99 protein-coding genes and 1 pseudogene (1 of these 100 running past the window's edge) are annotated in these 115343 nt (G+C 50.8%); 45 read left to right on the forward strand and 55 right to left on the reverse strand.

The window, feature by feature from the left end:
* Positions 1–1272 (forward strand): RHS repeat domain-containing protein (locus G535_RS12460; protein WP_034727105.1); only part of this gene is annotated, 1272 nt, incomplete at its 5' end.
* Positions 1269–1718: a hypothetical protein gene (locus tag G535_RS0100015; protein WP_026860194.1), complete on the forward strand. Its 450-nt coding sequence runs from the start codon at positions 1269–1271 to the stop codon at positions 1716–1718. The genes G535_RS12460 and G535_RS0100015, both read left to right, overlap by 4 nt.
* A gap of 83 nt (positions 1719–1801) precedes the next feature.
* Here the strand turns inward: G535_RS0100015 and G535_RS13980 are convergent.
* From G535_RS13980 to G535_RS0100035, 3 genes and pseudogenes are all read right to left on the reverse strand, one after another.
* A pseudogene (locus G535_RS13980) lies at positions 1802–2890 on the reverse strand (IS3 family transposase).
* Between the two features lie 171 nt (positions 2891–3061).
* Entirely contained in the window at positions 3062–3682 is a 621-nt protein-coding gene (locus tag G535_RS0100030; protein WP_026860197.1) for a hypothetical protein, read from the reverse strand.
* 3 nt (positions 3683–3685) lie between these two features.
* Positions 3686–3997, reverse strand: coding sequence for a hypothetical protein (locus G535_RS0100035; protein WP_026860198.1), 312 nt, complete (start codon positions 3995–3997; stop codon positions 3686–3688).
* 163 nt (positions 3998–4160) lie between these two features.
* Here G535_RS0100035 and G535_RS0100040 point away from each other — a divergent pair, with 163 nt between their 5' ends.
* Positions 4161–5945 (forward strand): SLC13 family permease, encoded by a 1785-nt coding sequence (locus tag G535_RS0100040; RefSeq protein WP_198678992.1) that lies wholly within the window; start codon positions 4161–4163, stop codon positions 5943–5945.
* Between the two features lie 22 nt (positions 5946–5967).
* Here the strand turns inward: G535_RS0100040 and G535_RS0100045 are convergent, their stop codons facing one another.
* Positions 5968–6618 carry a Fe2+-dependent dioxygenase gene (locus tag G535_RS0100045; RefSeq protein WP_026860200.1) on the reverse strand — a complete coding sequence of 217 codons (651 nt, stop codon included), beginning with the start codon at positions 6616–6618 and terminating at the stop codon, positions 5968–5970.
* Between the two features lie 108 nt (positions 6619–6726).
* Here G535_RS0100045 and G535_RS0100050 point away from each other — a divergent pair, with 108 nt between their 5' ends.
* Positions 6727–7539 (forward strand): hypothetical protein, encoded by an 813-nt coding sequence (locus tag G535_RS0100050; RefSeq protein WP_026860201.1) that lies wholly within the window; start codon positions 6727–6729, stop codon positions 7537–7539.
* Positions 7540–7575: 36 nt separating this feature from the next.
* On the opposite strand, the gene glnS is transcribed toward G535_RS0100050, so the two are convergent.
* The gene (gene glnS, locus G535_RS0100055) at positions 7576–9237 is read right to left on the reverse strand and encodes a glutamine--tRNA ligase (protein WP_026860202.1); all 1662 of its coding nucleotides are present in this window, start codon (positions 9235–9237) and stop codon (positions 7576–7578) included.
* Between glnS and G535_RS14320 the strand changes: the two genes are divergently transcribed.
* Complete coding sequence (locus G535_RS14320) at positions 9236–9361, forward strand: hypothetical protein (RefSeq protein WP_275069109.1); 126 nt, start codon at positions 9236–9238, stop codon at positions 9359–9361. The two genes, glnS and G535_RS14320, sit on opposite strands and share 2 nt — an antisense overlap.
* Here G535_RS14320 and G535_RS0100065 read toward each other — a convergent pair.
* Genes G535_RS0100065 through G535_RS0100090 form a run of 6 tightly spaced genes read right to left on the reverse strand, consistent with a single transcriptional unit; the run spans position 9358 to position 12601 of the window.
* On the reverse strand, positions 9358–10320 hold the full coding sequence (locus G535_RS0100065) for a 5-oxoprolinase subunit C family protein (RefSeq protein ID WP_034727109.1): 963 nt from the start codon (positions 10318–10320) through the stop codon (positions 9358–9360). The two genes, G535_RS14320 and G535_RS0100065, sit on opposite strands and share 4 nt — an antisense overlap.
* A complete protein-coding gene (locus tag G535_RS0100070) occupies positions 10313–10987 on the reverse strand; it encodes a 5-oxoprolinase subunit B family protein (RefSeq protein ID WP_034727112.1) in 675 nt (224 codons plus the stop codon). The genes G535_RS0100065 and G535_RS0100070 overlap by 8 nt, the downstream gene beginning before the upstream one ends.
* Positions 10984–11724: a 5-oxoprolinase subunit PxpA gene (locus tag G535_RS0100075; protein ID WP_026860205.1), complete on the reverse strand. Its 741-nt coding sequence runs from the start codon at positions 11722–11724 to the stop codon at positions 10984–10986. Before G535_RS0100075 ends, G535_RS0100070 begins: the two co-directional genes overlap by 4 nt.
* A gap of 3 nt (positions 11725–11727) precedes the next feature.
* Complete coding sequence (locus G535_RS0100080) at positions 11728–12120, reverse strand: hypothetical protein (RefSeq protein WP_026860206.1); 393 nt, start codon at positions 12118–12120, stop codon at positions 11728–11730.
* 12 nt (positions 12121–12132) lie between these two features.
* The gene (locus G535_RS0100085) at positions 12133–12432 is read right to left on the reverse strand and encodes a hypothetical protein (protein WP_026860207.1); all 300 of its coding nucleotides are present in this window, start codon (positions 12430–12432) and stop codon (positions 12133–12135) included.
* On the reverse strand, positions 12419–12601 hold the full coding sequence (locus G535_RS0100090; RefSeq protein ID WP_026860208.1) for a hypothetical protein: 183 nt from the start codon (positions 12599–12601) through the stop codon (positions 12419–12421). Before G535_RS0100090 ends, G535_RS0100085 begins: the two co-directional genes overlap by 14 nt.
* A gap of 132 nt (positions 12602–12733) precedes the next feature.
* Here G535_RS0100090 and G535_RS0100095 point away from each other — a divergent pair, with 132 nt between their 5' ends.
* On the forward strand, positions 12734–13702 hold the full coding sequence (locus G535_RS0100095) for a pirin family protein (RefSeq protein WP_026860209.1): 969 nt from the start codon (positions 12734–12736) through the stop codon (positions 13700–13702).
* On the forward strand, positions 13702–14193 hold the full coding sequence (locus tag G535_RS0100100) for a hypothetical protein (protein WP_026860210.1): 492 nt from the start codon (positions 13702–13704) through the stop codon (positions 14191–14193). The genes G535_RS0100095 and G535_RS0100100 overlap by 1 nt, the downstream gene beginning before the upstream one ends.
* Here G535_RS0100100 and G535_RS0100105 read toward each other — a convergent pair.
* The 4 genes from G535_RS0100105 to G535_RS0100120 form a co-directional block, all read right to left on the reverse strand.
* Positions 14190–14954, reverse strand: coding sequence for an SDR family oxidoreductase (locus G535_RS0100105; RefSeq protein ID WP_026860211.1), 765 nt, complete (start codon positions 14952–14954; stop codon positions 14190–14192). The two genes, G535_RS0100100 and G535_RS0100105, sit on opposite strands and share 4 nt — an antisense overlap.
* Before the next feature lies 1 nt (position 14955).
* Complete coding sequence (locus tag G535_RS0100110) at positions 14956–16029, reverse strand: phosphotransferase family protein (protein WP_026860212.1); 1074 nt, start codon at positions 16027–16029, stop codon at positions 14956–14958.
* A 1-nt stretch (position 16030) separates the two neighbouring features.
* The gene (locus G535_RS0100115) at positions 16031–17257 is read right to left on the reverse strand and encodes an acyl-CoA dehydrogenase family protein (RefSeq protein ID WP_026860213.1); all 1227 of its coding nucleotides are present in this window, start codon (positions 17255–17257) and stop codon (positions 16031–16033) included.
* Between the two features lie 68 nt (positions 17258–17325).
* Entirely contained in the window at positions 17326–18249 is a 924-nt protein-coding gene (locus G535_RS0100120; protein WP_026860214.1) for a LysR family transcriptional regulator, read from the reverse strand.
* A gap of 129 nt (positions 18250–18378) precedes the next feature.
* On the opposite strand from G535_RS0100120, the gene G535_RS0100125 reads away from it, so the two are divergent.
* On the forward strand, positions 18379–18939 hold the full coding sequence (locus tag G535_RS0100125) for an FMN-dependent NADH-azoreductase (RefSeq protein WP_026860215.1): 561 nt from the start codon (positions 18379–18381) through the stop codon (positions 18937–18939).
* A gap of 11 nt (positions 18940–18950) precedes the next feature.
* On the opposite strand, the gene G535_RS0100130 is transcribed toward G535_RS0100125, so the two are convergent.
* From G535_RS0100130 to sdhC, 10 genes are all read right to left on the reverse strand, one after another.
* Positions 18951–20240 carry a hypothetical protein gene (locus G535_RS0100130; RefSeq protein WP_026860216.1) on the reverse strand — a complete coding sequence of 430 codons (1290 nt, stop codon included), beginning with the start codon at positions 20238–20240 and terminating at the stop codon, positions 18951–18953.
* 64 nt (positions 20241–20304) lie between these two features.
* On the reverse strand, positions 20305–20604 hold the full coding sequence (locus G535_RS0100135) for an excalibur calcium-binding domain-containing protein (RefSeq protein ID WP_026860217.1): 300 nt from the start codon (positions 20602–20604) through the stop codon (positions 20305–20307).
* A gap of 194 nt (positions 20605–20798) precedes the next feature.
* Positions 20799–21671, reverse strand: coding sequence for a succinate--CoA ligase subunit alpha (gene sucD, locus G535_RS0100140; RefSeq protein ID WP_026860218.1), 873 nt, complete (start codon positions 21669–21671; stop codon positions 20799–20801).
* Positions 21671–22837: an ADP-forming succinate--CoA ligase subunit beta gene (gene sucC / locus G535_RS0100145; RefSeq protein WP_026860219.1), complete on the reverse strand. Its 1167-nt coding sequence runs from the start codon at positions 22835–22837 to the stop codon at positions 21671–21673. Before sucC ends, sucD begins: the two co-directional genes overlap by 1 nt.
* Positions 22838–22981: 144 nt before the next feature.
* Positions 22982–24490 (reverse strand): 2-oxoglutarate dehydrogenase complex dihydrolipoyllysine-residue succinyltransferase, encoded by a 1509-nt coding sequence (gene odhB / locus G535_RS0100150; RefSeq protein ID WP_026860220.1) that lies wholly within the window; start codon positions 24488–24490, stop codon positions 22982–22984.
* A 13-nt stretch (positions 24491–24503) separates the two neighbouring features.
* Positions 24504–27311 (reverse strand): 2-oxoglutarate dehydrogenase E1 component, encoded by a 2808-nt coding sequence (locus G535_RS0100155; RefSeq protein ID WP_026860221.1) that lies wholly within the window; start codon positions 27309–27311, stop codon positions 24504–24506.
* 103 nt (positions 27312–27414) lie between these two features.
* A complete protein-coding gene (locus tag G535_RS0100160; RefSeq protein WP_026860222.1) occupies positions 27415–28128 on the reverse strand; it encodes a succinate dehydrogenase iron-sulfur subunit in 714 nt (237 codons plus the stop codon).
* A gap of 15 nt (positions 28129–28143) precedes the next feature.
* On the reverse strand, positions 28144–29910 hold the full coding sequence (gene sdhA / locus G535_RS0100165; RefSeq protein ID WP_026860223.1) for a succinate dehydrogenase flavoprotein subunit: 1767 nt from the start codon (positions 29908–29910) through the stop codon (positions 28144–28146).
* A complete protein-coding gene (sdhD, locus tag G535_RS0100170; RefSeq protein ID WP_026860224.1) occupies positions 29911–30267 on the reverse strand; it encodes a succinate dehydrogenase, hydrophobic membrane anchor protein in 357 nt (118 codons plus the stop codon). It lies immediately after the preceding gene.
* On the reverse strand, positions 30261–30635 hold the full coding sequence (gene sdhC, locus G535_RS0100175; protein ID WP_026860225.1) for a succinate dehydrogenase, cytochrome b556 subunit: 375 nt from the start codon (positions 30633–30635) through the stop codon (positions 30261–30263). Before sdhC ends, sdhD begins: the two co-directional genes overlap by 7 nt.
* Before the next feature lie 439 nt (positions 30636–31074).
* Here sdhC and G535_RS0100180 point away from each other — a divergent pair, with 439 nt between their 5' ends.
* From G535_RS0100180 to G535_RS0100195, 4 genes are all read left to right on the forward strand, one after another.
* Entirely contained in the window at positions 31075–32355 is a 1281-nt protein-coding gene (locus G535_RS0100180; protein WP_026860226.1) for a citrate synthase, read from the forward strand.
* 254 nt (positions 32356–32609) lie between these two features.
* Entirely contained in the window at positions 32610–33707 is a 1098-nt protein-coding gene (locus G535_RS0100185; protein WP_026860227.1) for an efflux RND transporter periplasmic adaptor subunit, read from the forward strand.
* The gene (locus G535_RS0100190; protein ID WP_026860228.1) at positions 33704–36955 is read left to right on the forward strand and encodes an efflux RND transporter permease subunit; all 3252 of its coding nucleotides are present in this window, start codon (positions 33704–33706) and stop codon (positions 36953–36955) included. The genes G535_RS0100185 and G535_RS0100190 overlap by 4 nt, the downstream gene beginning before the upstream one ends.
* Complete coding sequence (locus G535_RS0100195) at positions 36952–40011, forward strand: efflux RND transporter permease subunit (protein ID WP_026860229.1); 3060 nt, start codon at positions 36952–36954, stop codon at positions 40009–40011. The genes G535_RS0100190 and G535_RS0100195 overlap by 4 nt, the downstream gene beginning before the upstream one ends.
* Here G535_RS0100195 and kdsB read toward each other — a convergent pair.
* The 5 genes from kdsB to G535_RS0100220 all read right to left on the reverse strand — a co-directional run bounded on the left by kdsB (position 39989) and on the right by G535_RS0100220 (position 46065).
* Positions 39989–40741, reverse strand: coding sequence for a 3-deoxy-manno-octulosonate cytidylyltransferase (gene kdsB, locus G535_RS0100200; RefSeq protein ID WP_026860230.1), 753 nt, complete (start codon positions 40739–40741; stop codon positions 39989–39991). The genes G535_RS0100195 and kdsB overlap by 23 nt on opposite strands.
* Positions 40738–40947 (reverse strand): Trm112 family protein, encoded by a 210-nt coding sequence (locus G535_RS0100205; RefSeq protein WP_026860231.1) that lies wholly within the window; start codon positions 40945–40947, stop codon positions 40738–40740. The genes kdsB and G535_RS0100205 overlap by 4 nt, the downstream gene beginning before the upstream one ends.
* Positions 40940–41944, reverse strand: a complete 1005-nt coding sequence (gene lpxK / locus G535_RS0100210; protein WP_026860232.1) for a tetraacyldisaccharide 4'-kinase — start codon at positions 41942–41944, stop codon at positions 40940–40942. The genes G535_RS0100205 and lpxK overlap by 8 nt, the downstream gene beginning before the upstream one ends.
* Positions 41944–43695 (reverse strand): lipid A export permease/ATP-binding protein MsbA, encoded by a 1752-nt coding sequence (gene msbA / locus G535_RS0100215; RefSeq protein WP_026860233.1) that lies wholly within the window; start codon positions 43693–43695, stop codon positions 41944–41946. Before msbA ends, lpxK begins: the two co-directional genes overlap by 1 nt.
* A 78-nt stretch (positions 43696–43773) precedes the next feature.
* Positions 43774–46065 carry a DNA internalization-related competence protein ComEC/Rec2 gene (locus tag G535_RS0100220; protein ID WP_026860234.1) on the reverse strand — a complete coding sequence of 764 codons (2292 nt, stop codon included), beginning with the start codon at positions 46063–46065 and terminating at the stop codon, positions 43774–43776.
* A 38-nt stretch (positions 46066–46103) separates the two neighbouring features.
* Here G535_RS0100220 and G535_RS0100225 point away from each other — a divergent pair, with 38 nt between their 5' ends.
* A complete protein-coding gene (locus G535_RS0100225; RefSeq protein WP_026860235.1) occupies positions 46104–46625 on the forward strand; it encodes a DUF2062 domain-containing protein in 522 nt (173 codons plus the stop codon).
* Here the strand turns inward: G535_RS0100225 and G535_RS0100230 are convergent.
* The 3 genes from G535_RS0100230 to G535_RS0100240 are packed head-to-tail and all read right to left on the reverse strand — an operon-like array spanning position 46612 to position 49778.
* Positions 46612–47835 (reverse strand): lipoprotein-releasing ABC transporter permease subunit, encoded by a 1224-nt coding sequence (locus G535_RS0100230; protein ID WP_051206889.1) that lies wholly within the window; start codon positions 47833–47835, stop codon positions 46612–46614. The genes G535_RS0100225 and G535_RS0100230 overlap by 14 nt on opposite strands.
* Positions 47835–48533 carry a lipoprotein-releasing ABC transporter ATP-binding protein LolD gene (gene lolD / locus G535_RS0100235; RefSeq protein WP_126775191.1) on the reverse strand — a complete coding sequence of 233 codons (699 nt, stop codon included), beginning with the start codon at positions 48531–48533 and terminating at the stop codon, positions 47835–47837. Before lolD ends, G535_RS0100230 begins: the two co-directional genes overlap by 1 nt.
* A 6-nt stretch (positions 48534–48539) precedes the next feature.
* Positions 48540–49778 carry a lipoprotein-releasing ABC transporter permease subunit gene (locus tag G535_RS0100240; protein WP_026860238.1) on the reverse strand — a complete coding sequence of 413 codons (1239 nt, stop codon included), beginning with the start codon at positions 49776–49778 and terminating at the stop codon, positions 48540–48542.
* Between the two features lie 118 nt (positions 49779–49896).
* Here G535_RS0100240 and mfd point away from each other — a divergent pair, with 118 nt between their 5' ends.
* The 7 genes from mfd (at position 49897) to G535_RS0100275 (ending at position 58658) form a co-directional block, all read left to right on the forward strand.
* A complete protein-coding gene (mfd, locus tag G535_RS0100245; RefSeq protein WP_026860239.1) occupies positions 49897–53370 on the forward strand; it encodes a transcription-repair coupling factor in 3474 nt (1157 codons plus the stop codon).
* Positions 53371–53402: 32 nt separating this feature from the next.
* A complete protein-coding gene (locus G535_RS0100250; RefSeq protein WP_026860240.1) occupies positions 53403–54515 on the forward strand; it encodes a CsiV family protein in 1113 nt (370 codons plus the stop codon).
* A 34-nt stretch (positions 54516–54549) separates the two neighbouring features.
* Positions 54550–55044 carry a MarR family winged helix-turn-helix transcriptional regulator gene (locus G535_RS0100255; RefSeq protein ID WP_026860241.1) on the forward strand — a complete coding sequence of 165 codons (495 nt, stop codon included), beginning with the start codon at positions 54550–54552 and terminating at the stop codon, positions 55042–55044.
* Complete coding sequence (locus G535_RS0100260; RefSeq protein WP_084616734.1) at positions 55013–56803, forward strand: ExeM/NucH family extracellular endonuclease; 1791 nt, start codon at positions 55013–55015, stop codon at positions 56801–56803. The genes G535_RS0100255 and G535_RS0100260 overlap by 32 nt, the downstream gene beginning before the upstream one ends.
* A gap of 72 nt (positions 56804–56875) precedes the next feature.
* Positions 56876–57424: an RNA polymerase sigma factor gene (locus G535_RS0100265; protein ID WP_026860243.1), complete on the forward strand. Its 549-nt coding sequence runs from the start codon at positions 56876–56878 to the stop codon at positions 57422–57424.
* Positions 57421–57825, forward strand: coding sequence for a hypothetical protein (locus G535_RS0100270; protein WP_026860244.1), 405 nt, complete (start codon positions 57421–57423; stop codon positions 57823–57825). Before G535_RS0100265 ends, G535_RS0100270 begins: the two co-directional genes overlap by 4 nt.
* Positions 57822–58658: a PDZ domain-containing protein gene (locus G535_RS0100275; RefSeq protein WP_026860245.1), complete on the forward strand. Its 837-nt coding sequence runs from the start codon at positions 57822–57824 to the stop codon at positions 58656–58658. Before G535_RS0100270 ends, G535_RS0100275 begins: the two co-directional genes overlap by 4 nt.
* A 33-nt stretch (positions 58659–58691) precedes the next feature.
* Here G535_RS0100275 and G535_RS0100280 read toward each other — a convergent pair whose 3' ends face one another.
* On the reverse strand, positions 58692–59147 hold the full coding sequence (locus G535_RS0100280; RefSeq protein ID WP_026860246.1) for an Hsp20 family protein: 456 nt from the start codon (positions 59145–59147) through the stop codon (positions 58692–58694).
* Positions 59148–59353: 206 nt separating this feature from the next.
* Here G535_RS0100280 and G535_RS0100285 point away from each other — a divergent pair, with 206 nt between their 5' ends.
* Positions 59354–60709: an alkaline phosphatase gene (locus tag G535_RS0100285; RefSeq protein WP_241970475.1), complete on the forward strand. Its 1356-nt coding sequence runs from the start codon at positions 59354–59356 to the stop codon at positions 60707–60709.
* A 24-nt stretch (positions 60710–60733) separates the two neighbouring features.
* Here the strand turns inward: G535_RS0100285 and asnB are convergent, their stop codons facing one another.
* The 5 genes from asnB to G535_RS12465 all read right to left on the reverse strand — a co-directional run bounded on the left by asnB (position 60734) and on the right by G535_RS12465 (position 65946).
* Complete coding sequence (gene asnB / locus G535_RS0100290; RefSeq protein ID WP_026860248.1) at positions 60734–62752, reverse strand: asparagine synthase (glutamine-hydrolyzing); 2019 nt, start codon at positions 62750–62752, stop codon at positions 60734–60736.
* Positions 62753–62828: 76 nt separating this feature from the next.
* Entirely contained in the window at positions 62829–63893 is a 1065-nt protein-coding gene (locus tag G535_RS0100295; RefSeq protein ID WP_026860249.1) for an aspartate/ornithine carbamoyltransferase family protein, read from the reverse strand.
* 6 nt (positions 63894–63899) lie between these two features.
* Positions 63900–64022, reverse strand: coding sequence for a hypothetical protein (locus tag G535_RS14325; protein WP_275069099.1), 123 nt, complete (start codon positions 64020–64022; stop codon positions 63900–63902).
* Positions 64019–65458, reverse strand: coding sequence for a sodium:solute symporter family protein (locus tag G535_RS0100305; protein WP_026860250.1), 1440 nt, complete (start codon positions 65456–65458; stop codon positions 64019–64021). Before G535_RS0100305 ends, G535_RS14325 begins: the two co-directional genes overlap by 4 nt.
* On the reverse strand, positions 65455–65946 hold the full coding sequence (locus tag G535_RS12465) for a hypothetical protein (RefSeq protein ID WP_034727123.1): 492 nt from the start codon (positions 65944–65946) through the stop codon (positions 65455–65457). Before G535_RS12465 ends, G535_RS0100305 begins: the two co-directional genes overlap by 4 nt.
* A gap of 128 nt (positions 65947–66074) precedes the next feature.
* Between G535_RS12465 and G535_RS12470 the strand changes: the two genes are divergently transcribed.
* Together G535_RS12470 and G535_RS0100320 are read left to right on the forward strand one after the other, a co-directional pair.
* Positions 66075–66479: a 2-amino-4-hydroxy-6-hydroxymethyldihydropteridine diphosphokinase gene (locus G535_RS12470; protein WP_051206851.1), complete on the forward strand. Its 405-nt coding sequence runs from the start codon at positions 66075–66077 to the stop codon at positions 66477–66479.
* Entirely contained in the window at positions 66476–67192 is a 717-nt protein-coding gene (locus G535_RS0100320) for an SDR family NAD(P)-dependent oxidoreductase (RefSeq protein WP_026860251.1), read from the forward strand. Before G535_RS12470 ends, G535_RS0100320 begins: the two co-directional genes overlap by 4 nt.
* Before the next feature lie 68 nt (positions 67193–67260).
* Here G535_RS0100320 and acnA read toward each other — a convergent pair whose 3' ends face one another.
* Positions 67261–69942 (reverse strand): aconitate hydratase AcnA, encoded by a 2682-nt coding sequence (gene acnA, locus G535_RS0100325; protein WP_026860252.1) that lies wholly within the window; start codon positions 69940–69942, stop codon positions 67261–67263.
* Positions 69943–70164: 222 nt separating this feature from the next.
* Between acnA and tesB the strand changes: the two genes are divergently transcribed.
* A complete protein-coding gene (gene tesB / locus G535_RS0100330) occupies positions 70165–71031 on the forward strand; it encodes an acyl-CoA thioesterase II (protein WP_026860253.1) in 867 nt (288 codons plus the stop codon).
* Positions 71032–71104: 73 nt separating this feature from the next.
* Here the strand turns inward: tesB and G535_RS0100335 are convergent, their stop codons facing one another.
* Positions 71105–72349, reverse strand: a complete 1245-nt coding sequence (locus G535_RS0100335; protein WP_026860254.1) for a NupC/NupG family nucleoside CNT transporter — start codon at positions 72347–72349, stop codon at positions 71105–71107.
* Positions 72350–72371: 22 nt separating this feature from the next.
* Positions 72372–73004 carry a uridine kinase gene (udk, locus tag G535_RS0100340; RefSeq protein WP_026860255.1) on the reverse strand — a complete coding sequence of 211 codons (633 nt, stop codon included), beginning with the start codon at positions 73002–73004 and terminating at the stop codon, positions 72372–72374.
* 179 nt (positions 73005–73183) lie between these two features.
* Here udk and G535_RS0100345 point away from each other — a divergent pair, with 179 nt between their 5' ends.
* The 3 genes from G535_RS0100345 (at position 73184) to G535_RS0100355 (ending at position 78564) form a co-directional block, all read left to right on the forward strand.
* Complete coding sequence (locus tag G535_RS0100345) at positions 73184–75970, forward strand: M16 family metallopeptidase (RefSeq protein ID WP_026860256.1); 2787 nt, start codon at positions 73184–73186, stop codon at positions 75968–75970.
* Between the two features lie 143 nt (positions 75971–76113).
* Positions 76114–76956: an S-formylglutathione hydrolase gene (gene fghA / locus G535_RS0100350; protein ID WP_244993578.1), complete on the forward strand. Its 843-nt coding sequence runs from the start codon at positions 76114–76116 to the stop codon at positions 76954–76956.
* Between the two features lie 90 nt (positions 76957–77046).
* Entirely contained in the window at positions 77047–78564 is a 1518-nt protein-coding gene (locus G535_RS0100355) for a putative bifunctional diguanylate cyclase/phosphodiesterase (RefSeq protein ID WP_026860258.1), read from the forward strand.
* On the opposite strand, the gene G535_RS0100360 is transcribed toward G535_RS0100355, so the two are convergent.
* Complete coding sequence (locus G535_RS0100360) at positions 78539–79450, reverse strand: sensor domain-containing diguanylate cyclase (RefSeq protein WP_026860259.1); 912 nt, start codon at positions 79448–79450, stop codon at positions 78539–78541. The genes G535_RS0100355 and G535_RS0100360 overlap by 26 nt on opposite strands.
* 99 nt (positions 79451–79549) lie before the next feature.
* Entirely contained in the window at positions 79550–80089 is a 540-nt protein-coding gene (locus tag G535_RS12475; RefSeq protein WP_051206852.1) for a SixA phosphatase family protein, read from the reverse strand.
* Between the two features lie 70 nt (positions 80090–80159).
* Here G535_RS12475 and G535_RS0100375 point away from each other — a divergent pair, with 70 nt between their 5' ends.
* From G535_RS0100375 to G535_RS0100390, 4 genes are read left to right on the forward strand one after another with little or no spacing between them, the layout of a single operon-like run.
* Complete coding sequence (locus G535_RS0100375; protein ID WP_026860260.1) at positions 80160–80414, forward strand: hypothetical protein; 255 nt, start codon at positions 80160–80162, stop codon at positions 80412–80414.
* A gap of 14 nt (positions 80415–80428) precedes the next feature.
* Entirely contained in the window at positions 80429–81124 is a 696-nt protein-coding gene (locus tag G535_RS0100380) for an ABC transporter ATP-binding protein (RefSeq protein WP_034727125.1), read from the forward strand.
* A complete protein-coding gene (locus G535_RS0100385; protein WP_051206853.1) occupies positions 81121–83472 on the forward strand; it encodes an ABC transporter permease in 2352 nt (783 codons plus the stop codon). Before G535_RS0100380 ends, G535_RS0100385 begins: the two co-directional genes overlap by 4 nt.
* Positions 83473–83478: 6 nt before the next feature.
* The gene (locus G535_RS0100390) at positions 83479–84687 is read left to right on the forward strand and encodes an efflux RND transporter periplasmic adaptor subunit (protein WP_026860263.1); all 1209 of its coding nucleotides are present in this window, start codon (positions 83479–83481) and stop codon (positions 84685–84687) included.
* A 236-nt stretch (positions 84688–84923) separates the two neighbouring features.
* Here the strand turns inward: G535_RS0100390 and G535_RS0100400 are convergent, their stop codons facing one another.
* Entirely contained in the window at positions 84924–85619 is a 696-nt protein-coding gene (locus G535_RS0100400) for an OmpW/AlkL family protein (RefSeq protein WP_026860264.1), read from the reverse strand.
* 112 nt (positions 85620–85731) lie between these two features.
* Between G535_RS0100400 and G535_RS0100405 the strand changes: the two genes are divergently transcribed.
* From G535_RS0100405 to G535_RS0100445, 9 genes are all read left to right on the forward strand, one after another.
* On the forward strand, positions 85732–86652 hold the full coding sequence (locus G535_RS0100405) for a cation diffusion facilitator family transporter (protein ID WP_026860265.1): 921 nt from the start codon (positions 85732–85734) through the stop codon (positions 86650–86652).
* A gap of 11 nt (positions 86653–86663) precedes the next feature.
* The gene (locus G535_RS12480; protein WP_051206854.1) at positions 86664–87167 is read left to right on the forward strand and encodes a DUF4199 domain-containing protein; all 504 of its coding nucleotides are present in this window, start codon (positions 86664–86666) and stop codon (positions 87165–87167) included.
* Positions 87168–87226: 59 nt separating this feature from the next.
* Positions 87227–87589, forward strand: coding sequence for a hypothetical protein (locus G535_RS0100415; RefSeq protein ID WP_026860266.1), 363 nt, complete (start codon positions 87227–87229; stop codon positions 87587–87589).
* 50 nt (positions 87590–87639) lie between these two features.
* Complete coding sequence (locus G535_RS0100420; RefSeq protein WP_241970474.1) at positions 87640–89772, forward strand: protein-disulfide reductase DsbD family protein; 2133 nt, start codon at positions 87640–87642, stop codon at positions 89770–89772.
* A 4-nt stretch (positions 89773–89776) separates the two neighbouring features.
* Complete coding sequence (locus tag G535_RS0100425) at positions 89777–90502, forward strand: DsbA family protein (RefSeq protein ID WP_026860268.1); 726 nt, start codon at positions 89777–89779, stop codon at positions 90500–90502.
* Positions 90503–90658: 156 nt separating this feature from the next.
* Entirely contained in the window at positions 90659–90988 is a 330-nt protein-coding gene (locus G535_RS14135; protein ID WP_126775182.1) for a hypothetical protein, read from the forward strand.
* 60 nt (positions 90989–91048) lie between these two features.
* Positions 91049–92308 (forward strand): TolC family protein, encoded by a 1260-nt coding sequence (locus G535_RS12485; RefSeq protein ID WP_051206855.1) that lies wholly within the window; start codon positions 91049–91051, stop codon positions 92306–92308.
* A 10-nt stretch (positions 92309–92318) separates the two neighbouring features.
* Positions 92319–93419 (forward strand): efflux RND transporter periplasmic adaptor subunit, encoded by a 1101-nt coding sequence (locus G535_RS12490; protein ID WP_051206856.1) that lies wholly within the window; start codon positions 92319–92321, stop codon positions 93417–93419.
* An 11-nt stretch (positions 93420–93430) separates the two neighbouring features.
* Complete coding sequence (locus G535_RS0100445; RefSeq protein WP_026860269.1) at positions 93431–96565, forward strand: efflux RND transporter permease subunit; 3135 nt, start codon at positions 93431–93433, stop codon at positions 96563–96565.
* A 43-nt stretch (positions 96566–96608) separates the two neighbouring features.
* Here G535_RS0100445 and G535_RS0100450 read toward each other — a convergent pair whose 3' ends face one another.
* The 4 genes from G535_RS0100450 to G535_RS0100465 all read right to left on the reverse strand — a co-directional run bounded on the left by G535_RS0100450 (position 96609) and on the right by G535_RS0100465 (position 101885).
* Positions 96609–98318 (reverse strand): putative bifunctional diguanylate cyclase/phosphodiesterase, encoded by a 1710-nt coding sequence (locus tag G535_RS0100450; RefSeq protein ID WP_026860270.1) that lies wholly within the window; start codon positions 98316–98318, stop codon positions 96609–96611.
* Between the two features lie 27 nt (positions 98319–98345).
* Positions 98346–100061 (reverse strand): CHASE domain-containing sensor histidine kinase, encoded by a 1716-nt coding sequence (locus G535_RS0100455; RefSeq protein WP_034727127.1) that lies wholly within the window; start codon positions 100059–100061, stop codon positions 98346–98348.
* 159 nt (positions 100062–100220) lie between these two features.
* Positions 100221–101525, reverse strand: a complete 1305-nt coding sequence (locus G535_RS0100460) for a type II toxin-antitoxin system HipA family toxin (RefSeq protein WP_026860272.1) — start codon at positions 101523–101525, stop codon at positions 100221–100223.
* A 9-nt stretch (positions 101526–101534) separates the two neighbouring features.
* The gene (locus tag G535_RS0100465) at positions 101535–101885 is read right to left on the reverse strand and encodes a helix-turn-helix domain-containing protein (RefSeq protein ID WP_026860273.1); all 351 of its coding nucleotides are present in this window, start codon (positions 101883–101885) and stop codon (positions 101535–101537) included.
* Positions 101886–102175: 290 nt separating this feature from the next.
* Here G535_RS0100465 and G535_RS0100470 point away from each other — a divergent pair, with 290 nt between their 5' ends.
* Positions 102176–104719 (forward strand): TonB-dependent receptor plug domain-containing protein, encoded by a 2544-nt coding sequence (locus G535_RS0100470; protein ID WP_241970472.1) that lies wholly within the window; start codon positions 102176–102178, stop codon positions 104717–104719.
* Positions 104720–104763: 44 nt separating this feature from the next.
* Here G535_RS0100470 and G535_RS0100475 read toward each other — a convergent pair whose 3' ends face one another.
* Positions 104764–105285, reverse strand: coding sequence for a cytochrome b (locus tag G535_RS0100475; protein ID WP_026860275.1), 522 nt, complete (start codon positions 105283–105285; stop codon positions 104764–104766).
* 2 nt (positions 105286–105287) lie between these two features.
* Positions 105288–106127: a DODA-type extradiol aromatic ring-opening family dioxygenase gene (locus G535_RS0100480; RefSeq protein WP_026860276.1), complete on the reverse strand. Its 840-nt coding sequence runs from the start codon at positions 106125–106127 to the stop codon at positions 105288–105290.
* Between the two features lie 107 nt (positions 106128–106234).
* On the opposite strand from G535_RS0100480, the gene G535_RS0100485 reads away from it, so the two are divergent.
* Positions 106235–107146, forward strand: coding sequence for a LysR family transcriptional regulator (locus G535_RS0100485; RefSeq protein WP_026860277.1), 912 nt, complete (start codon positions 106235–106237; stop codon positions 107144–107146).
* A 56-nt stretch (positions 107147–107202) separates the two neighbouring features.
* Here the strand turns inward: G535_RS0100485 and G535_RS0100490 are convergent, their stop codons facing one another.
* Together G535_RS0100490 and G535_RS0100495 are read right to left on the reverse strand one after the other, a co-directional pair.
* Positions 107203–108570 carry a hypothetical protein gene (locus G535_RS0100490; protein WP_026860278.1) on the reverse strand — a complete coding sequence of 456 codons (1368 nt, stop codon included), beginning with the start codon at positions 108568–108570 and terminating at the stop codon, positions 107203–107205.
* Positions 108571–108600: 30 nt separating this feature from the next.
* Complete coding sequence (locus G535_RS0100495; RefSeq protein WP_026860279.1) at positions 108601–110985, reverse strand: TonB-dependent receptor; 2385 nt, start codon at positions 110983–110985, stop codon at positions 108601–108603.
* Between the two features lie 129 nt (positions 110986–111114).
* Here G535_RS0100495 and G535_RS13985 point away from each other — a divergent pair, with 129 nt between their 5' ends.
* Positions 111115–111516: a MerC domain-containing protein gene (locus G535_RS13985; RefSeq protein WP_026860280.1), complete on the forward strand. Its 402-nt coding sequence runs from the start codon at positions 111115–111117 to the stop codon at positions 111514–111516.
* Here G535_RS13985 and G535_RS12495 read toward each other — a convergent pair.
* Complete coding sequence (locus tag G535_RS12495; protein WP_051206857.1) at positions 111442–113079, reverse strand: ABC-F family ATP-binding cassette domain-containing protein; 1638 nt, start codon at positions 113077–113079, stop codon at positions 111442–111444. The two genes, G535_RS13985 and G535_RS12495, sit on opposite strands and share 75 nt — an antisense overlap.
* Positions 113080–113254: 175 nt before the next feature.
* Positions 113255–113767 carry a helix-turn-helix transcriptional regulator gene (locus G535_RS0100510; protein ID WP_026860281.1) on the reverse strand — a complete coding sequence of 171 codons (513 nt, stop codon included), beginning with the start codon at positions 113765–113767 and terminating at the stop codon, positions 113255–113257.
* Between the two features lie 99 nt (positions 113768–113866).
* On the opposite strand from G535_RS0100510, the gene G535_RS0100515 reads away from it, so the two are divergent.
* Both G535_RS0100515 and G535_RS12500 read left to right on the forward strand, forming a co-directional pair.
* Positions 113867–115054 (forward strand): TolC family protein, encoded by a 1188-nt coding sequence (locus G535_RS0100515; RefSeq protein WP_026860282.1) that lies wholly within the window; start codon positions 113867–113869, stop codon positions 115052–115054.
* Positions 115051–115343, forward strand: partial view of an efflux RND transporter periplasmic adaptor subunit gene (locus G535_RS12500; RefSeq protein ID WP_051206858.1) — the 5' portion only. The gene runs 724 nt beyond the window's last position; only the first 293 of its 1017 coding nucleotides appear in the window; its start codon is at positions 115051–115053; its stop codon lies off the right edge, out of view. Before G535_RS0100515 ends, G535_RS12500 begins: the two co-directional genes overlap by 4 nt.

Raw genomic sequence — 115343 nt, forward strand, 5'->3', positions numbered from 1 at the left:
GAAATTGATAAAGTGTACGAAGAGACCGTCAGTGGTAGTTGGAAAGTTTATTTAGATGATTTTGCAATTATTAGTTTTAGTCAGGAGAGTGGGTACCGAATAAGTTATCTTCATAAGGACCGCTTAGGAAGTGCTCTCACGTTTAGTGACGATCAAGGACAGGTTGTTGGCCGACGGCATTATGATGCATTTGGTAAACCGCGGACAATGGGAGGGCAGCAGATGGAGCCGGGCTATCGCCCTCGTCTAGCGAACGTTATGGCGTTTGGTGGGATCGAGAACATAGCTCTCACGCGACGTGGTTTTACGGACCATCTTCACTTGGATGAGCTAGAGCTAATTCATATGAACGGGCGGGTGTATGATTATAACCTTGGGCGGTTTATGTCGGTGGACCCGTTTGTTCATGAGGGTTCACAGGGGATTAATCCTTATTCCTACATCATGAACAATCCGCTGTCCGGTATTGATCCAACAGGTTATTCACCAGAAGAACCTGAGTTAGAAAAGGTTGAGTACACGGAACAGACTGAAAAGGTCGCTGTTACTGGATCAAGGATAAAACGAGAAGTTGTAACAGGTGCCAGTGGAACTGCAACTTACTCTAATGGGGCTACACAATCGTTTTCAGCGACATTCAGTGGTGGGAAGGTGGCCACGATGGACATTGGTTCTCCTAAGCAAACCAGTACTACTTCACCGCAAACCCAGCAAGGGGGAAGCTCTGTAGGTGAAACGGTGAAAGGTGTTGCTCAGGCAGTGCTGAAATCCCTCAAAAAAGGCGGCGTAATTGGTATGGCTTTAGCTCCAACCTCTACTGCTACTGATGAGCAAATGGAGGCTTTAGCGCAACCAATCATTGAGGAAAATATTCTCCATAATACTGCACTTGATTTAGAGCCTGAACTCTCTAAAGAAGATTATGCTCGTCTTGAGAATGATCTAGCTAATATCAGAACCAAACCTAATGGGCCAAACGGTATTCAGTATGCTTTAATAGCGGAAGAAAGTGGTGATTATATTTGTTATAACTGTTCAAGTGGTGTTATGTGGTTAAATGAAGGGGATGTTTGGAAGTATGGTCAAACAACGAAACCCGCTACTAGATATTCAGAAGCACGATTAAATGGTGGATTGGCTGGTCGAAGGCTTTCACTAGAACCACAATATCGGGGCACACAACGCCAAGTGCTACTAGCAGAAAAGTTAAAAATTTACACTCACTTAGCAAAAACTGGAACACTACCGCCGGGAAATAAAATTAGACGATGAAATTATTATTTGCTTATGAAATAGATACAAATATCAGGCCTAAATTGGGTGTTATTAAGGAGCTGACAAATGCAATTGAGCAGAGAGCTGAGCTGTCCAAGACAGTTTTAGGACTTGAATACATTGGTATCAAATTGATTATTCAAGAGGTTTTGGATGAATATGAAGAGTTTGTAAAACCTCAAAAGCCTAGGTACAAGAAAAAATTTACCTTGAAAAACCCCTTGCTGGGTGATTCATCTTATGAGGGGTATTTGTCATTTGATCTGTTGTTTTCAACTGAGTCATACCAACAGATACTTACGTCAAATGACGCTTTCGAAATAAAAAGGTTGCTGAAGTTGGAGCTGTTAAAGGCCGAAGATGTTTTTAAGGAAATGGAAAATAAATTAGGCAGAGTTGATACTAATGAATTTAGCGAGTTAATTAGCGAAGCATTAGTTTAAGTGATTAAAGCCCGCACTAGCGGGCTTTGTTGTCTTAGGCTGTGTAAATACCCCATTTATAACACAGTCATCTCGTAGAATATTTATGCCGCATTTCGGTACTCAAACGGTGTCATGTCATTGAGTGAATCGTGCGGTTGTTCATTGTTATATAGCTCAATCCAGTCTTCGGTTATTTGCTTCACTTCGTTCAGGTTGTTGAAGATGTAGCAATCGAGTACATCGTCACGATAAGTTCGGTTAAACCGTTCAATGTAAGCGTTCTGGTATGGACAGCCGGGCTTGATGTAATCAATTATAATGCTATGCGCTTTTGCCCAGTTCACGAATACTTCCGAGGTAAATTCGCTGCCGTTATCAACCCGAATTTTTTCAGAGTAGCCGTGCCATTCAGCAAGTTGGTCAAGATACCGTACAACGCGCAATGACGGCATGCTGGTCGCAATATCAATACCTAATACTTCGCGATTAAAATCATCAATCACGTTAAATGTACGAAACCTAACTTTGTTGTGCAGGCTATCGCTCATAAAGTCCATCGACTAGGACTTACCCAGTGCATTTGGAACAGATAGCGGCTCTGGATTGCGATTGCGTAGCCGCTTTTTACCTTTGCGCCGCATGTTCACTTTCAGCTCAGTATAAACGCGATAAATACGCTTGTGGTTCTAGCGGTGGCCTAGCTTACGAAGGCGTTTGAAACACTTCGGGAAGCCCCACCGATGATGTCTTTCGACTAAAGCATTCAAAACATCAATGATTTAATCATCATCGGTCAGCTTCAACTCGTAATAGTAAGCGGTTCGGCTGATGCCAACCACAGCACAGCACAGCACAGCACAGCACAGCACAGCACTTTACAATGCTTGCCTTATACTGCACCTGCAACTCGCGTGCCCATATTTTTCGTTCTGCCACAGGTGCTAGAGCTTTTTTATAATGTCTTCTTGCATCTGTGATTTGAGGCTCAGCTCAGCATACATCTGCTTAAGCCGGCGGTTTTCTTCTTCAAGCTCTTTTAAGCGGCGAACGTCAGACGCTTCCATACCACCGTATTTTTCACGCCATTTATAAAATGTTGAATTACCGATACCGTACTTACGGCAGAGCTCTTTCACCGGCATACCGGCTTCGGCTTCTTTTAAAATCGCCACAATCTGGCTTTCTGTCATGCGTTTGCTCACCGTAAAACTCCTTTGTTTTAGTTTAAAAGAAATTCTACGAGTAGGCTGTATTATTTTACGGAGTAGTTACATCAGGCCTTACCAAACGAGTTGGCTGCCTAACCCCAGAAGCAACAAAGCCCACGGGTGTGGGCTTTGTTCATTAATTATTAACAAGAATCAACTGGTTACTTTAGACTTAAACTCATTAGCAAACATTTCAAACTCTTCTTGCATAACGGGGTGAGCTGAACTCAAGCGTTCCCTCTCTTTGTCAAGAATATTAAGAGCCTTTGATTTATCACCAAGTAAGAAATGATAACAGGCTAATTTTTCTTGTTGCTGCCTTACATAGGTATACCTCAGAAGCCCGTCTAATAAATCAGAATGACTGGCAAAACGCTCTTCTGTTTTAAGAGATATAAAATTCAAATACTCCTGAAACGACTGTGCATCTTCGATGATGTTATCCCTCTCAAAGGTAAATTTAACGACATCATTATTATCATCAAATCCTCCAATATTAGATGAAAAACTAGCATACAAGTATGGAGAGTATTTTCCCTTATTGCACTCAGTCAAAAATGACTCTAACTTCCTCCAACCGACACCAAACATTGGGTTTATCACAAGTGAATTAGCTGACTTGTCTGATTCGTTAAATCCGATTCTCAGATACAGATCATCACCATATTGTTTATAAAAAATACCTTCTTTCTTCTTTTTAAAACCTATTTCTTTAAAAAGAGAAATACATGTATCGCTTAGTAATTTTCCCATAGGTATTAATTTACCGGACATCACCTAACACCTTTTCTCTTCAAACGAACACGCAACCTTTTCACCTACAGGTAAGCCAGCTTTCTCCGCATTAGCTCCCCGAGGTATGACCGGTTCTCCTCTACCAATTGCATCTTTAACTGCTTGCTGACCTTTAGAAAGTGAAGCATTCCCTGTTTTCACCTCAACAAGGTTTGGCTGCCCACCTTTAGTCGTTACAAAGTCCACTCTAGCCCTATCACCATCAAGTGTTTCCACTGTAACTTGTTCACCACGGTTTGGTAAGGCCTGAGATTTCCCGACACCTTTTATGGTAAAAAGGTAACGATAAAACAACCAATCAAAAACACTTTTGTTGTAAATTCATTGCTTAAAACACCGGAGTTTGTTACTTTCCCGCCCAAATTGACGCGTAACATTGCAGATATAAAAATGAACGGGTACTTCCAATAAGTCGCCTATCACCGCTAATCGAACAACACGAAACCAAAGAGTGCCCATGGCTCAACTCTATGTAGGAATGATCATTGTGACACTTTTCGCAGGGCTGATTGCCTCCAGGTTTCGACCTGCGACACTTTTTGTCGCAGCAGCCGGTGCGCTTTACCTACCAGCACTGATTACCAGCCAAGAACTCCTTCATCATTACGCCAATGAATCGCTCGTGACGTTGATGTTATTGCTCATGGGCTCAATGGCGCTAGAGCGCACGCGCACGCTGCAATGGGTCAGCCGCAAGCTGCTCCACAAAAGCCAGTTCATCACGCTTTTAAAAATGATGGGCTGGGTGAGTGTCACTTCAGCCTTTTTGAATAACACCGCGGTCGTCGCTGCACTTATGCAGAGTGTACGCAAAAACCGCGAACACCCGGCGCAGCGTTTACTGATACCGCTGGGTTATTTCGCTATCTTAGGTGGCGTATTAACGCTTATTGGTACCTCTACCAACCTTGTCGTCAATAGCTTTTTGATGGAAACCGGTCACCCAGGCTTTGGCTTTTTCGATTTTCTACCGATAGGTTTAGGTGTGCTGGCGGTGGCTGGTGCGACAGTTTGTGTCGCAGCTTACCTACTCCCCAAAGGCGGCGGCGAGCAAACGATCAGCCAAGACTACTTCTTGGATGCCAAAATCAATGACGACTCGCCATTAGTCGGGAAAACTGTACAGCAAGCCGGCTTACGCGCGCTCGACGGTTTATTCCTAACCGAAGTGGTAAGAAGAACAGCCGAAGGTCAAAAACAGCTCATTACGCCGGTACAACCAGACACGGTGTTGTTAGCGAACGACGGCTTGGTGTTTTGTGGAGACGTCAAGCAGGCACAACTGATCAGCCAACTACCGGGCGTGAGTATGTTCGCTCAAGCAGCCCTCAACGATAACGAAGAGGCGACACCCAATAATGGCCTTTTGCATAACAGTCTTGCGGAAGTTATCGTGAGCCCCACATCCACTCTAGTCGGCCGTACGCTGAAAGGAGCTAACTTTCGTGGCTTGTTCGATGCCGCCGTAGTTGCCATAGGTCGAGGTGGAGAACGGCTATCAGGTAAGCTTGGACAAGTCAAAATCCGCGCGGGAGATCGCTTAGTGCTGGCCACCAGTGAAGACTTTTATCGGCACCATAACCTTGAACAAAACTTTTTCCTCCTCGAAAGTCAGCGTTTGAGTCATACGCTGACAGGCAAACAAGAGGCAATCACGCTATTGGGGTTCGCCGGAGTCGTCCTCGGCACCGCATTAGGTCATTTCACCCTGTTTACAGGTCTTTTAACCTATTTAGCAATCATTTTATCCACTAAAGTACTGTCGCCAGCCGACATTCGCCGTCGCTTACCGGTGGATATCTGGTTAATCATTGGCTCAGCGCTGTGCATTGCTAGTGTTTTTGTAAGCTCTGGTTTAGCTAACGATGTTACCAATGCGTTCTTGTGGTTGCTGGACAGAGTAACCGACAATAACGTAACGCCAATGGCCGCAATGATTGGCGTATTTGTGATGACTTGGATGATCACCGAAGTCGTCACCAACAACGCAGCGGCAGCGATTGTATTTCCGATAGCGGTAGGAATTGCGGAAAGTTTGGGCGTTAGTATTATGCCCTTTGTAATGGCCGTTACTTTTGGCGCTTCAGCAAGCTTTATTAGCCCTTATGGCCGTCAAACGAATCTGATGGTGATGAATGCGGGGAATTATCGTTTTAAGGACTTCGCGCGGATTGGCGTCTTGGTACTGGTGGCTTACAGTGTGACCGCGTTATGGCTGATACCGCGGGTGTTTGTCTGGTAAGTGCGTATCGTGGCGAGCGCAACTAACGCTTCGCCCAGCGTCGGAGCAAGTTCTGATAGGTTTTGCTGAGTAGGTCATATTGTGCGGTTTTGCCGTGTTGTTGGAACTCGGCTTGCATCGCTTGGTGCAAATCGAAGCACATTTCGCGCTGCTGCGGCTCTCGCAACATACTTTCAATCCAGCCCACTAACGCAAAGCGCGTACCTTCGGTGACCGCTTCAACGCGATGCAGGAATTGCGTCGGGTATAACAAAACGTCACCTTGTTCGAGGCGCCAGCTGCGCTCACCAGAGCTATCTTCGATCACCAATGCCCCACCTTGATAACTGTCCGCAGCACTTAAGCCAAGCGTAAACGAAAGATCAGTACGTACACCGCCCATCAGAGCGTCATCCATATGGGTGCCATAATGCTGACCGGTGTCGTAACGGTTGACCATCACATTCACCCATTGTGCAGGTTGCGCCGCGGCTTTTACCAACGGATGCGCCATAAGACGCTGTTGCAGCAACTCAATAATGGGATGTGGAGCCCGTAACTGCTGATTTTGTTTCACTTTTTCAGCCGCCCAGCCCGCCGTTTCAAGACCATTGGCAAACACTTGTTGCTGAAGTTTGTCACGAATCACTGACAGTGTGCCGGCATCAATGACTTGCTGGATGTGTAGGATCATAAGCACCACTATTGAGAATGAATCTCATTTATGAAATTATACGCAGTATACAAAACACGCTGATTGTACGCAATCTTAGCCCTTCATTCGCACGACAGGATCAACCTTATGCATGAGAAACGCAAAATCTGGCTCGCCGTTGGTGCTGCGGTGTTAACCACCAGTACCACCTCTGCCGTAGCCCAGCCACAAACCTTTGATCACGCTATGACCGCGACCACCATGAACTTTGTTGCTCCGCTCGCCGGCCAAGGCGGTGGTGAAGGCGAAGGCGAAGGTTCGGGCCAACTTGATTTACGTACCAATGATGCCGCGTACTTGGCGCAACTCGGTCTTATTCGAGGCCATTTATACGTTGGCAAGCAGCTGTATGATGAAGGCCATCTTGCCATGGCAAAAACCCACATGAAGCATCCAAAAGATGAACTCTACAGCGCCCTTGTTCCGGCCTTTACCGCCCGTAACGTCGCAGGCTTTGCCGATGAATTACAGCAACTTGCCGACGCGGTAACTGATGATCAAGGGGCGGCCGCCGTCAATGCTGCCTACGACCAGCTCTTAGCTGCAATTAGCGCCAGCGAGCGCATTAGCGAGCACTCGGTCAAAGCTGTGCTATTGAGCTTAAGCAGCATGTTATTGACTGCTGCGGAAGAATATGACCTTGGCATCCAGCAAGGCAAAGTGGTCAACGTGCACGAATTCCAAGATGCCTATGGCTTTACGACCATTGCCAAAGCACGTTTTGCCAATCTAACGGCAGCACAAATTGAGGCAAATCAAGCCGCGATCGATGAGGTCAAAGAAGTGTTGGAAAGTTTGCCAGGCTTATGGCCGACCATTACCCCGACTGGGGCGATTGAAGGTGACGCCAGCGCCTTGTTTGGCGCTGCCGCCCGCATTGAACTTGCGACCCTCAACTAATGTCCGTATCCGGTCGCAACAAGAGAACGGCGAAGCTTAAGCTTCGTCGTTCCACGTATCACGCAAACCAACGGTTTGGTTAAACACTAGATGTTCAGGTGTGCTGTCTTGGTTGTCAGCACAAAAGTAACCAATGCGTTCAAACTGATACGGCTTCTCAGCTTCTGCTGTGGCCATGCTTGGCTCAACAAAGCCATGCTGTACCCGCAACGAATCTGGGTTCAAGGTACTGAAGAAGTCTTCTTCTGCAGCTGGGTTCGGTACTTGAAACAAACGATCGTACAAACGGAATTCTGCTGGTTTGGCATGTGCTGCCGCAACCCAATGAATCACGCCTTTAACCTTACGGCCATCCGCCGGGTCTTTGCCTAGGGTGTCTGGGTCATAGCTACAGAAAATCGTGGTGATGTTGCCTTCAGCATCTTTTTCCACCCGCTCAGCTTTAATCACATAAGCGTTACGTAACCGCACTTCTTTCTCAAGTACTAAGCGCTTGTACTTTTTATTGGCTGACTCACGGAAATCTTCGCGCTCGATGTAAATTTCACGCGCAAAGGGTACTTCCCGGCTACCCATGCTTTCATCACTTGGGTGATTCGGCGCTTGTAACTGTTCCACTTCGCCTTCTGGGTAGTTCTCAATCACTAAACGCACTGGATCGATCACCGCCATTGCGCGCGGTGCGCCATGGTTAAGCTCGTCACGAAGACAAGCTTCCAGCATGCTCATTTCAACTTGGTTGTCCATCTTGGTCACGCCAATGCGGTGGCAGAACTCACGCACTGAACTTGGCGTATACCCACGACGACGCATACCCGCAATGGTCGGCATCCGTGGGTCATTCCACCCACTCACCTTACCTTCTTCAACCAATTCGTTCAGCTTGCGCTTGCTCATCACTGTGTATTGCAAGTTCAAGCGTGAGAACTCGATTTGCTGCGGATGGCAGTCGATGCTGATATTATCCAGCACCCAGTCGTACAACCGACGGTTGTCTTGGAATTCTAAGGTACACAACGAATGGGTAATGCCTTCCAAAGCATCCGAAATACAGTGCGTAAAATCGTACATTGGGTAGACGCACCACTTATCACCGGTTTGGTGATGATGAGCAAAACGGACACGGTAAATCACCGGATCACGCATACACATGAATGGCGAACTCATATCGATTTTCGCACGCAGTGCTGCTTTACCCTCTTCAAACTTGCCCGCCGTCATATCGGCAAAATGCTGCAAGTTCTCTGCAACTGGGGTGTCACGGTACGGACTATTGGTGCCTGGCTCTTTCAAGGTGCCGCGCATTTCACGCATTTCGTCCTGACTAGAGAAGTCGACATAGGCCAAACCTTTTTCAATTAACTCCACCGCATAGGCGTGTAGTTGATCGAAATAGTTTGACGAATAACGCGGCTCGCCCTGCCATTGATAGCCCAACCAGCGTACGTCTTCTTGAATAGAGTTTACGTAGTCGACTTTTTCTTTCAATGGGTTGGTGTCGTCAAAACGCAAGTTACAGGTACCCTGGTAGTCTTCTGCAATACCGAAGTTCAACACGATCGATTTCGCGTGACCGATATGCAAAAAGCCATTCGGCTCAGGTGGGAACCGCGTGTGCACCGAGCTATGCTTGCCACTGGCAAGGTCCTTGTCGATGATGTGACGAATAAAGTTACTGCGAGGCGCGTCTGCTGCCATGGACGTTACTTCTCCAAACTTTGATGAAAATAAGGCGCGCGCTGCCGACCGTTGGGCAGGGGCCAAAATGGCGTTTATGATCGCAGGTTATGCGCCTGTGCGCAAGGCTTGCCACGCACTCTAGCGCGACGGTTTGCGCACCACCGAGAAAAACCGATAAGCCTGACGTAATTCACGTTGCGCTTCGGCTAATGTTTGCCATCGAAAACGTACCCTTCGCCCTGCCGGCAGCTGCGCCAGCAAACTTCGCGAGAGCCACGTCAGCGTGGCAATTTTAGGATAACCACCCAAGGTTTGGTGGTCATTCATCATCACAATTGGCTGACCATCGGCAGGCACTTGAATGGCCCCGAGCGGGAGCGGCTCTGAAATCATCTGCCGTGGCACGTCGGTCAACGCCTGCTCACCCTCAAGCCGAATGCCCATACGGTCTTGCCGCGCACTCACCTGATAGCTTTGTTGCACAAACTGCTCCCGCGTCGTGCGCGCGAATTGCGCCCATTGACCACTGGCAACTACCGCCAATTCGGGCTCTTGCGGCACAGCAAAGTTTAAACGGCTGCTTGGCCGTCGGCTTTCTAGCGTTTGCGCCATAAGCTCCGGTGCGGACAGGCGATCACCTGCTATCAGCGGCGCCCCCTCACCTCGCAGGCCGCCAAGACGGTCACGAAGAACGGTCGCCACACTGCCATACACCGGCGTTGCGCTAAACCCACCCGCTACGGCCAGATAGCAACGCAATGCCTTGCCATGGCTGGCGATGGTTAATTCATCTCCGGCCCGCGCTTGGCTCACCCGCCATGCTTTGATGGGTTGCCCAGCTAAGGTCAATGGAAAATCAGCACCGGTCACCACAAACAGGCAATCACGCGTAAAGGTTGCTTTGAAGTGGCCGAGGGTGATCTCAATTTGCGCGCAATCATACGTATTACCAAGCAAGCGATTGGCCCATAAAAACGCACGCTCGTCCATCGGCCCGCCGTGGGTTATCCCCAGCGCCTGATAACCATAACGACCAAAGTCTTGCAACGTGGCCAGCAAACCCGGCTGGGTAACTCTGAGTACCTCGCTCACCTTAGTCATTGGTGGCATCCTTGCATTGCTCTGTGTAGCGTGCGCGATCAATGGAGACAAAGCGCACTTGATCCCCGGCGTGCAACTGCGGCCACCGACATGCTCGGCCTAACAATTGCCAACCACCGGGCGAGGTTTGCGGATACAGCGCGGTTTGCTGCCCCGCAATCGCCACACTGCCGCGTGGCACCCGTTGCCGTGGCGTGGCATGACGCTCACGACGAAGCGCCTCCACCACATCGCCCATATAAGCAAACCCCGGCGCAAACCCAAGTGCATAAACGTGATAGGTCGGCTCAGTATGCAATCGAATCACGTCATCGATACCCCCGCTAAAATCTGCGGCAATACGATGCAAATCGGCACCAAGTTCAGGGTCATAACAGACTTCAATGGTGTGCAGCTTCCCTTGCGAGACCATGCTTAAAGGTTCTTGCAAAAGAGCATCAACCACAGGTTTGAGTTGTTCCCGAACCTGTTTCTCATCACATTGCAGCACATCATAATAGAGCAACAGGCTATGATAGCTCGGCACCACTTCAAGCAGCCACGGAAACTTTACAGGTAAGCTTCGCGCGAGCTGTTGCACCCGCGCATTAATGGTCAGCTCAATGCGGGGCTCAAGGTGGATCATCAGCGCATCCGCAGCGGCACTTTGAAATTGCCAGGTACTCATGATAACTCGGCGCGGATCGCCTTCACCGCCGCCAGCGCTTGCGGATTATCACCATGGACACAAAGCGTATCGGCAGGAAGCAAAATAGCGCCACCATCATAACTAGAAATGCTCTCTCCGCGCGCAAACGCTAAGGCTTGGGCAACAATTTGTTCGGGGGTCTCAAGCACAGCACCTTCAAACTGACGTGAGCGTAATTGTCCACTACTCTCATAGCGACGATCGGCAAAGGCCTCGAACAGTAAATCGACATCGTACTGGGCGGCGATTTCCATCACTTCACCCCGTTGCATTTTTGCCAACGTCATTAGTTTTAACGGTTGCGGGCGGCCGCGGTTAAGTTCAGCCAAGGTGCGAACCACTACAGTGAACAGTTCATCGTCACGCTGCATCGCGTTGTACAAGGCACCATGCGGCTTCACATAGGCCAGTGGTACTTGCTCGGCATGACAGATGGCATCCAATGCACCAATTTGGTAGAGCAATTGGGCCCGTAGCTCATCCGCACTAAAGTGCATGTCACGACGACCAAACCCATACAAATCAGGGTAACTTGGGTGTGCCCCTATCATCACTCCGTGCGCTTTGGCCAAACGCACCGAGTTTTGCATCGTGGCAAAATCTCCGGCGTGAAAACCGCAGGCGATATTGGCTTGGTCAATCAACGGCATGACCGCACTGTCATCACCCATTTTCCAAACGCCAAAACCTTCACCTAAATCACAATTTAACAGCATTAACTAAGACTCTTTTTTATTGCGTTGCGCGGCAGCGAAGCGCGCGTAACTGTAGACAAATAGATACAAACCGACGCCGATAGCGGCCACCATGAACGGCGGCAAAAGCAAGGCGGTTTGTTGATGGGCAACATACACCGCCGCCGCTCCGGTTAACCCTAAGGTCGTCAATGAGGCGCTAATAAAGGTCAGCGGCTCCAACCACTTGGTCAGTTGCTGCACGCCAAGTAACTGCAAGAGTGCGCCTAAAACCACACCCCACGCCAACGGTACGCCTAAGCGATACCAACTTAATTGATAGTCAACTGTGGCAGCCCAAAGCTGGGCTTCACTGGCATTGAAAAACAACAGTCCAACAAGCCCTGCTAAAATCACCAAACGCTGGGTTAACGACATACGCCCTCCTCGTTACGACTGCAGCGCAAGCGCAACCAAAAATACAATAGCGCCGACAATCGGCACCCACAAAATCGGCGATTGATACCATTTCAGCGGGGGTGTGGTGGCATGCTGTTGTGCAGCTTCTGCACGCTGTTCACTTGAGGCGCGTTGTCCTAATAAAAAATACACGCCAAGAAGCAACAAAAAGAGCCCTAACCAGCGCCAACTGGCGGTGTTTTCACCGGCAGGTCCGAGAACTGCAGAGAGTAAACCTGCAACAATCAGTGCTAAGGCGCCAATCCGTTTTGCTATGCTAGTTTTTATCATTGTTATGCATATTTCCTTGTTTTTTCGCGGCACGCCAAGTGATCCAAAAGCCCACCCAGCCCACGATTTCAATAAAGAGACCAAGAACGATGGTCACCAAATTTTGCTCCCAAACACCACTTAATACGACCGCAAAACCAATCACAATCAGAATCAGTGCGTAAATCATAAAATGCTCCTTGTGCTTTGTTTCACCTTAACCAATCTTACGAAAAGAAGGAAGTCGACTGAGGTCGAATATCGACCTTCGGCAATGACACTGGCATACTGCTCTTATCTCTCTTGGCTAAGGAGTCTTACCATGACCCGTACAACGCAAGATGCTGAACACCAACCGGTAACCTGTGGTTCGGAGCATTTACGCCGTGACAGTTTTGTGCTGCCTGCGTTACCACGCCAACTAACACCTAAGCTGGGAATCTTCCGCAGCCTGCCGCAGCGACAATTACGTATGATTGGCCCTTGGTGCTTTCTCGACCATTTTGGCCCTGTTGCACCCCATGACTATCAAAATTTTCGCGTGCCGCCACATCCCCATATCGGCTTACAAACCATTACATGGTTGCTATCAGGACAATTGTTTCACCAAGATAGTTTAGGCTATCAGCAAGCCTTGCGCGCGGGTGAACTCAATTTAATGACTGCTGGCAATGGCATCGCCCACGCCGAAGTGGCCGATGCACAACTCGATGACCCTCTCCATGGCCTGCAGCTCTGGGCCGCCTTGCCAGAAGCCGATGAAGCAACAACGGCGCGCTTCGATCACTACAAAAAATTACCGCAATTTAGTCTCGGTGACTGTCGCGCCACTCTCCTGTTGGGCGAGTACGCCGACGACGAACGGCGTCACCAGTCACCAGCTATTCAGTTCCACCCCATTTTTGCCATGCAATTAACCACCCCGCGCGTGGCGGTGACAGAACTGAAACTCAATCCTGAGCACGAGTATGGCATCTATGTGGTCAGTGGCCGTGTTGACACGCTTGATAAAACCGTTCAACCACACGAGCTGATTTACTTTGGTAGTGACCGAAAGCGCGTGACCATTGAGCTTGCGGCGGATACCGTCGCGCTCGTCATTGGTGGCGAAGCCTTCGCCCAGCCGGTTCATATGTGGTGGAATTTCGTCAGTAGCGATGCCGCCGCTATCCGCCGTGCGCAACAGGAGTGGAACGCTGGCCATCCGCGCTTTGGTACCGTCAGCGGCTATCAAGGCGAGCGTCTATTTGCCCCTGAGCTTCCCTACAGTGGTTTAGAAGGAAACGATTAATGGCAACATTTATGCAAGGCTGCAAGGCCATGCTCCGCCGCTTAGGCTTATGGTTTGTCGCCGCAGGGATCACCCTGGCAGTGCTCTTTATTGCCGTGTTGGTCTATCAACTTACGGTGTATCAACCCGAACTGCCGAAAAGCGCCAATTGTCATGCGCTGCAAACCCTGATGACAGACGATCAAGCTGCCCAGTTGTACCTCTACCAATGCCAACGTGGCGACAATGCCAACTGGAAGGGGCACGAGGTGTGGCTGGAGAAACGCGTTGAAGATGAATGGCAACGTTTACTCACCGTCCCTCTTGAGGAAGGTTGCTTACGCCTCGCGTTGGAAGACCTTACCACGCAACAACGCTTGACGATTTACCATCAAGGTTCACGTGGCGGGTTAAGTCTCGCCACCAGTTCGGTGGTGTATGAACTGCCTGATACAGGTGCGCGTACCATCAGTATTGCCACCGAACGGGTTGCCAATTGTGCGACAGATTAACCGAGCTTCATCACCCATTTAAGCGGTAAACGCTTCATCAGAAAGCCGATAACTGCCCAAGGCCAACGTGGTACGTAGGCAGTTACCGGCTCTTTCTCGATTGCTTTCACCAACAAACGACAGCCCGTTTGAGTATCAATCATAAACGGCGTCTTTTTCACCTTTTCGTTAATTTCTGAGCGGATGTACCCCGGTAAAATGCAGCTGACCTTAATCGGTGACTCGGAGCGAATCAGATCGGCACGAATCCCCTCTGTCAGGGCCAGCAACCCTGCTTTGGTGGCAGCATAGACGGTCATCGCTCGCGGCATCCCACGCAACGCACTGATCGAACTAATGGTCACCAGATGGCCTTGGTTTTGATCACGAAAAATTTCAAGTGCCGCCTCACATTGCGCTAGGGCTGCCACAAAGTTGGTTTGCGCGGTTTGCACATTGGCGTGAAAATAGCCGGTGCCCAATGAAGCGCCTTTGCCCATGCCGGCATTCACGATCACACGGTCAAGACAACCGAACTCACGACGAAATTCCTGAAATACGTGAAACACCGCTTCATGATCATTCACATCTAAGGCTTTGATGCTAATACGACATTTGGGGTACAACTGCTCCAACTCGGTTTTTAATTGTTCCAGACGCTCGGTTCGTCGTGCGCAGAGCGCCAAATTACGCCCCTTGGCGGCAAACTCTCGCGCCATACCTTCGCCTAGTCCTGAACTCGCGCCTGTTATAAGAATCGTTTTACGCGTGTTATGTGGCATGTTAACTCCCTTTTTTGATACAACGGCGACAGCGCCAATGCAGGTAATTGACCAAAAACCAGAAATGCTTGAACGCCGGGTTGCGGGTCTGTTTATGATGGTAACGGTAGTAAATTTGCTGAGCAATAACGCTTAATCGGAACAAGCCAAAGACTTCGTAAAAGGTAAAGTCTTTGACCTCAACATCCATTTTTTGGCAGTAATAGTTGATCACTTCTTGGCGCGTCATCATGCCCGGTAAATGCGTCGGTTGGCGTCGGGTTGAACGGGCAATCGCATCATCATCGGCCTGAATCCAATAGGCCAGGCTATTGCCTAAATCCATCAGTGGGTTGCCAATGGTGGCCAATTCCCAATCCAACACACCAATAATTCGGGTCGGGTCGTTCACGTCCAAGACCAGGTTATCAAAGCGAAAATCATTGTGGGTCATGCACAGGCGTTCGTGTTTCGGCATATGCTGCTCGAGCCAGCGCATGATGCCTTCACTCTTGGGCACATTCCACGTCTTGGCTTGGCGATAACGCTTGTTCCACCCAAGCACTTGGCGCTCGGTGTAACCTTTGCCTTTGCCCAGTTCAGTCAAGTGATGTTGCTCAATATCGATACGGTGCAGTGCAATCAAGCTGTCTAACGCATGCTCACACAGCTGGCGTGTTTGCGTGGTCGTTAGTGTCAATTCTCGTGGCATCGACTGGCGCGGAATAATGCCAGCAATGCGTTCCATCAGATAGAATTCATCGCCAATAATGCTGGCATCGTCGGTGTAATGCAGCATTTTTGGAACATAGGGATAGACCGGCGCAAGCGCTTTTTGCAAGCGGTATTCACGCCCCATATCATGCGCTGACTTGGCTTTTGTGCCCGCCGGTGGACGTCGTAAGATCCAATCGGCATTGGCAAACTGCAAGCGATAGGTCCAATTCGAGGCGCCGCCACTGTATTGCGTCACCGCGACATCGCCCTCTAACTCCGGGAAGTGCTGTTTTAAATAAGCCTGTAGTTTAGCAACGGGAAGTTCTTCACCCTTGCGTACCGCACGCGCTTGATCAACTCCCTTAGCGTCTGCCGTCATCTCAAGCGCCTCGATATTTCGCTAATTCGACTTTCGCAATTGTATTGCGATGCACGGCATCAGGACCATCGGCAATACGCAGCGCCCGTGCCACGGCAAACAATTGCGTCAGTGGCACGTCATGACTCATTCCTGCACCGCCATACAGCTGAATGGTTTCGTCCACCACCTGCTGCAGCACATTTGGGGCCACCACCTTGATGGCAGAAATCTCTGCCAAAGCGTTCATCGCCCCAACTTGGTCAATTTTCCACGCCGCGTAGAACGTCAGCAGACGCGCTTGATCAATCGCAATCCGCATGTCAGCAACCCGTTCAAGGTTGCCACCAAGTTGCAATAAAGGTTTGCCAAAGGCGATACGCTCTTGCCCTCGCTGCATAAATAACTGCAATGCTTTTTCTGCCGCGCCAATGGCGCGCATGCAGTGGTGAATACGGCCTGGGCCTAAGCGTCCTTGGGCAATTTTAAAGCCCGCACCTAAATCACCAATCACGTTCGCTTTTGGCACCCGCACCTGGTCAAAACGTACTTCACCATGGCCATAAGGTGCATCGTACTCGCCAAACGCCGGTAACATCCGCTCAATGGTAACGCCCGTAGTGCTTAACGGCACCAACACCATCGAGTGGCGCTGATGTTTTGCCGCATCTGGATCGGTTAAGCCCATCACAATTGCGAATTCAGCCTGTGGGTGACCAATGCCGGTGGACCACCATTTACGCCCGTTAATCACTACCTCATCGCCATCGGCAACAATCGTGGTTTGCATATTGGTCGCATCTGATGACGCCACATCCGGCTCCGTCATACAAAACACCGAACGAATGTCACCAGCTAACAATGGCGTCAAGTAACGCTCTTGTTGCGCGGCACTGCCGAAGTGATACAAAACTTCCATATTCCCGGTATCAGGCGCATTACAGTTAAAGACTTCAGGCGCCAACAAACTGTGCCCCATCACTTCAGCCAAGGGTGCATACTCCAAGGTACTGAGTCCCGCCCCAAGCTTTGCATCGGGTAAAAAGAGATTCCACAACCCTTCCGCTTTCGCGCGCTCTTTAAGCTCCGCCACCACCGGTGAGACGTCCCAGTGCGTCCATTGTCCATCGGGGTTTAAGCGGCGGTTTTCTTTGTGGTAATTCGCTTCAATGGGCTCGATATGCGCTTGCATAAAAGCGATCAGCCGCTGCCGGTACGCGAGGGTTCTTTCACTGGGTTGGAAGTCCATGATCTCGATACTCTTTTTAACGATAAGTTGATTTGATTGTAGAGAGCCTTCGGGCGCTTATCAACTGTTCACTCCATCACCAGCGAACGTTGCGAAACCGCAGGAACATGCGCCACTAAATAATCAATCAACACCCGTACGGCGGGTAACAAGCCCCGGCGGTGTGGATACACTAAGTGCATGATGCCCATCGGTAAGTGCCAATGGGGTAACACCCGTTGTAATTGTCCTGTTTGCAGGGCTTCGGCACATAAATAATTCGGCAAAGCGACCAGCCCCAAGCCTTGCATGGCCGCTTCACGTAACACAATCATATCGTCAGTAATCAGGCGCGGGGTAAAGCTCACGGTTAAGCGCTCGCCATCGTCGGCCGTTAACTGATACGCATAGCGTCCACTGGTGTAATGTAACGATAACTGGGGCATGTCCATCAGATCCAATGGGTGTTTCGGTACGCCGCGTTGTTGCAATAAACTCGGCGCCGCATATATTGTCAGTGGCGAATCGGCCAAGGGCCTAGCAATCAGCGAAGAATCGTCGATGGATGAACGTACCCGTAAGGCGATATCGATGCCCTCGTCAATGAGATTCACCGGGCGGTTAGTCACCGTCAGCTCAACATTCACTTCTGGATAATCGTGCATAAAGGGGGGCAGCAATTCGGTTAATAAGCTCTGACTGAGCGCATAAGGTGACGCGACATGCACAGTACCACGTGGTGTTTCGCGCACCCGCTGGGTCACTTGTTGCGCCGCTTCCGCCGCGCTCACCAAGGCTTCACAGTGGATTAAAAAGGCCTGGCCGACGTCGGTAAGTTTCAAGCCGCGCGTTGAACGGTGCACCAAACGAATGCCCTGCTCTTCTTCCAATTCGGTCAGCCGACGACTCACCGTCGATTTCGGCATCCCGAGTTCGCGAGCACCCGCACTAATGCTGCCAGCCGCCACCACGCGCGCGAAAATAAGGTAGTTGGTTAAATCAGGTAAGCTCATCGTCCACTCCTTGATTCGTTCCAATTATGGAACGATTGTTTCCATAATAGCGATCTACCACCATTTTTGGAACTCGGTATACTAACCGCATTGATAACACACAGCGCATATCAGAAATTTGGAGTAACTATGAAGGTTTTACATATCGATTCCGGTATTTTCATTGAGCAGTCGGTCAGCCGTCAGCTCAGCCAGCAAATTGTTGCACGTTTTGCCGATGAGGCCACCGAGGTGGTGTACCGTGATTTGGTCACTGAGCCAGTACCCCATTTGGACGCCGAAGCCTTATTAGCAGAGCACAACCCGCTCACCCAAACGCTCTTAGACGAAGTGTTCGCCGCAGACGTACTGGTCATTGGCGCACCAATGTACAACTTTACGATCCCGACTCAGTTAAAAGCTTGGTTGGATCGGATTCTCAAGGCGGGGGTTACCTTTAAGTATACCGAGCAAGGTCCACAAGGCTTATTAACCGGTAAAAAGGTTTATATTGCTTCAGGTCGCGGTGGTATCTACAGCGAAGGTGACGCCGCAGCAATGGATCATCAAGAAAGCTACTTGCGCCAAGCCTTAGCTTTTGTTGGCATCACCGATGTAACCGTGGTGCGTGCTGAGGGTGTAAACCTCGGCGATGAACCACGTCAACAAGCGCTTGAGAAGGCGCAAGAGACGATTGCTCGTCTCGCTTAAGCCAATTTCATTTATTGCAGCGCTCGGTAACGAGCGCTGATGGTTTCTTCAAGCTCCGTAGCAAAGGCTTCACTCGTCACCTCGCCCATTAACTTGTAGTACAGCTCAGTATAATCAGGTTGCGCAGAGGTCTCCTGTTGCAACGCATCAATGTACATATACCACAAAAAGAATAAGCCACTCTCGTGTCGCTTGCGGATCTCAGCATCAATACGCTCAGACCACACCAAGCCACAGGCATAATGGACGGCAATCGGGTCGTGTTCTTCAGCACAGTCTTGCCGCGCTTGTTGGAAGCGTAACTCGGTGTAGTCGGCGGTCAGCGGCGACTGTTGCAAATAACGTGCCGCCATAAACTCTGCCGCCCCCTCGTGGATCCACGCTTGATCCTGACTAAACTGCCCAGCTTGATACAAATGTGCAAATTCATGTGCCACAAACCACAAGGTATCTTCAACAAAATACGCGCCCCGTAAGCGCTCCGATAGCACCGCTCCATACCAATGTAAGGTCATTTGTTGGTTAACGACGCCGCCTTGATAACCGTAGCGGCCGTCATCGGTCGTGCTATACGAGGCAAGCACCATCGGCGTATAGGTTAAACTCGGCAGCCGTGCATTGAAAAAGTTAAGTAAGGCCGGAGTTTCGGTTGCCAAGCCCTGCTGTAAGCTCGTCGGAAGTTGCGGGTCAAGCAAAGTCGTCACCCCACGTACGCCCTCGCTATTGCCCTGTTGCGGCCCTACGTAAACCAGACTCCCGTCAGTCGCACTGGTTTCTTGCCAACTCAGTGCGCCCATGCCCTGTTGCTCAGGAATAAGAATATGCACATCTTCGGGCGCGCGCATGGTAAAGGTGTAGACAAATTGCATGGCACTTTGGCAATGCTCTGGGCAAATTTTAAAACGGCCAGTAAACCACGCTACTCCGCCATCGCTAAAAGGCATAAAGGGTGCGTAGTCCTTCCGCAAGCTGACATAGGTAGGGGTTAATTGAAATGCCACACTTTGAAACGGCTGTCCGTCTGCGCGCGCAATGAATTCCCGTTGCTCAGCGTCACGGCCAATATAAAAGCCCGCCTCCAGCGGTTGCCAGCGTTGTTGCCGGCTGCTATCGGGGTTGCGAATAAAAGTCGCCTGCTGCACCGGTTTCGCGAAGGTGTACTCTAACAACCACTGCTGTTGTTCGGTGCGGGTCATTTCGACGGTGACCATGGCTGAACGATTGCCATGCAACCACTGGGCCACGAACCAAAGCCCTACCGCGACCCCCAATAACACCACCAAAATTGGCTTTTTATGCATACATCACCTCTTGCTAGAAGGTTTTAGCATACGTGTTACACAAAGGTATCGCTAGCAGGAAGTGTTACGGATTATTCGGGGGTGGAAAATCAAGCTCACACGGCTGACCATCGTTATCATCGTCGAGTTGCGTTTCTGGGCAATGGGTGAGAAAAAACATGGCTTCGTCACGCGAACGCATTTCGTTGCAGTAACGCCGTCCATCGCAGCGAAATCGTGGATCGCGTTTGTAGACTGCACCGCGCACGCCCTGCACGATTTCTTTCACTAAACCGCGCTCTTCGCCACGCTCTTCAGCTTCTTGATTCAAGCTATAATTCCATGCTGCCAATGCGAGTATCGCAAGCAAAATCCACTTTTTCATTGAAGTTATCTCATGAGCTGTTGAAAAGGTTAAAAAGCAACCACTCTTGAGATTAGCGTAATTCCGACAATTGTAAATACACGACGGTTATCAACGCACTATGTATGTTTTATGTTAATAAGAACAAAAAAGCACCGATCCGAAGACCAGTGCTTTTGTTTTCTGCGTGATGACCTAAGTCATCTCAAACGCGCTTACCAGCCCGTTTTTTCGCGTAATGCTTTACCGATGTCAGCAAGGCTACGAACGGTTTTCACGCCAGCGGCTTCAAGGGCAGCAAACTTCTCGTCTGCAGTACCTTTACCACCAGAAATGATTGCGCCCGCGTGACCCATACGCTTGCCCGGAGGAGCAGTAACACCAGCGATGTATGATACAACTGGCTTGGTCACGTTGTCCTTGATGTACTCAGCAGCTTCTTCTTCTGCAGTACCACCGATTTCACCGATCATAACGATAGCTTCGGTTTCTGGATCTTTTTCGAACATTTCGAGAATGTCGATGAAGTTAGAACCAGGAATTGGGTCACCACCGATACCAACACAGGTTGACTGGCCGAAACCTTCGTCAGTGGTTTGCTTGACCGCTTCATAGGTCAAGGTACCTGAACGTGACACGATACCCACTTTACCTTTCTTGTGGATGTGGCCTGGCATGATGCCGATCTTACACTCGTCAGGAGTAATAACACCTGGGCAGTTTGGACCGATCATACGCACGCCTTTGTGCGTCAAATATTCTTTCACGTAAAGCATATCTAAGGTAGGGATACCTTCAGTGATACATACGATCAACTCGATGCCTGCGTCTGCAGCTTCGATGATTGAGTCTTTACAGAAAGGTGCTGGTACGTAGATGACAGATGCAGTTGCACCTGTTGCTTCTACTGCTTCAGCAACAGTGTTAAATACAGGCAAGCCAAGGTGTGTTTGACCACCTTTACCTGGCGTTACACCGCCAACCATTTGCGTGCCGTAAGCAATCGCTTGCTCAGAGTGGAATGTACCTTGGCCACCAGTGAAACCCTGGCAGATCACTTTGGTATCTTTATTGATCAAAACAGACATTATTGACCTCCTGCCGCAGCAACCACTTTATCAGCAGCGTCAGACAAGCTTTCTGCTGCAATGATGTTCAGGCCACTTTCTGCTAATTTTTGACGACCTAGTTCAGCGTTGTTACCTTCAAGGCGAACCACTACAGGTACTTTAACGCCAACTTCTTCAACTGCGCCCATGATGCCTTCAGCAATCATGTCACAACGTACGATACCGCCGAAGATGTTTACCAACACGGCTTGTACTGCGTCATCAGACAGGATGATTTTGAATGCTTCGGTCACGCGCTCTTTGGTCGCGCCGCCACCAACATCCAAGAAGTTTGCAGGCTGGCCGCCAGCAAGCTTAACGATGTCCATAGTACCCATTGCAAGGCCAGCACCGTTCACCATACAACCGATGTTACCGTCGAGTGCAACGTAGTTCAGTTCCCACTGAGCTGCTTGTGCTTCACGCTCGTCTTCTTGCGAAGGATCGTGCATTTCACGGATTTTTGGTTGACGATACAGCGCGTTGCTGTCGATGTTGATCTTACCGTCCAAGCAGTGCAGGTTGCCTTGCTCGGTGATCACCAATGGGTTAATTTCAAGCAATGCGAAGTCGTACTGTTCGAACATTTTCGCAAGGCCAAGGAAGATTTTCGTGAACTGCTTCACTTGATCAGGGTTCAAGCCAAGTTTGAAGCCTAATTCACGACCTTGGTAAGGCTGTGCACCAACCGTTGGGTCGATGATTGCTTTCAAAATTTTCTCAGGCGTTTCTTCAGCAACTTTCTCGATCTCAACACCACCTTCAGTTGACGCCATGAACACGATTTTACGTGTTGCGCGGTCAACAACGGCACCGAGATAAAGCTCAGAAGCGATGTCAGTCAAGCTTTCAACCAAGATTTTGGCAACAGGCTGACCGTTCGCATCTGTTTGATAAGTAACTAAGTTTTTACCTAACCAGTTGCTGGCAAAGGCGTGTACTTCGTCATGGCTAGAAACAAGTTTTACACCGCCCGCTTTACCACGGCCACCAGCGTGAACTTGTGCTTTAACAACCCAACGATCGCCGCCGATTTTTTTGGCAGCTTCAACAGCTTCGTCTGCAGTGTCAACTGCGAAGCCTTCAGATACTGGCAAACCAAACTCTTTAAAGAGTTGTTTGGCCTGATACTCATGCAAGTTCATGATAATCTTCCGAATCTTTTGAACAACAAAAGCAGCCTTATGCTGCTTCCCCGAAATGTCGCACGTAGTTTACAGTCTTGTGCGGAAAAAAAACAGCCGCATGAAGTAAATCTGACCAGTTTACCTCACGCGGCTTGCACATCCTTAGATGTCCAACAGTAAGCGTTGTGGATCTTCGAGCAACTCTTTAATGGTTACCAAGAAGCCAACTGACTCTTTACCGTCGATAATACGGTGGTCATATGACAATGCTAAGTACATCATCGGTAAAATTTCAACCTTACCGTCGACCGCCATTGGGCGATCTTGGATTTTGTGCATCCCCAAGATAGCGCTTTGTGGTGGGTTCAAGATAGGTGTTGATAACAATGAACCGAACACGCCACCGTTAGTGATGGTGAAGTTACCACCTTGCATATCGTCCAAGGTCAATTTACCGTCACGGCCTTTAAGCGCAAGCTCGCGAATACCGTTTTCAACATCGGCAATGCTCATTTTGTCAGTGTCGCGTAGCACTGGTGTTACCAAGCCACGTGGCGTTGACACAGCAATGCTGATATCAAAGTAGTTGTGGTAAACGATATCGTCACCGTCAATTGACGCATTTACTTCAGGGAAACGCTTCAACGCTTCGGTCACAGCTTTCACATAGAAGCCCATGAAACCTAAACGGGTGTCATGACGTTCTTCAAATACGTCTTTGTATTTCTTACGCAAGTCCATGATTGGCTTCATGTTGACTTCGTTGAACGTGGTCAACATTGCGGTTGCGTTTTTCGCTTCTAACAAACGCTTCGCGATAGTCTTACGCAGACGCGTCATAGGTACGCGCTTCTGATCACGATCACCGGCAGCTGGTGCTGCAGCAGAAGTTGCTTGCGCCGCTGGAGCAGCCGCTTTCGCGCCGCCTTTCACGTGCTTCTCAACGTCTTCTTTAGTGACGCGACCGCCTTTACCAGTGCCTTTCACATCAGCAACTTTTAAGCCGTGCTCAGCCAGTAAACGACGTACCGCTGGGCCTGCAACTTCGCTATCGCCGTCATCGTCAGCAGCGGCACTTTCTTGTGCTGGAGCTGAGCTCGCAGCCGCTGCAGCGCCGGCTTCAACAATACCGATCACATCGTCAGCAGCAACAGTTGCGCCTTCGTCTTGCTTGATTTCAGCAAGCACGCCGTCAGCCGGAGCGACGACTTCAAGGACCACTTTGTCTGTTTCGATATCGACAAGGTTTTGGTCGCGCGTTACCGCTTCACCAGCTTTCACGTGCCACGTTGCAATGGTAGCGTCCGCCACAGACTCAGGAAGCTGTGGTACTTTCACCTGCAGTTTTTCACCGCTGCCACTTGCTGCTTTTGCAGCTGGTTTGTCGTCAGCTTTGCTGTCCGCTTTAGCGTCAGTTTTTGCTGCCGCGCCATCGCCTTTCTCAAGCTTACCAATCACTTCGTCAGCACCAACAGTGGTACCTTCTTCAGCAATAATCTCGCCAATAACGCCGTCTTCAGGTGCAACAACTTCGAGCACCACTTTGTCGGTTTCGATATCGACCAGATTTTGATCGCGTGACACTTTGTCTCCTGGCTTGACGTGCCAGGTAGCGACTGTCGCATCTGCAACAGATTCAGGGAGTTGTGGAACTTTAATATCAATAGCCATGGTCAATTATCACCTATTTAATGGTTAGCGCGTCATCGACTAATTTTTGCTGCTGCTGGTTGTGCTCAGACAGATAACCTACCGCTGGTGCCGCAGAGGCTTCACGTCCTGCATACGTTAAGTTTGCACCCTTAGGAATTGCCGCCCAGAAATGATGCTGGCTACTATACCAAGCACCTTGGTTCTGCGGTTCTTCCTGGCACCAAACGAAGTCTTTGACATGCTTGTATGCTTTCAAGATCTCAGCCACTTCTTCGGCAGGGAACGGGTACAATTGTTCGATACGAATAATCGCAACGTCGTTGCTTTCGCGCTCACGGCGCTCTTTCAACAAATCGTAGTAAACTTTGCCTGAGCAGAATACCACGCGTTTTACTTTCTTCGCGTCTAAAGAATCGATTTCCCCAATCGCATTCTGGAATACGCCATCGGTCATTTCATCCAAGCTAGATACCGCTAACGGATGACGTAACAACGATTTTGGTGTCATGACAATCAGCGGGCGACGTACAGGACGTAACTGCTGACGGCGTAACATGTGGAATACCTGTGCTGGCGTTGTTGGCACACAGACCGACCAGTTGTGGTCTGCAGACAACTGCAAGAAACGTTCAAGACGCGCCGAACTATGCTCAGGGCCTTGACCTTCGTAGCCGTGTGGCAACAGCATGGTCAAGCCACACAAGCGGCCCCACTTCTGTTCACCTGAGCTTAAGAATTGGTCAATCACTACCTGTGCACCGTTGACGAAGTCACCGAACTGGGCTTCCCACATCACCAACGAATTGGGTTCTGCCGTAGCATAACCGTATTCAAACGCGACCACTGCCGCTTCCGACAATACCGAGTCATAAATTTCGATCGGGCCTTGGCCTTCACGAATATTATTCAACGGCATGTAGGTGGTGGCGTCTTTTTGGTTATGTAACACCGCATGACGATGGAAGAAGGTACCACGGCCACTATCTTGACCGGTCAGGCGAATGTGAATGCCTTCATCAACCAAAGACGCGTAGGCCAAGGTTTCTGCAAAGCCCCAGTCCGCCAGCTTCTCGCCGTTCGCCATTTTTAGGCGCTCGTCATACACTTTTTGCACACGTGAATGCAACTTATGCCCTTCTGGCACTGTGCTCATTTTCACGCCCAGTTCTTGTAACTGGGTTTTACTAATTTTTGCGTCGTAGTCGACGTCCCACTCGTTGCCGATGTACTTCGACCAATCGCTTGAGTGGGCGCGCATTTCACGCCATTCTTCAACAACGATTTCGCCCTTATCGAGCAAGTCACGGTAGTTGCTGACAAAGCTTTCTTCTTCATCACTACCAATCACGCCGGCATTCGCCAAACGTGACGCGTACAAGCTACGTGCAACTGGATGCTTCTTCACTTTGGCGTACATCAACGGCTGCGTAGCGCTTGGCTCGTCAGCTTCGTTGTGGCCATGACGACGGTAGCAGACCAAATCGATCATTACGTCACGCTTAAAGGTGTTACGGAAGTCGATCGCAAGTTGCGTCACAAACACAACCGCTTCTGGGTCGTCAGCATTAACGTGGAAAATTGGCGCCTGCACCATTTTCGCAATGTCAGTACAGTATTGCGTAGAGCGAGTGTCTTCACGTTTTGAGGTGGTGAAACCAACTTGGTTGTTCACCACGATACGGATTGAACCACCACACTGGAACGCACGGGTTTGTGACATGTTGAAGGTTTCTTGCACGATCCCTTGACCGGCGATTGCTGAGTCACCGTGAATGGTGATTGGCAACACTTTTGAACCCTCTTTGTCGCCCAAGCGATCCATCCGCGCACGCACCGAACCCATGACGACTGGGTTAACGATTTCTAAGTGCGACGGGTTAAAGGCCAAGGCTAAATGCACGTCGCCGCCTGGGGTGTCAAAGTCAGATGAGAAGCCCATGTGGTACTTTACGTCACCTGAACCTTTGTTATTCGCGTGCTTACCAGCGAACTCATCGAACAAGTCTGATGGTTTCTTACCTAGCACGTTCACTAACACGTTCAAACGACCACGGTGCGCCATACCGATAACGGCTTCTTTAGTACCCTGCTCACCGGCACGGCTAATCAACGCCTTCAACATTGGAATAAGGCTATCACCACCTTCCAATGAGAAACGCTTCGCGCCCGGGAATTTTGAACCTAGGTATTTCTCAAGGCCATCCGCGGCAACCAATTCTTTAAGAATTTTCTTTTGCTGTGCGCTGTCGAACTCTGGACGTCCACGCACACCTTCCAAGCGTTGTTGAATCCAACGTTTCTCTTCGGTCGACACGATGTGCATGTATTCTGCACCAATCGAGCCGCAATAAATCTGTTCGAGCAACTGATGAATTTCACCAAGCTTCATGGTCTCTTGACCGACAGCTAGTGATCCAACATTAAACTCTTTGTCGTAATCGTCTTTGGAGAGTTCGTGATGCTCAAGTGACAAGTCTGGAACTTGCGCTTGCTTCCACAAATCAAGCGGGTCAAGACTGGCGTGCTGATGACCGCGGAAGCGATAGGCATTGATAAGCTGCAACACGCGCACTTGTTTTTGATCAGGCGCACCCGCAACCACAGTTCCTGATTGCTTCAGCTTGTTCTTCGCTAACGCACGGAATTGCTCACGAATTTCACTGTGTTTGGTGTCGTGGCCGCTGCCCTCACGTGGCAACTGGTCAAAAACCTTACGCCACTCGTCACCAACAGCAGTAGGATCGTCGAGATAAACTTCAAATAGCTCCTCGACATAAGCCATGTTACCACCGGCCAGGTGGGAAGATTCTAGCCAGGCTTGCATTACACCGTCTTGCATCGCTGTTCCTTCACACTCACTTTTATAAAAAAATAGCCATCCAAGCTGGATGGCTATTTCGATACAGCTCGGCCAATACTATAGCAAAATCAACGCGACTTAGTTAAATCGCGCGATTCAATAGCATGGATTTGATGTGTCCAATAGCCTTTGTAGGATTCAATCCTTTCGGGCAGACATTGACACAGTTCATGATTCCGTGACAACGGAATACGCTGAACGCGTCATCTAAGTCGTCAAGGCGCTGCTCAGTCGCCGTGTCACGGCTATCGATCAAGAAACGATAGGCGTGCAACAAACCTGCAGGACCAATGAACTTATCAGGGTTCCACCAGAATGATGGGCACGAGGTTGAACAACATGCACACAAAATACACTCGTACAAGCCATCCAATTTCGCCCGCTCTTCTGGCGATTGTAAGCGCTCGCGCGCTGGAGGTGTTTTATCGTCGTTAATCAGGTACGGCTTGATCTTTTCGTACTGCTGATAGAACTGGCTCATATCAACGATCAAATCACGAATCACTGGTAAGCCTGGTAACGGGCGAATGACAATCTTATTGCCTTTCAGCGCCGATAATGGCGTGATACACGCCAAACCGTTTTTACCATTCATGTTCAGACCATCTGAACCACACACGCCTTCACGGCATGAACGACGGAATGCTAATGTTGGATCTTGCTCTTTCAATTTCAACAGCAAGTCCAGCACCATCATGTCTTGATTTTCACCCACTTCAAGGGTGTAGTCCTTCATATAAGGTGCGTTATCAACATCCGGGTTGTAACGATAAACGGAAACACTCAACTTCTTCATCGTTGTCACCTAACCTTAGTAAGTTCGCGCTTTTGGCGGGAATGCTTCACGCAGCTTCGGCTGCATATTCACTTCACGTTTCACCATATCTTCTGTTTCTGGGCGATAGACACTGTGAACCAACCAGTTCTCATCGTCACGCTCAGGGAAGTCAGCACGGCTATGCGCGCCACGGCTTTCAGTACGGAAGTTTGCTGCAACTGCAGTTGAGTAAGCGGTTTCCATCAAGTTGTCCAGTTCAAGACACTCGATGCGCTGGGTGTTGAATTCGGCACTGGTATCGTCCAAACGTGCAGACTTCAAACGCTCGCGAATTTCTTTCAACTCAGCCAAACCTTCTTTCATTGATTCGCCTTCACGGAATACCGAGAAGTTCAACTGCATGCAGTTCTGCAAATCTTTCTTGATTTGTACTGGGTCTTCGCCTTGCTGGGTGTTTTCCCAACGCTGGGTACGTGCAAGTGCTGCATCAACGTCGTCTTGGCTTGCTTCACGAGCTTCAGTGTTCGCCGCCAGTGATTCACCCAAGTGCAGACCGGTCGCACGACCGAACACCACCAAGTCAAGCAATGAGTTACCGCCCAAACGGTTTGCGCCGTGGACCGATACACAAGCAATCTCACCACAAGCAAACAGACCTTGGATAGGTGTTGCGTTGCCGTTAGCATCGATTTGCAGAGCCTGACCATTCACGTCCGTTGGAATACCACCCATCATGTAGTGACAGGTTGGAATAACTGGAATTGGCTCTTCTGCAGGGTCAACGTGAGCAAACGTCTTGGCCAAGTCACAAACACCTGGTAGACGGCTTTCGAGAACGTCACGGCCCAGGTGATCAAGTTTCAATTTCAGGTGCGGACCTAATGGACCATCGCAACCACGACCTTCACGGATTTCAGTCATCATTGAACGTGCAACAACGTCACGTGACGCTAAGTCTTTTGCGTTTGGTGCATAACGCTCCATGAAGCGCTCACCATCTTTGTTCAACAAGTAACCGCCTTCACCACGGCAACCTTCAGTTACCAAGGTACCCGCACCAGCAATACCGGTTGGGTGGAACTGCCACATTTCCATATCTTGCACCGGTACACCAGCACGCAGAGCCATACCAACACCGTCACCAGTGTTGATGTGGGCGTTGGTGGTTGATGCGAAAATACGACCCGCACCACCTGTTGCCAAGATAACGGCTTTCGCTTTCACGTAGAAAACTTCACCAGTTTCAATATTTAATGTGGTCACACCTACCACTGCGCCGTCTTGGTTCTTCACCAAATCGAGTGCATACCACTCAGAAAAAACGGTGGTTTTGTTCTTCACGTTTTGCTGATAGAGCAAGTGTAAAAGTGCGTGACCGGTACGGTCCGCTGCTGCCGCTGTACGTGCAGCTTGCTCGCCACCAAAAGCTTTCGACTGACCGCCGAATGGGCGCTGGTAGACTTTACCGTTGTCGAAACGAGAGAATGGGAGACCCATGTTTTCCAATTCAAGAATGGCTTCTGGGCCAGTCTTACACATGTACTCAATAGCGTCTTGGTCACCAATGTAGTCCGAACCTTTAACGGTATCGAACATGTGCCATTCCCAGTTATCTTCGTGGGCGTTCCCAAGCGCTACGGTAATACCGCCCTGCGCTGATACCGTGTGTGAACGGGTTGGGAATACTTTAGACATCAAGGCACAGGTCATGCCTGATTGAGAAATTTGTAATGCTGCGCGCATACCCGCGCCGCCAGCACCAATAACTACAGCATCAAATTCGAGTGTTTGTACGCTCACTTACACACCCTCCACAGGCCACACGACCAGTAAACCAGCAAGCCAGTAACCGATAAGTGCAACACTTACTACGAATTGAATGAAAGCTCGTAAGCCAGTCGTTTTGACGTAGTCTGTCAGTACCTGCCAGATACCGATCCAACCGTGGATAAGTACTGCAGTTAACGCCAACATAGTGAAGACTTTCATACCTAAGTGACCGAATAAGTTGGTCCACACGGCATAGTTCAAGGTTTCTGCGGAAACCAAAAAGCTCACCATAAAGATGGCGTACAACGCCATAATGATTGCTGAAGCGCGTAGCAGAATGAAATCATGCGTGCCGCTACGGCCAAATGTCGAAGCTACTTTTACCATAACCACACCCCTGCTAATACAGAAAGAAGGATAGCCAGCACGAATACTGCTTTGGCGCTTACACGGCCAGAATTGAGCTCTTCAAAGTAGCCCATGTCCATGCACATGTGGCGAACGCCAGCCAGTACGTGGTAACCAAGTGCGGTTAAGATGCCCCAGGCGATAAACTTAGCAATGAAGCTGGTGAATAGATCATGCACCATTGCAAAGCCCTCGGCCGATTGCAGAGATGTTGCTAGCGCCCAAATCAGCATTCCCAACGCCACGAGCATAATAACGCCCGAGATACGATGAAGAATTGAACTGATAGCGGTTGCTGGAAAGCTAATACTTGTAAGTTCTAAATTTACAGGTCTTTGTTTTTTCACGATTGTTGTGCCTTTCAGAAAAGCATTGAAAACATGCTCGGAACTTCAAACATCCTCAGTAAAGAGGACCCTGTTAGATCGCCGCCAAAGTATATAAGCCATAGCACGGAATTACAATTCTCTAGCGCCGACTTTCCTAGAAAAACGTGTTTTTTTTCGCTTTAGATCAACAGACTTTACTTACATTGAAAAGACAACCCTACCTTAGTCGTATACCCAGTCCGATCAATTCCACGTATAAAACACCCCCAAACGTTGAAGAGCGCACTTGTCATCTAAATGACATATTGCTGCGTAACAATGACAGCTTTGCTTGACAAAAGCGTCCTTCTCTCGGGACAATTAAACACCCGTTTGAATTGACATGAGCGGTTAAGATCAAGTAAATTCTAGCGCTCTTTTTTAGTGATGAAGCAGATTAGAACAAGGAGATTTCCTTATGGCTGATCGTAAAGCCACCCTGCAGATTGACGGCCAATCCATTGAATTACCAGTGTTATCTGGTACAGCCGGCTATGATGTAATTGACGTGCGTACACTTGGAAAACACGGTTTTTTCACCTTTGACCCTGGCTTTTTAGCAACAGGTTCTTGTGAATCGAAGATCACCTACATCGATGGTGAGCAAGGCATTCTTCTGCACCGCGGATACCCTATTGATCAGCTTGCGACCCAAGCGGACTATCTGGAAGTGTGCTACATGCTGCTTCACGGTGAAGCACCAACACAAGAACAGTACGACGCGTTTAACAGCACTATCACCAAGCATACGATGGTGCATCAAGGTCTACACAATTTCTTTAACGGCTTCCGTCGCGACGCTCACCCAATGGCGATGCTTTGTGCGGTTACCGGTGCTTTATCATCGTTCTACCACGACGATTTAGATATTCATGACGAAAAACAACGTCTGCGTAGCGCTTATCGCTTGATCGCGAAAATGCCAACTATTGCGGCTATGGCGTACAAATTCAGCATTGGTCAGCCTTTCGTTTATCCGAAAAACGACCTTTCTTACTCAGAGAACTTCTTAAACATGATGTTCTCAGTGCCAGCTGAAGACTACAAAGTGAACCCTGTCATCGCTAAAGCGATGGACCGCATCTTCACCTTGCACGCAGACCACGAGCAAAACGCTTCAACCTCAACCGTGCGTTTGGCCGGTTCTTCAGGCGCGAACCCTTATGCATGTATTGCAGCGGGTGTTGCGTCACTTTGGGGACCTGCACACGGCGGTGCCAACGAAGCTTGCTTGCGCATGTTGAGCCAAATCGGTTCTGTGGACAACATTCCAGAGTACATTGAGCGTGCGAAAGACAAGAACGATCCGTTCCGTTTGATGGGCTTCGGTCACCGTGTTTACAAAAACTTCGACCCACGTGCCACGGTAATGCGTGAAAGTGCACACGAAGTTTTGAAAGAATTGAATATTCAAGATCCGCTGCTTGACGTTGCCATGGAACTTGAGCGCATCGCTCTTGAAGACCCATACTTCGTTGAGAAGAAACTCTACCCTAACGTAGACTTCTACTCAGGCATTATCTTGAAAGCCATTGGCATCCCAACCAACATGTTCACTGTTATCTTTGCCTTGTCGCGTACCGTCGGCTGGATTTCACACTGGCATGAAATGATGGGTGAAGCGAACCAAAAAATCGGTCGTCCACGTCAATTGTATACTGGTGAAGCGAAACGCGATTTCACGCCACTTAAAGGCTAATTGCGAATTTCACCACTATTTCGTTAAAAAGCACGCTTCGGCGTGCTTTTTTGATCACCTCGACAATTATTTTCAAACAATCTTCCAACACTTCATTCCTTATACCACGCGGCTTTGCGAGTTTTTAAAACGCTTAAGCACAAAGTTGGCATGCTCCCTGCATAAACTTTTCAAGTAAAGGCATCGTCCTAAGTTACCAACGTAACGAAGTGTGCGAACGCCATAATTAATGACAAAGAACAACGGGGTCTACCATGAAACACCTTTCCGCTATCTCAAACAAAAGCTTTGCCGGCTTGTCTGCGTTAATTCTGACTTCAAGTCTGTTGCTAAACGGTTGCAGTCAAGCCGGCGCATCTAATAATGCCGAACCCGAGACCACGGTAGAGGTGAGAATTCCTGTAGCGACCGAACTGGTTGCGCAAGGCAGTATCACCTCAAGTTTCAAGACCACAGCTACGCTAGAAGCACGCGACGAAACCGATATCATCAGCAAAGCCAATGGCATTGTCGAAAAAATCCATGTCGAAGAAGGCGACTATGTTGAGCAAGGACAACTGCTTGCCAACCTACGTGATGATGAATACCGCATCCAACTCGCACAGACCGAAGCTGAACTCAACAGCGCCAAGCAAGAATTACATCGCATGAAAGACATGGCTGAGCGCAATATGATTAGTGCTGACGCCTACGACAAGCTGCGTTATCAAGTCGATTTATTGCAAGCGCGTTATGACATGGCGAAGTTAAACCTGACGGAAACCGAAATTCGGGCGCCGATTGCTGGATACATTGCCACTCGTTATGCCAAAACAGGTAACATGATTGGACAATACCAAGCCGAAAAGCTCTTCCACATTGTCGCCCTTGATCGACTGCAAGGTAACGTTTATCTCCCTGAGCGTGAATTGCAGTTTATCAAGGTCGGACAAACCGCTGTCTTAAGCGTCAGCGCCCTACCGAACCAGACGTTGCAAGCGACAGTCGAGCGTATTAGTCCTGTCGTCGATACTCAATCAGGTACCTTCAAAGTGGTGCTCAGTGTCGATAACCCTGAGCAAGCACTGAAAGCCGGGATGTTTGCCCATGTGGATCTCCACTATGCAACCCGTGACAACACCGTGACTGTGCCACGCTATGCGTTACAAAGTCTCGATAATCAACATTCGGTATTCGTTATAGATGCGCAAGGCGTGGCGCACAAGATTGATGTTGCCTTGGGCTTTGAAGATGAAACCCACGTTGAAATCTTAAACGGCTTAGAGGTTGGCCAGCAGCTGGTTGTAAACGGTCAAGCAAATCTTAAAGATGCCGCCCTAGTTGACGTTATCAATAGCGAGAACAACTCATGAGCCTAGCCCGACTGGCAGTACGACGCCCTGTAACCATCGCGATGTTTACCTTAGCCATAGTGCTGTTTGGTTTTGTCGCACTTGGCCGCATCCCGGTCACCTTATTACCTGACCTTTCGTATCCAACGCTTACGGTGCGCACCGACTACCCCGGCGGTGCGCCCAGTGAGGTCGAGCAACTGGTCAGCAAACCTTTGGAAGAAGTATTAGGCACGGTACAAGGCGTGCGACATATCGAATCTATCTCACGCGCAGGCCAAAGTGATGTGCTGTTGGAGTTTGCGTGGGGCTCGGATATGGACCGAGCCAGCTTAGACGTGCGCGAGAAAATGGACTTAGTGCAAATACCCTTAGATCTTGAAAAACCAACACTGTTGCGTTTTAACCCGGCGGAAGATCCTATTTACCGCCTTACCTTGGGATTCGCCGACACCACCGCCCCCACGATTGGTGATCTGAAGCGATTACGTACCTATGCCGAGGAAGAACTAAAACGTCATCTTGAAAGCATTGAAGGCGTTGCATCAGTGCGCTTAGGCGGCGGTTTAGAAGATGAAATTCAAGTTCTCGTCAACGAGCAACAAGCCACCCAACTGCAAATTCCCATGCAGTTGATCATGCAACGCCTACGCGATGAGAACATTAACCTCTCCGGTGGTCGACTCGAAGCCCAACGGGCTGAATATTTGGTTCGCACCGTCAATCAGTTTACTGATTTGGACAGTATTCGCGGCATCTATATTGCCACCCGCAATGACCGCCCCATCTTTTTGCGCGATGTTGCTGAAGTGGTGAATAGTTACAAAGAGCGCGATTCTATCAGCCGTATCGCCGGTAGCGAGGCAGTTGAGGTGTCACTCTACAAAGAGGGTGACGCCAACACCGTGCAAGTATCCAAGGCCATTCAGGCACATTTAGCGTCATTGCAACAACATAAGCTGATTCCAGATAGCTACCAAGTACGTACCTTGGCGGACCAAGCGGTGTTCATTGAGGCGGCGATTGCAGAAGTGCGTGATGCCGCCATTCTCGGTGGCTTACTGGCGATGGTCATCATCTACCTGTTCTTACAGCGGTTATGGCCAACCATTATTATCTCTTTGGCGATTCCTATTTCGATTATCGCGACGTTTAACTTGATGCACGGTTATCATGTCTCGCTCAACATGATGTCACTCGGCGGTATCGCACTCGCCGTGGGGATGTTGGTCGATAACGCTATCGTGGTGCTGGAAAACATTGCCCGTCATCGCGAAACCAGCGATGCAGCAACTGCTGCGGAACAAGGCACCAGTGAAGTGACCGCCGCGATTATCGCGTCAACCCTAACCACCATGGCGGTGTTTTTCCCATTGGTGTTTGTCGAGGGCCTCGCTGGTCAATTATTTGCTGACCAAGCACTGACAGTGACCTTTTCGTTGCTTGCATCGTTGTTTGTCGCACTCACCTTGATCCCAATGCTCTCAGCCAAGCAACGCAGCGCCGATGCCGCCATTACCGATCGCCAGCACTTTCCAGCGGCGACAAAACGGCAAGGTTGGCGCTTCTGGATCATGACCCCGGTGTTGCTAGTGTTCCGTTGGATTCCGTTAGCGCTCCTGAGTGTCATCATCACCATTTGGCGTGCGCTTGCTAAGGCTTTGAGCTTTTTGGTACGGCCCCTACTTATGGGTTTTAATGCGCTGTATCAACTGCTTGCAACGACCTATCAAAAGCTACTGGCGACAGCGCTAAAGGCGGCACATGTGACGCTCTTTGGCATACTGGCAATTGCGGCAGCCTGCTACGCGTTGTTGCCACAGTTACCGGTAAGCTTATTGCCGAGTATGGCGCAGGGCGAGTTTTATGTTGAGGTTGAGTTGCCACCTGGTGCCACCATTCAAGAAACGGATCAGGTGTTAACGCAAATGGCGCAGCAGTTAACTAACGCGCCTGAACTCAACGCCCTGATCGACCGCTCCTACAGCATCGCTGGTACCGGCAGTCTATTGAATGCAGCGCCAGGTCAAAATGGCAACCAATGGGGCCGTTTGAATGTGGTGATGCACAACGCAGACGATGTCTTGGCCGAAGAGCGCGTGCAACAGCACCTACGCAACTATGCTAAGCAATTACCTGGCATCAAAGTGAAGTTTGGCCGACCGGAGCTGTTTAGTTTCAGTAGCCCTATGGCCATTGAAATCACCGGCTATAACCTTGAATTACTGCAACAGGCGGCACGTACGCTGAGCCAAAAGCTTAGCGAAAATGATCGCTTTACCGACATTCGCAGCAATATGACCGAAGGCCAGCCAGAAATCGCGATTTACTTTGATCACGCTCGCCTTGCACAATACGGCTTAACCAGTGCCGAAGTTGCCGATCTACTGGCAACCAAAATCGGCGGTAAAGTCGCCACGCAATTTAGCCTTGATGACCGTAAGATTGATATTCTCGTCCGCAGTCAATACAGCGATCGCGATTCACTACGTGACTTGCAGCAGTTGGTGATTAATCCGGGCTCAACGCGTGAAATCTCATTGCAAGCCGTTGCTGAGATTAAACAAGTTATGGGGCCAAGCGAAATTACCCGTATCAATCAGCAGCGCACAGCCGTCATTCAGACCAACTTGGCGTACGGTGACTTAGGCGCAGCGGTTGCTGATGCACAAGCACTCTTAGCTGCAACGCCGCTGCCGTTAACCTTAAAAGCTAATGTTGCCGGCCAGAACGAAGAAATGCAGCAGTCATTCCGCTCGTTGCAGTTTGCCTTAGTGTTGGCGGTGTTCTTGGTCTATTTGATCATGGCGTCACAATTCGAGTCGTTATTGCACCCGTTCTTTATTTTGTTCACAGTGCCACTGGCCGGTGCAGGCTCAGTACTCGGCTTATACCTGCTTGGGACTGAACTGAGTGTGATCGTGTTTATTGGTCTTATTATGCTAGCGGGGATTGTGGTGAATAATGCCATCGTCTTAGTTGATCGCATCAATCAGCTGCGCCAGCAAGGTCAGGACCGCTATCAAGCCGTTTACTTGGCCGCGCAACAGCGTTTGCGTCCGATTTTGATGACCATGTTCACCACGGTTTTAGGCCTTTTGCCGCTGGCCATCGGCCTTGGGGAAGGTGCCGAAGTCCGCGCCCCTATGGCAATCAGCGTTATCTGTGGTCTGTTGTTCTCAACCGTGCTCACCTTGTTCTTTATTCCATGCTTGTACCTATTGGTCGACCGTAAGCAGGTGAAAACCGTACAGGAGAGCTTGTCATGAACGCCGCTGAACTAGGTGCGACCTTGGCACGTTGGGCGCTACGCCGCCCCGTTACCACCTGTATGCTGTTTTTGTCGATGCTATTGCTTGGCGTATTAAGTTCTCGCCTATTGCCATTGGAAAAATTCCCGGGCATCGAAATCCCTGAGGTAATGATTTCCGCGCCCTACCCCAACTCTACGCCACAGGAGGTTGAGCGTTTGATCACCCGGCCTTTGGAGGAGGCCTTGGCGACCATGAGTAACGTCAAGCGCATGCACTCGTTCTCGAACAGTGATGGTGCTCGCATCTCGTTGCAGTTTGATTGGGGCCAAAATATCGGCAGTAAGGGTATTGAGGCGCGCGAAAAGGTCGATAGCATCCTGCATTTGTTGCCCGCCGATATGGAACGCGTGCAAGTAATGCAATTCAACACCGAAGACATGCCGGTATTCCAATTACGGATCTCGAGCCAGCGTGATTTAAGCAATGCCTATGACCTGCTCGATCGGAGTCTGCGCCGCCCCATTGAGCGCGTACAAGGCGTGTCGCAGGTCAATCTTTATGGTGTTGAAAAACAACAAATTGTAATACGGCTCGATAGCGAAAAACTGGTTCAGCATAACCTTAGCGCAGCCATGGTCAATGCCCGTTTGCAGCAAGCCAATTTCTCGCTAACGGCAGGTTATCTGGAAGCACCACAGCAGCGCATTTTGGTCAACCCTGTCGGTGAATTTCGCGACCTGCAAGAGGTGAAGAACCTGCCGATCACCGCTCGTTTGAAACTCGGCGATATTGCCGAGGTCAGCCGTGAAATGCCTAAACGTAGTGATGGCCGCCACCTCGACCAAACCTATGCCATTGGTCTGGATGTCTTCAAAGAGTCCAGCGCCAACTTGGTGGAAGTTTCGGCGCGGGTGAAGAAGGTGATCGACGAGGTGCGTAACGATCCGCAGTTTAACGGCATTAACCTTTACATCATGGATGACACCGCGAAAGGCGTGACCACCTCGCTTAGCGATTTGATCACTGCAGGTCTAATTGGTGCCTTACTATCGTTTATTGTGCTGTACCTGTTTTTACGCAATATTGTGACCACTTTGGTGGTGGTATTCTCGGTGCCGGTCGCCATCTGTATTGCGCTTGGCGGCATGTACTTCCTCGGCTATTCGCTCAATGTTTTGTCGCTGATGGGCTTAATGTTGGCGGTTGGCATGCTGGTCGATAATGCCGTGGTGATTACCGAAAGTATTCAGTACGAACGCGAACACGGCTACAGTGCAGAACAAGCCACTTTACGAGGTGTTGGCAACGTGTCTATGGCGGTCATTGCCGGCACCTTAACCACCGCCATTGTGTTTTTGCCGAATATTTTTGGTAAGAAAATCGACATTACCATTTTTCTTGAGCATACCGCCGTGGCCATTTGCTTGTCGCTGTTAGCCTCGTTGGTAGTGGCACAAACCTTGATCCCGCTCTTGGCGACCCGCTTGAGCAACGCACTGGTCAGCAAGAAAAAGCAAACCTCGCAACCTTCACGTTATCGTCGCCTGTTGGAATGGTCATGGCGTCATCCGCGTTGGACTGGAGTCTTTGCAATTGCCCTACTGGCCAGTATTGTGGTGCCGATGGGCGCCGTCAGTGGTGACCAAGATGGACAAGGTTTTAATGATCGCTTGTTTATCAATTACAACCTGCACCAAAACTACAGTTTGGATGAAGTTGAAGCTGAAGTTGCGGTGTTTGAAGACTTTCTTTACCGCAATCAAGAAGCCTTTTACATTGACGCGGTGTACACCTACTACACTCCAGGTTACGCCATCTCAACGGTATTGTTGCAGCCAGATCGGCCCATCAAGATGAGTACCTTAATGGCGAACATGCGTGAGAAGTTTCCGCCAATGTTACGCAGCGAACCGCAATTCGGCTGGGGTAATGGTGGCCCGGGAATTACCGTAACGCTGAATGGTCAATCCACCACCTTGTTGCAACAACTGGCTGAAGACATCGCGCCCAAGCTCAACGCCATTGAGGGCATCAGCGATGTCCGGTCAGAAGTCGAAGGTGGCCAGTATGAGTATCTGGTGCATATTGATCGCGAGCGTGTGCATCGCTTAGGTCTCAGTACTGCTGACGTTGCCCAACAAGTGGCGACGGCACTTCGAGGTCAACGTTTACGCTCGTTTCGTGGTGATCCAAACGGCGAAATTCCCATGCGCGTTGCCTTGCATCGCGACTATGAGCACTCGCTAGAGAAGTTACAAGCGTTACCCATCATGCAAATTGACGGTCGGGTGATCCCGCTCAACGCGGTCGCACGTTTTGAAAAGCAGCCACGTCTCGGTGAAATCCATCGCCTTGACCGCCGCACCAGTCTATCGGTGCAAGGTAACCTTGCCGATGACCTTGCCTTAAACGATGCCCGTGATGCGATTACCCAGACACTCAGCAACATGACGTTTCCAGACGGCTACACCTGGAGTTTAGATGGCAGTTTTCAACGCCAACAAGAAGCTGAGAACGTAATGTTAATCAACACCTTACTTGCCGTCGCCCTGATCTATATCGTGATGGCCGCGTTGTTCGAATCGGTATTGCTGCCAACCGCGGTAATTACGTCACTACTGTTCTCGATTGTCGGCGTATTCTGGGCGCTAATGCTGACCGGTCAATCCATGTCGATTATGGCGATGATCGGCATTTTGATCCTAATGGGGATTGTGGTGAATAACGGCATTGTCTTGGTCGATCGGATTAACCAGTTGCTGCAACAAGGTGAAAGTCTGCACGATGCTGTGATTGAAGGCAGCGTGAGTCGCCTACGCCCCATCTTGATGACCGTGGCAACCACTGTGCTAGGTCTTATTCCGCTCGCCTTTGGCAGTACCCAAATCGGCGGTGATGGCCCGCCCTACGCGCCGATGGCGATTGCGATTATTGGTGGTTTGGTGCTATCGACGCTCACCAGTCTGTTCTTGGTGCCTTACGTCTACGTGCGCTTGCTCTGGTGGCGGGAGCGCTGGCACGCACTTAAACGTCGCGCCAGCGCCAATGTTAGTCGCTTAATAGCTGATTAGCGCGTTCCAAGTCGGCTGGCGTATCAATGCCAGCCGGCGGATTCACAATAGCTTCAGCCACGTGAATACGCTCGCCATACCACAGCACGCGCAGTTGCTCTAACGATTCAATGGCCTCCAGTGGGCTAGGTTCCCAGTCCACGTAACGCCAAATAAAGCCGGCGCGATAGGCATAAATACCAATATGACGTTTATAGTTTGCCAACGCCCCTAACCGTTCTGCAGGTAGCGCATCGCGCTCATAGGGAATGGCTGCACGCGAAAAGTACAAGGCGTAACCATTGGCGTCGGTTACGACTTTTACCGCATTCGGATTGAGTACTTCTTCCACATGTTCAATCGGTACCGCCAAGGTGGCCATTTGTGCAGCCCGTTGATTCATCAGGTTATCTGCCACCTGACGAATGATTTCCGGCGGAATAAAAGGTTCATCACCTTGTACGTTAACCACCACTTGATCATCTGCCATCGCTAAATAGTCAATCACCTCAGCAATACGTTCAGTGCCGGATTGATGATGCTGCGCTGTCATCATCGCACGCCCACCAAAAGCTTCAACGGCGTCGACAATACGTTGGTCGTCGGTGGCGACAATCACTTCTGCGGCGCCAGCTGCCATAGCACGTTCATACACACGTTGAATCATCGACTTCTGCCCAATCATTGCTAAGGGTTTGCCGGGTAAACGGCTTGACGCGTAACGGGCTGGAATAATTACTGTGAAACTCATGTTGGCAATCGCTCCAATTCTTCAGTGCTAAGCTCGCGCGCCGCACTGTAGTCTAAATAAGGACATCCTTCGCGTACCGGAAACGCTAACCGGTCGCCACGACAAATCAATTCTTGTGTACTGGCATGCCAGACCAAGCGCCCCTTACATAGCGGACAAGCAAGCAAAGCTAAAGTGCGCGGATCACATTGGTAACGTTCACTCATCGGCGTCGCTCGGCTTTAATTGGTCAGCAATCTGCGCAATTAAGGCAGCCGGCAACTGCGCCGTTACCGGCAAATAATAGGCCTTACTTGCGGCAGCTAAGCCACGCCACTTCATCGCATCTTTTTCGGTCATTAACACCACCTCATAAGTACCCAGCGCATCCGCATCTTGCGCGCTATAGGCATAATGATCGGCAAACGCTTGGGTGTCAAAGTCACGCGATTCAAGCTGACTCACGGTAGCAAAAAAACGCTCGGGGTGACCAATACCTGCTATCGCAACAGTGCGACCATTCGGCAAAGCTGCGCATGGCGCGTCATCACTGACACGACGCCAGCCTTGGGGTTGCAACTGCATCGCATAGACATGACTAAGCCCATGAAGTTCCGCCGGTGTCGGTGCACCATTGACCACCACCGCATCGACACTGGCAAGCCGCTTTACGGGCTCACGTAAGGGCCCAATCGGCAAGCGCCAACCGTTCCCAACACTGCGCGTAGCATCGACCACCGCAATCTCGAATTGCCGCGCCAAGGCATAATGTTGTAGGCCATCGTCGCTAATAATCACAGTGGTGTTTGGGGCAATGCGTAACACTTCTGCGGCCGCGGCATTGCGATCCGGTGCCACCACCAACGGTACGCTGCTGCGCTGCGCTAAAAGCAATGGCTCGTCACCACAGCTCTGTGCAGAGGTGGCTGCTGTCACACTTAACGGGAATGGTCCTTTGCCACCATAACCGCGAGAAATGACCGCAGGTTGATGTCCAAGCGCTTGGAGCCGTTCGATTAAGGCCAACGTCACAGGGGTTTTACCGGTACCACCAACACTAATGTTGCCCACCACAATCACCGGAACGGACAAAGGCGTTGGCGGATGAGAAAGGAAACGGCGGCGGCGCCACGTCGACACCGCCACAAACAGAGCGTGGAAAGGTAAAAACAACCAAAGCCAAGGCACGACCGTTTTACGATACCACGCCTTCGTGATGGACATTAGCTCGCCTCGCCACCGAACTGTAGGCTGTACAACTGATAATACGCACCTTTGTGCTCTAACAATTGCTGGTGGTTGCCGCGTTCGATCACTGCACCATCTTCCAACACCAGAATTTCATCAGCGTTTTCAATGGTAGATAAACGATGGGCGATGACAATCGAGGTGCGATCTTGCTGCAAGGTCTTTAATGCGCTTTGAATATGACGCTCTGATTCCGTATCGAGCGCCGAGGTGGCTTCGTCCAAAATCAAAATCGGCGCATCACGCAACAAGGCGCGCGCAATCGCGATACGTTGACGCTGACCACCTGAGAGCATCACGCCATTTTCACCAACCATGGTCTCTAAACCTTGTGGCATATTGTCCGTGAACTCTGTCACATAGGCGCTTTCCGCCACTTCACGAATGCGCTCTGGGCTCACTTCACCGTGCGCACCATAGGCAATATTGTTGGCAATGGTATCGTTAAACAAAGTGACATGTTGTGACACTAACGCAAACTGACGGCGTAACGCTTTCAGTTGGTAATCGTAGATATCAGTCCCATCAAGCTCGATGGTACCGTCCTGCGGGGTATAAAAGCGCGACAATAAGTTTGAAATGGTCGACTTACCACTACCCGAGCGCCCTACTAAAGCAAGTGTTTTACCCGGCGCGACATGGAAGCTCACATCAGCAAGTGCCGGCGTTTCTGTCTCATCATAAGTAAACGAGACATGGTTAAAACGAATGTCACCCTCAGCGCGCTCGATTTGCTTGGTACCAGTATCTTTTTCTGGCACTTCATCCAAAATTTTGAAAATGGCTTGGCCCGCTGCAATTCCTCGTTGGAAATCGCTATTCACTGTGGTCAGTTGTTTCAACGGTCGCAGTAACATAATCATGGAGGTCAAAAGTGCAGTAAATGCCCCAGCTGAAAGCTCTTCCAGCATGTCCGGGAAGCTCGCCAATAACAGCACCATCGATAAACTAAATGAAGCAATTAACTGAATCACTGAAGTACTGAGACTTTGTGCCGTGATCAGCTTCATGTTTTGGTTACGGGTGACATTATTCACGGTATCAAAGCGTTTTGATTCGCGTTTTTGTCCTTCGTACATCACCACAACTTTGTGGCCATTTAGCATTTGCTCCGCGGTGGTGGTGACATCGCCCATCGCATCTTGCAAACGGGTCGATACTTTCCGAAAACGCTTGGACACCACCGACACAATTTTTGCGATCAATGGACCAACGATTAAAAACACCAGTGACAACTGCCAACTGTGATAGAACATTAAACCCAATAGCCCCGCAACAAAGGCACCTTCTTTAACCAGTACCAAAAGAGCCCGACTACTGGCGTCAGCAACTTGCTGGGTGGTGTAGGTAATACGCGACAGCAGTTCACCGGTCGAGTGGCGATCATGATAGGCCACCGGCAAATGCATCATTTGATCAAACAATTCTTGGCGTAGGGTGGTCACCACACGAAAGCCAACCCAATTAAGGAAATAGGTCGAGATAAAGTTGAACAGCCCGCGCAAGATAAAAATCAGCGGAACAAATAAAGCGCCGTACATGAGAATACTGGGGTCGCTTCCGGTAAACCCGCTATCGATGAGGGTTTTGATTTGCGAGATAAAAAAAGTATCGACCGCCGCAAAGCCAAGCATCCCAAAAATCGAAAAAAGGAATGCCGCACGATAAGGTTTGATGTACCCCAACAGGCGACGGAGCGTTTTTTGTTTTACGGTTTCTGCACTCATGCAACAACTTTTGGTAGTCAATCGTGGGCTCATTCTAACCGTTTTCATCACACACTGGCTAGTTTCGACGATTTTCGATTATTTTTTGTACGGATCAGCATCGAACCAAAAGCCGTTTTCGGCAGCGAAAGGTTGCGCTGCATGCCATTGTCGCCCATCAGTAGCGATACTGATTTGCCCGCCTTGCGCGGTATCGAGCAGCGGAATACGCAGCTTTTGGTAGCGTGCAGTCACGTCAGGGTGCGGGTGCCGGTAGCTGTTATGACGCCCACGCATCAGAACGGCCAAAGAGGGTTGCACGTGGCGTATGAAATAGCCCTCAGAGGAGCTTTTACTGCCATGATGGGGTACCACTAAAACGGTCGCAGCTACCGGCGCTAGCTCTGCCAATAAACGTCGTTCGGCCGCCGTTTCAATATCACCGGTAACCAGCACTTGGAACTGCCCATAACGTATCAATATCACACAGGAATGATTGTTACTGCGGTTCCCCCGCGCTTGCGCATCACGTGGATGCAACACCTGCCACGAGACCCCACGCCAATAACCGTATTGTCCCGCCAAACAAGGCGCGCCGGTTTCACCGCCCCACCAACGTACGTGCGGATAAGCACGCTGTAAGCTCGCAACGCCGCCTTGATGATCACGGTCGGTATGTGTCACAAATGCGACCTCTGGCTGCAGCCGCCGTGCTTGCAAAAACGGGATGATCACACGGTCGGCCATACCACGCCCCTGCTCCCAGGCAACGCCAGTATCAATCAATAAAGCATGACCTTGGCGTTCGACCACTAACGCAGCACCCTGCTCCACATCAAGCACATGAAACAGCAACTGCGCGCGCGGCGGTACGGCACTGTGCACAAGGTAACTCAGCACCACCACTGCGGCGCCGACAGCCCGCCAGAAATGGCGTACCGGCGCGAGAAACATGCCCACCAACACCGCTAACCACGGCCAAGATGGCAAATCCTCCGCAGGCAACCACTGCCACGGCAGCTCGGCAAGCCAACTCAACAGTGGCCAGAGCAAGGTCAGTGGCGACAGTGCCACATCAAACAGCAGCTCAGCAACCGCCAAGCCTCCAAGCGATGCCGCAGCAAAGGCCAGTAAGCACCCAGGCAATACCCAAAAACTAATCAAGGGCACCACCACTAAATTCGTTAAGGCGGCAGCCGTGGGTACCCCACCAAAAGCAGCCGCCATGACCGGCACAAATAGCAACGCCATCAACCACTCAAAGCGCCACCACTCCCGTAGAAGCGCCCATTTGCCATGATAACGACGCCAGCGCCAGTGCATCAGCAAGATGGTCGCGACCGCTCCCACCGATAGCCAGAAGCCCAAACTCAAAGGCGCAAATGGATCAAGACAAACCACCACCACCACTGCCCGTAGCAACACCCGCATCGGACTCACGCGCCAGCCCAACTGTTTATGTAGGCCAATCACCAGCAACATCACTAGGGCTCTGACCGTGGCAATGGCGAACCCCGCCAGCCAAGCATAGAGCAAGGCAACGGGCAACATAAGCCAAGGTAGCCAACGCCACACATTATGGCGTTCTCGGCGTGAACGCTGCCGCACACTAAGAACGGCTAGCGACCAGCCTACTGCCAGCATAAACCCAACGACTAAGGTAAGGTGCATGCCCGAAATCGCCAACAAATGCGCTAGCCCGGTACGTTGTACCACCTGCCATTGGCTGGCACTGAGTTGCTGTCGTTCGCCGACGACCAGCGCTTGCGCGACCCCCGCCAACGGGTGATTGATGGTGGCACGTTGCAACTGCGTCACAAAATGTTGACGTAACGATGCTTGCCCAGCAACGAAGTGCCCAGAACGAATGGTGCCAATAGCGTCAATCCCCGCACTCAGCAGATAACGGTGGTACGCTCCACTGCCCTGATTCCGGGTGCCTTGCGGCGGACGCAAACGTACTACAAAGCGCCATTGTTCACCTTGTAAAGGCATCCGTTGCGGCGCTATCGCATGGGGGTCATACCAATGTAAGCGAACCTGCGCTGGTAACTCAGGCTGCGACGGATCGCGGTGTATCTTGCCCGTGATGCGCCACGCACCATTGGCTCGGCTCACCACGGTCGTGAGGGTCAAGGTGATTTCAACGTCCGCTGCCTGCGTCTCTGGTCGAACTTGCGTTGTAAAGGCGAAATAAGCGTTGCCAGCACCCCATAGGATACCGCACAATAGGGCTCCAAGTAGCGCAGTGCGTAGGTGAGTGCGGGTGCTAAGGGCAACGCAAACCACAGCAAGCAAGGCAAATATGACCAGCTGTGATAAGCTAGCCACATGATGAAAAGCAAAACTAAGGCCATACCCGGCCAGAAAAACGCACAACCACCTATCCATGGACGTTGTACCTGTACTAAGTAACGAGTTTACAAAGCATGCCGAGAAAGTTTTTTCAGCGCATCATGCCTGATCATGAAGCGATCAAAAACAGTCGCAGCTTAAAGGTGTTCGGAAAGTTGCTGCATGATGCCAACCTTTGGCATCTCAACCGTCGCTCGGCGTCCGGTGCCTTTGCGATTGGATTGTTTTGCGCCTTTATCCCGGTGCCTTTTCAAATGTTACTGGCAGCCGCTGCCGCCATTCCTTTTCGCGTCAACCTGCCACTTTCGATTGCGCTCGTCTGGGTCTCAAACCCTATCACCATGCCACCGCTCTTCTATCTTTGCTATATGGCTGGCACCTGGATGATTGGCGCACCGTCTCAACCCTTTCATTTTGAATTGTCGTGGCAATGGCTCGGTGACAGCATCACCACTATTGGCCCAGCTTTTTTACTGGGGTGTTTAGTGCTTGGCACCATCGCGAGCTTTATCAGCTACTTTGTGGTGCGCTTATTGTGGCGCCAGTCCGTCGTATCGGCTTGGCGCGCACGCGCCCATCGACTTAAGCGGAAATAGCCTTGACCACTTCAACGCGCGAGGCTTTCCACGCCGGGTAAAGTGTGGCAAGCAGGCTCATCAACAAAGCTACCGTCGCCACAATGAGCACATCACGCCATTGCAACAACACCGGAATGCGGTCAATAAAGTACACATCGCTCGACAGCAAACTTTCACCGGACCATTGCTCAATCCAGCTAAACACATGGGGTAAATTCAAGCTAACCACAACCCCAGCAAGGCAACCGAAGAGCACGCCCCACAAACCGTTTTGGATCCCTTGCAAGACGAACACCTTAACCACCTCAGCGGTGCGTAATCCCATGGTCCGCAATACGCCAATATGACGTTGTTTTTCCTGTACGGTCATCATGAGCGTCGAAACGATGTTAAAACACGCCACAGCCAACACTAGGATCAATGCTAAATACATCACCACCCGCACCATTTGAATATCCCGATACAAGTGACCTTGAGTGCGCATCCAATGCTCAAGATAGACAAAATCTTTAATTTGATAGCCTATTTCATTGGCGACTTGCTCAGCAGCAAACACATCGGCAACACTTAGCTCAATAATGCTCACACCTTCGGTTAGGCCGGTCATGGTGCGCGCGGTGTCGAGATTCACGTATGCCATTTGATGATCGACTTGCCCGCCAAAGGTAAAGACGCCGGCTACCGTGACTTGCAATCGTTTCGGCGCTTGAAAGCCTTGCTCCGCAGCAACCACAAGGGTCATGCTATCGCCAGCCCCAAGCTTGAGCTTTTGTGCCAAACCGGCACCCAATAAGATGGTATTCGGCTGCACTAATTGCTGCCAAGCAGTGGCCGAGGTTAAGTCAGCGACATTGTGTCCACGTGTTGGGTCAATCCCCGTCACCTCAACGCCGACAAACTCACGCCCTTGTTGGACCAAGGCTTGGGTTCGGATCACCGGGCGCGCTTGGGTCACTAAAGGATGTTGCTCTGCTGCTGCATAGATGGTTTCCGGGTACTTTAACGCGCCCTCAACAGCGCGAAATTCGACATGCGGGATCAACTGCAAAAAACGGGTTTCCAAGACGTTTGAAAAACCATTCATAACGCTCAGCCCCGCAATGAACACCATACAACCCAGCGCAATCCCGAAGGTCGACGAGACCGTGATAAACGACAAAAAACGACTGCGTTGGCGCCGCCCGCGAAAACGCCGTGCTAAGCTCCATGCTAACTGCCAGCGCGCCATCATGTGCGCCCTGCCTGCTTGGCACTCACCAATTTACCATGATGCAACTGAACTTGTGTCGGCAGCCGCGCGGCTAACTGCTGATCATGGGTGACGATAACAAAACAGGTCTGTAACTCGCGATTCAACTCCAGCATAAGTTCGAGCACCTGTTGAGCGGTCTCGTCATCAAGGTTGCCGGTAGGCTCATCCGCCAACACTAACGCCGGTGCATTCGCCAAGGCACGCGCAATCGCCACCCGCTGGCGTTCACCACCGGATAACTCTGCCGGACGATGTTGCCCACGCTGCGCAAGGCCAACGCGCTCCAACAGCTGCTGCGCCCGCTGTTGCGCCTGGCGCGCACTTTGCCCTTGAATCAATAGCGGCATGGCAATATTTTCCAAGGCTGTGAATTCAGGCAACAAATGGTGAAACTGATAGATAAAACCTAATTCCTGATTGCGCCAGTCAGCCAAGGCCCGTGACGATAAGCGGTCGATGGCTTGACCACGAAACAAAATACGGCCAGAGGTAGGTTTGTCGAGGCCACCCATACAATGCAGCAAGGTACTTTTGCCCGAACCGGAACTGCCGACAATCGCCACCAGCTCGCCCTCTTGTAAACTAAACTGAATGCCTTGCAAGACTTCAAGATCATGATGTCCATCACGGTAGCTTTTGCTTACGTTTTCGCAGGTTAAGAGTTCCTTCGTCATCATCAATTACTCGTATCTTAAAGCATGAGCTGGCAGCATACGGCTGGCTTGCCAGGCAGGAAAAAGGGTTGCCAAAAACGTCAGTGCTAAGGCCACCAACACGATCACCGCCACTTGCAGCGGTTCAATCAGCACCGGTAGCCCCTGCGGTCCGGCGAAGCTCAAATCGACACCTAGGGTGGTCATAATCGGGTTCACAAAGAAACTTATCAATAATCCTAAAGCAAGCCCCAAACAGCTTCCTAAAACGCCCGTGGCAAGTCCCTGCAGCACGACAACCCGGCGCACTCGGGCAGCACTCAACCCCATGGTTTGCAATATCGCCACATCGGCACGTTTATCCTGCACCACCATCATCAAGGACGACACAATATTAAACGCTGCCACAGCAACAATCAGGCTCAGCATTAAATTGATCATATGCTTTTCCATGCGTACCGCATCAAACAGGTGGCCAAACTGTTGGCGCCAACTCTCAACCACCAAGGGCTCAGCTACTGCTGCTTGGAGCGGTGCAACCGCCGGTAAAGCTTGAAAAGGGTCATTAAAGTAGTAGCGTAACCCAGAAACTTGCTGTGGCGCCATCCGCAAAATACGTGCGAGATCGCTGCCGTGCATCACCACCAAGTGTTGATCCGCTTCGGATTGCAATTGCACCACCGCACGCACTGTCACCAGCCGCTGTGCTGGCAACAACCCCAACGGGGTGTAGATGCCCCCACCGGCGGCAATTAAACGCAACTGTTGACCGGGCCAAACATCAAGTTGCTGGGCTAAGCTCGCGCCCAACACCACATGGAAATCACCCGCACGTAAATCAATTTGTCCGGCGCGTAAGTGTTCTTGTAAAGGTGCCAACTGTACTTCGCTGTGCGCCTGTTCAGGAAAGATGCCCTGAACGTTCACCGCTTGGAGTTTCCCCGCACTCTGCAACACCCCAGCAGAGCTCACCTCGGCCACCACCGCTTGTTGTCCAGTCACCTCAGGCAATTGCGCAGCAAGTTGCTGCCAGTTCTCTACACCTTTACCTTGCTCATGGCGGATCTCAAGTTGCGGCACCACCGATAAAATGCGCTGTTTCAGCTCATTTTCAAAACCGTTCATTACTGATCCAACAATAATTAACGCTGCAACGCCCAACACAATACCGACGAGAGATACGCGCTGAATAAAGCGCGTAAAGCCCTGACCATGCCGGGCGCGGCCATAGCGGAGTGCCAAAAACAGTGTAAAGGGTTGGTACATGAACGCTCGCTCGTGAATGTGGATCGTGCGCTGCAAGCATAAAGAAATCTCAGCACTGATCCAAGTAGCAGTTTCAGGTATACTTTCATGCACTTGAGAAGTTAACGAAGCAGGACTCATGAGTAAGGCAGCGATCCTAACCCCACCCCGACCACCTTCGGCACGTACAGACATCACCTGGCAAGGACTCGCTGGTAGCAGCGTCGCCTTGGCTCTAGCGAAACTGATCGACCAGCATGATCGACCGCTGCTCATTGTAACGCCCGACGCGCCACAAGCGCATCGCTTAGAGCAAGAAGTTCGCTACTTAAGCCAGCGCGGTGACGAAGTGGTGGTCTTTCCAGACTGGGAAACCTTACCTTATGACAGCTTTTCACCGCATCAGGATATTATTTCAGAGCGTTTAAGCGTGTTGGCAAAACTACCCAGCATGCAACAAGGGGCATTGATTGTTTCGCTCAACACCTTATTGCAGCGCATCGCCCCAACGGACTATGTCAGCGGCCAAGCGTTGCAACTCACAACCGGCCAACAACTCGATAGCCACCGCTTGCGCCAGCGTTTGGAACGCGCGGGTTACCGGCACGTTGAACAAGTCATGGAGCACGGTGAGTTCTGTGCCCGAGGTTCGATTCTCGACTTGTTCCCGATGGGCAGCAACACGCCGTTTCGGATTGATTTTTTCGACGACGAAGTCGACTCCATTCGCACCTTCGATCCCGACACTCAGCTCTCTGCGCAAGCCATCGACGCCATCAACTTACTGCCAGCGCGCGAGTTTCCAACTACGCCAACAGCAATTGAGGGCTTTCGCGGCCGCTATCGCGAGGTCTTTGAAGCGTCAAACGAGAAGGATTCGGTGTATTACCAGGTCTCGCAGCGACAATTCCCCGGCGGCATTGAATATTACTTACCACTGTTTTTCGATGCGACCTCGAGCTTGTTCGACTATTTACCCGAAGACGCCCTATTGGTCACCTTTGGCGATTTACAAGGCAGTCTCGACCACCTTTGGCATGATATCGTGCAGCGTTATGAACAACGTCGCCACGACCGACTGCGGCCGCTGCTAACGCCGCAAGAACTCTTTTTGAGTGTTGATGAGGTGCATCGTCAGTTTAAACAACTGCCACGCATCCGCGCTTTTGTCCCCGATGATAAACCGCAACCGGGACGCAAAGACTTCGCCACCACCAGCATTGGCGAGGTCGCGGTCAATCATCAACTCAAAGACCCCTTACAAGCTCTGCGCCAGCGCTTAAAAGCGCTCACTGCTGCGGACTATCGTGTGGTCTTCGTTGCTGAGTCAGCGGGCCGACGCGAGTCACTACGCGAACTGCTCGCGCCGTTAAAGCTTGATCTGACCGAGCTCAGTCATCTTAACGCCATGCTAGAAAGTAATGCCACCACCGCCCTGGTGGTCGCTCCGGTGATTAACTCATTTATTCTTGAAGACGCCAAGTTAGCGGTAATTACCGAAACAGAGCTGCTTGGGAACCGCATTATTCAACGCCGCCGCCGTGATCAAAAAGCAACGGTCAGTGGCGATCAAATGATTCGCAACCTCGCCGAGCTGCGGATCGGCCAACCCGTGGTCCACATTGACCACGGTGTGGGTCGCTACCAAGGGCTGCAAACTCTTGAAGCAGGCGGCATGACGACCGAGTTTGTCACTATTGCGTACGCCAATGACAGCAAGTTGTACGTGCCCGTGGCCGCGTTGCACGTGCTGTCACGCTACAGTGGTGGTGAGGAAAGCCACGCGCCGCTGCACAAACTCGGCAGTGACAGTTGGGAACGTGCCAAGCGCAAAGCGGCGGAGAAAATTCGTGATGTCGCCGCAGAATTGCTCGACGTGTACGCCCGCCGTGAAGCCAAGCCTGGCTATAGCTATACGCTTGCAGCCGACGACTACCAACGCTTTGCCAATAGTTTCCCGTTTGAAGAGACCGACGATCAACAACAAGCGATTGCCGCTGTCATTGATGATATGACGTCAGAACGTGCCATGGACCGCTTGGTCTGTGGTGATGTTGGTTTTGGTAAAACCGAAGTGGCCATGCGTGCCGCTTTTGTTGCGGTTAATGACAACAAACAAGTGGCGGTCTTGGTGCCGACCACGCTGCTGGCCCAGCAGCATTTTGAAAACTTCAAGGATCGTTTTGCCGACTGGCCGATCCGGATTGAAGTGCTGTCGCGCTTTAAAACGCCGAAGCAAACGCAAGCTATCCTGGCTGATGCGGCAGCGGGCAAGGTCGATATTGTTATTGGCACACATAAACTGTTGCAAAGCAGTATTAAGTTTCATGATCTTGGCTTGCTCATTGTTGACGAAGAGCACCGCTTTGGTGTGCGCCAAAAGGAATCGATCAAGCGCTTACGCGCCGATGTCGATATTCTTACGCTTACCGCGACACCCATTCCGCGTACCTTAAACATGGCCATGAATGGCGTACGTGATTTATCGATTATTGCCACCCCTCCGGCGAAGCGTTTAGCAGTCAAAACCTTCGTCCGTGAGTATGATGCGCCGACCATTCGTGAAGCTATACTGCGTGAAATTCTCCGTGGTGGCCAAGTGTACTTCTTGCACAACAACGTTGAGACCATTGAGAAAACGGCGCGCGATATTGCCGAGTTGGTCCCCGAAGCACGGGTGACCATCGCCCATGGTCAAATGCGCGAGCGTGAACTTGAACGCATCATGTCAGACTTCTACCACCAACGTTTCAATGTGTTGGTTTGTACCACCATTATTGAAACCGGTATCGACGTACCAAGCGCCAACACCATCATTATGGATCGTGCGGATCATTTAGGCCTTGCCCAAATGCATCAACTACGTGGGCGGGTTGGTCGCTCACACCATCAAGCGTACGCCTATTTGCTGACACCACACCCCAAACGCATGACCAAAGATGCGCTGAAGCGCCTTGAAGCCATCGCCCAATTGGAAGACCTCGGCGCAGGCTTTATGCTTGCCACCCATGATCTTGAGATTCGCGGTGCCGGTGAGCTGCTCGGTGACGAACAAAGTGGGCAAATTGAGTCGATCGGTTTTACCCTTTATATGGAAATGCTTGAACAAGCTGTGCAAGCGCTACGTGACGGTAAAGAACCTGCGCTCGATACCTTGCTACAAGCGCAAAGTGACGTCGATTTACGTGTACCTGCGTTATTGCCAGAGAGCTACATTCACGATGTTACCTTGCGACTGACCATGTATAAACGTATCGCCAGTGCCAATAGCCCTGATGACTTGCGCGCCATTCAAGTGGAAATGATCGACCGTTTTGGTCTGTTGCCTGATGCTGCGAAAAACCTCATTCAAGTTACTGCGTTACGGAATCGTGCTGGGCAATTGGGGATTCGTAAAATTGACGGTGGCCCACAAGGGATCAGTCTTGAATTTGCTGATGACACTAAGGTCAATCCAGGTTATTTAATTGAATTGATCCAAAGCGCCCCACAAAGCTACAAGCTCGAGGGACCAACACGTTTACGTATTCTTGCAAAAATAGACGATACTCAAGGACGCTTGAAACTGGTAGAGTCTCTGTTGGATGATTTTGCTGAACAAGCGTCGCACTAAGCGCCGTTTGGGGAATGATAAAAGGATTCACAATGGTACAAGGTTGGAACTGGCGTCGCGCGGGACAACAACTTATGGCAACTGCGCTAGGTGCGGTTGCACTCGTTAGCTACGCCCCTGTACAGGCAGCGCCACCAATCGATCAATGGCGCTGGTTCGAGGTCGAAGTGCTGGTGTTTCGGCACAACGATGCTGGCACGAGCGACGAGCAGTTTCCTTGGCAAGGTCCACGTAACGACCTGCAATTCCAGTACGATTTAATCAGTCCTGAACTGACCACTGATTTTACTGCGGTGGTGGCTGAACTTCCCGAATGTGAGGCGCCGGCGCTACGACCTGACTTTAGTGTTGCGAGCATTTTCTGTCGTAAGCCCTATGAGCTTGACCCAGCATTGCCGTTTAACCAGCAACGCCAACAACAAGCACTAGCTCTAGAAGACCGTTTGCCGCGCACTGTATTCGATGGTCAAGCACAAGAGGTTGGCAGTGCTACAGCGCCGTTTTTAGCGCCTGCCGAGCAACTCGAATTGGCTGAGATGCGGCAACAATTGGTACGCCGTGGTACCGCAACGCCGCTGTTGCATTTAAGCTGGTATCAACCCGTATTCAGTCAAAACGATGCCTATAAAATTCGCTTGTTTGGTGGCGAAAACTACGGCAAAACCTTTTCGCCAGAAGGCTATCTCTATCAAGACGCCAGCGCTGACGATAGCTTTACCAGTGCAGCCTTAGTGCATCGTATCGAGCAAATGTTGGCGGCCCAACAACAAGGCCAACTGCACTTTACTGGCCGCGCCCATGACCGTCCAATAGCGCCACCACCGGCGTCTGTTACGCGGCCAAACCAACCTACCCCAGTTTGGGAGCTCGATGGGACGCTGCAAATCTATTTGGTCGGCAACTACCTACATATTGCCAGCGACCTTGAGCTACGTGAACCCCATGCGGTAAACTGGCAACCTGCGTCGCTAGCGACCCAAGCGGAAACGGCCTTGGCACCGCACGACGCGAATCTGTTCTTACGTAGCTTTAAGCTAGAACAGTTACGCCGTGTCATTAGTCACGAAACCCACTATTTCGACCACCCTAAGTTGGGCGTTGTGGTACAAATTCGTCGTACAGGACTCTCTGCGCGGCGTTACTAACACCACAGGTGCTAACGACAGGGACGTTAGGATTATGGAAAAATACGAAGAACTGTTGTTAGCACTACGCAAAGTCATCCGAGCCACCGACCTCTATTCAAAAAAGCTCAATAAAGTGACGGGCTTGACCGCTCCACAATTGCTGATTTTGCGTGAAGTTGCTGCTGCGCCTAGCGGCATTACGGCCAGCAAAGTGGCGCAAAACATCACCTTAAGTCCAGCGACCGTCAGTAATGTGCTCGATCGGTTAGAGCATCGCGGCCTATTACACCGTGAACGCAGTACCGAGGACCGCCGCCGCGTGGTGTTATCGCTCACCGCCTTAGGTAGTGAGCAGTTGCAAGCCGCGCCGCAACCCTTGCAAGAAAGCTTTATCTTAAAATTTCAATCGTTAGCGGATTGGGAACAATCGCAGTTACTCTCCTCAATGCAGCGCATTGCCGCAATGATGGATGCCGAACAACTTGATGCTGCCGAAGTACTCGAAGTAGGAATTTATGCACAACAACAACTCAAACAAGACCATTAAAACTGCGCTGTTTGCCCTAACCAGCTTTGCTGTCCTACTGACAGGTTGTCAACAAGCGCCGCAAACTACGGCGACAACCGCAGCATGTGGTACGGCGAATGCCACCTTGCAAGACATTCAAGGCGACGCCATGCAGTCGCCACGACTCGGCCAACAGGTCACCGTCAATGCGCTGGTCAGCGCCAGCTGGCAAGATGAAACCGCCTTAGGTGGGTTCTTTATTACTGATGCAGAGGGGAGCGCCGGTTTATTTGTGCAGGCCAGCACCCCAAGCGTTGCCGTCGGCGATCGAGTGAGCGTGACAGGCACCGTAAGCGAAGCTCAGCAGCTGACGCAATTAACCGCGATAAGCGCGCTGCAGCATTGTGGCCAAGGTGTCGTGCCAGAGCCGACCGAGTTAACACTACCGGTCACCGACCTCGCCGCGTTTGAAGCGCTGGAAGGCCGTTTGGTGCGGCTGCCGCAAACCTTAACGGTGAACGGCACCTATTTGTTGGCCCGACACGGTGCTTTTGATGTCGCACCGGAGCGCCTCTATAGCCCGACACAAGTGGTCACGCCAGGTCCAGCAGCACAAGAACGCAAAGCGAGCTATGCCTTAATGCGCTTGTTGATTGATGATAACCAAGCGCCGAACCCGGCTCAGGTGCCCTATCCTGCGCCGGCCTTGAGCGCTGATAATCCGCTGCGCACAGGCGATAAGGTCAGCCAGATCGAGGGGATCCTTAGCGAATACAACGGTAGTTACCGTATTCAGCCGACCCAACCCATGCAGTTTGCACATACAAATCCGCGCCCAGCACCGCCAACCCGTCTTGCCGATGCCCGAAGCCTACGTATCGCGACCTTTAATGTGCTGAATTACTTCAATGGTGAAGGCGAACAGCTGACCTTTCCAACCCAACGCGGCGCCAAAACTGCCACGGCGTTTGCCCGTCAAGAAGCCAAAATTATTGCCGCTTTAAGCGCACTGGATGCCGATATTATTGGCGTCATGGAAGTGGAAAACGATGGTTATACAGCAAGCAGCGCGATCACCCGTTTGGTACAACAGTTGAGCAGCCAAACCGGTAAGCCTTGGCAGTTTATTCGTGTCGCCAGCCCAACCTTAGGTGCAGATGCGATCACCAACGGCTTGCTCTACCGTAGTGACCGTGTTGCCGCCATTGGTGAAGCCTTTACCCTTACCAGCGACAGCTTTGCTTATGGCAGTCGGCAACCCTTGATTCAACGCTTTCAGCCTAAAGGCACGGAAGAAAGCTTGGTGGTGGCGGTAAATCATTTTAAATCGAAAGGCTCTTGCCCACGCGATACCACTGATGCCAATGCCGCGCAAGGTGATGGACAAGGCTGTTGGAATGCGCTGCGGACCGCTTCCGCCGAGCAACTGATTGCTTTTTTGCAAACCCAACCAGCGTTAGCCGCAACATCAGCTCACGTTGTGCTGGGTGATTTCAATGCCTATGCCAAAGAAGACCCACTACGGGTCTTTGCTGAAGCTGGCTATCATAATCGCGCCGAGCACTTTGAACCTCAAGGCTATTCTTATGTGTATGATGCACAAGCGGGCAGCCTTGACCATCTACTGGTTTCAGATGCCCTGCACGGGCGCGTGCTGTTGCAAAAACATTGGCTCATTAATGCCGATGAACCACCCGCACTGGGGTATCAGTTTGCCGAGCAACAACCGATTTGGTACGCCCCGAATGCGTATCGTGCTTCGGATCATGATCCCATCATTGCCGATATTTTATTCTAAATCGTCATTCGACTTGTCACATGCCATGCGTCTGTTGCATCTTAGAGAAGAACAGATTGCAACAGGACGCACATGGCCAACATCGGATTTGCACAAAAGCTTCCAGCTGAAACCATCCGTGCCGCGCAACAAGGCCGGCGCGATGGTCAACGTGCGCTGTTTGAAACCTATCAGTCGGCGGTGCAACGCTTACTGCTAGGCATGTGTCGTGACCAAGAATTAGCACGTGATTTAACTCAAGATGTGTTTCTCCAAGTGTTCAATAAGGTCAAACAGTTACGTGACCCTGAAGCCATCGGCGGTTGGTTAAAGCAACTCACCATTAACACGGCCTTGTCACATTTTCGCAAGCCACAGCACCAAAGTGTTGATGCGGATGACCCAGCATTTGAGTTGGACGCGAGCGACTGGCTGAGTCAAAGCGACTGGTTGCAGCAACTTGATAGTATTGAAGAGTTAATGGCGCAACTCGAACCGCATGAATACCAATTGATTTGGTTGTACTTGGTCGAAGGCTATAGCCACGAAGAGCTGGCTGAGATGTTTGCCGAGCAACCGGCAACGATTCGACAACGTTACCACCGCGCTTTAAAGAAGTTACGAGAGAGGAGTCAGGCATGAAGCAGCACCCAGTACACGACAAGCAGCTATCGCCCGTAGAACAACAGCTTAAAGCGCAGCTTGAGGCAAACACAGCCGTCACACAACCGTTAAGCTGGCAACAGCTCAGTGACACGCTGCCACAGCCTCTGGCAACTCACAAAAAACCTTGGGGCTGGTTTGGCTTGTCCTCGTTAGCCGTTGCCGCAGCTGCCGCTTGGTTGGTCGTCATTCAACCTAACCCAGCACCGCTTAATCCTGCAATGGAAGCTACCCAACCCATGCTGCTAGCAGGGAACTATACGCTTGATTATGTAGACCAAAAGCTTCAGCAGGCCTATTTACATGACGCCGACCAAGCGCACATTGATGCGCTTTGGCAACAACGGAAACTTCTTACAGTACAGGAGGATGCCTCATGATGAAGCTGTCACATTTCGCCATTATCATCGGTTCACTGGCGTTGACGAGCCTCTCTTCAATGGCGCTTGGCCAAGAGCAAGAAGCGCGTGAACACGCGCGTGCGGCCGCAGTTGCAGCAGCTAAAGCCAAAGGCCGAACAGATACCTTCGTGATGGAAGAGCCTGCCCGTAGTTATTTTAACTGGGGCGCTGTGGTGCACCCAAGTGGTGAAGTCATGGCCATTAGCAAAGGGACGATTGCCGACGCCATGGGCTTAGCCGTAGGCGATCAGCTGATTCAGGTCGACGACCTCGCGCTCGCGCAACACTCCCTGAAGAAGATTGTCAGTTACCTTGAAGCACTTGAGCACGGCAGCACGTTTGAAATCGAGGTACAACGAGAGGGGCAATTGGTCACCCTAACAGGGGAAGCACTTGCCACCGTGATCCCAGGGTGGCGACTCGAAGTCGACACTAGCTCGGAGCAATTAAACAAAGCCGCCGCCGATCAGTGCGGTAAAGTCAGTGTGTTTATTACCCCACCGCAAACCCGTGACCTTTATCCGGCCTATTTTGCCCGTATTGATGGTGACAATGCGCCGCCACGTAAGCCTATTATCAAGCTAAGTCCAGGCGAGCATGAGATTGAGGTGTATGAACTCATCGATGATCCATGGGTGCGCCGTCCACGCAGCGGTGTCAGTGCCAAAGCGTTAAGCATCACCGTGGAACCCAATACCACCTATTACATCGCGGCCAAGTTTAACCGTACCAAACGCTTAAGCAGCGTGAGTCAAGATTATTGGGAGCCGGTGGTTTGGAAAGAAGTCGAACAAACGTGTAAGGGCAACTAATGTTGCCCTCACTGTTATCGTTTAGGGATGTGGTTAAGCTTCACTCTTTTCGAGTAAGTTCAACGAGTTGCCAATACTGATTTTCTTCGGCTTAGCCGCCTCTGGAATGATCTTTTCAAGACCAATGGTCAATAGACCGTTTTCCATCTTCGCACCTTTAACCTCAACATGGTCGGCAAGGTTAAATTTGCGCTCAAAGTTACGGAAGCCAATGCCTTTGTGTAAGTACTGACGTTCTTCGGTTTCATCCGCTTTGCGGCCTTGCACCTTCAGCACACCATTTTCAACCTCAATGCTCAGCTCGTCTTCGGCAAAGCCAGCGACCGCAAGGGTAATGGCATAGCGATTTTCGCCAATCACTTCGATGTTGTACGGAGGGTAGCCGCCCGCACCGTTGCCTTCAGAGCGCATTGCTGCGTCAAGCAAACGTGCCATGCGATCAAAACCGATGCTGCTACGATAAAGTGGGGATAAGTCAATTGTTGCCATGTTTCATTCTCCTTAAGAAGCAATGTTAAGTTATATCGGGACTCTCTCTGAGACATCACCGACACCTTATAGATGGGAGCATAAAAACTACTTTCAAGGACTTATCGTAAAAAATTTTCACTTGGTCGGTTCGTCATGCTCCTGTCATATCTGCTGTGGTATCATCCGTAAACTTTTATGTCGTAAACCAAACAGGAGTTCTGCCAGTGTTCCTACGTCGCAGTCTTTTAGTGGCCAGCATGAGCTTAGTGCTCGGCGCATGCGCTACGTCGCCTTCTTCATCTGAAAACGTTAGCGTTGAAGCAACAACCGCACCGAATATCATCTTCTTGATTGGTGACGGTACGGGTTTTGAATACATCTCAGCCTACCGTTATGCCATGAGTGAGTTAGGTCAACCGGTCATCGAGACACCGTTTGACGAAATGTTAGTGGGCGCGGCCACCACCTACCCTGATGACGACACTTGGGTTACCGACTCCGCTGCGGGCGCGACCGCCCTTGCCGCTGGTGTGAAAAGCTACAATGGCGCGATCGGTGTTGATGTGAATCAACATCCACAGCAAACCTTAATGGAAAAAGCACGTGAAGCGGGCTGGCACACTGGTGCGGTATCAACCTCACAAGTCAACCACGCCACCCCTGCCTCGTTCTTTACCCATCACCCATCGCGTAGCATGTACAACGAAATCGCCGACTCATTTGCCACCACTAAATTTGGTGAGCGTTGGAGTTTTGATGTGTTGCTTGGCGGTGGCATGAGCTACTTCAACCGTGACGACAAAAACTGGTTGCCTGAACTGCGCGAGCAAGGCATGCACATTGTCGACAACTACGACGCCTTAGACGCACAGCAGCAATTGCCGGTACTCGGTCTGTTTGCGCCAGTTTCGATTCCTTTTGCCATTGACGACCAGCCACGGTTAGCTCACTTAACGCGTAATGCGCTGCGTTTATTGACCGATGCACAAGAGCAGTCAGGTAAACCTTTCGCGTTGATGATTGAAGGTTCGAAAATTGACTGGTGTGGTCACGCCAACGATATCGCTTGTGCCGTACACGAAGTACATGATTTTGCGCAAGCCTTACAAGCAGCGAAAGACTACCAAGCTCAGTACCCAAATACCCTGATCGTGGTCACTGCTGACCATTCAACCGGTGGTTTGACCCTTGGTCAAGGCGGCGAATATGCATGGCATACCGACCGTGTGATGGCGATTCAGAACTCATTTGAAGTGTTACTCAAAGGCTTAAGTGAGCGCCCTAACAGCGCTTGGCGTGAGTACCTTGAACCGCTCTTAAACCTGCCGCTCACCGATGCGCAATGGCAGCAATTGGTTAGCCTTGAGCAAGCAGCTGATGAGAGCGATCGCAGCTATCAAAAACGTGTGCATGCGACCTTAGCGGCGATTGTCGGCGAAACCACGCGTACCGGTTGGACCACCACAGGTCACACCGCGGTTGACGTGCCGATTATGGCCAAAGGCCCTTACGCAGAGATGTTCCGTGGCTACCGCGACAATACCGACATCGCCAAAGCGTTGTTAGAAATCGTCGAGTAACCACGTACCTTGCTACCCTCTTTGCTACGACGCGTGCCAACCCAATTCGTTGGCACGTGTTGCAGCAAGTTTAGGTACATCGGTTTTGACAAAGTGATGGTGCAAAATCTGTACGCCTAACATGTGATTAATCACCGCATCAAGCTGTACCTTCTCATCTAAACTCACCTCGTCCGATTCGTGCTTGGCAAAGGTTCGCTGCACTTCGGCAAAGTCCAGCAAGCCGGCTTCCGCAACAGCTTCTGCCGACAAGTACTGATCCGCAAGCTTCACCACCGCTTGCCACTTTTTCGGGTCGGTATGGGCCGGTGGTGCCATAAAGGCGAACTTCTCACGTTTGTATAAGGTTTCCGGCAACAAGCCTTTCATGGCCTCACGCAGCACATACTTTTCTTTGTTCCCTTTGATCCGCAAGTGTGGCGGGATTTGGAACGCATACTCAGCCAAATGGTGATCCAAAAATGCCGGCCGCGCTTCCATCGAATTGGCCATATCCACACGATCGCCGCCCCAGGTTAAGATTTGTCCCTCGAGCATGGTTTTGATCCACACATATTGCGCCCGATCGAGTGGATGACGCCCTGCTAACATGTCCTCATCAAGAGTGGCCGCAATCGCAGCGCCAGGGTCATACTCCTTCACCGCCTCACGATGTGATTCAGCTAACAATGGCAAGGCTACAGAGCTACAAGATAACCAAGGCTGGACACAACTCGGCGTAAAGCCCATTTTGGCATTAAATGCCGGACTCACGTACTCCTCGCGCGCTAACATCGCGCCTTTGAAGAGTTTGTTATTTTGCTCTAATAGCGCCTGCCACTCTTTGCGCTCATTTTCGGGTAAATGGTCAAGTCCATGCAAAAACATGTCTTTACGAAACGCGGGATAGCCGGCAAACAGCTCATCGGAGCCTTCGCCCGTCAATACCACTTTATAATCCACCTCATGGACCCGTTGGCTCATCAGGTATTTCGCGACACCAAGCGTGTTATAAATGGTACGCTCGGTATGCCAAATGGTTTTGACAAAGTGATCATACAAATCATCCGCGTTCAAACGCATGATTTCGTGGTCGGCTCCCGTCGCTTCCGCCATTTCTTTGGCGATCGGCGTTTCATCATATTGGTCAGAATCAAAACCAATGGTGAAGGCTTTCACGGAGGTTTGTGTTGCCGCGGCAGATAAGCCTAGGATCGCGCACGAATCAATGCCGCCAGAGAGGTAGCAGCCTACTGGTACATCGGCCGTTAGACGGTGTTGTACTGCTTCCAGCAGGTGTTCCCGTACGCCATCAATATAAGGTTGTTCGTCAACATCATCGCCCGGATACGTATGTTCTAACGGAAAGTCGACGTCCCAATACTTCTCACTGTGTAAGGTCAACGTCTCCTTACTGCGACTGATCTTCACGACGTGGCCAGGCGGCACTTGATGCACGCCGGCAAAGGCCGTTGAACCCGGCACCATCACTTGAATCAACTGGTGATAAAGCCCTTCGCTGGAAAACTCACGTCGTACCGCTGGGTGCGCAAAAAGCACCTTTAATTCAGAACCAAATACCACGCCATCAGCAGTTTCAGTGTAATACAACGGCTTAATTCCGAAGCGATCACGAACCAAGTACAAACTGTCTTCCGCCTTATCGTAGAGCGCAAAGGCAAACTCACCGCGCAGATGTGGCAGGGTTTCAGCTAATCCCCCCCGTTGATACAAATGCATAACGATTTCTGAGTCACTTTTAGTGCGAAAGCGCGCGCCTTGGGCCGTTAAGTCGGCGCGAATACGTTTAAAGTCATAAAACTCGCCATTGTGGGCCAGCAACAGCTGCCCATCGTCCGAGCGAAAAGGTTGGCGCGCACGTTCTTCGTTCAAATCAATGATCGATAAGCGTGCATGACTAAACCCTATGCCGGCGTCATCAATGATCTGGTAGCCAAAGCCATCAGGGCCTCGGTGATGCATGATGGCGGCCATATTGACCAGTGTCTGCGCGTCCGGTTGTTGCGCCGCGCGTTGATTAAAGATTCCTGCAATACCACACATGTTTGCTTAATCCTCGCTAAGTTAACTTCCTTCACCTACGCATCGCTATGACACGCGATTCTATGCGACGACGTGTTTATACTACGTCCATCACGCGTTCAGCCCGTTCCACCATGCAGGTCAGCAAGGCCATGCGTAAAAATACAGCGCCACGCGCTTGGCTGAAATACCAATTATGGGCCGTGTGATCGAGGTCCGTGGATAATTCATCGCCCCGCGCCAAGGGATGAAGAATAATCGCATCCTCTTTCAACGGCGATTGGGCATTGAGCGCAAACGCACTACCATAAGTGTTAAAGCTATCGCCCTCCCACGAGATGGCATTGATGTAGACGACATCAAGCTCAGGTAGTACCGCATCGAGCTCAGTCGTGGTGCGAATGCACACCCCGCGCGCTTCCAGCTCTTCCCTTTGGCCAGCGTCAAATAGCTCACTCTCACTGGCTTTATCATGAATAATCCAGAGCTCTTTAACGGCCTGCGGAAATACCGACAAACATTTTAGAAAACTCCGCACTGTGCGCATTTTGCTCGGCACACCAATCACGCCAATCGTAATCTTATCGTTCTGGGCTTCCTGCAGTAGCGTGGGGCGCCATTTAAAAATGGCATACATATCGGCCAATGCTTGGGTCGGATGCTCATCGGTGCCGTTACCAGCATTAATAATTGGAATACGCAACGCATCCATCATCTCAAACAAGGATTCTTGATGATTGTCACGCAACACCACACAATCACCATAGTTGTTGAACATCTCCGCGACATCGGCCAAACACTCCCCCTTAGCAATGCCAGTGGTGGAGCGGTCGGTGATCGACATAATATCGCCGCCTAAACGATGCCAAGCACTTTCAAACGACAACCGCGTGCGGGTGCTTGGCTCGTAAAAAGCGCTGATCAGGATTTTGTTTTGCAACGGTGAACTGTAACGCTTCGGGTTACTCTCAAACTTTGCCGCCAAGCGAAACAGCTGCTTCATTGTATTGGCATCAAACTGATCACCCGAAACGATGTGCTGGCTGGCTAATTTCACCAGATAATCACCATCTTCTTGAATTGCCCGTAGCAGTGCTTTGGGATGGGCATCGCCGTACACATCGGGACGTTTGCGCTCAAACGAGACATCATTCACGTTCATAGTGCTTTACCATAATTGTTTAGAAAAAAAGTCTTTCAACCAAAGACCGAAGAGGATGACAGGCGCACACGCGGTCACCACTAAACAGATCACCACCAAGGTACTGAATGCCGTGAGTCCAATACTCATTTGGACGCGCCCTCCTGTTCCTGTAATTGTTGCCAATCAAAAGCAGTGTTGCTGCGTAATAGTCCCAGCGCGCAAATGCTGGCCGACACCAAACATGACAGCAGTGCCGCAACATAAAAGCCAATCGCAAAGTAGCCGATCAGTCCCATGATGGTACCCGCTGCCATAGCGACAGCAGCGTATCCACCGGTTAAGCGACGCTGATACAGCCCCAACACAATTGGGAAAATAGTGCTGGCGACAAAAGCGCCAGCGAAATTCAGGAGCGCACCAAGGGTGGCAATTTGCGGTAAACAAAACAGCCAGGTGAGTACCCCTAGCGCCAAAATACTGTAACGATTCACACGCAATAACTTAGCATCATGCGCTGCGGGGTTAAGGTTCTTGTGATAGAGATCGCGTGTCACTAAATCGGCGGTGGCCGCAAGCAGCGAATCAAGACTCGAGGCTAGAGCCGAAAACACCACGATAAACACCACCACGGCACCCGCTTTACCAAGTACCTCAGCCGCCACCATAGGGCCGACCATGTCTGCACTCGGCGGAAAAATGCCTAACTGCGGCGCGGCTAATGCAATAAATCCGGTCACAATCGGGATCGGCAACCACAGCAGCCCACCTAGCAAGTAAGCTTTAAATGCAACCTTGCCTTTAAAGGCTAGCGCTCGCGACCACCAAACGTTGGAATGAAAAATCTCACCCAGACCAAAGAAAATATTGTTAAACAGAAACATCACAGCGGCCGGAAAGAGTAGATCCAGTAACTGCGGGTGATGCGCTGAGACTTCGCTATGAATCAACTCAAGGCTCACGGTATCGATGAGGAACCAAGCGATCACTGCCACGCCGACAATAATAATTAACGCCTGAATAAAGTCGGTGGCGATAACCGCACGCAAGCCACCAAACAAGGTATAACCAACACAAATCACCAGAATCGCAGTCATACCGATGTGGTAATCAAGACCACTGAGGGCTTCAAGCAAAATACCACCGGCCATGCCCAAACTGACCAACCAGCCAAAGGCATACACCACAGAAATCACGATAAAGACCCACCACGCCGTGCGTCCGTAGCGTAAGCGAACGAAGTCACCAGAGGTGTAGCCTTTGGGCATCAATTGTTTAATACGCGCCGCTAATGGCGCAAACAGCATTAACCCGAACGCAGCAAACGAGTAGCCCACCATGCCCCACACGCCAAACTGGTAGGTTAACTGTGGTGCCACCAAGGTTGTATTACTGGTGACCCAGGTCGCCATCGCTGTGGCAGCCGCAAGTGCGAAACCAACATTACGGCCGGCTAAAGCGAAATCTTCATGGGTCTTGTTAGCACGTCCCAAATACCAGCCGAAGAGAATCCATGCCAAGCCAAACACCACCACTAAGGTAATGCCTAATGACGGCGATAGTGCAAAGCTTGGTTCAGCACTCATACGCCTCTCCTACTCCGATAACTAAACACCAGGATGCAGGTGACCAAACAGCTAAACAGCACTAAACCAAGGGCAAACAAACTGTAAGCTTGCCATTGCGGGTAGTGGCGGACTTCTAGCCGTGCAGTGGTGCTGGTTACGCCATCGGTGGGCTTAACGCGAAAGTAGTACTGGCCATCGGCAAAACCACTTAACGTCATTTGCTGAAAATCGCCAAACCAAGGAAAGCTGGCTTCGATAGTGCGAAAGTCTGCATGCCGACTTTGTTCTATCGTTAGCGACTGCTGCGGTACTTGCCCGAGCCGAAGCACAAAATAGCCTTCACGCGAAAGTGATGGACGTATCGAAAGGTCGTAGGATGTTGGCAAATCTGCAGCGGGTGCCTTGGCTTGCGCCAAGCTTAACGCATGGGTAGCCGTTGGTCGCGCCAACAGCGTGATGAAGAACAACAGAGCAATGTGATAAATCAAGCCGTTACGAATCGGCACAGTCCTTTCCCGTAGCTCTTTGTCAATTAGGCTAACAAGCGAGCAATTTCATTGCAACTTGAGGGATCCGTCTTTCGAGGTCTGTCGTAACGAGGTATGCTAAGACAACGTAATTAAAAGGAAGGACTATGGCGCAACAGTTTTTATGCAGTATGGGAGCAAACCTTGCTCCGGAAAAAAACTTCGCTTTGGCGCGGCAGCAGCTCGATGCCTTAGGCACAGTAACCTATTCACTGGCGGATTATACCCAGCCGGTAGCCATAGAAACTGATCATGAGTTCTTAAACGCCCTTTTTGTCATCGCAACAGATTTAGATGCTATCGCCTTAAAACAACAGTTCAACCGCATCGAGGAACAACTAGGGCGGGATCGCAGTGACCCGCTTAGTAGTCAAAAAGATCGGCCTATGGACATTGATATTCTGGCGAACATACTGCAGGAACCATGGCCAGAACTCCCTGATTACCTGACCCCTATGGCCAATGATATACGTCGTCGTTTATCCGCTGTCACCGACCAGGAGTTGTCATGAGTTTGGAACAACCTGTCGCACTCATTACTGGCGCTGGACGCCGCTTTGGTTTTGCCTTGGCGCAACAGCTGCTGGCAGAAGGCTACCTGGTGCTCGCCCATTACAATTCCTCGAAAGCTGGCATTGTTGAGCTTGAGCAACAAGGCGCCATCGGCATTCGTGCAGACTTAACCGATAGCACTGCCGTTACCAACCTCATCGACGAAGTGCAACGCTGCACCAAGCGCCTTGATTTGCTGGTCAACAATGCTTCGTGCTTTTTTAACAACGCAACAGTCGATGCTGACCCTGCTGCACTGGCCGCAGTGTTTCAAGTACATGTGCAAGCGCCCTATCAATTGATCACCGCGCTCACGCCCTTGTTACAAGCGAGTGGTCAAGGCAGTGTGATTAATATCACCGACATCTATACCGAAAGCCCGTCTACCGACTACCTCGCCTATTGCGCCGCCAAAGCGGGCCTCGCGAACCTCACGCAGGGCTTTGCCAAAGCACTGGCGCCGCAAGTGCGCGTGAATGGCATTCAACCGGGACCAATTTTATTCTTGCCTGAGCATGACGGTGAGCATCGGCAAAAGGTACTGGCAGAAACGCCACTGCACGTTGAAGGAGGGCTTGAACCTATGGTGCAAGCCGTACGTTTCTTGCGCGATAATCCATTTGTTACCGGTGAGTTTATCAAGGTCGATGGCGGCCGCGCGCTAATGATTTAGCGTCAATTGCACACAAAAAAAAGCCAGTGCCCGTTAGGCCACTGGCTTTTTTAACCTTTCGACAGGTCTTAAGCGGCAAGCATTTGACGCAAGACGTAATGCAAAATACCACCGTTTTTGTAGTACGCCAGTTCATTATTGGTATCAATGCGACACTTCACTTTGAAGTTCACGCTTGTACCATCTGCTTTGGTTGCGGTAACGTCCAACAACTGACCAGGGCTAAGATTTTCATCAAGGCCGCTAATCGTCACTTGCTCATCACCGGTCAAGCCATGTGCCTGCACGCCCTCTCCGTCCTCAAACTGCAACGGCAGCACACCCATACCGACAAGGTTGGAGCGGTGAATACGCTCAAAACTCTCGGCAACGACCGCTTTCACGCCAAGTAAGTTGGTGCCTTTTGCCGCCCAGTCACGGCTTGAACCCGTGCCATACTCCTTGCCAGCAAAGACCACCAACGGCGTACCTTCTTGTTGATACTTCATCGCCGCATCATAAATCGACAACTGCTCACCTGAAGGGACATGGCGCGTATAACCGCCTTCCACACCATCCAGCATTTGGTTCTTAATGCGAATGTTGGCAAAGGTACCGCGCATCATGACTTCATGATTACCACGCCGTGAACCGTACGAGTTGAAGTCTTTTACCGCCACACCATTGGCTTGCAAGTATTCACCTGCTGGTGAATCTGCCTTGATTGAACCCGCTGGTGAAATATGGTCGGTCGTGATCGAGTCAGCAAAGAGTGCTAACACACGGGCATTCTCAATCGGTCCAATCGGCGCTAGCGGCTGATCGATTTCAGTGAAGTACGGCGGGTTCTTCACATAGGTTGAATCATCGCTCCATTGGTAGGTTTTCCCCTCGCCCACTGGAATTTTCTGCCACTCTTCGTCGCCATCAAACACTTCAGCGTACTCACGACGGAACATTTCGCCGTCGACGAAGCTGACCGCTTCAGCAATTTCTTGGCTGCTTGGCCAAATGTCTTTGAGATAAACTGGGTTGCCGTCTTGGTCATTCCCCAAAGGCTCATTGCTCAAATCGATACGCGTCGTACCCGCCAGCGCATATGCCACCACTAAGGGGGGTGACGCCAGCCAGTTGGCTTTCACTTCAGGATGCACGCGACCTTCAAAGTTACGGTTACCTGATAATACCGACGATACCGTTAAATTACCTTCATTAATGGCTGCGCTGATTTCTTCTGGCAATGGCCCGGAGTTACCAATACAGGTGGTACAGCCGTAGCCGACAAGGTTAAAGCCAAGCTTATCGAGATAAGGGGTAAAACCGGCTTTGGCGAGGTAATCGGTTACCACTTTAGAGCCCGGTGCCAGCGATGATTTCACCCAAGGTTTACGATCCAAGCCTTTCTCAACGGCTTTTTTCGCCACCAACCCAGCGGCCATCAGCACGCTTGGGTTCGAGGTGTTGGTACAAGAGGTAATCGCCGCAATCACGACATCACCGTGCGAGAGACTGTAATCTTCGCCCGGCACTGCCACGGCCTTATCTTTCTCACCAGCCTGCCCCGACTGCTCGAGCATTAAATCAAAATTCGCGCCAAGTTGTGGCATTGCGACCCGATCTTGTGGGCGCTTCGGACCCGCCAGTGACGCTTCGACAGTGCTTAAATCAAGCTCTAAAGCATCGGTGAACTCTGGCTCATTGGCTGAATCACGCCACATCCCCTGCGCTTTACTGTAGGCTTCGACCAAATCAATGGTGTCTTGATCACGGCCAGATAACTCGAGGTAACGCAAGGTTTCCTGATCCACCGGGAAGAAACCACAGGTAGCACCATATTCTGGCGCCATATTGGCAATCGTGGCGCGATCGGCGAGCGGTAAATGATCCAAGCCTGGACCGTAAAATTCGACAAACTTACCCACAACGCCTTGCTTACGTAGCATTTGCGTCACAGTTAATACCAAGTCGGTAGCGGTCACGCCTTCAGGAAGCTTGCCCGTCAAACGGAAGCCAACCACTTCAGGAATCAACATCGACACCGGCTGGCCAAGCATTGCCGCTTCGGCTTCGATCCCCCCAACGCCCCAACCAAGTACACCAAGGCCATTGATCATGGTGGTATGTGAATCGGTTCCCACTAGGGTGTCAGGCATCACATAGGTTTTATCACCCTGTTGCTTGGTCCACGCAACTTTCGCTAAATATTCCAAGTTTACTTGGTGACAGATTCCGGTACCGGGCGGCACCACGCGGAAATTTTCAAACGCGCCTTTACCCCAACGTAAAAACTGATAGCGCTCGAAATTACGTTCCATTTCAATGCGCACGTTCTCTTTAAAGGCTTCCGGTGAGGCAAATTTGTCGACCATCACTGAGTGGTCAATCACTAAGTCGACCGCAGACAAAGGATTGATTTGTTCTGGGTCCTGACCTGCTTTAGCAACCGCATCACGCATCGCCGCCAAATCGACAATAGCCGGTACCCCGGTAAAGTCCTGCATCAGCACGCGTGCTGGACGGTATTGAATTTCCCGCGTTGACTTACGCTCTTTCAACCAGTGTGCAATGGCTTCGATATCTTCAGCTTTAACGGTGTCGCCATCTTCGTTGCGCAGCAGGTTTTCCAGCAACACTTTCATTGAGGTCGGTAGTTTGTCGATAGCATCAATATGCTTCAGCTGTTCAGCAGCTTTCGGCAAACTGTAATAGTGATAAGTTTTTCCATTTAATTCTAACGTACTTAAGGTCTTCAGGCTGTCGTGGCTCGACATAGCACTCTCCTTCTCCACGAACGATAGATTCATTCAGCTTAGCCCTGATTCGTAAGGCAAGCCATTTTTTGCTTACCTCTTTCATAATGGGATTCTCTGTGGCAAAGATCAACCGTACTTCTATGACAGCGAGGTTTTGCGCGGCATTTACGCGGAGAAACTATTGAGCTAGCCGTCCAGCAGCTTATAATGCTGTTCTTATTTACATTTTAAGGAAGGATCATGAGCCAAGTGTTGCAGGACTTACTCGATTTACTACGCTTAGAAACCATCGAACAAGGCATCTATCGCGGCCAGAGTCAGGATCTCGGGTTTGGTGCTGTGTTTGGTGGTCAGGTGATCGGGCAAGCGCTTTCGGCGGCGAAAGAAACCCTTCCGGAAGACCGCAAGGTACATTCGCTGCATACCTACTTTTTACGCCCTGGTGATGCCCATAAGCCGATTGTGTATGACGTTGAGAACGTCCGTGACGGAAAAAGCTTCTCGACTCGTCGGGTGCAAGCGGTGCAACACGGCAAGCCCATTTTCTATATGACCGCTTCATTCCAAATCGATGAGCCGGGTTATGAGCACCAAGACCCAATGCCGGATGTGCCAGGCCCAGAAGGTTTGGTTTCGGATTTAGAGATTTACCGCGAACATGCGGAGTTAATTCCAGCACCACTACGCAATAAATTCACCTCTGAAAAGCCGATTGAAATGCGTTTTGTCACCGCCAATAACCCATTTAAGCCTGAGGTAGACGCGCCGAAACGCTATGTCTGGATTAAAGCGAATGGCGCCATGCCGGACGACCCGCGTATCCACAAATACTTGTTAGCCTACGCCTCTGATTTCAACTTTTTGCCGACCGCCTTGCAACCGCATGGCGCCAGCTTTGCGCAGCCAGAAATCCAAATGGCAACCATCGATCACTCTATGTGGTTCCACAAAGACTTCCGCCTTGATGATTGGATTTTATATGCCATCGATAGTCCGGTCGCCTGTGGTGCGCGCGGCTTAGTGCGTGGTCAGTTCTTTAACCGTGACGGCGTATTGATTGCCTCAACCGCCCAAGAGGGCGTGATCCGCAATCACTGTAAACGTTAAAGCCTGGCATTAAGACAATAAAAAAGCCCGCTAGTGAATCACTGCGGGCTTTTTTTATAGTTATTTATAAAGCTTAGGTCAGGCTGTAAAAGAAGCCTGCAATCGCCGCGCTCATCATGTTCGCTAAGGTTGCGGCCAACAAGGCTCGCATCCCTAAACGCGCGATATCGTGGCGACGGCTTGGCGCCATACCACCTAAGCCACCGAGCAAAATTGCAATCGATGAGAAGTTGGCAAAGCCACACAACACAAAGGTAATGATGACTTGGCTGTGCATGCTCAATTGGTCTTTGTAGTTGACGAAATCTAAGTAAGCAACGAACTCATTAATCACCAGTTTTTGGCCAATGAAACTACCCGCCAGTTGCGCTTCGTCCCAGCTCACACCCAGTACGTAGGCAATCGGCTGGAACACATAACCGAACAACTGCTGTAACGACAGGTCAGGATAGCCAAACCAGCCACCCACCCAGCCGAAAATACCATTGACCAACGCAATCAACGCGACAAAGGCAATCAACATGGCACCGACATTAATCGCCAGTTGCACACCACTTGACGCACCAGCGGCCGCAGCATCAATGACATTCACTGAGCGGTCTTCCACCTGCACATCACCGGCTTTCTGTGAGCTGCTTTCTTCGATAATGTTATCAATATCTTCACGCGGTTTGTCGAGCTCAGGCATGATAATTTTTGCCATCAACAAACCTGCTGGGGCCGCCATAAAGCTCGCTGCAATCAGGTATTTCAGCTCAACACCTACGCCTGCATAACCGGCCAAAACAGAGCCGGACACCGAACACATACCACCGACCATAACGGCGAACAATTCTGAACGCGTCATACTGGCAATAAAGGGGCGCACCATCATCGGTGCCTCAGTCTGTCCGACGAAAATATTGGCCGCAGCTGACATCGATTCCGGACGGCTACTGCCGATAATTTTCTGCAAGCCACCGCCAAGGATGCGGATCACCCACTTCATAATGCCAAGGTAATACAGCACCGAAATTAAGGACGAGAAAAAGACGATGACACTGAGCACTTGTATGGCAAAGATGAAGCCATGCTCTTTCGACACCAAGTTACCGAACATAAACTCGATACCGGCATTGGTGAACGAGATAACTGTCGCCACCCCATTCGCAACGGAGTACAGCACATCTTGCCCAAAAGGCACATAGAGCACGAAGGCGCCTAATAACAGCTGAATGGCAAATGCACCACCGACGGTGCGCCAATTAATGCTCTTACGATTGGTCGAAAACAAGATGGCAATAGCGAATAAAATGGCAATGCCGAGGAAACTATTCATATAAAGACCGTTTTAGTTAGTGTTATTCAGCGAGGAGCTGCCGAATTTTTGATTTTATCAGGTCGATGGCGATCTCATTTTGACCACCGCGGGTCACCACCAAGTCAGCAAACTGCTTGGATGGCAAAATAAACTCAAAAAACGCGGGGCGTACTGTCTCTTCGTACTGCTCGGCAACGGACTGCACCGTACGACCGCGTTCTTCCACATCACGAATCATCCGACGCAACAAACAAACATCTAGCGGGGTGTCCATAAAGACGGAGATATCAAACAACTTGCGCAGATGGGGATCATTGAGGAGCAAAATACCTTCGACCATGATGACTTTGCCAGGTTGGACTTTGATGGTCTCAGGAATACGAGTGTGCGTTTTATAGCTGTACTGTGGCATTTCAATGGTGTGCCCATTGCTTAAAGCCGCGAGGTGTTCCACCAAGAGTTCATGTTCAAACGCAGAAGGATGGTCATAATTGGTTAACTGCCGCTGCTCAAAGGTCAAATGACTTTGGTCGCGGTAGTACGCATCTTCGTTCAAAATGGCGATACCCGTCCCACCGATTTCGGCGACGAGTTCTTGATAAACGGTAGATGCAAATAAGCTTTTACCCGAGGCTGAAGCGCCAGCGATCGCTATAATCGTTGTTTTTCCCACACTCACTATTCTTTTTTTTGCCCGACAACAAAGCGCAATTATCCTTGATTAAGCGCCTAATTGGAAGCATTGTTAACGATTGACCAATCTTGTTACACTTTTCTAATCATTACACGATTACAACATCTCCCTGCTGCTTTATCATCGGGGAGCTAAATCCACAACAATGGAAAAGAAAAATGCGATTCTCTAAAACCTTTACTGCGATGGCAGTAGCCACCGTGCTACTTGGCGGATGCCAAGCCACCGCACAGCAAAACAGCGCCAACAATGCAGCTGTCGTGCAACAACAAAACCTCCCTGATGTCGCAATCAGCTATGAAAGCTTTACCCTCGACAACGGTTTGACCGTAGTGGTCCATGAAGACCGTAAAGCTCCAATCGTTGCTGTAAACGTTTGGTATGGTGTGGGTTCAAAAGACGAGCGCCCAGGTATCACCGGTTTCGCCCACTTGTTTGAACACTTGATGTTCAACGGTACAGAAAACTACGATGACGAGTATTTCGGTCCGTTCGAGCGCGCTGGTGCAACCGACATGAACGGTACCACCAACAGTGACCGTACCAACTACTTCCAAAACGTGCCTACCCCTGCGCTTGATATGGCGCTCTGGATGGAATCCGATCGTATGGGTCACCTGTTAGGTGCTGTGACCCAAGACAAACTTGATGAACAGCGTGGCGTCGTTCAAAACGAAAAACGCCAAGGCGAAGCACAGCCGTACGGCCGAGTGTTCGGCTTCCTTGCTGAGCAAACCTTTCCGCAAGGTCACCCATACTCGTGGACCACTATCGGTTCACTCGAAGATTTGAATGCTGCGTCATTAGAAGACGTGCATCAGTGGTTCAACGACTATTACGGCGCGGCGAACGCTGTTGTTGTGCTTGCGGGTGACATCGACGTTGCTACTGCGAAAGAAAAAATGCAGCACTACTTCGGCCACATTGCCCCAGGCAAACCATTGAAGAAACTACAAAGCTGGGTTGCTAAAAGTGAAGGCACCAAGCGTGCCACTATGGAAGACAACGTGCCTGCGTCACGTATCTACAAGTTATGGAACACCGCTGAAATGGGCACTGCCGACTCAGAATACCTGAGCATGTTAGTGGACATTCTTGCCAGTGGTAAGAACTCGCGCTTGTATCAGCGTTTAGTTTACGATGAGCAGATTGCCAGCATGGTTTCAGGCTTCCAGTACGAGCGCGTGCTCGCGGGGCAATTCTTTGTGATTGCTGACGCCAAACCAGGCGTGGACATGCGTCGCATCGAAGCCATCATTGATGAAGAATTAGCAAAAATCATCGCCGAAGGCCCGACTGCTGAAGAAGTAGCACGGACCAAATTCAGTACGATCGCTGGCTTTGTCCGCGGTGCTGAGCGTATCGGTGGCTTCGGTGGTAAATCAGATATCCTTGCCGCAGGTCAGGTGTACCACAACAACCCTGGCTTCTACGAGCAATCGATGGAAACCTTAAAAGCAGCAACACCGGCAGATATTCAGAATGCTGCGAAGCGCTGGTTAACCGATGGTGCCTTCGTATTAGATGTGGTTCCACAGCCAAATTACGCAGCAGCTGAAGCACAAGCAGACCGTTCAGCCTTGCCTGAAGTGGGCGAGTTGCCACAACTCGATTTACCTGAAGTCAACACCTTCACTCTTTCCAACGGCTTAGAAGTTGCGCTAGCCGAGCGTCATGACGTACCTACAGTACAAATGCGCTTAGTTATCGATAGCGGTTATGCTGCTGATTTCGGTGGCAAAGTCGGTACGGCAAGCTACACCATGAGCATGCTTCGTGAAGGCACCACCTCACGTGACAGCTTGAGTTTGAGCAAAGAGTTGGAAACCTTGGGTACCAACCTTTCTGCAGGTGCTAGCCTCGATAGCTCAAGCATCAGCATGGATACGTTGGTCACCAACTTGGCACCAAGCTTGGAAATCATGGCTGACGTATTGATGAACCCAGCGTTCTCAGACGAAGAGATTAAACGCAAGCGTGGCTTATGGTTAGAGAACATCAAAAAAGAAAAAGCACAGCCGACGGCGCAAGCATACCGGGTGCTGCCACAGCTTATCTTTGGCGATAACCACGCCTACAGCGTACCTTTCACAGGTTCAGGTACTGAAGCGTCGATTCAATCACTGACGCGTGCTGATTTGGTCAACCACGCAGAGACTTGGTTACGTCCAGATCTTTCTCGTTTGGTCATCGTTGGCGCAACCACTGAAGCTGAAATCAAGCCATTGCTTGAGCAGTATTTTGCCGATTGGCAAGCACCTGCAAGCGCAGCTCCAGAGAAGCAATTCAGTGCCGTAGCTCCGCAAACCGAAGCCCGTGTGTTCTTAATCGACCAGCCAGGAACGCCACAATCGACCATCATCGCAGGTCAATTGGCACCATCAGGTAACGTTGAAAACGCTGAAGTCATCGACGTGATGAACACCATTTTAGGTGGTAGCTTCACCAGTCGCTTGAACATGAACTTACGTGAAGACAAAGGTTGGTCGTACGGTGCCCGTACCGGTTGGGTTGGTGCTGATGAAGCAGGCTTATTGCTCGCTTCAGCGCCAGTACAGACGGACAAGACCAAAGAGTCGATCGAAGAGATCTTAAAAGAACTGAACGGCTACCTTGGTGACAACCCTGCCAGCGCAGCGGAACTTGAAAAAGTGATCGCCAACAAAACCGCGAAGTTGCCAGGTGCCTATGAAACCAAAGGCGCGTTGCTACGCTCAATTGTCGATACCCTTGAGAAAGGCAAAGACATGGAGTGGTTAGAAGCCTACGGTCAACGCGTTGAAGCCATCGAGCTCGACACAGTGCGTACTTCAGCAGACGATATCTTACGTCCTGACGCGCTCACTTGGGTCATCATCGGTGACTTAAGCCAAATCGAAGAAGACGTACGTGCGCTGAACCTCGGTCCAGTGACCAAACTCGACAGTAACGGTAACCCGTTATAATCGCGTGTTTTTCGTTTCAATCAAGCCGCTCATCGGAGCGGCTTTTTTTTGTCCAAACGCGACAAAATAACGCCGATCATAGACAGTTATTTTTCAGAATGTGTATGATGCTCCTACCTCTCCCTTTAAATCAGGAATGCACTATGAGCAATGTGAAATTAGTGAATGCGGTACGTTGCTTCGACGGCGAACAACGACGTTATGAGCACCTCTCGGACACCCTAAACTGCACGATGCAGTTCAGCCTTTACTTGCCGCCTAAAGCACTGCAAGGCAAGCATGTTCCAGCTGTGGTGTGGTTATCCGGGCTTACCTGTAGCGACGAAAACTTTAGCAGCAAAGCAGGCGCGCAACGCGTTGCAGCGCGACTTGGTATCGCACTTATCATTCCAGATACCAGTCCTCGCGGCGATGAAGTGGCAGATGACGATGCCTATGACTTTGGCAAAGGCGCAGGTTTTTATGTCAATGCCACACAAGCTCCTTGGTCCCAGCACTACCAGATGTACGATTACATCACCAAAGAACTGCTTGACCTCTGTCACACGCACTTCCCTCTGAACGGCAAGCTAAGTATCAGCGGCCATTCGATGGGTGGTCATGGTGCATTGATCATGGCCTTAAAAGAACACGACCAGTTCCGCAGTGTCTCAGCTTTTGCTCCGATTGCGCATCCGAGTGCCTGCCCTTGGGGCCACAAAGCGTTCAGCGGCTATCTTGGCGATGATCGCGCGCAATGGCACGCTTACGATGCCGTCGAACTGATGCGGCAAGGACACAAATGTCCACCGTTATTAGTGGATCAAGGTAGTGCCGACAACTTCCTTGCCGAGCAACTCAATTTTTCAACCTTAAAAGAGACTGTTGAAGCTCGGCACTTCGCGGCGCAACTGCGTTTACAAGATGGCTACGATCACAGCTACTACTTTATCGCGAGCTTTATCGAGGACCATCTTGAGTTCCATGCAACCTACTTAAACGATTAAAAAAGCTGGTAAAAATAGTACTCCTTAGCTAGAGTCAATTAATCCCACATAAAAATTAGTGGTATTAACACGTTAAGGAGTACGTCACTTATGTCACCTCGCCGCGCAGCGGCGCTTATTGCGTTAGCCTACTTTATTGTTGGACTGCTTTGGATCCGCTTTTCTGATCAGCTATTGTTAGCAATCGCTGCGGACTCTGCATTGTTGACACAACTGCAAACCTATAAAGGCTGGGCGTTTATTCTGGTGACCGCGTCGTTACTCTTTTTCTTATCCAAACGCGCCCTCGAACGGCAACGTAATTTATCCGAGCGTGATCGCTTAACCGGTTTATTGAATCGCCATATGTTCGAACAAGAGCTCGACGCCGAGCTTCGCTTTTGTCGGGACAGCAGCGCCCCTCTAACGCTTATCGTCTTTAATCTCGATGGGTTTAAGCAACTGAACACTAACGCTGGCACGGCGGTGGGCGATCGGTATCTGCAAAGCGTTGCCAACTTGCTACGCCATCATTATCAACAACGCGTACTACTGAGTCGTCTTGATGGGGATGAGTTTGCGATTGCCCTACCCATGCTCACCTGGCCCAATGACGTGCTACCGCAGACCCAACACCTACAACAACTCCTGCGCACACTATCGATTGCGGAGCTACCCGACTCAAGCCTCACCGCCTGTTTTGGTATTGCCCATTTTCCCTCGGATGCCAACGCTACCAGCACCCTCATTGAAGCGGCAATGACCGCTTTAGATGAAGCAAAAGCTCAGGGCGCAAACCGTTTACGTGTGTACAAAAGTGAGTATGGCGAACACGTTTCAAAACGCACCAAGCTATTGTTTGACCTAAAGGCTGCGCTGCATAATCAACGTCTTAGTGTGGTGTATCAACCGCAATTTCGACTGTCAGACCATCAACTCAGTGGGGTCGAAGTGTTGGCGCGCTGGCATCATCCTGAAGAAGGCATGATTCCGCCCGACGTGTTTATTCCGCTTGCTGAGCAACATGGACTTATTTGCGACATTACCGATTTTGTTATGCAAACCGCAATTGATGAGTTACTCGCAGCCGATCTTCTCTATACCCACTTCCCAAGGGTTTCGTTTAATGTCTCCGCAGAGGACTTTAATCATAGTCAGAGCACGCAGCGGTTTTTACACAATTTCGCAAAACTTCCAAGCCACTGGTCAGTGGTGGAATTAGAGCTAACCGAGACCTCGGCACTGTTAAATCTTGAAGGCGTTAAGAATGTCCTGAGCGTACTGCACCAGCGTGGTGTGCAAGTCTCGCTTGATGATTTCGGTACCGGTTACTCCTCCATCAATACGCTGCGTCTACTGCCGATCCAAGAAGTAAAGATCGATCAAAGCTTTATTCAAGACATCACACAAAGTGCACAAGATGCGCGGCTGGTAAAAACCATCTTAGCAATGGCGAAGGCGCTCAATTTGCGTGTGGTTGCTGAAGGAGTGGAAACACCACAGCAAGCGCATTACCTTAAGCGCGCTGGCTGTGAAGAAGTTCAAGGCTATCTATACGCTCGGCCCATGCCGTTAAGCGCTTTAGTTACCTTTGTCAGCAATCTTACGTCGTCAAAGGCGCAGCGTTGATTTGATTTTTGCCGCCAAGCTTGCCAGCGTACATGGCCTCATCGGCGATTTGCAAAATACGCTCGACACTGTAATCACTATGCCACTGGCTGCAATAGCAGGTACCAATGGAGACTGATACCGGCCAGCCTTGTTGTTGACCGAGCTGCTGCACCGCGAGTTGAACCCGCTGCATAATATGTTGGATAGCACTTGAGGCAGCGTGCGGATGGATGCTAACAAACTCATCGCCACCGATGCGGGCGATAAAATCTTGCTCACGGCAACTCTCACGAATCGCGCGTGCAAGCATTTGTAACGCCCGATCCCCTTCAGCATGACCGAGCTGATCATTGACCCATTTGAAATCATCAATATCGATCAATGCCACACAAAATTGCTCGCCGTCTCGCTTTAACAACTCAAGCTGTTGCTCTAGCTTTGTATGAAAGGCACGGCGATTAGGTAAGCCCGTTAGGTAATCAGTATGTGCCTGACGGCGCTCAAGGGCCAGCTCGCGGCGAATCTGTGCTTCGAGTAATTTGGCTTGGGTCGCATCACGAATAAACGCAATGGCATAGGCTTGTTGCTCAACCTTGACCAGGCTCAGCATAATATCGACATGAAAGCTCGAGCCGTCTTTGCGCACGCCTTTAAAATGTAAGCCTTGCCCCATCGGTCGCGCTTGCTGGTGCGCAAAAAACTGTTCGAGGTGCTGCGCATGCTTGTCACGGACTTCTTCGGGGAGTAATGCATCAAGCGTAAGTGCTTTGAGCTCAGCAGCAGCATACCCAAAGAGTTGACTCGCCAAACGATTACAGAGCACGATGCGACCCTGCCGATCAACCACTAGGGCCGCATCAGGGATCACTTCAATCAATTCACTGTAATCGTGCAGATTGGTCATTGCGCGCTCGTGCCAGAAAAAAGGTTCTAAAGGCTACGAAAAAACGGCGCAATTGAACAGTGTAAAATTCACTTTTATTGATCAAATCGAGATCATTTTTTAGAACTTCACCGCGCTACCTGTTGGGATCATTAATCGCACCAACTCAGGCGTTCCCTCGCGCATGTGCAACTGATAAAGATCACCGTAGTCTTGTTCGGTGAGATCTTCAGTTTCACCACCTAGTGCACGCACCAATTGCGGCACGGTATTGCTATGACCCACAATCAATACCGTCTGAGCGTTACGGCGTACTGTTTCTAACAACTGTTGTCCCTCACCAGCACGATAGTGTTCAGGTGCTATTTCAAGGATTTTCGCTAGCGGCGCTGCGGTGTCTTCAGTGCGTTGATACGGCGTGGTGTAGATGGCTTGTATGCCAGCTTTTGACAAGAGTTGAGCCAACATCTGCGCGCGCTGGCTGCCCTCCGCAGATAACGGTGGATTGGACACCTCAGGTGCTTTTTCAGCATGCCGGGTGATATAAATAACATAATCATTCGCCATCGCGTTTGCCTCATTGATGCCGGAAATCACAACGATCATTGTCGCTAAAATAAACATTCGTATTGTTTTTACCGGGTTTAAGTTGACAGGCATCAGCCATCCTTTTATTTTTTAACGTTCTTATCACAACGTTAACGCGCTTTACTCACAAAGGAAACCTGAAATGGAACAACATAACTATCGAAACGCAGAGCCAGTTAGTCTTGGCGATTGGATGCTCACATTATTCTTGACCTTTATTCCTCTGGTCAACTTGATTGCATTATTGGTCTGGTCATTTTCAAGTAGCACCGCACCGTCAAAACAAAACTGGGCACGCGCAACATTGTTGTGGATGATTATTGGTATTGCGATTGTCTTTGTTATCACGCTTCTCGGTGTTGGTAGCGCAGTGATGTTGGGCTCGCAATACAATTAGTTCGTGGCCTAACGATGCTTAAAGCCGAAGCCATCAGCAAAATCTACCCGATGGGTGAAGTCGAGATCCACGCCTTACGAGGGGTGGATCTCGAGCTTGAAAGTGGTGAGTTGGTGGTTTTGCTGGGTGCTTCTGGCTCAGGCAAGTCAACATTATTGAATATTATTGGCGGGCTAGACACTCCCTCTTCCGGCCAGCTGTATTATCATGATCACGCCTTACATAAGGCAAACGACCAACAGCTGACCCGTTATCGCCGTGACCATGTCGGCTTTGTTTTTCAATTTTATAATCTTATTCCAAGTCTAACCGCACGCGAGAATGTCGCCATGGTGACTGACATCGCCGCCAACCCCATGCGCCCCGAAGAAGCACTTGAACGGGTCGGCCTGAGTCAGCGTTTGCACCATTTTCCAGCACAACTGTCCGGCGGCGAACAGCAACGCGTGGCGATTGCGCGTGCGATTGCCAAACGCCCTGACATCTTACTTTGTGACGAGCCCACAGGCGCGCTTGACTCAAGTACCGGCGGTATAGTCCTACAAGTACTCCAGGACATTAATCACGAGCTCAATACCACCACCGCCATCATTACCCATAACGCGGTCATAGGTGACATGGCTGACCGAATTATTCGCCTTTCAGACGGACAAATTGTCGACCAGCACTACAACAGCAGCAAACGCTCGGCTCAGGAGCTCCACTGGTGACCCATCACCTCACGCTGCTCCATAAGCTTGGGCGTGAGGTCTGGCAAGCCCGTGCGCAGCTTATCGCGATAGCCTTAGTGGTCAGTATTGGCGTGATGGTGCTGTTAATGATGACCAGTGCCAAACAAAGCCTGACACGGGCGCAACAACACTTTTATCAAGACTACCACTATGCCGAGTTGTTTGTTGAATTAACCCGCGCACCACGCAGCCTTAGCGAACAAGTGCTCGAATTACCCGGTGTTGCCATCGTCGAGTCACGCATCCGTAGCGCCGCTCGCGTTGAGTTACCCGGCTATACCGATCCTATTCAAGCGCAGCTACTCTCGATTCCGAGTCAACGTGATCCGTTGCTTAATCGACTGCATTTCAGCAGTGGCTATTATCCACAAACGCCACAACAAGTGGTCATTTCGAAGCCGTTTGCTGAAGCACATCAGCTACAACTGTATGACAGCGTCACGGCAATTTTGAACGGCCGTCGTACGGAGCTTGAGATTGTCGGTATTGCCATTTCCCCGGAATTTATCTACCAGATTGGTCCTGCGGACATCATGCCAGATTACCAGCGCTACGGCGTATTTTGGCTGCATGAAGAAGCGCTCGCAGCAGCCTTAGATATGGATGGCGCCTTTAACAGTATCAGCTTGCAACTGCAGCCAGGCACTGATCAAGAGGCTTTAAAAATTCGTTTAGACGCCTTGTTCGAACGCTATGGTGGCCGTGGCGCAGCTGATCGCGATGAACAGTCCTCCCACCGCTTTCTGAGCGAGGAATTAAAACAGCTCGGCACCAATGCTATTTTTCTACCGGTACTGTTTTTAGGTGCATCAGCTTTTTTGTTCAATATCTTCATGCAACGCCAGATCCAAACCCAACGGCAAACCATCGCGATTTTAAAAGCCTTCGGCTATAGCCAAAAGGCCATTTTCGGCCATTATCTGGGTTACACCGTGGTGGTGATTTTTCTTGGCGTCGTTTTTGGGGCGATCCTGAGTCGCTGGCTTGCCGCAGCCATGGTTGAACTCTACAGCCTGTACTTCAATTTTGTAACGCTGACAGTCAGTATTCAATGGACCACCATGGCAATCGCTCTGTTAGTGACCTTGGTCGCTGGCTTTTTAGGGACCTGGCGCGCCATTTATTTAGCTATTCGAGTGCCACCGGCACAAGCCATGCGGCCGGCAACGCCCATCAACTTTCATCAAAGCTGGATCAACCATCTGTTGGCCTCACCTTGGTTCACCCAAGGTGCGCGTATTATCTTACGGAACCTCGTCCGGCATCCACTGCGCAGCGGCTTAACGGTGTTTGGTATCGCTATTTCCGGCGGCTTATTGTTATTTGGCAGCTATCAGTTCAATGCCATCACCACCATGCTCGAGCGCAACTATCGCGTTGAGCAGCAGATGGACGTTATTGTCCAATTCACCCAAATTACCGATGGCCAAGCCTTGGCTAGCCTCGCCGCATTGCCCGGTGTTAACTATGTCGAGGGATTCCGTAGCGTCCCAGTACGCCTGCGCCAAGGCCCACAAACCTACAGCACCGCAGTCACGGCGTTTTCACCCGATAGCCAATTACGTCAGCTGGCCGGATTAGCACGCATGCCCGAACAAGGCATCGTCTTGACCGAGCACCTAGCCAATTACCTTGGCAGTCCAGCGGGAACCTTATTGGATGTGGAGTTTATTGCTGAACGGCGGATACGCACTGATGTGCAGGTGGTGGCTACCTCTGCTGAAGCCATCGGGGTCGGCGCCTACCTCTCGCTCGCGACGCTCAACCAACAGTTGTACCAAAGTGAGAGCCTCTCAGGTGCTTGGTTACTCATCGACAGCCAAGCCAAAGACGCACTCTACACGGCATTAAATGAGATGCCGCAAGTTGCTGGCTATACCCATGTACGCGAAGCCGAGGCGAAGTTGCGCGCCTACATGGACGATACAGTGCTAACTGCAATGAGCATTATCTTTGTGCTCGCGGGTTCGATGACCTTCGCGATGGTCTACAACAACGCCCGTATCGCGCTGGCCGAGCGTGAACGTGAGTTGGCCACGCTCAGAGTGCTCGGCTACAGCCACACCGAAATCGCGCGTATTTTATTCGGTGAACTGTTCATTCTGGTGCTGTTGGCACTGCCACTCGGCTGGGGATTAGGCGTTTTGTTTGCCCTTGGCATGAGTCATGTGATCAGTAGTGAACTGTTTCGCATCCCCTTTGTGCTCAGCCAACAACTGTTTGGTTGGTCAGCGCTTGGAGTGTTGACGGCCGCCACGATAGCCGTCATGTTAATGGTACGCCGCCTGCGTCGGTTGGACCTCATTGCCGCTTTAAAATCGGAGTAAACCGTTATGGAAAAACTCGGCTTTCGCCAACGCCTCACTAAACTGCTGCCTTGGTTGGTCCTGCTCGTTATTCTTGCTGCTTTAGCGTTGACCTTGCGTCCAAAGCCCCCTACGGTAGCAACGGTTAGCGTTTATCAGGGCGATCTCGCCTATCGCGTGGGCGACGAAGGTCGCACCCACCTGCGCAACACCTATCAAGTGTCCTCTCCGATCCAAGGCTACCTAAGGCGCGTTACCCTTGAGCCAGGCGATCCTGTGCAACAAGGCGAGACAGTGTTTCAAGTGGAGCCCTCGCCAACTCCAGCGCTCGATATGCGTACCCGCGAGCAAGCGCAACAAACCCTCAATGCCGCGAAAGCACGCCTCAACGCGGCCATTGCTTTGGCTGAGAACAGCGCCAGTGAAACGCAGTTAGCGAACAACGAGTTTCAACGCATTGAACGTCTCCATAACTCTGGCTTAGCTTCAACCTTCGATCTTGAACGCGCACAAACCGCGTTATACCGCGCTCAATCAAGTGAGCGCTCTGCGCAAGCGGCAGTCACGGTAGCACGCGCAGAGGTGAGCAATGCCACCCTTGTGCTCGAAGTCGCAGAAGGTAGCCGTAGCCAAGACGAAAACCAAGTTCTGCAAGTCCCTGCCCCCGTTTCAGGCACAGTGTTGCAGCGCTTTCGCTGCTGTGAAGGCGTCGTTACCGCTGGTGAAACCATTGTTGAGCTAGGCAACCTTAACGATCTTGAAATTCAAGTCGATCTGCTAAGCAGTGCCGCCGTCAAAGTACGCCCAGGCATGCCTGCTGAAATCACCCAATGGGGTGGCGAAGATGTGTTAGCGGGCACCGTCCGCCGCGTCAACCCATCGGGCTTTACCAAGGTGTCAGCGCTCGGCATTGAGGAACAACGGGTAAGCATTTTCATTGAACTTGACCAACCCACCACTGCGCTTGGTCATGATTACCGTGTCACCGCTGCAGTCGTCGTTGAGCAAGCCCAAGCGACACTCGCTGTGCCGGTCACAGCATTATTTCGCCAAGACGGCGCGTGGCAGGTGTTTGTAGTGCAAGACGAAGTACTCGAACAACGCACCGTCGACGTCGGCTTTCAAAGTGGTATTTATCGGCAAATCCGCGCCGGACTTAGCGCTGGTGAACAGGTGGTGAATCATCCGGATGCGGACTTACGTGATGGCGCTAGCGTCCAGCTACTCGTCGAGTGAACAGGACTGACAACGCTTCGAATTCGTAAGATAAAAGTCAGCCCCCGTGTTCCGCGTCACTCATGCAGAATACGGGGGCTGAAAAACTTACGATCACTCTTCGTGGTTAATTTTACTCATAAAGTAATACACGTAGAAGCCGCCAATCCCTAGCAGTACCGCAAGACCTGTAAAAGAAAAGAAGATTACAGGGTCATTAAAAAACTCTTTTAAGATGGCCATTGCAAGCCTCCTTATTAGAAGCTGTAACGAATACCTAACATGGCAACAGTTGGGTCGATGTCTACGGCAACAGACTCAGCAGTAGCGCCGTTGATGCGTACGTCAGCAACAGTATCAATCGCCATGCGGCTGACCATGAAGTGCACGCCCCACTTGTCGTTCAACGCTACGTTCACACCTGCTTGTAACGCATAACCCCAGCTGTTCGATAACGCCAATTCAACGTGGTCATCGGCAGTGATGACAGACAAATCAGTTAACACACCAGCTAAATCTGCACTGACTTTCTCTTCGAAGAAGGTGGTGTAGTTCACACCAACGCCGACAAATGGGTCAATAGCGTCGTTACCAACATCAAAGTGGTATTGCGCTAACAAGGTTGGTGGCAAGTGCTTGGTTTCACCAATTTTCAAACCTTCCAACGCGCCTGAACCGTAGATGTCGTGCTTGAACGGGGTTGCCGCAACTAATTCCAAGCTCCAGTTTTGGTCCAATTGATAGTCAAAAGTGATACCTAACTGAGTGTTGTTGTCGACAGTTACGCCAGTGCTGCCAGCATTCAAGCCCGCTACAGTTTCAATAACCGGTAATGATGCACTGCTATCGTTTGGCATAACACCAATGGCACCGACGTTAACTGAGATGTCAGCTGCTGCTGGAGCCGCGAAGCCGACCAAGAGTAAACTGCTAACTAACAATGACTTTTTCATAATGAGACTCCCTAGTTAAGATGCGCCTATTGTATTAAGCTGCGTGGTGGAAACGTTGATCGGGATCAATATTTGCGTCGGCACCGCCGTATTCACAGAGGAAAGCGAAACTATGGGGCATCACCATCACGGGCATCACCACCATCATCACGGTGATGCGTCATCGAAGCGCATTGGCTTAGCCTTCTGGCTCAATCTAGTGTTTACCGTGATTGAGTTTATCGGTGGCGTTCTGACCAACAGTACCGCGATTATTGCCGACGCCGTGCACGACCTTGGGGATTCGCTCTCCTTAGGACTCTCATGGGTGCTCAACAAGCTCGGTCGTAAGCAAGCCAACACACAATTCACCTACGGCTATAAGCGTTTTAGTCTGCTCGGCGCCCTCTTTAACGCGCTGGTATTACTCGGCGGCTCGATGTGGGTACTATGGGAAGCTGTACCGCGCTTGATTGACCCTGTCATGCCCCATACGGAAGGTATGATTTACTTAGCCATACTTGGTGTGGTGGTGAATGGCTACGCAGCGTTTAAATTGGCGGCTGGTAAAACCCTCAATGAGCGGGTTCTCAACTGGCATTTACTCGAGGATGTTTTAGGTTGGGTCGCGGTCTTGATTGGTGCCATTGTGATGACCTTCGTCGACTGGCCAATCATCGACCCGCTGCTCTCCATCGCCTTTACCTTGTTCATTTTAATCAACGTGGTTCGTAACCTGATTGAGACCCTAAAACTGTTTAGCCAGGCCAACCCCAATCCGGCCCTTTACAGCGCTATTGAGCAGGCCATCAAAGATGTTGCACACGTGCGCGATGTGCACCACATGCACCTTTGGTCACTTGACGGTGAGTCTCACGTGCTCACCGCACATATTGAATTAGATGAAGATTTCGCTGCCAGCACGCATTACCTTGCGGTCAAAACGGCAATCAATGAAAAAATTAAGGCATTTGAAATTTTTCATACTACGCTTGAATTAGAACTGAAATCAGAAGCCTGCCGCCTCGATTCTCCTGGCCAGCATCACCACTGAGGGAAAGGTCAATGAAAGAACTCAAATGGGGTATTATTTTCGTCGTAGCTTTAACGCTTTGGATCGTCTTTGAGCGCCTGATTGGTCTGCATGGTCCGCTGATTGCCTATCACCGCTACGTCACCAATATTTTTGCCATTCTCGCTGTGGTTATCTATGTCATGGCGCTGCGTGACGTGCGCCGCGCACAACCTGGACATTACTTGCGTTGGTCCCATGGATTCCTGAGTGGCATTAAAATCACCTTAGTCGTTGCCGCGCTCTCACCTGTCATTCAATGGCTCAGCCACTACGTTATTTCGCCACACTTTTTCAGCAATATGATTGCCTTTGCAGTCTCTGAGGGCTTGATGACACAAGCGCAGGCCGAGGCCTACTTCTCACTCAATGCATACATGGTGCAATCGGTCATCGGTGCGCTCATTATGGGGGCGTTAACCAGCGCTATTGTCGCTTTGTTTTTACGTCGTCAACCGCAACGTTCGAGCTCAGCAACGCATAGTGATAGCCGTTGACTTGATTTCCCGCCAACCTCGGGGCAGAATCAGCTCAGCCGTTTTGTAGAGAGAGCCTTATGTTTCATCAGTGGAGCCAAAAATGTCGTAACGGAGGTGTCATTGCCGCACTTCTGTTGATGGTGATCGCGCTCTGCTGGGGACAAAACTTTGGCGTGCTGAAAGGCTGTCCGCAGCATCCCGGCGCGACCTCTGTAGTGGCCGATGTTGGAAAACTGCTAAGCATTGACGCACAAACCTGCGATCAAACCGAGCACCTGCTGCAAGTCACGCAAGCCGATATGCCAGTGTTGCTCAGCGTCGGCATGCTCTTGCTTTTCCTGATTATCGAAAGCTTGCGTAGCGCCACCGCGCATCCTGTCGCGCGGCGCTGGCGTCCCAAACGAAGACCCCACTTACTCTGTTGTCGCTTCCTAGAATGACACTCGGCTGTACTGCCGTATTTTGTGTTTCATTTTAGGAGATAATCATTGTGTTATTGAAACAACTTACGCACCTAGGTGTGCGTTGCTGCTTGGCTGCGATAACGCTGCTTTTCAGCGCCATCACACTAGCGGCTGAGCCAGTCACGACGGGGTGGTTGAGTAACCCTGATCACCCACCCGTTCAGGTAAAATTAAGCCTTACGGGTGAACGCGACGGCACCACTGCCAACGCTTTATTGCAAGTTGAATTAGCCGACGGCTGGAAGACCTATTGGCGCTCGCCCGGTGAAGGTGGTATTCCACCGCAATTGGACTGGTCTGATGCCAGCGGCATTGAGGCCATCGATTGGTTTTGGCCAAAGCCTGCCCGGTACACCATACAGGGCATTGATACTGTCGGTTATACCGGCTCATTGAGCTTTCCTTTGCAGTTGCAACTCGCGACCGATGCCACGCAAGTGCACCTCAAAGGCACCTTAACGATGTCGTCATGTACCAACATTTGTGTTTTGACCGACTACCCTATCGATCTTAAGGTCGATCCCAGCACCTTAACCCCTGATGCCGATCTGAGTTTTGCGTTTCAGCAAGCCATGGCACAGGTACCGCAAGCCTTGCCTCTGGCCGAAGTCACTAAAGCCAATTGGCACGCTGCGTCGACCACGCTTGATCTTGTGCTCGTTCGCGATGGCGCTTGGCAAGCACCTGAGCTGTTTTTCCACAGTGAGCAGGACGATCTTGAGGATGTCGTCTTTAACAACACCGCAATCACCGTCGAAGATGGAGAATTACGTGCGCAAATTGCCGCGAGTCATTGGCTGGAATTACCGGAGCTAGCAGGCCAAAGCGTTACCGTGACGGTGGTCGACGGCGATTTTGCCGCCGCCTATCCCGTTAACTTAAACGCCGTTGAAGGGCCTGTACCCAGCCCATTGCTCGATGGCTCGACCTCCCTTGCATGGATGCTGGTGCTGGCCTTACTCGGTGGTCTAATTCTAAATATTATGCCCTGTGTGTTACCGGTTTTGGGGCTAAAACTACAAGGCGTGATCAGCGCCAACGGCCAATCAGCGCGCGTCACACGTAGGCAATTTATTGCCTCGGCCATGGGGATTTTGGTGTCGTTTTGGCTACTCGCCATTGGACTCTTACTCTTGCGCTGGTCAGGACAAAGCATCGGTTGGGGCATTCAATTCCAAAGCCCTTACTTTATCGGCTTTATGGTGTTAGTGACTTGGCTCTTTGCCCTGAACTTATTTGGTGCCTTTGAGGTCAAGCTACCGTCTGCAATGGGCAGTTGGGCAGCCACCACGGGAGACCAACATAGTTACAGTGGGCACTTTGTCCAAGGGATGCTGGCAACCTTGTTGGCCACCCCTTGTACGGCGCCATTTCTTGGTACTGCCGTCGCCTTTGCCTTGGCCGCCGCTCCGGGCACCATTTTGCTGATGTTTACCGCACTGGGGGTAGGCATGGCGTTACCTTGGCTCGCTGTCGCTGCTTGGCCGCGATTAGCGCGTTTACTGCCCAAACCTGGACCGTGGTTGGCGTGGGTAAAACCGATTTTCGGCGTGCTGATGTTACTCACCATGCTCTGGCTGATTTCGTTGATGCAAAGCTTCATTTCATCAACGACGCTGATCATCACCCTGTTGGTCTTGTTCGCCCTCTCGTTGATCGCAGTATGGCGTCAGTTTGGTCGCAAAGGCGTGCTAATCACCCTAAGTAGCAGCTTTTTAGGCGGTGCGCTGTTGATTGTCCTGTTGCTTTTCAATCTCTCCAGTTGGGCTCCCAAGCTCCCTGAAGACCATCAATGGCGCGATCTTTTGCAAACCAATATCGACGCTGAAGTCGCCAAAGGAAATACCGTCTTTGTCGATGTGACGGCGGATTGGTGCATTACCTGTAAAGCCAACAAAATCGGCGTTTTGCTACAAAACCCAGTGTACGACGCGCTCGGTGCAGAGCAGGTGGTACGCGTGCGTGGTGATTGGACCGTGCCCGTGGATGCCATCGATACCTACTTAAAACAAAACAATACCTACGGCGTTCCCTTCAACAAAGTCTATGGCCCTAATGCGCCCGAAGGGATCGTTCTTCCTGTCATTCTAACTGATGCCGAAGTACTCGACGCGCTCGCCCAAGCCAGCGCCACCACTTCGTCCATAACTAAGGAGTAATCCGATGAAATCATTCACTTTAAGCCTTCTCGCACTGGCGCTCAGCACTGCTGTCGCACAGGCGCAACAACTCACTCCAACGCAAGATCAAGCGTTGCAAGAGCTTAACACGCTGTTAAAACAGCACCCGCAAATCATCGAAAGCGTCAACGCGAGCTTAAAAAACTATGTTGAAGCGCAACGAGCACAACTTGAAGCACGTACTGCGCACCATGACTGGTTGTACAATAACCCTGCCCACCCAGTGCTCGGCGATCCAAACGCCGAACACAAAATCGTGGTCTTTACCGACTACAATTGCCCCTATTGCAAAAAGCTCGACCCTGAGTTGACGGAATTGCTTGAAGACTATCCAAACTTACAAGTGGTGAATGTGTTTGTACCAATTCGCCAAGAAAAAGTAAGTGGTCTGGATACAAGTTCAGCGTTGTATGCCATTAATCTGTGGCAGCAAAAGCCAGAGCACTTCATGTCGGTACACGAGTTGCTCACGGCGAAATCAGGCATGCATACTGCCAAGTCATTGCAGCAAATTGCGCGTAAAACCAAGACCCAAGATTACCTCATGGCACAACCTAGCAGTGAGGATGTGGTGCAGCAGAATGTTGAAGCGTTCCGCGCACTTGGCTACCGAGGCACACCAACTATTATGATTGGCAACCAGGTGATTCCGGGCTTTGTTAAAGCTGGTCAGTTGAAAGACGTGATCGCGCAGGAGCTGAAGCTCTAACCACTGATTGCCCCCAATAAAAGAGAGGCTGCGCACGTTGAAGTAGCCTCTCTTCAGCAAACGATTTCGGCTTGCCGTTGACCCTTAGAATTGCTAGCATGCCTGCATTATTGATTCATCTTCAACCTTATGCGACGTCTTATCCTTCTGATAATTATGGTTATTTCGCTATTGGCTCAAGTGAGCCAAGCGGTTGCCGACGTGCATCAGTCGCATCAAGAGAACCTCGCTGCGCATGCCGCCAACGTGCATTCAGCACAGCACTCAAACGATCATGCCCCGAGTACAACATCGTCGAACCCGACAGGCTTTGACTGCCAGCATTGCTGCCAATGTCATGGCTCAGTACATCTGTATCCGCTCAAAGCCGAATATATCGCGGCAGTGCTTAGCCTACAGTCCGCTGTCGTGGTGTATGCGCCACAGTACAAAACCCGCCCTGTGGCCCCTCTCTACCGACCTCCCATTACCTCAGTTCTCGCTTAGTTCCATCGTTCTCGCGACCGCGCGAGAGCCCTTAAGCAGATTTTTGACTGAGGAAATACCATGTTTTTTTCAAACTGTCGTCGTAGCGTCAGTGCGCTCCTGTTTGCCACTGGCCTAACTGGCGTAACACCCACTCTTGCCGCAGCACCACTTGCTGATTGGCAAGCACAGCTCTACCAACATCCCAAGGTGCAAGCCGCGCAACAGCAGGCAGAAGCTCTGTTGTGGCAAAGCCAGCAACAACAACGCGGGCTCTATAACCCAGAACTTTCCACCAGCGTTGAACGTGAGGGGCAACACACGAACTACAGTATTGGCGTGCAGCAAACCTTTGATTGGTCGGCCCAGCACGATGTCCGTGCCGAACAAGCAAGCTTGCTGCAGCAGCTTGCACAAGCCCAATATTTGACCGCAGTAAGTCAACATGCCCATTCGGTGCTCAGCCGCGGGCTTGATTGGCAACGGGCACAGCAACGCTATCAATTGCTCACGCAGCAGCAAGCGTTCATTCAGCAAGCCATGCAACTTGCTGAACAACGCTTCAAAGCAGGTGATCTTGGTGAACTTGATTTGCAGCTCACCTTACTCAACCTCAACCAACAACGCCAAGTGACTGCGCAGGCTTTTCAGCAACTGCAATACGCCCAAGCAGAGCTACTCAGCCAACTCGGGCAGTCCACACTCGATAAGTGGCGTTTGCCCGAGGTATTTTTCACATTCAATCCGTCAATGCTCGCGCGCGAGCAACACTGGCAGCAGCACCCGCAACTCAGTGTTAGTCGTTTGCAATGGCAGTTACTGCGCAGCGATAGCGATTGGCAACGCACCCAAACGCGCGTCAACCCCACCTTTGCCATCGAAGCAGGTGAAAGTGGGGATGAAACAGTACTCGGCCTAAGCATGAGCGTGCCTTTGCTGCTCACCAATGACTTTAGCGATAGCGTCAAAGCGGCGACACAAAGTGCCAACGCCGCTGAACAGGCGCTGCTCGCAGAGCAGCAACAGTGGCGCCACCGCGTCGCCAGTCAGCTCACCAGCGCGCAGTTTGTCCAACGTCAATGGCAGCAATGGCAAACCACTGCTGCCGCATCTCAGCAGCGTTCGCGCGAGCTTATTGAGCAAGCCTGGCGCGCCAATGAGCTGTCCACCAGTAATTACTTGACGGCCATGCAGCAGTGGCTAGAAAGCCAACTTGCTGGAGCTGAGCTAAACCACGCCCAACGCCAAGCGATCTTAGACTGGCAGTACAGCTCCGGCCAACTTACTGAACGACTCACGCCGCCTGCACTGCGCGGACCGACAAACGCAACCAAGCGCTAAGGACAACATGATGAAAACCTATTTGATAACGCTCACTGCTTTAGCCGGATTGCTGTGCACTTTTCCGGTCGCGGCCCTCGATGCCAACCATGCCCATGACGAAACCACAACGCAAGTGGAGTTAACGGCGGCACAACGTGAACGCGCCACGATCACCACCGCGGTGCTAACGCCACAAACCATTACTTACGAGGTCTATGCACCTGGCGAAGTAGTGGCCAACGATTTCGCCAGCTATCAAGTCAGTCCTCGGGTCGACTCTATTGTCGCTCAGCGCCATGTCAGCTTAGGCGATAATGTTCAGAAGGGGCAGCCGTTAGTCTCGCTTTACAGCGCTACTATGGCGCAAGCCCAAGCCGCGTTTTTAGTCGCCAATGACGAATGGCAGCGCGTGCAAGCGCTGGGCAAAGCCACCGTCGGTGAGAAACGCTACAACCAAGCACTTGGTGATTATAAAGCCAATAAAGCCACCCTACTTGCCTATGGAATGGCGATGGGTGATTTACAACAGCTCAACGCCGATAGCGTGTTAGGTAATTATCAGCTGTACGCTGGTATTAGTGGTGTGGTGATGCGCGACAACTTTCAGCAGGGACAACATCTCGCGGCAGGTTCTGCCTTGCTAGAAATTTCCCAAGAAGAAACCCTCTGGGTGCATGCACGACTGCCCGGAGCCAGTGAGTTACCTGTTCCGTACGGTGCTGTAGCAGCGATTCAGGTCGAACAGCAACGTTATCCCGCGTCAGTCATTCAGCAAGGACACACCATCGACCCGGTAACGCGCACACGCACCGTGCGTTTAGCCGTCGAGAATCGCGACGATGGCCTCCATCCGGGCTTGTTCGCCGATGTGTATTTTCAAGTCACTAGCGCAACGCCGGTGCTCGCCGTCAAACAAGCCGCATTGATGCGCGACACCGCAGGCCAATGGGTCGTATTTACCACCACCGATGAGCAACACTTTACCCCGCAGGTGGTGAAGCTGGTACGTGAACTCGGGGAATGGAGCGTTATCGAAGGCCTGCCAGCGGGGACCCGTTATGTTGATCAAGGCGCATTTTTCGTCAGTTCACAATTGGCGAAAGGCGGATTTGATCCGCATAACCATTAAGCGGAGGCATTATGTTTCAACGTATCATTTTATTCGCCTTAAACTTCCGCATGCTGATTATATTGGCATTACTTGGCCTAACGCTTGGTTCAGTGGTGCTACTACCGCGCCTTAATCTTGATGCCTTTCCTGATGTCACCAACGTTCAGGTTGCCATTAACACCGAAGCGCCCGGCCTTGCCGCAAGTGAGGTCGAGCAGCTCATCACCTACCCTATTGAGTCGGTGATGTATGCGCTGCCCGGCGTTAAAGAGGTGCGCTCCATCTCCAAAACTGGGCTGTCAGGCATTACCGTGGTATTCGCCGACAACATTGATATCTACTTTGCCCGGCAACTGGTGTTTGAGCGTCTGCAAAGCGCAAAAGAACTGGTACCCGAAGGCGTGGGCACCCCCGCGATGGGGCCCAACACCTCAGGCCTAGGTCAGGTCTATCAATACCTGCTCATCGCCGAGCCTGAGAGCGGTTACAGCAGTGCCGACTTACGTAGTCTCAACGACTACGTGCTAAAGCTGTTGCTGATGCCCGTTGACGGCATTACCGACGTGCTCTCTTTTGGCGGGCATGTAAAGCAATACCAGGTCAACCTTAATCCCGGCAAACTGCTCGCCTATGAGCTGACGCAACAAGACATTATTGCCGCCATCGACAACAATAATGTCAACGTTGGTGGCTGGTATATGCCGCGCGGTCAAGAGCAGCTGGTGATCCGTGGTACGGGTTGGCTCGCAAGCGGCAATGAAGGGCTTGAGCAACTGCGACAAATTCCCGTCAAAACCATTGATGGCGTTGCCGTTACCCTTGAACAGGTTGCCACCATAAACATGGGGAGTGAGATTCGCCAGGGCGCGGTGTCGTACTCAAGTAAAACACCCGATGGCATTGCGCAACACGGTGAAGTCGTCTCCGGCATTGTATTAAAGCGCATGGGTGCCAACACGAAAGCAACCATTGATGGCATTAAACAACGCTTGCCGATGATTCAACAAGCCCTGCCAGAAGGGGTGACCTTTGCGCCCTACTACGACCAAGCAGACCTGATCGAAAAGGCAGTGAGTACCGTCACCTCGTCATTACTTATCGCTTTTGTCCTGATTGTGGTGGTATTAGCACTCTTTCTTTTGAACCTGCGGGCGACCTTCCTCGTTCTCCTTTCCATTCCGGTATCCATTGGGATTGCCTTAATGGTTATGGCGACCTTTGGCATGTCAGCAAACCTCATGTCATTGGGCGGTATCGCGGTGGCGATAGGTATGCTGGTGGACGGCTCGGTGGTCATGGTTGAGGCGATCTTTAAGCACCTCAGCCAGAAGGATGCGCCACACGGTTACCGCCTACGCATTCAAGCTGCGGCCAATGAGGTGGCTCGACCGATCTTTTTTGCAACCTTAATTATTTTAGTGGTCTTTACCCCCTTGTTTAGCTTTGAGGGCGTTGAAGCGCGCCTGTTCGAACCTATGGCGATCAGTATTATGCTTGCCATGGTTTCTGCCGTGGTGGTGGCGTTAATGGTCGTACCTGCGCTTGCAACTTACTTGTTTCACAAAGGTATTCGCCCGCGGCAAAATAAGTTATTGCAGCCGCTCGAAAACGGCTACCGTCGCCTTCTGCAACGCGTTATTGGTCGTCCAAGAGCCGTTGCCACAGGTGCCGCAGCCTTGTTTCTGCTTACCCTCACCTTGCTGCCACAGCTTGGCACTGAGTTTGCGCCTGAACTTGAGGAAGGCACCTTAAACCTGCGGGTAACCTTGGCCCCCTCCTCAAACTTAACCACGGCTTTAGACGTGGCGCCGCAACTCGAGGCCATGCTTCTGGAGTTTCCCGAAACAACCTATGCCTTAAGCCGCATCGGACGAGCGGAGATCGGTGGTGACCCAGAGCCCATTAGTAATATTGAGATCTACATTGGTTTACTGCCCCCGACCCAATGGCAAACCGCCACCACTCGGGCCGAGTTACAACAGGCAATGGAGCTGAAGCTAGAGCAGTTCCCTGGCTTGCTCTTTAATTTCTCGCAACCCATTGCCACCCGCGTGGATGAATTGCTCTCAGGGGTAAAATCACAGCTGGCAATCAAATTACTCGGCCCTGATTTGGCGGTCCTCGAAAATAAAGGTCGAGAAATTGAGGCTGTGGTAAGAAATGTCGAGGGCACAGTTGCCGTTGCGTTGGAACAAATTGCCGGTGAAGCGCAGTTGGTAGTGCAACCGAAGCGCCAGCAGTTATCGCGCTATGGTCTCAATGTTAGCGATGTGATGCAGGTTGTAAGTCAAGGGTTAGGTGGTGCCGATGCTGGCCAAATCATCAATGGCAACGAGCGCTATGACATCTACGTGCGCCTCGCTGAGCCGTTTCGGCGAACCCCAGCACAGATTCGAGCGTTACGCTTACAAACACCTACTGGGGCTTGGGTGATCCTTGGAGACGTTGCGGAGGTCAAGATTGCCTCAGGACCACCACAAATTCGTCGTGATGACGTACAACGACGGGTGGTGATTCAAGCCAATGTGAGCGGCCGAGATATGGGCAGTGTGGTTGCCGATATTCGCCAAAGCATTGCCACTGAAGTCGATCTTCCTAGCGGGTACTCCGTTGCTATCGGGGGGCAATTCGAGAACCAACAACGCGCCCAGCAACGGCTGTTAGTGGTCGTTCCGATCGCCTTAGCACTGATCGCGTTGCTGTTGTACTTTGCCTTTGGCTCTGCTGGACAAGCCTTGCTGATCTTGCTCAATGTACCCTTGGCAGTGATCGGCGGGGTGGTGGCGCTGTTCGTTTCCGGTCAGTACTTATCGGTTCCCAGCGCGGTGGGCTTTATCACCTTATTCGGGGTTGCCGTTCTTAACGGTGTGGTCTTAGTTGAAAGTATCAACCAACGTCTGCGCGCCGGAAGTGAACTGTACCAAGCCATTCACGCGGGCGCTTGGTCACGTTTGCGACCTGTATTGATGACGGCGATCACTTCAGCATTAGGGCTCATCCCTATGCTGCTCGCCAGTGGCTCTGGGGCAGAAATTCAACGTCCATTAGCCACAGTGATTGTCGGCGGTTTAGGTTCAGCGACACTCTTAACCTTGGTGGTGTTGCCCACCCTCTTCCCTTGGTTCTCCAAGCGACAGGTGCGACGACTGCAACACCACAACTAGCGCACATGGTGCTAGGCCAATGCGCCTAGCACCTTATTCTCATTTATCGTCCGTGCGTCAACCACTGCGCTTGCAGCTCGTCGGCTGGCATGGGGCGGGCAAAATAGTAACCTTGCAAGCGTTTAATACCGAGCGCCGAACACATATCGCGTTGCGCTTCGGTCTCGATGCCCTCGGCAACGGTTTCATAACCTAATGAGTGCGCAAAAGAGCAGATGGCATGCAATAAGTTGGCTTGCTCATGTTCTTCCGAATGCTGTACAAACAACTTATCAATTTTTAAAATATTAAACGGAAACTTCTTAAGATAGGACAGCGACGAATAACCTGTACCAAAATCATCCAACGCAAGATTGACGCCAATTTCGGAGAGTTGCTGCAACATATCAAGAGCATCAAGACTGCTCTCTAAACAGCTTTCGGTCAGCTCCAACTCAAGACGTTCAGCGGGCACCTGATAGCGCTGCATACATTCCGTCAAATGCTGAACTAAACCAGCATCTTTCAGTTGTCGCGCCGATAAATTTGCGGCAATCGAAAAGATTAACTCTGACGCGTGAGGCAACTGCAGCCACTGACTAAACTGTTGGCATGCCGTTGTTAAAACCCAGCGCCCGAGCCGATTGATCACGTCAGATTCTTCGGCGATGGGGATAAACTCATCGGGTGGAATCATCCCTAACTCCGGATGATGCCAGCGTATCAACGCTTCGATGCCAACCAATCGATAGGTCTTGGCATCGACTTGCGGCTGATAATATAAACTAAATTGCTGCTCCACCAGTGCTGTTTTTAAATCACTTTCGATGCGATGCCGATATTGCATTTGTTGATGAAAATCATGTGAGTAATACTGAACTTGGTTGCGTCCCGAGGTTTTCGCTCGATAGGTCGCGACATCTGCACTACGCATTAAGCCCGTAGCATCCGTAGCACAATCTGGATAGGTTGCCACACCAATACTGGTTGAGATGGTGATACTTTTGCCGTCGACATCAAGGGGCGCAGCAAGACTGTCACTCACATTTTCAACCAACAGTCGCACCTGATTAATGTCTGTCAACGCATGGGTTAAAATCGCAAATTCATCGCCACCAATACGACAGAGTTTGTCATCTTTACCGACCACCTCTTCTAATCGACGAGACACTGCGCGCAAAAGCGCATCGCCGATATCATGCCCGTAACTATCATTAATCGTCTTAAACCGATCAATATCGATAAAAATTAATGCCAATTCACGCTGCTCACGCTCCGCATGAATCAAGGCATCTTTCAGCGCTTCTTCGAAAAAGTAGCGGTTGGTGAGACCAGTAAGGTTGTCACACTCGGTTAAGCGTCGCAGTTGTTCGTTGTTATCTCTGATCTGTCGTTCCAATTGATGACGTTCGGTCGCCAACAACACCGCGCGTTTCAATCGCGAGGCCGTCACCTCACTCTTCATTAAAAAGTCTTGCGCACCTGCTTCAATGCATCGTAAAGCGAGCTCTTCATCGTGACTATTGCTCAGCATAACAATTGCGGTCGAGAAATCGCTACTCCCTCTTAGCTCGCGCAGTACCTCAATACCGTTGCTTGGAGGTAGTTGATAATCCAACAAGATCGCATCGTAATCACCTGCTAAAGCGAGCGCTATTCCTTCTGCTGAGGACGCAGTTTGCCGCACTTCACGTAGCTGCAGACCGGTTTCTTTTAAAGTGCGAACCGCAGCCATGCGATCCACGATATCGTCATCGATGATTAATAAATCCATTCGTTCCTCAAGCGTCTGCTCTTCTCTTTACTCTTGCTGCGGCCAATGAAAAATGAAGCGCACACCACGTTCACCATTCGCTTGCAGCCTGTACTCGCACTCATACTGATCAAGTATCTTTTTAATAATTGCTAAGCCAAGTCCGCTACCTTCCACTTCGTCACGAGGCTTCAGTGTATGAAATAACTCAAATACCCGGTCGCGATGCTCTGCGGGAATGCCCGGCCCATCATCAGCAACCTCAAACCGGTAGCCTTTTTCATCGCGGACACCATATACCGTGATGACCCCTTGCGCGCGATCATGGTGCTTGATTGCATTTGCAATTAAATTTCGAAAAACCAACTCAAATGGAGTGGTAAATACCTTAATCTCACCAATAACATCATGACACTCAAGCTTAAACCCCTTTGGCGGATCAAGTAAGGCAAAAATTTCCTCAATACGTTTGGTGAACGAGAAGCATTCGACAACACCTTCTTTGCGTCCGACGCGTGAGTAAATGAGCAAGTCATCGAGTAAATTTTCTAGTCGCGCGACGCGACTTTGTAACAACTTTAGATAGTCAGCGGTTTGCGTCTCGAGCTTGCCGTGTAAGTCTTCCTCAATCCAATCTGCCAGACGCTGAATACCGCGCAGTGGCGCTTTTAAATCATGAGAGGCAACAAAGGCAAACTGATCCAATTCTCGGTTCGCCTCCTCCAACTCTTGTTGCCGTAGGCGTAAGTCTTGGGTCACCTCGTTGGCATATGCGACGGCGATACGATTGGCACGATTCAAGAGGACAAAAATAATAATGAGTAGCAGATCGATGACGATCCCGCCGAGTAGAATAAGAAGGGGTTGATGATGGGTGTTTTGTTGCCGAAACAAGGCCGTAGTTTGCACCTGAAAATCCCAGGTGCGGCCGTAAAATGGTACGCTAAACGAGGCTGAAAACATGGGGTTCGCATCATAATCTACAGAGGCCTCAGAAAGCTCGCTGTAGAGCGATTGCTGCGCATCATGAATACTAAAGTGCACCTGCCGATTGACATTTTCCAACACCCCATCCATGAGCTTATGCATAATAAAAGGCGCGTAAACTAAGCCTCGAAACTCTGAGCGACGTTGCGCAAGCGTCGGTTGCTCTAATCGCTGTGCATACCAAGGTGCATAAAATAAAAATCCAGGCGTACGCATATCATCTTGCACCAACGTAATAGGACCGGTAATACTCGCGGTGCCAGTATCACGAGCACGCTGTGCTGCTTGGTAACGGTTTTCTTCATGTGCCATGTCCAAGCCGACGGCCTGTCGATTTAGCTGTTGTGGCTCAATGTAAGTAATCGGCCAATAGTCTGTTTCGTGATGGGCGGGATACACCTGATAGTCAGGCAAACTTTCTCGCTGCCAGGTTAAGTAGGTTTCAAATGCCTGAGCTGGCACATAATGAATGACGCCAATACCGTTGATCCCGGGAAACCGCGTTTCAATTTGCAGACTCTCAGCGAACAGACGCCAATCTTCCCGCGTTGCGTCATGGGGCAACATATGCAGGGCCGCAACGCCGCCCCAGAGAGCTTCTTCATAACGCACCATACGCTCTTGCACCAGTTCAAGCAGTTGTGCGGCTTGATAATCAAACTGTGCTTTATTGCGTTTCTCAACTTGTTGCGATGCAATCAACCATGCACCGAGCGTTAACAGCAGCGATAAAATAACGACGATCCAATGGTGCCAAGGCAAGAACCGTTTGACCATGTTGGGGAACACATTCGAAACCGTCGTTGTTTGCACGCAGTAGGCCTTGTATCAGAATATAAAAACTTAATGTAGCAGCCCTTTAAACTACATAAAAGCGATTCAAGAAGAATACTTTGGTCGTAAGTAATTCTACTAACAAACAGACCTTTGTCGACGTTAAATTAAGTACAAACGATGGCTTGCGGTGACGCTTTCTAGGAGTGCCTGCGGCACACCTTCACGCTGCGCAAGTTCCGGCCATGTACGCACCACTGCCACGATATCTTGGATCACTTGCATCGCTTCGCGGCGGCTGAAGTTGGAAATGAGCTCAGCAATCGCCAACAGATCCGCTAATTCAAAATCATCGCGCTTACCATTCAGCGCTAACTGATGTTTCGCGACCCAGTCCGAGCTTGGCTTGTAACTCCAGGCCATGTCATAAGCCGGTGCTAAGGCCCACTCGAAATTATCATCGACATAAAACGCCGTATTTTTGGTGTGATCGTCATGATTGCGTGCGACCACGTTAAACACCATCCGCCGAAAGAGTTGCAGCTGTTCCTGATGGGTTAAGCCTAATTGGCGGGCCACAGCAAACAATTGCTCGTAACTGAAGTGACCTGGTTTTTTATAGTCTGCGTGCGCCATGGCACACAAGGTCATCACGTGATACTTCTGGTTGTGCTCACGGTCAAAACGCTTGGTCATAAAATGTGCCCGATCGCCTTCACGCAACAATTCACAAGGGTTCATTTCAATACCGCACTGGCTCGCCATAAGGTAATAAACATACTCCATGAGGCCAAAACCTTTTGGGTCGCCGAAGGTTTGCACGCCATGACGATGCTCCTCAACCCCGTCAAATTTCAACAAATAGTGTTCGTAGCCTGCGGGCGCAGCAACCTGCCCCGACAAAATATGATCACGTGCTGAATTAATGGCAATCACCGCTTTTGGACGCGCCCCACCTGCTGAAGTGCCGACCTGGATCAGGTTGACCATAGCGTCATCGTCCGTAGTTTGCGTTGCAAACGCAGTGCGTTCATCAAGGACGCTCTGCGCCAGCTTGACCAAATCCGCCAAATCGACCTCAAACAAGGTTTCGCTATTGAGCTGTTGTGCTGGCTGATACTCCAAGGCTCCCATGCCACGTGTACCGGTATAGAGCAGTCGATCCAGCGCAGTAAACTGCTCAGCATCCAAGCCTTTACGCGCCAGCCATGCATCAATCAACGCATTACCAAAGTCATCAGGTAACGAGTCCGCAAATACCGCAGGTAAGCCTTTAAAGGTCGGATAGGCCAATTCAGGAAAGCGAAACACCCCTGCCTGCAAAGGCAAGTGTATCGGGTCAATGGCAAATCCCTCCGCCAACCATTCAGGAGCGTATTCAAACTCAACCACGACACTATCATCAGCTTGGGCTAACGCACCCACTCTAAAACCGTCAAACTCGACGGTGCAAACCTTAGCAACCATAGGCTCCTCTTATTTCGTTTTGTACTGCTGACGACGTGCTTTTAACCGTGCCAAGCGCTCACTTGCGGAAGATGTTGCCGCGCCTTTTCGGGCCTGTCCCTGTAAACGCTGCATTGGCGTTTCACTCTGCTCAGGCAACAGCACTTCTAACTGCTCGATGAGATCCAGCTGACGTAACAACGCAATGAAGGTTTGTAAGCGGCAACCACCATCTTTAATGGCGCGATACGATTTGGCTGTAATACCAATACGTTCAGCAATTTCTGCCTGCGTCCAGCCCAGTGTTTTACGTCGTTTCTCAATACGATCGTAAAGCGTAGCGATCACTACTTTGTCTGAAAGCGTTCGGGAAAGTTTCATGATGAGTAGATTATTACCTATATCAGTTCATTTATTAACTATATAGGTAATATAGTACCCAATCAATAAAACACAACACCATGACCAGCCTTTTACAAAAAAACAGCACTAATTACTTTACATCTAACCTTGATACCTATACCATCCAGCCATATAGACGTCTAAACACCCAAAATCAAGAACATTTAAATTCATTAGCGAGGCATTCAATGAAATCTCAGTGGTCCCCATCTTTCCTTCACACCGCCATTATTACAGCACTTAGCAGTGGACTTCTTAGCGCCCCTGCCATGGCAGAGACGTCAACACCTAACGCAGCGGAACGCATTACGGTGACAGGTTCGTTTATTAAACGTAATCAACACGAAGATGCCACGCCACTACAGATTATTGATGCCGAAGCCATTGCCGCAACCGGAGAAGTTACCCTAAGCGACGTGTTACGTTCGATTACTGTCAGTACTGGTAACAGTTTTGATGAGCAATACACCAGCAGCTTCTCTGCAGGCTCGGCGTCGGTTGGTTTACGCGGCTTAAGTCCGAAAAACACCCTCGTTTTAGTGAATGGGCAGCGCGTGGCCAACTACGGTTTTGCCCTTGGCACCCAAGATACTTTTGTCGATTTGAACGCCCTCCCATTAAGTGCCATTGCACGTATTGAAGTGCTTAAAGATGGCGCCTCATCGGTCTATGGCTCGGATGCAATTGCTGGCGTGGTCAACATTATTTTGCAAGACAATGTGCAACAAACCTCAGTCAAAGCAAACTACGGTGGTGCCACCCAAGGTTCTTTAGATCAATTTGGCGCAAGCTTGCTTACCGGTTTCGGCGATGTCTACGACGAAGGTTACCAACTTACCTTAAGCTACAGCTACCTTACCCGTGAGCGCTTGGACGCAAGTGAACGTGACTTTACCAAGTCAGGTGATTTTCGCCATTTACCTGGCGGTCGTTTGACTGGCTGGTCAACCCGTGGCGGGAACTATCTTGATGATCCGCAAAACCCACGTCCATTCGAAACCTGCCCTGGCGAAGCTGAACTGCGTGACCGCAGCGACTTCACTCCCGGCGCTGAAGGACAAATTTGTGCCTTTAATGGCCAAGCCTACAATACTTTGCAACCCAAAGTGGAACGTCATCAACTCTCGATTCAAGGTAAAGTACAGCTTGCCGATGACTGGCAAGGCTTCAGTGAGTTGCTTTACAGCAACAACCGTTCAAGCCTGATCTTTGGCAGCCCATTGTCGATTGGCGCCGGCTTACGCGCTTACGATCAAGACACCGGTACCTTAGTGAACATTCCGGTCGAATTCCCGGTCGGCCACCCGGCGAACCCAGGCTCAGAGCCATTGCCGTTTGACTACACCTTCTTTGATCTTGGCGCTCGCGAGAAAGCCAACAAACAAGACTTTTATCGTGTTGTTGCGGGCGTGCGTTATGAAGGACTCGATTGGAATGCGTCATTCCAAGGCGTGCAATCGCAAAGCCGCCAACGTGAATACGTGCAAAACTTTGTCAATCGCTACACCTTTGAACAAGTGCTGGCAGATGGTAGCTATGACTTCCTCGGCGGTGAAAATAGCGCTGACGTTATCGATGCCCTGCGCATTAACACGCGTCGTCCGGGCTTCTATGAACTGCAGGGATTAAACTTTAACGCGAGTACGATTGTCAGCGAACTGGCCCACGGTCCATTGAGCGTCGCCTTCGGTGCTGACTGGCGTCGCGAATCCATGGACGCTGGCACCTCACCAGAGGTCTTGTCAGGCACCGAGTTACGCCCGGCAATTAACCTAATTAAAGGTGAGCGCGATATCGTCGCAGGCTTTGTCGAGGTTGATTTGCCAGTTATCGAAGACGGAACCATTAGTGCCGCAGCGCGTTACGATCGTTATGATGACTTTGGTTCTGCTTGGTCACCAAAACTTGCATTTCATTACCTGCTCGCAGATGACTGGCTGGTTCGTGCCGCTTGGTCACGAGGCTTTCGAGCGCCTTCACTGCCAGAGATTGCCGACAGTAACACCATCAGCTATGGCTCGGTCATCGACCCGTTTGATCCGATTGAACCAGGTGTACGTCGCGGTTTTACCCAAATTCGAAGTGGTAACTCGGAACTTGAAGCTGAACGTTCAACGCACGTGAACGCCGGGATCATTTGGTCACCGACACATCAGGTGAATATTGCGTTAGATCTGTTCCAAATTGAACAAGATGGCATTATCGCCTCAGACAACGCGCAATTTATTGTCAGTAACCCTGACATTTACGGCGAGCGCATTCAACGTGACGCCGCCGGTCGTTTGCAAATCATTACCAATCAATACCGCAACCAAGGTACCCGCACCACCACAGGTTTTGATATTGACTTCAGCTACCAGCGTGAACTTGCTGAAGGCCAGTTGAAAGTGCAAAGCACTTGGTCACACTTGCTCGATTACAAACAAGCTCTAGTGGCTGGCCAAGACGCCATCAACGGCGCAGGCAATAACCTTTTTGGTGCCCTGCCTGAATGGAAAGGTCAAACCCAAGTGCGCTGGCAGCGCGATGTTTGGCAACTGGGTTTAAATGCCAACTACACCAGCAGCTACGTACAAAAAGTAGCGACCAGCGCCAGTAACCCAGGCCTTGATACCAAAGTCGAGCACTTCTGGGACCTCGGTGCACAGGTGGTGTATCACGGCCTAGCCAATACCCAAGTCACCTTGGGCGTGCAAAACTTACTCGATCAAGATCCGCCGTTTGATCCAGCAGGTGGTGCCTACGGTTACGACATGACGCAATACAATGTCCGTGGCCGTACCATTAACCTCGGTGTGAATTACACCTTCTAACGAAAACGCCGCTCAATTGAGCGGCGCTTTTTTAGCAAGCGTGATTACAACATCCGTTTTAAAGTGTTGTCTTTCTTAATAAAGTGATGCACCAAGCCCATCACAATATGCCCAGCAACCAACACTAGCATGACCCACGCAATCGGTGAGTGGTAGTGGCCCAAGTCAGCCATCCATTGCATCTCTTCACCACGGGCGATGAGCTGCATGCCGAAGACCTTCAAGCCATAGCCCTTACCGACCAAATACATAATGCCCGAAATTGGCATCAACAACATGCTCAGGTACAGCAAGCCATGACCGGCTTTGACCAACACGCGTGAGGCATTTTCAGGTTCAGGCCGTTGCTTACTTTGACGAATTGACCACACCAAACGCAGCACGACCAGCAACAGTAATACCGTGCCAATACTCACATGGTAAGGCACCAGGTTTTCACCGACCCAATGCTCACCGTCACTGATGCGATCAAAAAACTTCAGAAACTGCCACGCCAATAAGGTGGCCATCACCCAGTGAAAAAACTTAGATACACTGCCGTAGCGAGCGGTTGAATCATTCAACATTGTCATTCTCCATTACTTTCAAGGTTGCCAAATCGAAATGCCGACAGTTGGGTTTTCAACACCTGTTGGCTGTAAACTTTTGCTCCTAAATCAGTCCCTGCCGCTCCGGCAGCGACTAATAAAGGCACGAAATGCTCTTCTTTACCCGGTGGATGACAGTCCTGTGCGTAAGGCGCCTGCTGCCACTGCAATAATGCCTGCGTACGCTGTGGTTCGGGTTGCTCCAGCGTTGCCGTTAACCAAGCGTCAAAGGCGACCGACGGCGCCGTATAACGGACATCCCCATAGCCAGGCATGTTATGAAAACTCATGCCACTGGCCACCACCATTACTCCCTGTGCACGCAATGGCGCCAGCGCTCGGCCTAACGCGAGATGCGCAGCGGCGTTATTATCCTGACCTATCGCCACTTGTACAACCGGAATCGATGCATCTGGCAGCATCACTTTTAGCGGAATGAACACGCCATGATCCCAACCACGCTCAGGGTCGAGCTTAGTGGGCAATTGCTGTTGCTGTAATAAAGCAACGATGTCCGCAGCCAAGTCAGGTGCACCTGCAGCTCGGTAGGTCAACCTATACGTCGACTCGGGAAAGCCATAGTAATCATAAATAAGTTCAGGTTGTGGCGCGCCTGTTACCGCAAATGTCTCGCTTTGCCAATGTGCTGAAATGACGACAATCGCGCGTGGCCGCTGCGGTAACGAGGGGATCACTTTGGCCAAAAAGTCTGCCATCTGCAGCCAAGTGTCGGCCGGTTGCCAGTCCATAAAAAAGCACGGACCTGCGCCGTGGGGGATAAACCAAACCGGTTGTTGGTAAGTCGCTGTTGTCACACTCATGTCGACCTCTCACGTCAACTGCAATGAAATACCAACAGGATAATATTTTACTTTCAGTATGATAATAGCTATTTTTTACAAACAACTTTTACCTAGAGTGTTAAATAATGCTAGATCATGTCACCACCCTACGCGTTTTTCATGCCGCCGCTGCCCGCGGTAGCTTGTCAGCGGCGGCGCGGCACTTAGGGATGTCGCCAGCGATGGCGTCAAAACACATGAACGCACTTGAAGCACGCTTAGGTGCGAAACTGTTGGAGCGTTCAACCCGCCGTTTAAGTTTGACGGAGTTGGGCGAGACCTATCTACAAAGTAGCCAACAAATTTTACGCGAACTAGATGACTTGGAAGCCGATATTCAAGCGCGCCAACAACATGTACAAGGTCGTCTCAACGTCAATGCACCGCTGTCCTTCGGCACCCAATTCATCACGCCACTCATTGCGCCGTTAAGTCAACGCTACCCGCTCCTTGACGTTGCGTTGAATCTCAGTGATGCACATCATGACCTGTCGCAACGCAATTGGGACGTTACCATTCGTGTGGGAGTACTTGGCGACAGTGGTCTGCGCGCGCGTAAATTGGCTGACTGTCCAGTGGTGCTCTGTGCGTCACCAGCCTATTGGCAACAACACGGCAAACCGCAAAGCTTGACTGAGTTAGCCGAGCACAATTGTCTTAGTTACACGCTCTCGGACGCACAAAACCAAGGCATGTGGCGCTTTGGCCGTGACGGCGAACACCGTGTACCGGTGACCGGTAGTTTCTCAGCCAACAACGGTGATGCGCTACGGATCGCTGCCGAGCAACACCTCGGTATCATCTATCAACCTTTGTTCATTGTTGCTGATGCCCTAAAACGCGGCACCTTAGAGACCATCACACTTAACGTGCCCAACCTTCAACTCGGTGGTATTCATGCCTTGTTTCATGCTGATCAACGGCAGCCGGCAAAGGTCCGCGCCTTTATCGACTATCTAGCAGAACACTTCGCAGCCACCCGCTTCGACGCTAGTTAAAAAAAAGCCCCAGCAAAAGCTGGGGCAAATCCACAACAATCCAAGGAAGTAAGGGATCAGTGGGCGTGATCATCATGATCTTCGGCGATACCTAACCATGTGATACCTGCAGGTACCGTCTCCAGTTCGATATCTCCAACAACTGCAACCGTCTCTAAATCAATTTTCAACACGTGCTGGGCAATCGGGTCGGCAACGTAAGCATAATGGCCATCTTGCGCAACCGTCAGCGCGAACTTACCGCCTTCTGGCATCGCACCTAAATCACCATCATTTAGCTGAAGCGTGCCAGCCTCTTCCCAATGCACATGGTCACCGTGCGCGTGTGCGCTGAGCACGGTTAAAACCGCATGGTCGTCCAATACCAGAAACTGACTGCCATCATTGGCAAAGCTATACGCAACCGGCGTGCGACCCGCGGCAGGCTGCCAATCAAATGCGCTCATCGCATTTTCGTGCGGCGCAATACTTACCAAATGCACCTGCTCGTCACCATTTGCAACGCCAATAAAAGAAGCACTTTCTTCATTACCAAAGATGGTGCCGATGCGGGCGCCATTCAAGGCCGCAATGTTACTTATTTTACTTGCGCTATAACCTGTTGCGGTCTCAGTGGCGACCAAGACACCATCACGACAGCCAAACACCACGTTATCGTGATTTTGTGCTGCACCATGCAAGTCAGGGCATACTTCGTCCAATACCACATCAAGCTCGTAGTCGTCGCCATGCAAGTGATACACACCGACTTGATCTGGTAACACCTTGGCGTTTGACGTGCTTTCTGCGTCAGCACGGCGTACTGTAGCAAGTACGTACTCGCCGCGTGGTTTCGCTACGCCATGCATGGCCATGCTGTAATGAATCGCGGCAGGATGTGCCGTTTCATTAGCAATGTCATGGTCGGTAATGACTTCGACGCTTGCCGGCAGTCCGAGTTCAGCGTTGCCATCGTAAAAAATCGCCAGTTGGTCATCACCAACATCGGTGTGCGTCGGGCGCGTTGCGGTACGGCTATAGTCACTTAGCGCAGGAGCCTGAGCATAAGGGTGTAAATGATCACCATGATCTTCTTGCCACACGCCGCCATCAAGAAAGCCTACGTGGTCGTCGTTACGACTGACCAAAACCGCATAACGTAATCCCGGAGACGCAGCAATGGCGCTGGCTGGATAGCTAAGACTGAAGCTATCCAGTAGGCTGTCATCATGCAGGTCAAATACCAGCGCCTGGTCACCGCCAGCACTCAACACCGCGAGACGGCCGGCACCTGTTGCATGATCATCATCTCCGTGGTCATGGCCATCATCGGGAACATCAATCGGATCTTGTTCAACAATAGTGGTTTCAGCATCACCACAACCGGCCAGCAAGGCTGCACCAACCACCGCGGCGAGCAACTGTAATGGGAACTTCTTTTGCATTTTGAAACGTCCTTTTAATTGATCAATAAATTAGAAATAGCCACGTAAACCAATTGCGAAACTACGTCCTGCACGCGGTGCGATATCCTTCAAAAATGAGGTATGTACGCGTGCTTCGGTGTCGGTCAGGTTTTGTCCTTTTAAATACACCGCCATGCTTTGGTCCAAGAAGGTGAAGTTATAAGCGACACTGGCATCAACCATGGTGTAACCGTCGGTCGACGTTTCGGTTGCCGCCACCTTATCCTGTTCTTGGTAGCGAATAACGTCGAGGTGAGCACTGATAGCTTGGGCTTCATAGCTCAACTGGGTACCGAAGCGCAGTGGTGGCGTGCGTGGTAAATCACCGCCATCTTGTAATCGTGCGCGCACGTAATCAGAGAAGAAGGTCGCTTTAACGTCGCGGGTTGCTTGCCACGCCACTTGGGCTTCAAAACCATGCAATACCACATCGTCGGTGCGGAACAAGTACACTGGCAACTCGCTTGCGTGGTCATGATCATGCGCATCCCCATGGTCATGATCATGCCCCGCCTCTGCGTATAAACCAGTGTTGACTTGGTAGTAGTAGTTATCGACTTGGTTATAGAACGCATTGAAAACAAAACCAACATCGCCCTGCGTTTTGCGGAAGGTCAAATCGATATTGTTGGCGGTTTCCAAATCAATAGTGCGTTCAGTCAAACCAAAGTCGAAGTGACCATCATGTTCATGCACATCAAATAACGCCCCTACTTCGTAGGTGCCAGTGCCGATATGTGGGCCGAACGACAATAGCTCAGATGCCGAAGGCGCGCGCTCAGAACGTGACAGTGACAAGCCAATGTTGTAGCCCGGGGTAAAATCCCAAACCACACCAGCCGAAACACTCACAGGCGTGAATTCTTGCGACACGTCAAAGACCCGAATCACCCCATCCCCATGGGCGCTATGAGCCGTGCCTGCGTCATGCGAATGAACCTCTAACGGTGGTAACAGAACAGCGTCAGCATCCAAGGTGACCCGCTCAACCCGGCCACCAAGTTGCACCAGAAAGTCGCCCAAGTGCTTTTCTTCCATTAACGCCATCGCGTAGGTGCGTGCTTCTGACGGCGGCGTAAAGGCTTCACTCCCTTGCGCGGTAACATCACTGGCTTTGTATTGGAAGCTCAAGCCACCACTCCACCCCGCGAATGGTTGGTGCATTACATCGAGACGGAGTTCTTGCGTCTCATTTTCAAAGGTCGTACCGACCAAGCCAGCTTCAATTTCGGCGTGTTCGTAGTCGGTCAGTGCTGCGCGCGCATTGATGGTGCTGATCCATTGCGAATCAACGTTGATTTCACTAAGAATTTGCACACGAGTTTGGTCTAAATCTGCGTAAACCTGCTCTTCTTCAGCATGATCGTGGCCATCGTCTCCACCATGTGTATGCCCTGGAATGCCGTATTCACGATTAAATTGCTCGACCGCAATACCCACGTAACCACGGTCAAATAAGTAACTCGTACCAATAGTAAAACCATTCGACTCCTCTGCCGTGTTCGCAACGGTACGCTCCGACGACAATGGTTCGTGTACGTCAGGCGCAACCGGCACTTCATAATCATCGGTTTCACGCCAGTAGCCATCTAAGTAAAGACCTACATTGTCAGTGCCTGTGGTGAAATTGAACGAGCCAAGTTTGCGTTCATCGGCAGAGTTGCCTTCAAGCAACCACTCACCACGAGTTACCGTGTCCGTCGGCACGCGACTGTCGACCACATTCACCACACCACCGATAGCACCGCTACCATAGAACAAGGTTGCCGGGCCACGCAGCACTTCTATTTGTTGTGAGGTCGAAGCTTCGGTTGCCACCGAGTGATCGGGTCCAACCCGCGAGACATCACCAACATCCAAACCGTTTTGCGCGATCATCACGCGCGGGCCACCTAAACCACGAATTATCGGCGTACTGGCTACGCCACCGTGGAAATTGGTGTGCACCCCAGTCACTTTTTCCAGCGTATCGCCAAGCGTCGACGCTTGTTGGCGACGGAGCGTGTCACCTGCTAACACCGTCACCGGTGAAGCCGATTCCATGGTCGACATGTGCACCGGCGAAGCCACAACGTCAATCACTTCAATCGGTGAGTAACTCAAGGTAAGCGTGACTTGCTGCGCCGTTTTATCAACCACAGTCACGTCATGAAACAAATGCGCATAACCCGTTGCCGAGATATGTAATTCACGCTCTCCTACGGTCAAGTCGCGTAAGACGAAGCGACCATCCTTGTCAGTGACAGCTTCGCTGCCGGTTCCTTTTACTTTGACACTCGCGTGCGCTATCGGCTTTCCAGTGCTATCCTGCACCACGCCTTCAATCGATTGCGCGAGAACACTCGTTGGGAAGAGTAAACTCAGAGCCGCTGCAATTCGCGTTACTTGGTACATCAAAATCTCCCGTTAGATGATCATTTGGCTTGACTTGCTTTTGTTATGTTATAACATATCAACACCAACGCGAGAAATGCAACTGCGAATTTGAATTTTTTTGATCAGCTTTTGAAACAAGGAATAGCGATGACACGATTTCAGCAAGTAAGTGACAAGGCGGCGATCGGGCTCTCTTTTTTATGCCTGCTCCATTGTCTACTATTGCCTTTGCTGTTTATTGTGGTGCCGTCATTTGCGGGCATCATGGCGCTAAATGACGACTTGTTTCACCAGTGGATGTTGGTACTTGTGGTACCCGTGAGCGCCTTCGCGCTAGTGGTAGGTTATCGCCACCACCGCAACGCCAAAGTCTTTGCCTCTGGCGCTGTCGGCGTGAGCTTTATGGTGATCGCAGCACTGATTGGCCACGACTTATTAGGTCATACAGGTGAAATTATTCTTACCATCATTGGTTCACTGATTATCGCCTTCAGCCACTTCCGCAACTACCGACTCAATCGCACCCGCGCGTGCGCCATCAAGCCGTAAGCGTTGCGCGATTTTAGCATCACAAACAAAGCTTTCATCGTGACTGACTAGCAATACTGGCCCCTGATAATGAGCCAGTGTCTGAGCAAATAGAATTTTGCTCGCGAGATCCAAATGGTTATCAGGTTCATCCAGAAGAAGTACGGGCTGTGACGATTGGCGACTGATCAACAACAACGCCAGCTTCATCCGCTCGCCGCCACTCAATTGCGCAATCGAACGATGCGCCTCTTCACCACGTAAGCCGATGCCAGCAAGCAATGTCCGTAGCTCCTGTGCAGTGAAACCTGAACAAGCTTGGTGTAGCTGTTGCAAGGCGGTTTTACTTGGATCGAGCAGGGAAAAATGCTGATCCAAATAGAACGTTTCCGCATTTAGCGCTACAGTACCGGCTGCAGGAGACAACTGACCCGCCAGAATTTTCAGGAAACTGGACTTGCCGCTCCCATTCGCGCCCTGAATATGAAGCTTCTCATTCCCATGTAAGCACAAACTCAACGTTTGCGAAGTGCCGTAGGGTAGAACCATCTCACGACAAACAATGACCGCTTTACTATGACGCTTGCTCGGTGCGAAATCTAACCTCTGTGGACGCAACAGGTGCTGCTGGGCCCGCAAGTGTTGCGCTTGCTCCGCTAAACGTTGTGATTGCTGCTGATCGACAATCGTACGTTTACCAGCTTGCGCAGTGGCACGTTCTTTTTGTGCGTCGAGCAACACTTTTGACTGGCTCTTACGCTGTCGCGATTTGTTGCCCTGCGCTGCGCGTTGTTGCGCTTGCTCTAAGCGTTTTTGCGCTTGTAACTGCGCTTGCTTTTGTTGCCGTTGCACAGTTTTTAGCTGTCGCGCCACGGCTTCAGTCTCACGCGCTTTCTGGGTTTGATAGCTGTCATAGTTACCACCATAACAACGCACACCTAAAGCCGATAATTCAACGATCTGCTCCATCTGACGCAAGAGTTGGCGGTCATGACTGATCACCAATAATGCGCCAGCATAACCTCGCATCTGACGCAACAACCAAGCTCTCCCCTCTTGGTCAAGGTGATTACTTGGCTCATCTAAAATCAATAGTTGTGGTGCAACAGGCGCGACCTGCGTCAACGCTTGCCATAACAGTATCCGTTGCCGCTCCCCACCACTGAGCTGCTGCCAGCGGGTTTGCAGACTAAGGTGCAGTCCCATCGCCTGTAGCGCGGCTAAACGTTGTTCGGGCAGCGTCCATTGTTCACCAATACACTCAAACCAACGGGCATCACAACTTCCCGCAGCAATTTGTTGTCGCGCTTCAAGCACATCTTGAACGCCGAGCACCTCAGCAACAGTCGTGGTGTGACGAAAAGTTTGTTCTTGCGACACCAAGGTCACTGACGCCGGAACCGTCAAAGTACCGGAGGAAGGCTGACGTTGTTCGGCAAGTAGTGCTGCAAGTATCGACTTACCTACGCCATTGTCGCCAACAAGTCCGCTCCGCGTGACGTCAAACGAAAACGAGAGCTCATGAAAAAGTGAAGTGCCATCGGCAAAGCGATAGCTTAATTGTTGCGCTTGAACAGATAGCATAACGCGCCTCCTGAAGATCAGGGGGCAAGCCCAGCGCCATTGCGAGTAGAAAAAGTAAAGACAGCGACGCCGACTAACCCTGTGGTTCCAAAAAATAAATAAGGTTGGATACAGGTGTTAGTTGTTCATGATGGCGTCGACTCCTAGAAATGATTGCCTGGGTAGTTTAACAAAACTAATCAAGCAGCGCATCTATCAGCCAAGCTGACAGGTTATTGCGACCACTTAGTCCTGATTTTGAATACACCGAAGAGGCTTGCTGACGCACAGTTTTCTCTTTGGTGTTACGTACTTCCGCGATTTCATTCAAGGTTAGCCCTTTAATCAACAACACCGCAACTTCCTGCTCACTGGGAGAGAGGCGCCATTGTTTGAAGCGTTCTTGAATCGCAAGGTACGAGTTTGGCTCGTCCTGCAACGCAGCCTGCGCTTGCGCCGCTTCTTGCTCGCGTTGTACCGCCTGCTGTTGATGCCGTTGCAGCGCCTCTTTCAAGGTACTTAGTTCGGCGTTACGGCGACTTATCCGTCGCCATAACACAGTGAACGCAGCGATGGCGATCACCACCGTGGTGGCTTCAACAATCAAATGCCACAGTGGCACATTCATATGGTAGTCCGCTACGACATCCGAAATGTTCGCCGCCGCAATGAGCAGAAAAATCACCATTAACAGTCGGTCAATTGTCATATATTCCTCGATTCGCCCTACGCTTTAGGACATCTGTCCGATGCTCTTTTAGCGCAACAACCTTAGCCTTTGTGGTGATATTAACCGAAGGAGTTCCGGATGTCTTATATCACCTGCAAATCAAGCGCACTTTTTTTTATCCTGAATCTTACATTTGGGGTGAGTTCCGCCGCCGCACAAAATGCCCCTACCGCTCACTCAGATGATTTGATGACCGAAGCACTCACCCGAGTACCACAGGTTGCGCTTAACCAAACTGCGGCGTTTACCGCCAGAACAGTTCTTGCCAACGCGCCATCATTGTCAGTAATGCGTTGGCAAAGTCAGGAAGATTGGGGAAGCGATGAAACCGAACTAACACTTCAATTAAGCTTTCTTTCGCCTGCCCAACGTCAGTTGCTGGCAACATCCAACGAACTTAGCACTGCGCTGCAGCAGCTCCAACAACAGCAACAAGCACTGCAGGTGTCAGGGGTACTCCGCCAACTCTACTGGCAAGCCCAATTGCTCAAGACCGATTACGAGTACTACCAGAGTATCGCCGCGCACTTACAGCAACTAAGCGAGATCACCGAACATCAGGTCGATGCGGGTGAGCTCTCTCGCTATGCCTTATTGGTGGTGCAGCAACGTTATCAACAACAACAGAGCTTAGCGCAAGCCAAACAAGCCGAGCAACAACAGCTGCTGACCCTCTGGCAACAACTAACGGGGCAATCCCAATGGCCCCATCAACTGCCCGAAACGCGCACAGTGACAACTCAGCCCCACCCACAACTGCAGGCGCTCCAGTTGCAATGGCAAGCGAGTTTACTTGCCAGCCAACAAACAGCTGCGAGTGATAGTGCTTGGTCCGTCAGTGCGGGGTATAAACACATTCAATCGCCCACAGGTTCCGAAGCACAAGTAGGGCTTGGCTTTAGTATCCCTTTAGCAACGACAAACTATTTAAGCAACGTCGAACTCCAAGCGTTACAGCAGCAACAGCGCGCCCTCACCGCCGCGTTACAACAAAGTCAACGCGAACTGGCGCAAGCACAAGCCGAAGCACAACGTAACCTCACCCATTGGCAGCAGCAGTTAACTGCGCAGCGTCAGGCCGCCGCCTTAAGTAGCGCAGCAATGGCAGCCCTCGAACAACTGCGTCAAGCGCAACACATTGATACGGCGTTGTATATCGACCGCTGGATTGAACAGCTGACTTATCAATACGAGGCGCGCACCATCGAATTACAAGTGCAGTATGCCTATGCTCAATTGCAACAAGCTCAAGGAGTATCCCTATGATCCGCCGTACCTTAGCGCCTTTTTATTTCACCTTCGCTGCAGCAGTACTTTCAGTACCTTGTGCCGTGGCACAAAATACTAGCGTTCCGCTGCAAGCGGTGGACAACTACGCGCTCGACCTCGAACCAGCGCTGGCGGTACAAATGATTCCTTTGGCACCGGTATTGGCAACAGTACGTGCAGCCGCAGGTCAGCCGCTGCAGATTCCACAACCTTTTGAAAATGTGGCGATTCAATTGCACGTCAGTGACGGCACGAGTATTGCCGCACAGACGCACGTTGCGACCCT

Source organism: Pseudidiomarina sediminum DSM 21906, assembly GCF_000423165.1.
In the GTDB taxonomy this organism is placed as follows: domain Bacteria; phylum Pseudomonadota; class Gammaproteobacteria; order Enterobacterales; family Alteromonadaceae; genus Pseudidiomarina; species Pseudidiomarina sediminum.

Bases quoted from the DNA above. Each gene is read 5' to 3' on its own strand.
- G535_RS0100160 (WP_026860222.1), bottom strand. From the start codon at position 28,128: ATGAAGAAGTTGAGTGTTTCCGTTTATCGTTACAACCCGGATGTTGAT.
- G535_RS0100480 (WP_026860276.1), bottom strand. From the start codon at position 106,127: ATGAGTGTGACAACAGCGACTTACCAACAACCGGTTTGGTTTATCCCC.
- G535_RS0100075 (WP_026860205.1), bottom strand. From the start codon at position 11,724: ATGCTGTTAAATTGTGATTTAGGTGAAGGTTTTGGCGTTTGGAAAATG.
- G535_RS0100320 (WP_026860251.1), top strand. From the start codon at position 66,476: ATGAGTTTGGAACAACCTGTCGCACTCATTACTGGCGCTGGACGCCGC.
- lolD (WP_126775191.1), bottom strand. From the start codon at position 48,533: ATGACGAAGGAACTCTTAACCTGCGAAAACGTAAGCAAAAGCTACCGT.
- G535_RS0100515 (WP_026860282.1), top strand. From the start codon at position 113,867: ATGTCTTATATCACCTGCAAATCAAGCGCACTTTTTTTTATCCTGAAT.
- kdsB (WP_026860230.1), bottom strand. From the start codon at position 40,741: ATGAGTTTCACAGTAATTATTCCAGCCCGTTACGCGTCAAGCCGTTTA.
- G535_RS0100495 (WP_026860279.1), bottom strand. From the start codon at position 110,985: ATGTACCAAGTAACGCGAATTGCAGCGGCTCTGAGTTTACTCTTCCCA.
- G535_RS0100130 (WP_026860216.1), bottom strand. From the start codon at position 20,240: ATGCATAAAAAGCCAATTTTGGTGGTGTTATTGGGGGTCGCGGTAGGG.
- G535_RS0100070 (WP_034727112.1), bottom strand. From the start codon at position 10,987: ATGAGTACCTGGCAATTTCAAAGTGCCGCTGCGGATGCGCTGATGATC.
- G535_RS12470 (WP_051206851.1), top strand. From the start codon at position 66,075: ATGGCGCAACAGTTTTTATGCAGTATGGGAGCAAACCTTGCTCCGGAA.
- sucC (WP_026860219.1), bottom strand. From the start codon at position 22,837: ATGAACTTGCATGAGTATCAGGCCAAACAACTCTTTAAAGAGTTTGGT.
- G535_RS0100250 (WP_026860240.1), top strand. From the start codon at position 53,403: ATGGTACAAGGTTGGAACTGGCGTCGCGCGGGACAACAACTTATGGCA.
- G535_RS0100270 (WP_026860244.1), top strand. From the start codon at position 57,421: ATGAAGCAGCACCCAGTACACGACAAGCAGCTATCGCCCGTAGAACAA.
- G535_RS0100095 (WP_026860209.1), top strand. From the start codon at position 12,734: ATGACCCGTACAACGCAAGATGCTGAACACCAACCGGTAACCTGTGGT.
- G535_RS14320 (WP_275069109.1), top strand. From the start codon at position 9,236: ATGGACGTTACTTCTCCAAACTTTGATGAAAATAAGGCGCGCGCTGCC.
- G535_RS0100205 (WP_026860231.1), bottom strand. From the start codon at position 40,947: ATGAGTGAACGTTACCAATGTGATCCGCGCACTTTAGCTTTGCTTGCT.
- G535_RS12490 (WP_051206856.1), top strand. From the start codon at position 92,319: ATGAAAACCTATTTGATAACGCTCACTGCTTTAGCCGGATTGCTGTGC.
- G535_RS13985 (WP_026860280.1), top strand. From the start codon at position 111,115: ATGACACGATTTCAGCAAGTAAGTGACAAGGCGGCGATCGGGCTCTCT.
- G535_RS0100400 (WP_026860264.1), bottom strand. From the start codon at position 85,619: ATGAAAAAGTCATTGTTAGTTAGCAGTTTACTCTTGGTCGGCTTCGCG.
- G535_RS0100275 (WP_026860245.1), top strand. From the start codon at position 57,822: ATGATGAAGCTGTCACATTTCGCCATTATCATCGGTTCACTGGCGTTG.
- G535_RS0100380 (WP_034727125.1), top strand. From the start codon at position 80,429: ATGCTTAAAGCCGAAGCCATCAGCAAAATCTACCCGATGGGTGAAGTC.
- G535_RS0100120 (WP_026860214.1), bottom strand. From the start codon at position 18,249: ATGAGCTTACCTGATTTAACCAACTACCTTATTTTCGCGCGCGTGGTG.
- G535_RS0100185 (WP_026860227.1), top strand. From the start codon at position 32,610: ATGAAACACCTTTCCGCTATCTCAAACAAAAGCTTTGCCGGCTTGTCT.
- G535_RS0100105 (WP_026860211.1), bottom strand. From the start codon at position 14,954: ATGCCACATAACACGCGTAAAACGATTCTTATAACAGGCGCGAGTTCA.
- G535_RS0100030 (WP_026860197.1), bottom strand. From the start codon at position 3,682: ATGTCCGGTAAATTAATACCTATGGGAAAATTACTAAGCGATACATGT.
- G535_RS0100040 (WP_198678992.1), top strand. From the start codon at position 4,161: ATGGCTCAACTCTATGTAGGAATGATCATTGTGACACTTTTCGCAGGG.
- G535_RS0100230 (WP_051206889.1), bottom strand. From the start codon at position 47,835: ATGGCGCGCTGGCAGTTAGCATGGAGCTTAGCACGGCGTTTTCGCGGG.
- G535_RS0100195 (WP_026860229.1), top strand. From the start codon at position 36,952: ATGAACGCCGCTGAACTAGGTGCGACCTTGGCACGTTGGGCGCTACGC.
- G535_RS0100115 (WP_026860213.1), bottom strand. From the start codon at position 17,257: ATGGACTTCCAACCCAGTGAAAGAACCCTCGCGTACCGGCAGCGGCTG.
- tesB (WP_026860253.1), top strand. From the start codon at position 70,165: ATGAGCCAAGTGTTGCAGGACTTACTCGATTTACTACGCTTAGAAACC.
- G535_RS0100110 (WP_026860212.1), bottom strand. From the start codon at position 16,029: ATGACGGCAGACGCTAAGGGAGTTGATCAAGCGCGTGCGGTACGCAAG.
- G535_RS12475 (WP_051206852.1), bottom strand. From the start codon at position 80,089: ATGCCTGTCAACTTAAACCCGGTAAAAACAATACGAATGTTTATTTTA.
- G535_RS0100405 (WP_026860265.1), top strand. From the start codon at position 85,732: ATGGGGCATCACCATCACGGGCATCACCACCATCATCACGGTGATGCG.
- G535_RS0100345 (WP_026860256.1), top strand. From the start codon at position 73,184: ATGCGATTCTCTAAAACCTTTACTGCGATGGCAGTAGCCACCGTGCTA.
- G535_RS0100045 (WP_026860200.1), bottom strand. From the start codon at position 6,618: ATGATCCTACACATCCAGCAAGTCATTGATGCCGGCACACTGTCAGTG.
- G535_RS0100465 (WP_026860273.1), bottom strand. From the start codon at position 101,885: ATGAAACTTTCCCGAACGCTTTCAGACAAAGTAGTGATCGCTACGCTT.
- G535_RS0100475 (WP_026860275.1), bottom strand. From the start codon at position 105,285: ATGTTGAATGATTCAACCGCTCGCTACGGCAGTGTATCTAAGTTTTTT.
- G535_RS0100425 (WP_026860268.1), top strand. From the start codon at position 89,777: ATGAAATCATTCACTTTAAGCCTTCTCGCACTGGCGCTCAGCACTGCT.
- G535_RS0100065 (WP_034727109.1), bottom strand. From the start codon at position 10,320: ATGACTAAGGTGAGCGAGGTACTCAGAGTTACCCAGCCGGGTTTGCTG.
- G535_RS0100135 (WP_026860217.1), bottom strand. From the start codon at position 20,604: ATGAAAAAGTGGATTTTGCTTGCGATACTCGCATTGGCAGCATGGAAT.
- G535_RS0100375 (WP_026860260.1), top strand. From the start codon at position 80,160: ATGGAACAACATAACTATCGAAACGCAGAGCCAGTTAGTCTTGGCGAT.
- G535_RS0100445 (WP_026860269.1), top strand. From the start codon at position 93,431: ATGTTTCAACGTATCATTTTATTCGCCTTAAACTTCCGCATGCTGATT.
- G535_RS12485 (WP_051206855.1), top strand. From the start codon at position 91,049: ATGTTTTTTTCAAACTGTCGTCGTAGCGTCAGTGCGCTCCTGTTTGCC.
- G535_RS12495 (WP_051206857.1), bottom strand. From the start codon at position 113,079: ATGCTATCTGTTCAAGCGCAACAATTAAGCTATCGCTTTGCCGATGGC.
- G535_RS0100460 (WP_026860272.1), bottom strand. From the start codon at position 101,525: ATGGTTGCTAAGGTTTGCACCGTCGAGTTTGACGGTTTTAGAGTGGGT.
- G535_RS0100305 (WP_026860250.1), bottom strand. From the start codon at position 65,458: ATGAGTGCTGAACCAAGCTTTGCACTATCGCCGTCATTAGGCATTACC.
- glnS (WP_026860202.1), bottom strand. From the start codon at position 9,237: ATGGCAGCAGACGCGCCTCGCAGTAACTTTATTCGTCACATCATCGAC.
- lpxK (WP_026860232.1), bottom strand. From the start codon at position 41,944: ATGTCCATCACGAAGGCGTGGTATCGTAAAACGGTCGTGCCTTGGCTT.
- G535_RS0100455 (WP_034727127.1), bottom strand. From the start codon at position 100,061: ATGGTCAAACGGTTCTTGCCTTGGCACCATTGGATCGTCGTTATTTTA.
- fghA (WP_244993578.1), top strand. From the start codon at position 76,114: ATGAGCAATGTGAAATTAGTGAATGCGGTACGTTGCTTCGACGGCGAA.
- G535_RS0100295 (WP_026860249.1), bottom strand. From the start codon at position 63,893: ATGAACGTGAATGATGTCTCGTTTGAGCGCAAACGTCCCGATGTGTAC.
- odhB (WP_026860220.1), bottom strand. From the start codon at position 24,490: ATGGCTATTGATATTAAAGTTCCACAACTCCCTGAATCTGTTGCAGAT.
- G535_RS12480 (WP_051206854.1), top strand. From the start codon at position 86,664: ATGAAAGAACTCAAATGGGGTATTATTTTCGTCGTAGCTTTAACGCTT.
- G535_RS0100355 (WP_026860258.1), top strand. From the start codon at position 77,047: ATGTCACCTCGCCGCGCAGCGGCGCTTATTGCGTTAGCCTACTTTATT.
- G535_RS0100125 (WP_026860215.1), top strand. From the start codon at position 18,379: ATGAAGGTTTTACATATCGATTCCGGTATTTTCATTGAGCAGTCGGTC.
- G535_RS0100335 (WP_026860254.1), bottom strand. From the start codon at position 72,349: ATGAATAGTTTCCTCGGCATTGCCATTTTATTCGCTATTGCCATCTTG.
- G535_RS0100255 (WP_026860241.1), top strand. From the start codon at position 54,550: ATGGAAAAATACGAAGAACTGTTGTTAGCACTACGCAAAGTCATCCGA.
- G535_RS0100220 (WP_026860234.1), bottom strand. From the start codon at position 46,065: ATGGATAGGTGGTTGTGCGTTTTTCTGGCCGGGTATGGCCTTAGTTTT.
- G535_RS0100100 (WP_026860210.1), top strand. From the start codon at position 13,702: ATGGCAACATTTATGCAAGGCTGCAAGGCCATGCTCCGCCGCTTAGGC.
- G535_RS0100050 (WP_026860201.1), top strand. From the start codon at position 6,727: ATGCATGAGAAACGCAAAATCTGGCTCGCCGTTGGTGCTGCGGTGTTA.
- mfd (WP_026860239.1), top strand. From the start codon at position 49,897: ATGAGTAAGGCAGCGATCCTAACCCCACCCCGACCACCTTCGGCACGT.
- G535_RS0100360 (WP_026860259.1), bottom strand. From the start codon at position 79,450: ATGACCAATCTGCACGATTACAGTGAATTGATTGAAGTGATCCCTGAT.
- acnA (WP_026860252.1), bottom strand. From the start codon at position 69,942: ATGTCGAGCCACGACAGCCTGAAGACCTTAAGTACGTTAGAATTAAAT.
- G535_RS0100085 (WP_026860207.1), bottom strand. From the start codon at position 12,432: ATGATAAAAACTAGCATAGCAAAACGGATTGGCGCCTTAGCACTGATT.
- G535_RS0100280 (WP_026860246.1), bottom strand. From the start codon at position 59,147: ATGGCAACAATTGACTTATCCCCACTTTATCGTAGCAGCATCGGTTTT.
- sucD (WP_026860218.1), bottom strand. From the start codon at position 21,671: ATGTCTGTTTTGATCAATAAAGATACCAAAGTGATCTGCCAGGGTTTC.
- G535_RS0100450 (WP_026860270.1), bottom strand. From the start codon at position 98,318: ATGGATTTATTAATCATCGATGACGATATCGTGGATCGCATGGCTGCG.
- G535_RS0100260 (WP_084616734.1), top strand. From the start codon at position 55,013: ATGCACAACAACAACTCAAACAAGACCATTAAAACTGCGCTGTTTGCC.
- G535_RS0100015 (WP_026860194.1), top strand. From the start codon at position 1,269: ATGAAATTATTATTTGCTTATGAAATAGATACAAATATCAGGCCTAAA.
- G535_RS0100155 (WP_026860221.1), bottom strand. From the start codon at position 27,311: ATGCAAGACGGTGTAATGCAAGCCTGGCTAGAATCTTCCCACCTGGCC.
- G535_RS0100390 (WP_026860263.1), top strand. From the start codon at position 83,479: ATGGAAAAACTCGGCTTTCGCCAACGCCTCACTAAACTGCTGCCTTGG.
- G535_RS0100510 (WP_026860281.1), bottom strand. From the start codon at position 113,767: ATGACAATTGACCGACTGTTAATGGTGATTTTTCTGCTCATTGCGGCG.
- G535_RS0100080 (WP_026860206.1), bottom strand. From the start codon at position 12,120: ATGTCGTTAACCCAGCGTTTGGTGATTTTAGCAGGGCTTGTTGGACTG.
- G535_RS0100470 (WP_241970472.1), top strand. From the start codon at position 102,176: ATGGCAGAGACGTCAACACCTAACGCAGCGGAACGCATTACGGTGACA.
- msbA (WP_026860233.1), bottom strand. From the start codon at position 43,695: ATGAGTGCAGAAACCGTAAAACAAAAAACGCTCCGTCGCCTGTTGGGG.
- G535_RS0100265 (WP_026860243.1), top strand. From the start codon at position 56,876: ATGGCCAACATCGGATTTGCACAAAAGCTTCCAGCTGAAACCATCCGT.
- asnB (WP_026860248.1), bottom strand. From the start codon at position 62,752: ATGTGTGGTATTGCAGGAATCTTTAATCAACGCGCGGCGCAACAACCG.
- G535_RS0100415 (WP_026860266.1), top strand. From the start codon at position 87,227: ATGTTTCATCAGTGGAGCCAAAAATGTCGTAACGGAGGTGTCATTGCC.
- G535_RS0100190 (WP_026860228.1), top strand. From the start codon at position 33,704: ATGAGCCTAGCCCGACTGGCAGTACGACGCCCTGTAACCATCGCGATG.
- G535_RS0100225 (WP_026860235.1), top strand. From the start codon at position 46,104: ATGCCGAGAAAGTTTTTTCAGCGCATCATGCCTGATCATGAAGCGATC.
- G535_RS0100090 (WP_026860208.1), bottom strand. From the start codon at position 12,601: ATGATTTACGCACTGATTCTGATTGTGATTGGTTTTGCGGTCGTATTA.
- G535_RS0100485 (WP_026860277.1), top strand. From the start codon at position 106,235: ATGCTAGATCATGTCACCACCCTACGCGTTTTTCATGCCGCCGCTGCC.
- G535_RS14325 (WP_275069099.1), bottom strand. From the start codon at position 64,022: ATGAGTATTGGACTCACGGCATTCAGTACCTTGGTGGTGATCTGTTTA.
- G535_RS0100180 (WP_026860226.1), top strand. From the start codon at position 31,075: ATGGCTGATCGTAAAGCCACCCTGCAGATTGACGGCCAATCCATTGAA.
- G535_RS14135 (WP_126775182.1), top strand. From the start codon at position 90,659: ATGGTTATTTCGCTATTGGCTCAAGTGAGCCAAGCGGTTGCCGACGTG.
- G535_RS0100240 (WP_026860238.1), bottom strand. From the start codon at position 49,778: ATGTACCAACCCTTTACACTGTTTTTGGCACTCCGCTATGGCCGCGCC.
- sdhD (WP_026860224.1), bottom strand. From the start codon at position 30,267: ATGGTAAAAGTAGCTTCGACATTTGGCCGTAGCGGCACGCATGATTTC.
- G535_RS0100490 (WP_026860278.1), bottom strand. From the start codon at position 108,570: ATGCAAAAGAAGTTCCCATTACAGTTGCTCGCCGCGGTGGTTGGTGCA.